Source organism: Streptomyces sp. TP-A0874, assembly GCF_001748085.1.
Lineage (GTDB): Bacteria > Actinomycetota > Actinomycetes > Streptomycetales > Streptomycetaceae > Streptomyces.
Map to the genome: position 1 here is coordinate 57,672 of NZ_BBZK01000004.1, position 113,407 is coordinate 171,078.

General features: G+C 72.4%; 100 protein-coding genes and 3 pseudogenes (2 of these 103 only partly in view). 51 read left to right on the top strand and 52 right to left on the bottom strand.

Translation table 11 applies throughout. The annotated features are described in order from the left end of the window. Positions 1–172 carry the final stretch of a right-handed parallel beta-helix repeat-containing protein gene (locus tag BGP73_RS04445; protein WP_069812161.1) on the top strand. The gene continues 2,234 nt to the left of window position 1, outside the view, so only the last 172 of its 2,406 coding nucleotides appear in the window; its start codon lies beyond the left edge, outside the window; the stop codon is at positions 170–172. 154 nt (positions 173–326) lie between these two features. Here BGP73_RS04445 and BGP73_RS04450 read toward each other — a convergent pair whose 3' ends face one another. The 3 genes from BGP73_RS04450 to BGP73_RS04460 all read right to left on the bottom strand — a co-directional run bounded on the left by BGP73_RS04450 (position 327) and on the right by BGP73_RS04460 (position 5,634). Then, the gene (locus BGP73_RS04450; protein WP_069812860.1) at positions 327–1,307 is read right to left on the bottom strand and encodes an amidohydrolase family protein; all 981 of its coding nucleotides are present in this window, start codon (positions 1,305–1,307) and stop codon (positions 327–329) included. Positions 1,308–1,410: 103 nt separating this feature from the next. Continuing rightward, positions 1,411–2,913 carry a N,N-dimethylformamidase beta subunit family domain-containing protein gene (locus tag BGP73_RS04455; RefSeq protein ID WP_079127301.1) on the bottom strand — a complete coding sequence of 501 codons (1,503 nt, stop codon included), beginning with the start codon at positions 2,911–2,913 and terminating at the stop codon, positions 1,411–1,413. A gap of 246 nt (positions 2,914–3,159) precedes the next feature. After that, positions 3,160–5,634 (bottom strand): hypothetical protein, encoded by a 2,475-nt coding sequence (locus BGP73_RS04460; RefSeq protein ID WP_139134524.1) that lies wholly within the window; start codon positions 5,632–5,634, stop codon positions 3,160–3,162. A 233-nt stretch (positions 5,635–5,867) separates the two neighbouring features. Between BGP73_RS04460 and BGP73_RS04465 the strand changes: the two genes are divergently transcribed. Beyond that, positions 5,868–6,728, top strand: coding sequence for a DeoR/GlpR family DNA-binding transcription regulator (locus tag BGP73_RS04465; protein ID WP_069812163.1), 861 nt, complete (start codon positions 5,868–5,870; stop codon positions 6,726–6,728). A 792-nt stretch (positions 6,729–7,520) separates the two neighbouring features. Here BGP73_RS04465 and BGP73_RS04470 read toward each other — a convergent pair. Further along, on the bottom strand, positions 7,521–8,645 hold the full coding sequence (locus tag BGP73_RS04470; protein WP_069812864.1) for a PLP-dependent cysteine synthase family protein: 1,125 nt from the start codon (positions 8,643–8,645) through the stop codon (positions 7,521–7,523). A gap of 157 nt (positions 8,646–8,802) precedes the next feature. Between BGP73_RS04470 and BGP73_RS04475 the strand changes: the two genes are divergently transcribed. After that, on the top strand, positions 8,803–9,129 hold the full coding sequence (locus BGP73_RS04475) for a hypothetical protein (protein ID WP_069812164.1): 327 nt from the start codon (positions 8,803–8,805) through the stop codon (positions 9,127–9,129). Positions 9,130–9,165: 36 nt separating this feature from the next. On the opposite strand, the gene BGP73_RS04480 is transcribed toward BGP73_RS04475, so the two are convergent. From BGP73_RS04480 to BGP73_RS04500, 5 genes are all read right to left on the bottom strand, one after another. Further along, the gene (locus tag BGP73_RS04480) at positions 9,166–10,392 is read right to left on the bottom strand and encodes an ROK family protein (protein WP_069812165.1); all 1,227 of its coding nucleotides are present in this window, start codon (positions 10,390–10,392) and stop codon (positions 9,166–9,168) included. A gap of 132 nt (positions 10,393–10,524) precedes the next feature. Next, positions 10,525–12,222: an ABC transporter family substrate-binding protein gene (locus BGP73_RS04485; protein WP_170837751.1), complete on the bottom strand. Its 1,698-nt coding sequence runs from the start codon at positions 12,220–12,222 to the stop codon at positions 10,525–10,527. A 93-nt stretch (positions 12,223–12,315) separates the two neighbouring features. Beyond that, positions 12,316–14,436 carry an ABC transporter ATP-binding protein gene (locus BGP73_RS04490; RefSeq protein ID WP_069812167.1) on the bottom strand — a complete coding sequence of 707 codons (2,121 nt, stop codon included), beginning with the start codon at positions 14,434–14,436 and terminating at the stop codon, positions 12,316–12,318. 64 nt (positions 14,437–14,500) lie between these two features. Continuing rightward, positions 14,501–15,616, bottom strand: coding sequence for an ABC transporter permease (locus BGP73_RS04495; protein ID WP_079127200.1), 1,116 nt, complete (start codon positions 15,614–15,616; stop codon positions 14,501–14,503). 40 nt (positions 15,617–15,656) lie between these two features. Next, entirely contained in the window at positions 15,657–16,637 is a 981-nt protein-coding gene (locus BGP73_RS04500; protein WP_069812168.1) for an ABC transporter permease, read from the bottom strand. A 476-nt stretch (positions 16,638–17,113) separates the two neighbouring features. Between BGP73_RS04500 and BGP73_RS04505 the strand changes: the two genes are divergently transcribed. Next, a complete protein-coding gene (locus BGP73_RS04505; protein ID WP_069812169.1) occupies positions 17,114–17,620 on the top strand; it encodes a mycothiol transferase in 507 nt (168 codons plus the stop codon). A 177-nt stretch (positions 17,621–17,797) separates the two neighbouring features. Here the strand turns inward: BGP73_RS04505 and BGP73_RS04510 are convergent, their stop codons facing one another. The 3 genes from BGP73_RS04510 to BGP73_RS04520 all read right to left on the bottom strand — a co-directional run bounded on the left by BGP73_RS04510 (position 17,798) and on the right by BGP73_RS04520 (position 21,320). Continuing rightward, positions 17,798–19,012, bottom strand: coding sequence for a geranylgeranyl reductase family protein (locus BGP73_RS04510; RefSeq protein ID WP_069812170.1), 1,215 nt, complete (start codon positions 19,010–19,012; stop codon positions 17,798–17,800). Positions 19,013–19,234: 222 nt separating this feature from the next. Further along, the gene (locus tag BGP73_RS04515) at positions 19,235–20,269 is read right to left on the bottom strand and encodes an NUDIX hydrolase (protein ID WP_069812171.1); all 1,035 of its coding nucleotides are present in this window, start codon (positions 20,267–20,269) and stop codon (positions 19,235–19,237) included. A 112-nt stretch (positions 20,270–20,381) separates the two neighbouring features. Further along, a complete protein-coding gene (locus BGP73_RS04520) occupies positions 20,382–21,320 on the bottom strand; it encodes an ROK family protein (RefSeq protein ID WP_069812172.1) in 939 nt (312 codons plus the stop codon). Positions 21,321–21,460: 140 nt separating this feature from the next. On the opposite strand from BGP73_RS04520, the gene BGP73_RS04525 reads away from it, so the two are divergent. Next, positions 21,461–22,501, top strand: a complete 1,041-nt coding sequence (locus tag BGP73_RS04525) for a LacI family DNA-binding transcriptional regulator (protein WP_069812173.1) — start codon at positions 21,461–21,463, stop codon at positions 22,499–22,501. Positions 22,502–22,574: 73 nt separating this feature from the next. Here the strand turns inward: BGP73_RS04525 and BGP73_RS04530 are convergent, their stop codons facing one another. The 3 genes from BGP73_RS04530 to BGP73_RS04540 all read right to left on the bottom strand — a co-directional run bounded on the left by BGP73_RS04530 (position 22,575) and on the right by BGP73_RS04540 (position 25,859). After that, positions 22,575–23,843, bottom strand: coding sequence for a DUF6986 family protein (locus BGP73_RS04530; protein WP_069812174.1), 1,269 nt, complete (start codon positions 23,841–23,843; stop codon positions 22,575–22,577). A gap of 207 nt (positions 23,844–24,050) precedes the next feature. Then, a complete protein-coding gene (locus BGP73_RS04535) occupies positions 24,051–25,013 on the bottom strand; it encodes an electron transfer flavoprotein subunit alpha/FixB family protein (RefSeq protein ID WP_069812175.1) in 963 nt (320 codons plus the stop codon). A 60-nt stretch (positions 25,014–25,073) separates the two neighbouring features. After that, positions 25,074–25,859 (bottom strand): electron transfer flavoprotein subunit beta/FixA family protein, encoded by a 786-nt coding sequence (locus BGP73_RS04540; RefSeq protein ID WP_069812176.1) that lies wholly within the window; start codon positions 25,857–25,859, stop codon positions 25,074–25,076. A 379-nt stretch (positions 25,860–26,238) separates the two neighbouring features. Here BGP73_RS04540 and BGP73_RS04545 point away from each other — a divergent pair, with 379 nt between their 5' ends. Then, positions 26,239–26,958, top strand: coding sequence for a lysophospholipid acyltransferase family protein (locus BGP73_RS04545; RefSeq protein ID WP_069812177.1), 720 nt, complete (start codon positions 26,239–26,241; stop codon positions 26,956–26,958). Positions 26,959–27,262: 304 nt separating this feature from the next. Here BGP73_RS04545 and BGP73_RS04550 read toward each other — a convergent pair whose 3' ends face one another. Genes BGP73_RS04550 through BGP73_RS04560 form a run of 3 tightly spaced genes read right to left on the bottom strand, consistent with a single transcriptional unit; the run spans position 27,263 to position 30,518 of the window. Beyond that, positions 27,263–28,345 carry a threonine aldolase family protein gene (locus tag BGP73_RS04550; protein WP_069812178.1) on the bottom strand — a complete coding sequence of 361 codons (1,083 nt, stop codon included), beginning with the start codon at positions 28,343–28,345 and terminating at the stop codon, positions 27,263–27,265. After that, the gene (locus BGP73_RS04555) at positions 28,324–29,091 is read right to left on the bottom strand and encodes an SDR family oxidoreductase (protein WP_069812866.1); all 768 of its coding nucleotides are present in this window, start codon (positions 29,089–29,091) and stop codon (positions 28,324–28,326) included. The genes BGP73_RS04550 and BGP73_RS04555 overlap by 22 nt, the downstream gene beginning before the upstream one ends. Positions 29,092–29,117: 26 nt before the next feature. Continuing rightward, positions 29,118–30,518 (bottom strand): DUF6421 family protein, encoded by a 1,401-nt coding sequence (locus BGP73_RS04560; protein ID WP_069812179.1) that lies wholly within the window; start codon positions 30,516–30,518, stop codon positions 29,118–29,120. A 389-nt stretch (positions 30,519–30,907) separates the two neighbouring features. On the opposite strand from BGP73_RS04560, the gene BGP73_RS04565 reads away from it, so the two are divergent. Next, positions 30,908–31,591, top strand: a complete 684-nt coding sequence (locus BGP73_RS04565; RefSeq protein ID WP_069812180.1) for a glycerophosphodiester phosphodiesterase — start codon at positions 30,908–30,910, stop codon at positions 31,589–31,591. Positions 31,592–31,630: 39 nt separating this feature from the next. Here BGP73_RS04565 and BGP73_RS04570 read toward each other — a convergent pair whose 3' ends face one another. Further along, on the bottom strand, positions 31,631–32,206 hold the full coding sequence (locus BGP73_RS04570) for a GNAT family N-acetyltransferase (protein WP_069812181.1): 576 nt from the start codon (positions 32,204–32,206) through the stop codon (positions 31,631–31,633). Between the two features lie 188 nt (positions 32,207–32,394). Here BGP73_RS04570 and BGP73_RS04575 point away from each other — a divergent pair, with 188 nt between their 5' ends. The 6 genes from BGP73_RS04575 to BGP73_RS04600 all read left to right on the top strand — a co-directional run bounded on the left by BGP73_RS04575 (position 32,395) and on the right by BGP73_RS04600 (position 37,905). Continuing rightward, positions 32,395–32,961 (top strand): DUF5134 domain-containing protein, encoded by a 567-nt coding sequence (locus BGP73_RS04575; RefSeq protein WP_069812182.1) that lies wholly within the window; start codon positions 32,395–32,397, stop codon positions 32,959–32,961. Positions 32,962–33,061: 100 nt separating this feature from the next. Next, the gene (locus tag BGP73_RS04580; protein ID WP_069812183.1) at positions 33,062–34,006 is read left to right on the top strand and encodes a M56 family metallopeptidase; all 945 of its coding nucleotides are present in this window, start codon (positions 33,062–33,064) and stop codon (positions 34,004–34,006) included. A 172-nt stretch (positions 34,007–34,178) separates the two neighbouring features. Then, positions 34,179–34,874 carry an HAD family hydrolase gene (locus tag BGP73_RS04585; protein ID WP_069812184.1) on the top strand — a complete coding sequence of 232 codons (696 nt, stop codon included), beginning with the start codon at positions 34,179–34,181 and terminating at the stop codon, positions 34,872–34,874. Positions 34,875–34,943: 69 nt separating this feature from the next. Beyond that, the gene (locus BGP73_RS04590; RefSeq protein ID WP_069812185.1) at positions 34,944–35,129 is read left to right on the top strand and encodes a hypothetical protein; all 186 of its coding nucleotides are present in this window, start codon (positions 34,944–34,946) and stop codon (positions 35,127–35,129) included. Between the two features lie 236 nt (positions 35,130–35,365). Further along, the gene (locus BGP73_RS04595) at positions 35,366–35,995 is read left to right on the top strand and encodes a TetR/AcrR family transcriptional regulator (RefSeq protein WP_069812186.1); all 630 of its coding nucleotides are present in this window, start codon (positions 35,366–35,368) and stop codon (positions 35,993–35,995) included. An 878-nt stretch (positions 35,996–36,873) separates the two neighbouring features. Next, the gene (locus BGP73_RS04600) at positions 36,874–37,905 is read left to right on the top strand and encodes a lactonase family protein (RefSeq protein ID WP_069812187.1); all 1,032 of its coding nucleotides are present in this window, start codon (positions 36,874–36,876) and stop codon (positions 37,903–37,905) included. Between the two features lie 82 nt (positions 37,906–37,987). On the opposite strand, the gene BGP73_RS04605 is transcribed toward BGP73_RS04600, so the two are convergent. From BGP73_RS04605 to BGP73_RS04620, 4 genes are all read right to left on the bottom strand, one after another. Further along, positions 37,988–38,980, bottom strand: a complete 993-nt coding sequence (locus tag BGP73_RS04605; RefSeq protein WP_079127202.1) for a sirohydrochlorin chelatase — start codon at positions 38,978–38,980, stop codon at positions 37,988–37,990. 250 nt (positions 38,981–39,230) lie between these two features. After that, a complete protein-coding gene (locus BGP73_RS04610) occupies positions 39,231–40,271 on the bottom strand; it encodes an N-acetylglucosamine kinase (RefSeq protein WP_069812868.1) in 1,041 nt (346 codons plus the stop codon). A 69-nt stretch (positions 40,272–40,340) separates the two neighbouring features. Then, positions 40,341–41,018: a uracil-DNA glycosylase gene (locus tag BGP73_RS04615; protein ID WP_069812189.1), complete on the bottom strand. Its 678-nt coding sequence runs from the start codon at positions 41,016–41,018 to the stop codon at positions 40,341–40,343. A gap of 166 nt (positions 41,019–41,184) precedes the next feature. Then, complete coding sequence (locus BGP73_RS04620) at positions 41,185–42,282, bottom strand: NADH:flavin oxidoreductase/NADH oxidase (RefSeq protein WP_069812190.1); 1,098 nt, start codon at positions 42,280–42,282, stop codon at positions 41,185–41,187. A 116-nt stretch (positions 42,283–42,398) separates the two neighbouring features. Here BGP73_RS04620 and BGP73_RS04625 point away from each other — a divergent pair, with 116 nt between their 5' ends. From BGP73_RS04625 to BGP73_RS04670, 10 genes are all read left to right on the top strand, one after another. Beyond that, positions 42,399–42,752: an ArsR/SmtB family transcription factor gene (locus BGP73_RS04625; protein WP_069812191.1), complete on the top strand. Its 354-nt coding sequence runs from the start codon at positions 42,399–42,401 to the stop codon at positions 42,750–42,752. A 177-nt stretch (positions 42,753–42,929) separates the two neighbouring features. After that, positions 42,930–43,892, top strand: a complete 963-nt coding sequence (locus BGP73_RS04630) for an asparaginase (RefSeq protein ID WP_069812192.1) — start codon at positions 42,930–42,932, stop codon at positions 43,890–43,892. A 74-nt stretch (positions 43,893–43,966) separates the two neighbouring features. Then, entirely contained in the window at positions 43,967–44,653 is a 687-nt protein-coding gene (locus tag BGP73_RS04635; protein WP_069812193.1) for an HAD family hydrolase, read from the top strand. Between the two features lie 172 nt (positions 44,654–44,825). Further along, positions 44,826–45,770 (top strand): STM4015 family protein, encoded by a 945-nt coding sequence (locus BGP73_RS04640; protein ID WP_069812194.1) that lies wholly within the window; start codon positions 44,826–44,828, stop codon positions 45,768–45,770. 16 nt (positions 45,771–45,786) lie between these two features. After that, on the top strand, positions 45,787–46,962 hold the full coding sequence (locus tag BGP73_RS04645) for an STM4014 family protein (RefSeq protein ID WP_069812195.1): 1,176 nt from the start codon (positions 45,787–45,789) through the stop codon (positions 46,960–46,962). A 103-nt stretch (positions 46,963–47,065) separates the two neighbouring features. Then, the gene (locus tag BGP73_RS04650) at positions 47,066–47,872 is read left to right on the top strand and encodes an STM4013/SEN3800 family hydrolase (protein ID WP_069812196.1); all 807 of its coding nucleotides are present in this window, start codon (positions 47,066–47,068) and stop codon (positions 47,870–47,872) included. Next, positions 47,869–49,212, top strand: coding sequence for an STM4012 family radical SAM protein (locus tag BGP73_RS04655; RefSeq protein WP_069812197.1), 1,344 nt, complete (start codon positions 47,869–47,871; stop codon positions 49,210–49,212). Before BGP73_RS04650 ends, BGP73_RS04655 begins: the two co-directional genes overlap by 4 nt. A 5-nt stretch (positions 49,213–49,217) precedes the next feature. Continuing rightward, a complete protein-coding gene (locus BGP73_RS04660; protein ID WP_069812870.1) occupies positions 49,218–50,096 on the top strand; it encodes an STM4011 family radical SAM protein in 879 nt (292 codons plus the stop codon). 121 nt (positions 50,097–50,217) lie between these two features. Next, positions 50,218–51,072: a metallophosphoesterase family protein gene (locus BGP73_RS04665; protein ID WP_069812198.1), complete on the top strand. Its 855-nt coding sequence runs from the start codon at positions 50,218–50,220 to the stop codon at positions 51,070–51,072. Between the two features lie 183 nt (positions 51,073–51,255). Beyond that, on the top strand, positions 51,256–51,729 hold the full coding sequence (locus BGP73_RS04670) for a hypothetical protein (RefSeq protein WP_069812199.1): 474 nt from the start codon (positions 51,256–51,258) through the stop codon (positions 51,727–51,729). A 94-nt stretch (positions 51,730–51,823) separates the two neighbouring features. Here the strand turns inward: BGP73_RS04670 and BGP73_RS04675 are convergent, their stop codons facing one another. Continuing rightward, positions 51,824–52,246 (bottom strand): secondary thiamine-phosphate synthase enzyme YjbQ, encoded by a 423-nt coding sequence (locus BGP73_RS04675; protein WP_069812872.1) that lies wholly within the window; start codon positions 52,244–52,246, stop codon positions 51,824–51,826. Positions 52,247–52,369: 123 nt separating this feature from the next. Here BGP73_RS04675 and BGP73_RS04680 point away from each other — a divergent pair, with 123 nt between their 5' ends. From BGP73_RS04680 to BGP73_RS04695, 4 genes are all read left to right on the top strand, one after another. Continuing rightward, positions 52,370–53,446, top strand: coding sequence for an FAD-dependent oxidoreductase (locus tag BGP73_RS04680; RefSeq protein ID WP_069812200.1), 1,077 nt, complete (start codon positions 52,370–52,372; stop codon positions 53,444–53,446). A gap of 247 nt (positions 53,447–53,693) precedes the next feature. Next, positions 53,694–54,467, top strand: a complete 774-nt coding sequence (locus tag BGP73_RS04685) for a (Fe-S)-binding protein (RefSeq protein WP_069812201.1) — start codon at positions 53,694–53,696, stop codon at positions 54,465–54,467. Further along, entirely contained in the window at positions 54,464–55,939 is a 1,476-nt protein-coding gene (locus BGP73_RS04690) for a lactate utilization protein B (RefSeq protein WP_069812202.1), read from the top strand. The genes BGP73_RS04685 and BGP73_RS04690 overlap by 4 nt, the downstream gene beginning before the upstream one ends. Continuing rightward, the gene (locus BGP73_RS04695; RefSeq protein ID WP_069812873.1) at positions 55,936–56,655 is read left to right on the top strand and encodes a LutC/YkgG family protein; all 720 of its coding nucleotides are present in this window, start codon (positions 55,936–55,938) and stop codon (positions 56,653–56,655) included. The genes BGP73_RS04690 and BGP73_RS04695 overlap by 4 nt, the downstream gene beginning before the upstream one ends. A 354-nt stretch (positions 56,656–57,009) precedes the next feature. Here BGP73_RS04695 and BGP73_RS04700 read toward each other — a convergent pair whose 3' ends face one another. The 3 genes from BGP73_RS04700 to BGP73_RS04710 form a co-directional block, all read right to left on the bottom strand. Continuing rightward, entirely contained in the window at positions 57,010–57,519 is a 510-nt protein-coding gene (locus tag BGP73_RS04700; protein ID WP_069812203.1) for an O-acetyl-ADP-ribose deacetylase, read from the bottom strand. 47 nt (positions 57,520–57,566) lie between these two features. Beyond that, the gene (locus BGP73_RS04705; RefSeq protein WP_069812204.1) at positions 57,567–59,420 is read right to left on the bottom strand and encodes an ABC transporter ATP-binding protein; all 1,854 of its coding nucleotides are present in this window, start codon (positions 59,418–59,420) and stop codon (positions 57,567–57,569) included. A 120-nt stretch (positions 59,421–59,540) separates the two neighbouring features. Then, a complete protein-coding gene (locus BGP73_RS04710) occupies positions 59,541–60,926 on the bottom strand; it encodes an alpha-amylase (RefSeq protein WP_069812205.1) in 1,386 nt (461 codons plus the stop codon). A gap of 326 nt (positions 60,927–61,252) precedes the next feature. Between BGP73_RS04710 and BGP73_RS23425 the strand changes: the two are divergent. Further along, positions 61,253–63,237 (top strand): annotated as a pseudogene (locus BGP73_RS23425) (ABC transporter transmembrane domain-containing protein). Continuing rightward, a complete protein-coding gene (locus BGP73_RS04720) occupies positions 63,234–65,018 on the top strand; it encodes an ABC transporter ATP-binding protein (RefSeq protein WP_069812206.1) in 1,785 nt (594 codons plus the stop codon). Before BGP73_RS23425 ends, BGP73_RS04720 begins: the two are co-directional and overlap by 4 nt. A gap of 200 nt (positions 65,019–65,218) precedes the next feature. On the opposite strand, the gene BGP73_RS04725 is transcribed toward BGP73_RS04720, so the two are convergent. Next, positions 65,219–66,010, bottom strand: a complete 792-nt coding sequence (locus BGP73_RS04725; protein ID WP_069812207.1) for a metal-dependent hydrolase — start codon at positions 66,008–66,010, stop codon at positions 65,219–65,221. A gap of 142 nt (positions 66,011–66,152) precedes the next feature. Between BGP73_RS04725 and BGP73_RS04730 the strand changes: the two genes are divergently transcribed. Beyond that, on the top strand, positions 66,153–68,666 hold the full coding sequence (locus BGP73_RS04730; RefSeq protein WP_069812208.1) for a DEAD/DEAH box helicase: 2,514 nt from the start codon (positions 66,153–66,155) through the stop codon (positions 68,664–68,666). Positions 68,667–68,846: 180 nt separating this feature from the next. Here BGP73_RS04730 and cpt read toward each other — a convergent pair whose 3' ends face one another. Further along, the gene (gene cpt / locus BGP73_RS04735; RefSeq protein WP_069812209.1) at positions 68,847–69,380 is read right to left on the bottom strand and encodes a chloramphenicol phosphotransferase CPT; all 534 of its coding nucleotides are present in this window, start codon (positions 69,378–69,380) and stop codon (positions 68,847–68,849) included. A gap of 285 nt (positions 69,381–69,665) precedes the next feature. Next, positions 69,666–70,649 (bottom strand): NAD-dependent epimerase/dehydratase family protein, encoded by a 984-nt coding sequence (locus tag BGP73_RS04740; RefSeq protein ID WP_069812210.1) that lies wholly within the window; start codon positions 70,647–70,649, stop codon positions 69,666–69,668. 179 nt (positions 70,650–70,828) lie between these two features. Here BGP73_RS04740 and BGP73_RS04745 point away from each other — a divergent pair, with 179 nt between their 5' ends. Continuing rightward, entirely contained in the window at positions 70,829–71,257 is a 429-nt protein-coding gene (locus tag BGP73_RS04745) for a PPOX class F420-dependent oxidoreductase (RefSeq protein WP_069812211.1), read from the top strand. 65 nt (positions 71,258–71,322) lie between these two features. Next, a complete protein-coding gene (locus BGP73_RS04750; RefSeq protein ID WP_069812212.1) occupies positions 71,323–71,961 on the top strand; it encodes a class I SAM-dependent methyltransferase in 639 nt (212 codons plus the stop codon). 35 nt (positions 71,962–71,996) lie between these two features. On the opposite strand, the gene BGP73_RS04755 is transcribed toward BGP73_RS04750, so the two are convergent. From BGP73_RS04755 to xylA, 3 genes are all read right to left on the bottom strand, one after another. Continuing rightward, on the bottom strand, positions 71,997–72,545 hold the full coding sequence (locus tag BGP73_RS04755) for an MOSC domain-containing protein (protein WP_244501089.1): 549 nt from the start codon (positions 72,543–72,545) through the stop codon (positions 71,997–71,999). Further along, the gene (locus BGP73_RS04760) at positions 72,542–72,724 is read right to left on the bottom strand and encodes a hypothetical protein (protein ID WP_069812213.1); all 183 of its coding nucleotides are present in this window, start codon (positions 72,722–72,724) and stop codon (positions 72,542–72,544) included. Before BGP73_RS04760 ends, BGP73_RS04755 begins: the two co-directional genes overlap by 4 nt. 294 nt (positions 72,725–73,018) lie before the next feature. Further along, entirely contained in the window at positions 73,019–74,191 is a 1,173-nt protein-coding gene (xylA, locus tag BGP73_RS04765; RefSeq protein WP_069812214.1) for a xylose isomerase, read from the bottom strand. Positions 74,192–74,315: 124 nt separating this feature from the next. Here xylA and xylB point away from each other — a divergent pair. The 3 genes and pseudogenes from xylB (at position 74,316) to BGP73_RS04780 (ending at position 77,744) form a co-directional block, all read left to right on the top strand. Further along, positions 74,316–75,805, top strand: a pseudogene (xylB, locus tag BGP73_RS04770) (xylulokinase). A gap of 57 nt (positions 75,806–75,862) precedes the next feature. Beyond that, positions 75,863–77,035: an ROK family transcriptional regulator gene (locus BGP73_RS04775; protein WP_069812215.1), complete on the top strand. Its 1,173-nt coding sequence runs from the start codon at positions 75,863–75,865 to the stop codon at positions 77,033–77,035. Between the two features lie 97 nt (positions 77,036–77,132). Continuing rightward, positions 77,133–77,744 carry an N-acetylmuramoyl-L-alanine amidase gene (locus BGP73_RS04780; protein ID WP_069812216.1) on the top strand — a complete coding sequence of 204 codons (612 nt, stop codon included), beginning with the start codon at positions 77,133–77,135 and terminating at the stop codon, positions 77,742–77,744. A gap of 69 nt (positions 77,745–77,813) precedes the next feature. Here the strand turns inward: BGP73_RS04780 and BGP73_RS04785 are convergent, their stop codons facing one another. From BGP73_RS04785 to BGP73_RS04820, 8 genes are all read right to left on the bottom strand, one after another. Then, positions 77,814–79,013, bottom strand: a complete 1,200-nt coding sequence (locus BGP73_RS04785; protein ID WP_069812217.1) for a 4-hydroxybenzoate 3-monooxygenase — start codon at positions 79,011–79,013, stop codon at positions 77,814–77,816. Further along, positions 79,013–79,843, bottom strand: coding sequence for an alpha/beta fold hydrolase (locus tag BGP73_RS04790; RefSeq protein WP_069812218.1), 831 nt, complete (start codon positions 79,841–79,843; stop codon positions 79,013–79,015). The genes BGP73_RS04785 and BGP73_RS04790 overlap by 1 nt, the downstream gene beginning before the upstream one ends. Beyond that, on the bottom strand, positions 79,840–81,300 hold the full coding sequence (gene pcaB, locus BGP73_RS04795) for a 3-carboxy-cis,cis-muconate cycloisomerase (protein ID WP_069812219.1): 1,461 nt from the start codon (positions 81,298–81,300) through the stop codon (positions 79,840–79,842). Before pcaB ends, BGP73_RS04790 begins: the two co-directional genes overlap by 4 nt. Continuing rightward, positions 81,287–81,889 (bottom strand): protocatechuate 3,4-dioxygenase subunit alpha, encoded by a 603-nt coding sequence (gene pcaG / locus BGP73_RS04800; protein ID WP_069812220.1) that lies wholly within the window; start codon positions 81,887–81,889, stop codon positions 81,287–81,289. The genes pcaB and pcaG overlap by 14 nt, the downstream gene beginning before the upstream one ends. Continuing rightward, positions 81,889–82,710, bottom strand: a complete 822-nt coding sequence (gene pcaH / locus BGP73_RS04805) for a protocatechuate 3,4-dioxygenase subunit beta (protein WP_069812221.1) — start codon at positions 82,708–82,710, stop codon at positions 81,889–81,891. Before pcaH ends, pcaG begins: the two co-directional genes overlap by 1 nt. Positions 82,711–82,827: 117 nt before the next feature. Then, entirely contained in the window at positions 82,828–84,009 is a 1,182-nt protein-coding gene (locus BGP73_RS04810; RefSeq protein ID WP_069812222.1) for a thiolase family protein, read from the bottom strand. Then, positions 84,006–84,773: a CoA-transferase subunit beta gene (locus tag BGP73_RS04815; protein ID WP_069812223.1), complete on the bottom strand. Its 768-nt coding sequence runs from the start codon at positions 84,771–84,773 to the stop codon at positions 84,006–84,008. The genes BGP73_RS04810 and BGP73_RS04815 overlap by 4 nt, the downstream gene beginning before the upstream one ends. Then, the gene (locus tag BGP73_RS04820) at positions 84,770–85,588 is read right to left on the bottom strand and encodes a CoA transferase subunit A (RefSeq protein ID WP_069812224.1); all 819 of its coding nucleotides are present in this window, start codon (positions 85,586–85,588) and stop codon (positions 84,770–84,772) included. Before BGP73_RS04820 ends, BGP73_RS04815 begins: the two co-directional genes overlap by 4 nt. Before the next feature lie 193 nt (positions 85,589–85,781). Here BGP73_RS04820 and BGP73_RS04825 point away from each other — a divergent pair, with 193 nt between their 5' ends. The 4 genes from BGP73_RS04825 (at position 85,782) to BGP73_RS04840 (ending at position 91,318) form a co-directional block, all read left to right on the top strand. Next, the gene (locus BGP73_RS04825; RefSeq protein ID WP_069812225.1) at positions 85,782–87,299 is read left to right on the top strand and encodes an IclR family transcriptional regulator domain-containing protein; all 1,518 of its coding nucleotides are present in this window, start codon (positions 85,782–85,784) and stop codon (positions 87,297–87,299) included. Positions 87,300–87,426: 127 nt separating this feature from the next. Further along, entirely contained in the window at positions 87,427–88,707 is a 1,281-nt protein-coding gene (locus tag BGP73_RS04830) for a GAF domain-containing protein (protein WP_069812226.1), read from the top strand. Positions 88,708–88,825: 118 nt separating this feature from the next. Beyond that, complete coding sequence (gene adh, locus BGP73_RS04835; protein WP_069812877.1) at positions 88,826–90,349, top strand: aldehyde dehydrogenase; 1,524 nt, start codon at positions 88,826–88,828, stop codon at positions 90,347–90,349. 519 nt (positions 90,350–90,868) lie between these two features. After that, positions 90,869–91,318 (top strand): DUF779 domain-containing protein, encoded by a 450-nt coding sequence (locus tag BGP73_RS04840; protein ID WP_079127204.1) that lies wholly within the window; start codon positions 90,869–90,871, stop codon positions 91,316–91,318. 452 nt (positions 91,319–91,770) lie between these two features. On the opposite strand, the gene BGP73_RS04845 is transcribed toward BGP73_RS04840, so the two are convergent. Together BGP73_RS04845 and BGP73_RS23865 are read right to left on the bottom strand one after the other, a co-directional pair. Continuing rightward, positions 91,771–92,499 carry a YoaK family protein gene (locus tag BGP73_RS04845; RefSeq protein WP_069812228.1) on the bottom strand — a complete coding sequence of 243 codons (729 nt, stop codon included), beginning with the start codon at positions 92,497–92,499 and terminating at the stop codon, positions 91,771–91,773. Positions 92,500–92,655: 156 nt separating this feature from the next. Further along, positions 92,656–92,982, bottom strand: a complete 327-nt coding sequence (locus tag BGP73_RS23865; RefSeq protein ID WP_374701118.1) for a D-glutamate cyclase family protein — start codon at positions 92,980–92,982, stop codon at positions 92,656–92,658. A gap of 35 nt (positions 92,983–93,017) precedes the next feature. Between BGP73_RS23865 and BGP73_RS04850 the strand changes: the two genes are divergently transcribed. After that, the gene (locus BGP73_RS04850) at positions 93,018–94,184 is read left to right on the top strand and encodes a diaminopropionate ammonia-lyase (RefSeq protein ID WP_069812229.1); all 1,167 of its coding nucleotides are present in this window, start codon (positions 93,018–93,020) and stop codon (positions 94,182–94,184) included. 303 nt (positions 94,185–94,487) lie between these two features. On the opposite strand, the gene BGP73_RS04855 is transcribed toward BGP73_RS04850, so the two are convergent. Then, entirely contained in the window at positions 94,488–94,898 is a 411-nt protein-coding gene (locus BGP73_RS04855; RefSeq protein ID WP_244501090.1) for a TetR-like C-terminal domain-containing protein, read from the bottom strand. Between the two features lie 126 nt (positions 94,899–95,024). Here BGP73_RS04855 and BGP73_RS23270 point away from each other — a divergent pair, with 126 nt between their 5' ends. Then, positions 95,025–95,327 (top strand): hypothetical protein, encoded by a 303-nt coding sequence (locus BGP73_RS23270; protein WP_212732779.1) that lies wholly within the window; start codon positions 95,025–95,027, stop codon positions 95,325–95,327. Positions 95,328–95,420: 93 nt separating this feature from the next. On the opposite strand, the gene BGP73_RS21785 is transcribed toward BGP73_RS23270, so the two are convergent. Beyond that, positions 95,421–95,615 (bottom strand): hypothetical protein, encoded by a 195-nt coding sequence (locus BGP73_RS21785; RefSeq protein WP_079127205.1) that lies wholly within the window; start codon positions 95,613–95,615, stop codon positions 95,421–95,423. Between the two features lie 165 nt (positions 95,616–95,780). Next, a pseudogene (locus BGP73_RS23835) lies at positions 95,781–96,209 on the bottom strand (M64 family metallopeptidase); the annotation flags it as partial. Positions 96,210–96,453: 244 nt separating this feature from the next. Between BGP73_RS23835 and BGP73_RS04870 the strand changes: the two are divergent. Together BGP73_RS04870 and BGP73_RS04875 are read left to right on the top strand one after the other, a co-directional pair. Then, a complete protein-coding gene (locus tag BGP73_RS04870; protein WP_069812231.1) occupies positions 96,454–97,188 on the top strand; it encodes a chitinase in 735 nt (244 codons plus the stop codon). A 183-nt stretch (positions 97,189–97,371) separates the two neighbouring features. Further along, positions 97,372–98,346: a LysR family transcriptional regulator gene (locus BGP73_RS04875; RefSeq protein WP_079127206.1), complete on the top strand. Its 975-nt coding sequence runs from the start codon at positions 97,372–97,374 to the stop codon at positions 98,344–98,346. A gap of 17 nt (positions 98,347–98,363) precedes the next feature. Here BGP73_RS04875 and BGP73_RS04880 read toward each other — a convergent pair whose 3' ends face one another. Next, positions 98,364–99,581 carry a GDSL-type esterase/lipase family protein gene (locus BGP73_RS04880; protein ID WP_069812232.1) on the bottom strand — a complete coding sequence of 406 codons (1,218 nt, stop codon included), beginning with the start codon at positions 99,579–99,581 and terminating at the stop codon, positions 98,364–98,366. A 228-nt stretch (positions 99,582–99,809) separates the two neighbouring features. Here BGP73_RS04880 and egtA point away from each other — a divergent pair, with 228 nt between their 5' ends. From egtA to egtD, 4 genes are all read left to right on the top strand, one after another. Next, positions 99,810–101,138: an ergothioneine biosynthesis glutamate--cysteine ligase EgtA gene (egtA, locus tag BGP73_RS04885; protein WP_079127207.1), complete on the top strand. Its 1,329-nt coding sequence runs from the start codon at positions 99,810–99,812 to the stop codon at positions 101,136–101,138. Beyond that, on the top strand, positions 101,138–102,475 hold the full coding sequence (gene egtB / locus BGP73_RS04890) for an ergothioneine biosynthesis protein EgtB (RefSeq protein ID WP_069812233.1): 1,338 nt from the start codon (positions 101,138–101,140) through the stop codon (positions 102,473–102,475). Before egtA ends, egtB begins: the two co-directional genes overlap by 1 nt. A 112-nt stretch (positions 102,476–102,587) precedes the next feature. Next, complete coding sequence (gene egtC, locus BGP73_RS04895) at positions 102,588–103,370, top strand: ergothioneine biosynthesis protein EgtC (RefSeq protein ID WP_069812234.1); 783 nt, start codon at positions 102,588–102,590, stop codon at positions 103,368–103,370. Next, positions 103,367–104,344, top strand: a complete 978-nt coding sequence (egtD, locus tag BGP73_RS04900) for an L-histidine N(alpha)-methyltransferase (protein WP_069812235.1) — start codon at positions 103,367–103,369, stop codon at positions 104,342–104,344. Before egtC ends, egtD begins: the two co-directional genes overlap by 4 nt. Before the next feature lie 72 nt (positions 104,345–104,416). Here egtD and BGP73_RS04905 read toward each other — a convergent pair whose 3' ends face one another. Further along, positions 104,417–104,791 (bottom strand): DUF427 domain-containing protein, encoded by a 375-nt coding sequence (locus BGP73_RS04905; RefSeq protein WP_069812236.1) that lies wholly within the window; start codon positions 104,789–104,791, stop codon positions 104,417–104,419. 243 nt (positions 104,792–105,034) lie between these two features. Here BGP73_RS04905 and BGP73_RS23275 point away from each other — a divergent pair, with 243 nt between their 5' ends. After that, complete coding sequence (locus BGP73_RS23275) at positions 105,035–105,382, top strand: DUF3140 domain-containing protein (protein WP_212732780.1); 348 nt, start codon at positions 105,035–105,037, stop codon at positions 105,380–105,382. Between the two features lie 222 nt (positions 105,383–105,604). Further along, positions 105,605–106,633 carry a rod shape-determining protein gene (locus BGP73_RS04915; protein ID WP_069812237.1) on the top strand — a complete coding sequence of 343 codons (1,029 nt, stop codon included), beginning with the start codon at positions 105,605–105,607 and terminating at the stop codon, positions 106,631–106,633. Positions 106,634–106,669: 36 nt separating this feature from the next. Here BGP73_RS04915 and BGP73_RS04920 read toward each other — a convergent pair whose 3' ends face one another. From BGP73_RS04920 to BGP73_RS04935, 3 genes are all read right to left on the bottom strand, one after another. Beyond that, complete coding sequence (locus BGP73_RS04920; protein WP_069812238.1) at positions 106,670–108,847, bottom strand: putative bifunctional diguanylate cyclase/phosphodiesterase; 2,178 nt, start codon at positions 108,845–108,847, stop codon at positions 106,670–106,672. A gap of 652 nt (positions 108,848–109,499) precedes the next feature. Continuing rightward, positions 109,500–109,988 carry a GNAT family N-acetyltransferase gene (locus BGP73_RS04930; protein ID WP_069812240.1) on the bottom strand — a complete coding sequence of 163 codons (489 nt, stop codon included), beginning with the start codon at positions 109,986–109,988 and terminating at the stop codon, positions 109,500–109,502. A 27-nt stretch (positions 109,989–110,015) separates the two neighbouring features. Next, positions 110,016–111,341 carry an NAD(P)/FAD-dependent oxidoreductase gene (locus BGP73_RS04935; protein WP_069812241.1) on the bottom strand — a complete coding sequence of 442 codons (1,326 nt, stop codon included), beginning with the start codon at positions 111,339–111,341 and terminating at the stop codon, positions 110,016–110,018. A gap of 224 nt (positions 111,342–111,565) precedes the next feature. Between BGP73_RS04935 and BGP73_RS04940 the strand changes: the two genes are divergently transcribed. Then, positions 111,566–111,907 carry a DUF6343 family protein gene (locus BGP73_RS04940; RefSeq protein WP_069812242.1) on the top strand — a complete coding sequence of 114 codons (342 nt, stop codon included), beginning with the start codon at positions 111,566–111,568 and terminating at the stop codon, positions 111,905–111,907. Between the two features lie 71 nt (positions 111,908–111,978). Next, complete coding sequence (locus BGP73_RS04945) at positions 111,979–112,215, top strand: DUF6480 family protein (protein ID WP_069812243.1); 237 nt, start codon at positions 111,979–111,981, stop codon at positions 112,213–112,215. Positions 112,216–112,409: 194 nt separating this feature from the next. Here BGP73_RS04945 and BGP73_RS04950 read toward each other — a convergent pair whose 3' ends face one another. Continuing rightward, positions 112,410–113,407, bottom strand: the 3' portion of a protein-coding gene (locus tag BGP73_RS04950) for a transketolase (protein WP_069812244.1). The gene runs 838 nt beyond the window's last position; the window shows 998 of its 1,836 coding nt (coding positions 839–1,836); its start codon lies beyond the right edge, outside the window; the stop codon is at positions 112,410–112,412.

Sequence of the window (113,407 nt, forward strand, 5' to 3'; positions counted from 1 at the left end):
GAAGTATTTCACGATGCTGCCGAAGGGCCCCGCCTTCGGCAACGGCCGCGCGGCCCGTCAGACCTTCGAGGCGATGGTGGAGAGCCACGCCGGGCGGGTGGCCCAACTGGCCGAGCCGACCACGGACGACCTCACCCTGCTCTACCCGGAGGACCTCCCCACGGTTCCGTAGGGAGCATCGCCCCGCTGATCGGGCCCGGCAGCGAACCGGCTTTCGGTGGACGTTTCCGGCGCCCCTGGCGGAGGGGCGGTGGCGGGTGCGGTGCGCCGGTTCCGCCGCGCGCCGCCCCCACCCCGACGCCGCCGGTAGTGACTCGGCCGCGGATTCAGAGGCCGAACAGCTCCGTCGCGTTGTCGTGGCAGACGGCCCGCAGCCACTCCGGCCCGAGCCCCAGCCGTTCCAGGGCGTGGAGTTGGTGCACGTAGGGATAGGGGATGTTGGGGAAGTCGGAGCCGAGCAGGATTCGGTCGCCGAGGGCCGAGAGCCGGGGCAGGGCCCGCCGGGGGAACGGGAGGAATCCCTCGGTGAAGTCGGTGAACGCCATGGTCGTGTCCAGCCGCACCTGCTCGTAGCGCTCGGCGAGATCGAGGAACTCCTCGTACTCCGGCATGCCCATGTGCGCGATGACGAGCCGTAGCTTCGGATGCCGTGCCAGCACCCGCGCGACGGGCTCGGGTCCGGTGTGCTCGCCGGGCGCCGGACCGGAGCCGCAGTGCAGCACCACGGGGGTCCCCGTCTCGGCCAGCACCCCCCAGGCCCGGTCGAGGAGTTCGTCGGCCGGATCGTACGCTCCCACCTGCACGTGGGCCTTGAAGACGCGTGCTCCCGCTTCGATGCCCTCGCGAACGTAGCTCTCGATGCCCGGCTCGGGGTAGAGGGTGGCGGTGTGCAGGCAGTCGGGGGTGCGGCGGGCGAAGTCGACGGCCCATCCGTTCAGCCAGCGGGCCATGTCGGGCTTGTGTGGGTAGAGCATGGCGGTGAAGGCCCGGACACCGAACTGCCGGAGGAGGGCGGTCCGCTCCGCCTCCTGTCTCCGGTAGGTGATCGGCCACTCGAGCCCGTCGATCAGCGGCCCCCGAGCCTCGAAGTAGTCCCACACCTTGTGCATGACCCGCTCGGGCATGAAGTGGGTGTGGACGTCGACCAGCCCGGGAAGCCCGAGTCGGCCCCAGAAACGGCGGACCTCAGCGGCCTCCTTCTCCGGGGCGGCACCGCTCGCCCCCGCCGGCCCGGCTCCCGCCGCGTCGCACGCGGTCGGGAGGGCGGGGCCCGCCGAGTCGCCGGCTGCCGTGCGGTGATCGTGCATACCGCCCACCATCGACCTCGGTGACCAGCTGGAGCCACCCCCTTCGCACGAGTGGCGGTGAGTGATCCGTCACAGGGGCCGCGGCGGTGCGGCGGGGGTCTGACTACGCGTCGTCCCGGTACACCTTGTCCAGGTTGTCCTCCGCCGGGTGGGTACGCGCGGCCGGGCCGGCGGCGAAGGCGCGCAGGACGTTCCCGGTCACCCGGCGGGTGAAGTCACCGGCGCGTCCGTCGATGCCGTGCCGAACGCCCTTGCGGCCCGGCCCTTCGGCGGCCAGCGACTCCACCCAGCGCATGGTGCCGGTGGCGAAGAGTCCGGCACCGTTCTTGAAGGTGCCGTACGCGGAGTCGCTGTGGCTGCTCTCCCCCTTGCACACCACCGGGGAGTGGGCGATCACCTCCAGTGGCCGCGGAGTCGGCGCCTCCGGGGTCACCCGGTCGTACTCCACGCCGACCAACCCCTTGAAGGAGTCCCCCGCCTTGACCCCGGTGCCCGCGAAGACCCAGTGGTCGGGCCGGGTCACCACGTACGGCGCCTCGGTCGGGTAGCCCTCGTAGAGGACCCCGGTGAGCGAGCTCTCCGGATCCGGCGCCGGATGTTCCCGGAAGTCGGTGGTGACCAGGGAGTGTTCACCGCGCTCGTAGTAGGGGTCGTCCCGGTAGTCGGTCTTGTAGCAGACCACCAGGCGGTGCGCGCCACTCCGGGTGGGCTCCAGCCGGACCCGGCGGAAGCAGGTGTTGGCTCCGAGGACCGCGAGGTTGGCCCCGGCGTCCCGGGCCCCGGCGACCCGGGCGCGCTGCTGCGGGGTCCAGTACTCGTCGTGTCCGAGCACCACCACCGCCTTGGCGCCCCGGAGCTGGTCGGAGCGGGTGGCCACGTCCACTCCGGTGGTGTAGGCGAGAGGAATGCCGAGACGTTCCGCGAGGGCCACCAGGGGTTGTTCGTAGACGAGGAACTTGCCCGCGCCGTCGCCGTGGTAGGGCCGGTCGAAGGAGACCGCGAGCGAGCGCTTGCCGTACTCCCCACCCGGACCGTGGTAGAGGCTGTGCCGCCCCCACTCGTTGTATGCCTGCCAGGTCGCCGACGCGTTGAGCAGCACGGTCCGCCCGGAGGCCGATGCGGATCGGACGGTGATCGGCACATAGCGCTGGGCGGAGCGCCGGTCGGTGTCCAGGCGGAGCAGGTAGCTGCCCTCGGGCCAGCCGCGGGTGTGCACGGTGAGGCTTCGTTCCCAGTCCGCGTGGACCGTGCGTGTGGGCCGGTCGAACCGCGGGCGGCGCTGGCGCTCTCCCCTGATCCGGTCCGACTCCCAGATCTTCCGCGCCTGCGCTCCCCCGTACCAGCCCATCCGGTAGGCCCGCACGGTGAAGCCCGGCTCCGAGGTCGAGACATGGAGTCCGAACTCCTCACCGGGCAGCACGCTCACCCGGTCGGTGTACCCCTCGATCGCGGAGGGAGCCCCGCGGGTGGCGATCCGCCAGTCACGGTCGCCGGGGCGGTGGTTCTCCGCGGGGATGGAGAGCCCCTCTTCGGAAGCGTCCGCTCCGGAACGTCCGCCCCCTGTGCAGCCCGCCGCCACCAGCCCCGCACCCGCCCTCGCGGACATGCCGAGGAAACGCCGCCGGGTCACCGGACCGCCGCCCCCGCCGTACGCCACGCCGGTGGGCGCGGTCGCCGCGTCCGCACGACCGCCCCGCTCTTCGCCCATGCTGCTCACCGCCTCGCAGACCCGTCGATCGCCGCCGGGACGGTCCACGCGGTGACGGCAGGAGACGGAGACGCCTGCCGCCGGCAGCGCGGGCACCGGCCGCAGGCCCATACTCACCCGGCGGGCCGCGGCCCGCCGCTCCGGTTACTCCGGCTCGGAGACGCTCCGCGCCCGGGGGCGAGGGCTTCTCGGTCCGGGCTGCCCACCGTCCGGTGGGCAGCCCGGAGCCGCCCCCTGGGCGGCCTGGCCCGCCGGCGTCCCGGACTTCGTCAGGCGCTGCTCCGGCAGGCGCTTCAACAGGCCGGCGCGTTCTTCGGCGAAGGCCGGGTCGGCCTGGTACTCGGAGTGACCGAGGATCGGTGCGGGCAGCGGATGCTCCGGAGTCCGGCCGTAGGCGAGCGGATCCACCAGCGGACTGCGGTCGACCTCGGGCCCCCGGACGGCCTCCCCCGGCAGCCGGACCGGACCGCCGATCGGGTCGGTGCGCCGCCAGAGGTTCCGCCAGCAGTGCACCTCCCGGTACAGCGCGCGCAGCGGCACCCGCCCGAAGTACGCCGGGAACCAGCGCCCGTAGAGCCTTTCCAGTGGGGATCCGTAGGTGAGCAGCGCCACCCTGCGGCGGGTGCGGCGATCCAGTTGCCAGACGGCTGCCGCCGCCAGGACGCTGCCCTGCGAGTGGCCGGACAGCACGATGCGGCCGCCGGTGAGCCGGGTCCAGGTGGACATGCGCCAGGTGAGGTCCGGAACCGCCCGCTCGGCGTAGCACGGCGGCGCGAAGGGGTGTGCGGCCCGCGGCCAGAAGGTGCCGACGTCCCAGAGGATGCCGATGGTGCGCCGGGCCGAGGCGTCGCGGTATGCGAGCCGCCCGGAGGCGAGGAACAGGATGAACCCCAGGCTCACCATCCACGAACCGAGGGCCTGGGCGATCTGCGCGCTGGCGTCGACGATCCGCGGCGAGCCGTCCGCGGCGAGCCCCGGCACCTGCCCGCTGTACCAGGCCCCGACCACCGCCACACCGCCGAGCACGAGGGTCACCAGGGCGGTCGCGCCCACGAACCAGGGGGCGCAGTCGGTGAGCCGGGCACGGGCGACCGTGCCGGCGATGCGCCGGGATCGTGCGGTGTCCTCCGGTTCGCCGGGGTGGCTGCGGCGCACCTCGGCGATCTCCGTCCGCCGGAGGCGCCAGGTCTGCACCGCGAAGCGGCCGGCCAGTCCGGCGAGGACCAGGAGCAGCGGGGGGATGGCGGCAGCCATCCAGGACAGCACCACCGGTGGTCCGGGGACGATACTGTCGGCCATCCCCGGGGTGCCCGAGCGGTCCATCCAGTCGGCGACCCGCTGGGCGACGCCGCCGGAGAGCAGGCCGCCGAGGACGCAGGCGATGGTGGCCACGGCCGCACCGGCGAAACCACGGAGGGCCGCGCGTTCCTCGGGCGCACTGCGGTAGAGGATCCTGCCGACGCAGGCCAGGCCGACCAGCAGGGTGCCCTGGACGATCGCCAGGACCCCGAAGGCCGTGTTGCCGGGGAGTTGGCCCTCGGACTCCCAGCCGGGGCGGGACCAGCCGGAGTGCAGGGCGGAGAGCAGTAACAGGCCGAGGGCGGTGCCGGGGAGCGTCCGCACGATGATCCGGTCGATCCGGTCGTCGGGCCGGGACTCACTGCGGCCGCGGGCCCAGACCACCCAGACCGCCACGGTACCGAGGGCCAGGATCGCCGCGGTGAGCACCCAGCCGACTGTGTCGAGCCGGGGGTCGGCCGCCGACCGGTGGTCGTAGCGGGCGGTGGCGGTGGTCAGCGCCGCGGCGACGGTCAGGAACCCGGCCGCGGTGTGCGCGGCCCGCAGCCGCGCCACCAGCCGCCGCCCGTACCAGAAGCCGGGCAGGCACAGGGCGGGGCGGTCGCCGGCCTCGGGGTCGCCTTCGGTGACCGGCCGGGTCGGCGGGGGCTGGGACTCGTAGGCGCTCCAGGTGCGGTGGGAGAGCCACCACAGGAGTCCGACGACGGCCGCGGGAACGATCGCGGCGAGGGCCAGCCGCCGACCCGGCATGCTCCACCAGCCGCCCTGCTCCTCGGCGAGGAAGCCCAGCCAGCCGCGCCCACTGGTGCAGGTCGGCGAGGCGGCGCACTGCCAGGCCACGAGGTCGAGGGCGACCTCGCAGGCCGCGGCGATCAGCAGCACGGTGAGGCTGAGTGCGACGAGTCGCACCAGCACCCCGTAGGCACGGACGGCGGTGCGGCGTCCGGTGGTGTGTCGCTCGGCGGCCCCGGGGCGCATCCAGTGCGAGAGGTTGGCCACCATGAAGGGGATCAGCAGCAGCCACAGTGCGCGAGCACTGTTGCCGGAGGTCAGGTTGGACCAGCAGTAGGCTTCCTGGACAGGCTCTCCGCCGGCCGGTTCTCGAAGCGACTCGGCCTCGGCGTCCTCGGTGCGGCGGTAGATGCCGGCCGTCTGGTCACCGGTGACCCGGACGGTGCGCGGGTCGTCCAGCATCTCCTCCGGTGTGGTGCCCCCGACGCCGTGGACCAGCAGTTCCAGCGCGAGGCCCCCGGTGTCATCCTCCGGCTCCCGCGCCCGGTCCATCCGTCCAGCCGCTCCGGGCTCTGCGACCGCCGCCATCCCGCTCCCCCGATCTCGGACGACCCGCTGGGTGGTGCCGCGGGCTTGCCTTCTCCTGGGATGCCCATGATGCCCGGGCTCGAAGCCGTTGCCTGACACCTCGTCGGGAAGGGCCGAATCAGCTCGCCCGGGGTCTCGCGGCAGGTATCGGTCACCGGACCGGGCCGTCGCGGCCCGTGAAATGATGGCCGCAGCACCGGGCGGGCCGCCGGGCGGCGAAGGGACGGAGCAGGGTGAGCGACAACCGGAACCTCCTCGCGGAGCAGCGGCGTGCCCTGATCGTGGCCGAAGTCCGGCAGCGGGGTGGGGTGCGGGTCAACGAGTTGACCCGGCGGCTCGGCGTCTCCGACATGACGATCCGCCGGGACCTGGACGTGCTCGCTCGCCAGGGACTGGTCGAGAAGGTGCACGGGGGCGCCGTGCCGGTCGCGGAGCCCAGCACCTACGAACCCGGCTTCGAGGTGAAGTCGGGTCTGGAGCCGGGCGCCAAGGAGGACATCGCCCGGGCCGCGGCGGCCATGGCGGCGCCGGGCAGCGCGGTGGCACTGGCCGGCGGTACGACCGTCTTCGCCCTGGCCCGGCAACTGCTGGAGGTGCCCGAGCTGACCGTGGTGACGAACTCGGTACGAGTGGCGGACGTCTTCTACGGCGCGCAGCGCGCCTCGGCGGTGGACGCGACGGCGCCGGACGCCGGTGCCGGCCGCCCGTCCTCCGGCCCGGCCGCCGTGGTGTTGACCGGCGGTGTGCGGACGCCTTCGGACACCCTGGTGGGACCGATCGCGGACCAGGCGATCGACTCGCTCCGTTTCGACGTGCTCTTCCTCGGCGTGCACGGCATATCGGTGGAGGCCGGCCTCTCGACCCCCAACCTCGCCGAGGCCGAGACCAACCGGCACTTCGTGCGCTCCGCACGCCGGGTCGTGGTGGTGGCCGACCACACCAAGTGGGGCATGGTGGGCCTGAGTTCCTTCGCCTCGCTGCGCGAGGTGGACGCCCTGGTGACCGACGCGGGACTGCCGCTCACCGCCCGCGCGGAGATCGCCGAGCACCTTCCCGAGCTGATCGTCACCGGGGAGGGCGGGGAGCCGGGCTGAGCGGGTGGTCTTCTTCCGTTCTGGTGAGCCGGTGGCTCCGGCCGGAGCCGACCATCTCGGAGTCCGGGCTCCGCGAAGGGCTGGGCGACAGCGGCCGTCAACGGCCCTCCGGCGGCCTGCGGCGCATCGCGACGGCGGATGTGCCCCAGACCGCCGAGTGCCCCCCCGGGGCCTCACCCGCGCCGGGTGGGAGCTGTCCGGGCCATCGCCAGGACAAAGCCGAGGTCATCGAACCGGGCTCCGGGGAGGACACTCCCGTAGAGCTCGCGGAACTGCTCACGAGACAGGTAGCGGTCGCTGGGCAGGTGCGCCAGCCACGGTCGGCCATGCCGGAACCGCAGCTGGAACCATGCGGCACCCGCCCTTCAGCCCCAGGCCGAGCAGCCAGGCGGTGTTCCGCTCCGGGGGAAGACTCACGAAGCGGTCGTGGTCGAGGGCGAACCGGTCGAAGGGACTACGGATCAGCTATCCGCGTCCTGTCTCTCCCGTACACGGAACGGCTCCCGAACGCAGGGGTTCGGCCGAACCTCACGCCAGATCGGTGAGCGCTCGCCACGTCCTCACCGGATCACATGCGCACGCGGCAGACCGCACGCGATGACCGGCACCGAGGGTTCTCCGCGATCCCCGGTGGATCAGCGCGCGGGCATCGGGCAGGGTCGCCCCTTGCCTGTCGGGCGCCGTGGCTGCCGTCGTGAGCCACCGGGCGTACGCCGGCAGCCCTTGATGACGGCCTCGTCACCGGGCCCCGTTCCCCGCCAGTCCGGGTGGACTGGCGGTCCGGGGCGCCTGTCAGTCCGGCAGCGCACCGGTGGCCAGCAGTACGTCGATCGCCGCGCTGTAGGGCTCGATGTCCAGCCCTTGTTCGGCGAGCCACCGGTCGGAGTAGTACTTGTCGAGATAGCGGTCGCCCGCATCGCAGATGAGGCTGACCACGCTGCCGGTCCGCCCCTCGCCGACCATCTCGGACACGATCTTCAGCGCGCTCCACAGCCCGGTGCCGGTCGAGCCGCCCGCCTTCCGGCCGATCGCCCGTTCCAGGGCGCGGACGGCGGCGACGGAGGCGGCGTCCGGCACCTTCATCATCCGGTCGATCGCGCCGGGCACGAAGCTGGGCTCCATCCGGGGCCTGCCGATGCCCTCGATCCGCGATCCGTGGTCGCTGGAGGCGCCGGGGTCGCCGGTGGTCCAACCCTCGAAGAAGCAGGAGTTCTCCGGATCCGCCACACAGACCCTGGTGTCCAACTGCATGTAGCGCACGTACCGGGCGATGGTCGCGGAGGTGCCCCCGGTGCCGGCGGTGGCGACGATCCAGGCCGGTTCGGGGTAGCGCTCCATCCGGAGCTGGGTGTAGATCGACTCGGCGATGTTGTTGTTTCCGCGCCAGTCGGTGGCTCGCTCGGCGTAGGTGAACTGGTCCATGTAGTGGCCCCCGGAGTCCGCTGCGAGGGCGGCCGAGACCTCGTACACCGTCCGCGGGTCCTCCACCAGGTGGCAGCGCCCGCCGTGGAACTCGATGAGCCGGGTCTTCTCCCTGCTGGTCGTGCGGGGCATCACCGCGATGAAGGGCACGCCGATCAGTTGCGCGAAGTAGGCCTCGGATACGGCGGTGGAGCCACTGGACGCCTCGATCACCGGACGGTCCGGCCGGATCCAGCCGTTGCACAGCCCGTAGAGGAAGAGCGACCGGGCCAACCGGTGTTTGAGACTCCCCGTGGGATGGGTCGACTCGTCCTTGAGGTACAGGTCGATCCCCCACTGCTCCGGCAGCGGGTAGCGCAGCAGATGGGTGTCGGCCGACCGGTTTGCGTCCGCCTGCACCTTGCGTACGGCGTCTTTCAGCCACGCCCGGTACGCGGGGTCGCTGCGGTCCGCGTCGACGGTCCCCAGGACACCGTCGCCCCCCAGCCGTTCCATGGTGCCCACCAGCGCGCTCCTCAGGTTTCAGGGTCTCCCACCGCCCAGACATTTCGATCATAAATGCACACTGGCGCCGGGCGGCCCGGCCCGGCAGACTTTCCCTTGGGGGACGCGTCGGCTGCGTGCCCGTGGTCCGCCTGGGAGGCGATGCGGCATGGCAGATCCCGAGTTCGAAGCGACCGGGGTGGGGATCGAGCGACGGTTGCGTTCCCTGACCCGGGCCGGCCGGGTGCGGATCGGCGACGGCAGGCTGACGCTGCTCACCAGCTACGGCAGCGAGATCGACAGCGCCCCGGTCGACCGCGTGGAAGCGGGTCGGCCGTGGTTCGCCCGCGATCGGGCGTTGGCCACCTTGAACGGCACCCGTTATCTGCTCACCCTCCGGGACCGCGATCCCGCGCCCGGTGAGTCCGGGCCGCCCTCCCGAGGACGCTTCCTCGACGCGGTCCGCGCCGCCCGCGGCCGCTCCCGGCGCGACTGAACCCGGCCCCCGCCACCCCCGGCCGCCGACTACCGACTACCCACCGAGCACGGACAGCGGATCGTCCAGTACCGGCTGCCAGGCCAGCTCCGCCGCCCCCACCAGGCTGTTGTGGTCCAGCGTGCACGGCAGGATCGGCACGCCTCCGCTGCGCCCCCAGAGGCTGTGGTCGGCCACCACCGCGCGGAGCCGCTCGGCGTCGAATCGGAGCAGGTCCCCGTAGAGCCCGCCCAGGATGATCCGGTCCGGGTTCAGGATGTTGACCAGGCCCGCCAGCCCGGCTCCCAACCGGGCGGTCAGCAGCCGCACCGCTTCGCCCACCGCCGGATCGGACGCCTCCTCGGCCAGCAGTTCCTGGGACTGCCGGAGCAGTGACCCCTCGGGCCCGGGCTCGCGGCCGGCCGCCTCCAGGAAGGCCAGCGGGTCGGCCTCCACGTCGAGGCAGCCGCGGCCACCACAGTGGCAGGGCCGCCCCTCCGGGTGGACCGTCAGGTGTCCGACCTCCAGCGCCAGGCCCGAACTACCGCTGTGGAGGCGTCCGCCCAGCACCAGCGCGCCGCCGACACCCCGGTGCCCGGTGGCGACGCACAGCAGGTCCTGGGCGTCGCGGCCGGCTCCGTGCCGGTGCTCGGCGAGGGCGGCGAGGTTCACGTCGTTGCCGGCGACCACGGCGGTGCCGCCCGACTCGGCCCGGAAGACACCGGCCTCCGCCACGCATCCACCGAATATCTCCCGGACCGGGGCGCCGGCCGGCCAGGCCACGTGCAACGGGTTCAGCGCCGTTCCCTCCGGTTCGGCGACGGCGGACGGCACCGCCAGCCCCGCGCCGAGACATCTTCGCCCGGACTCCCGCAGCAACTCGGCGCCCGCATCGGCCACGGCGCCCAGGACGTGGGCGGGGTCGGCGGGCACGGTCATCCGCCGGGGCTCGGTGGCCACGATCCGTCCGCCCAGCCCGACGAGCGCCACCCGGAAGCCGTCCGCGTGCACCTGCGCTGCCAGCACCACGGGACCCTCCGGGTCGAGGGAGAGCCGGTGCGAGGGGCGCCCCTGCGAACCGGCAGCCGCCCCCGGCCGGGAGTCGACGGTGATCAGGCCGAGGGTTTCGAGTTCGGCCGCCACGGCCCCCGCGGTGGCACGGGTCACGCCGAGCCTGGAGGTGAGCACGGCGCGGGTCGGCGCGCGACCGGTGTGGATGAGCTCCAGTGCCGGTCCGAGGGCGCTGCGGCCTCTCTCCAGCCGCGATGTCCGAGTCTGGGTCACCGCCCTATTCTCACTTCCCGCCGGTCCCTGCCAAATCCGCTGCCGAGGGGGTCCCGTACGCGGGACGGCCGATGGCCGGCCCCGTCGCCGCGGGGCCGGCCATCGGTGCGCTCAGGCCGGAGGCCTATGCGCTTACTTGAGGAAACCGATGTGCTCGTAGATCGGGTCGGTCAGCCCGAGGGCGCCCAGGTTGGCGATGTTCTTGTCGATCGCGACGATGTCCGGACGCTGGTAGATCGGCAGGATGCCGGCGAGCTTCCAGGTCTCGGCGTCCGCCTCGTTGATCAGCTTCTGGCCCTCGACCGGGTCGGTGGCCTGAGCCGCCTTGTTGATCAGCTCGTCGAGCTCCTTGGTGCCGATCTTGCCGAAGTTGGTACCGCCCTTGGTGCCGTAGACGTTCAGCGAGCCGCTGGCCGGGAACGGGGTCCCGATCAGGCTGAACGGCGTGATGTCGAAGTCGCCCTTGGCCAGGTACTTGGTGAAGAAGTCGTTGGCCGGCACGGACTGCACGTCGACCTTGATGCCGACGTCACCGAGCATCTCGGTGAGCATGGAGCCCTCGTTGATCGCTCCGGCGATGCCGGCGGGGATCACGAAGCGCACCTCAAGGAACTTGCCGTCCTTCTTGCGCAGCTTGCCGTCGAGCTTCCAGCCGGCCTCGTCGAGCAGCTTCCCGGCCGCCTCGGGGTCGAACTTGCCGAGCTTGCCGGAGTTGTCCTTGTACCCGTCCTGGTTGGCCACCAGGTAGTGGTTGTCCAGCGGGGTGGCGTCCCAGCCCAGGCCCTTCAGGTTGGACTCGGCCATGGTCTTCCGGTTGATGGCCATGAAGATGGCCTGCCGGACCCGCACGTCCGAGAGCTGCTTGCTCTCGCCGTTGAAGCTGAAGATCCGGTAGTTGGGGCCGCCGGCCTTGCGGATCTCACCGCGCTTGACCTTGGAGGCCTGCTTGTAGGCGGACGGGTCACCGGCGATCTCGAAGTAGTTCACCTCGCCGTTGGCGTAGGCGGCCGGCATACCGCTGGCTTCCATGGCACGGAAGACGATCTTGTCCAGCTTGGGCTTGTCACCCCACCAGTTGGGGTCGGGGACGACGGTGACCGTCTGCGCGGTCTTGTCGATCTTGTCCAGTTTGAAGGCGTTGCCCGTGATCGGGATCTTGCCGACGTACCCCTCGTTGAACTTCTTGGCGTCCGCCATGTACTTGGCCGGGTAGAGCGGGCCGTTGGCCGGCGCGCTGAACATGGCCTGCCAGTCCGCGAACGGAGTGGCGAAGGTCATGATCGCCTCGTACTCGTCCTTGCCCTTCTTCACGCTCTCCACCTGGTCGTAACCGGTGGTGGAGCTGACCTGGAAGGACTCGTCCTTGCCATCCATGGCCTTGACGTTGGCCGCCAGGTCCTTCCAGGTGATCGGCGTCCCGTCGGACCACTTGGCCTTCGGGTTCAGCTGCCAGGTGACCACCTGCTTGCCGTCGACCATCTCGGACTGCGCGTCGAGCAGGAACGCCTCGTTCGGCACCTGGGTGCCGTCGGCCTGAGAGTGCCAGAAGGAGGGCATGAGGGCCCGCAGGACGCTCGAGGCGTTGGCGTCCGCGCCGTCCGCCTCCAGCCCGTTCCACTGGGTCGGGAGGCCGCTGAGCGCCCAGCTCAGCGTCCCACCCTGCTTCAGCTTGACCGGGTCGGTGGCCTTGACGTCGACGGCGGTCGTCTTGGGCGTCTCCTTCTTGCCCTTCGCGTCGTCGTCGTCGGAGCCGCCGCCACAGGCGGTCAGCAGCAGGGAGGACGCCGCCAGGGTGGCGACGATAGCGATCGGATATCTGGAGATTTTCACCGGTGCCTCTTTCTCTGGCATTGGGGTTGAGGGTTGTTCGAAAATGTGGAGCGGGAGGTGCGCTGGTGGGGGGCGCCGGTGTGGCCGGGCACTTCAGAGGAGTTCGAGAGCGGTGGGGAAGTGGCAGGCGGCCGCGTGGTCCTCGGCCAGCGGTGCGGTCGCCGGGTCCTCCTCCCGGCAGCGGGACTGGTCGGCCTTCTCGAGCGTGGCGTACTTCGGGCAGCGGCCGGCGAACCGGCAGCCGGCCGGCACGTCCGTGGGGCTGGGAAGGTCGCCGCTGAGCAGGATCCGGGTCCGCTCACGCTCCTTGTGGGGGTCGGGCAGCGGCACCGCCGACAGCAGTGCCTGGGTGTAGGGGTGCGAGGGCTGGGCGAAGACCTTCTCCGCCGCGCCGATCTCCACGATCCGGCCGAGGTACATCACCGCGATGCGGTCGGCGATGTGCCGGACGACGGACAGGTCGTGCGCGACGAAGAGGTAGCTGAGGCCCAGTCGGCTCTTCAGCTCGTCCAGCAGGTTGAGCACGCCGGCCTGGATGGAGACGTCCAGGGCGGAGACCGGCTCGTCCAGGATGACCAGCTTGGGCTCCAGGGCCAGCGCCCGGGCGATGCAGATCCGCTGCCGCTGCCCGCCGGAGAACTCCTGCGGGTACCGGTCGGCGTGGTCGGCCTCCAAGCCCACCATCTCCAGCAGTTCGGGAACCCGCGCGGCGATGCGGGCCTTGTCCCAGCCGTGCGTCCGGAGCGGCTCCGCGAGGATGTCGCCGATCGGCATCCGCGCGTCGAGCGCGGCCATCGGGTCCTGGAAGACGATCTGCATGTCCCGGCGGAGGCCCTTGCGGTCCGCCCGGCTGAGCTCGGTGATGTTCTTGCCGAAGACGGTGACCGTGCCGGTCTGGTCCCCGGGCAGGTCCAGGATCTCCAGCAGCGTGGTGGTCTTGCCGCAGCCGGACTCTCCCACCAGCCCCAGCGTCTCGCCCTCGCGGATGTCGAGGCTGATGCCGTCGACCGCCCGTACGGTGCCGACCCGCCGCTTGACCAGGCCCCCCTTGGTGAGCGGGAAGTGCTTGGTCAGCTGGTCGAGTTCCAGGACGGTCGGACGCTCCTCCCGCGGCAGCCGCTCGACGGGCGCGGCATCGGGGAGTTCCGGCACCGGGTAGACGGTCGCCCGGTCCAGGGTGTCGCCGATCTCGCCGGCGCGGTGGCAGGCGGTCCGGTGCGCCGCCCCGTCGGCGACCGCCAGCTCCGGCTCGGTCGTCCGGCACACGTCCGTGGCGACCGGACAGCGCGGGGCGAACGGGCAGCCGGGAGCCAGGTCGACCATCTTCGGCGGGTTGCCCTCGACGGGGGTCAGGGCCCGGCGGGAGCCGTCCTCGACGCGGCCCTCGTCCAACCGCGGGATCGAGCCGAGCAGTCCGATGGTGTAGGGCATCCGCGGCCGGTAGTAGACCTCGTCCACCGGACCGGTCTCCACCGGGCGGCCGGCGTACATCACCTGCACCTGGTCGGCGAAGCCGGCGATCACGCCGAGGTCGTGGGTGATCATGACGATGGCCGCCCCGGTGACCTCCTGGGCCCGCTTGAGGACGTCCAGGACCTGCGCCTGGATGGTCACGTCGAGAGCCGTGGTCGGCTCGTCGGCGATGATGACCTCGGGGTCGTTGGCGATGGCCATGGCGATCATCGCCCGCTGACGCATCCCGCCGGAGAACTCGTGCGGGAAGGCGTCGACCCTGCGGTGCGGGTCCGGGATGCCGACCACGTCGAGCAGTTCGACGGCGCGCTTGCGGGCGGCGTCCTTGCTGATCGACTGGTGCACCCGGAGCGCCTCTGCCAACTGGTAGCCGACCGAGTAGACGGGGGTGAGGGCCGACAGCGGGTCCTGGAAGACCATGGCGATCTCCTTGCCACGGATCTTCGACATCGCGCCGTCGCTCAGACCGAGCAGTTCCCGCCCGCCGAGCTTGACCGAGCCGCTGACCCGCGCCGTCTCGGGGAGCAGCCCGAGGACGGCCATGGAGGAGACGGACTTGCCCGATCCGGACTCGCCGACGATGCCCAGCACCTCGCCGGGGCGCACGGCGTAGGAGACACCGCGCACGGCCTGCACCTCGCCCGCCTCGCTGGGGAAGGAGACGTTCAGGTCGCTGACTTCGAGGATCGGCTTCGCCGTGTCGGCGGCCCTGGTCGGCTGGTCCGGCTTGGTCTCGGTCACCGTCGGGGTCCTTCCTGAGACGCGCGGTGCGCGGGGCGGTGCTGCTGGCTGGAGAGAGCGGAGTTCACGAGTCCTCCCCGGAGGTACTCGTGGCCCCCGCACCGTCACCGGCGGTGGTCCTGGTTCGGCTTCCGGCCGGGGCCGCCGCCTCCGGCCCCCCGCGCTCCTCTCCGTCGGCCTGCTCGGGAACGACCGCCCCGGTGCCGCCCGCCGGCTTCCCCCGCTTCCCGCGCTTCTCGCGCGGCATCCGGGCCTTGGCCCCGCTGGCGTTGGGGTCGAGGGCGTCGCGCAGCCCGTCACCGACGAAGGAGATGGCCACACCGATCATCACCAGGCAGCCGGCCGGGAAGAAGAACAGCCAGGGGTAGCTGGCGGCGTTGGTGGTGTTGTCGGCGATGACGGTGCCCAGCGAGACGTCCGGTGCCTGAACGCCGAACCCGAAGTAGGAGAGGCTGCTCTCTCCGATGACCGCCAGGCCCACCTGGATGACGCAGTCGATGATGAGCATCGAGGCCATGTTGGGCAGGATGTGCCGGAAGATGATGACCGGCGCAGGCACGCCCATGTACTTGGCCGCCTTGACGAACTCGCGGTCCTTGAGCGTGAAGGTCATCGACCGGACCACTCGGCCGGTGATCATCCAGCTGAACGCACCGAGCAGCAGTACGAAGATCAGCCAGGTCTTGCCCCGGAACACCGGCGACATCACGGCGATGATCAGGAACGACGGCATCACGAGCAACAGGTCGACGATCCACATCAGGATGCGGTCCGTCCAGCCGCCGAAGTACGCGGCGAAGGATCCCACGGTGGCGGCGAGGAAGGTGGTCAGAACACCGACCAGAAGACCGATCACCAGCGACTTCTGCAAACCCCGCATGGTGAGGGCGAAGAGGTCGACACCGCCCTGGGTGGTGCCCCACCAGTGCTCCCCGCCGGGCTCGGCCAGGAAGCTGCTGTAGTCGTGCTGCTTGTAGTCCCACTGGGTGAACAGGGGGCCGACGTAGGCAGCGAGGAACAACAGCACGATCACCACCAGACCGAACAGCGCCAACCGGTTCCTGGCGAACCGGCGCACCGTCAGCTGGAGCCGGGAGGTGCGGGCCTTGGCGCGGGGGCCTTCGGCATTGGGTGCGGAGCCTTCGATCGGCTCGGTCGCTGGGGGCAGCTGGACGCTCATCGCGCGCTCTCCTGAAGAAGCGGTGGGTACAGGGCGGGGGTCAGCTGACCCGTACTCGTGGATCGAGCGCTGCGTACACCAGGTCGGACAGCAGACCGGCGATCAGCACCAGCACGGCGGTGAACAGACCGACCGCGGCCACCGAGTTGACGTCCTGTTTGTGGATCGAGTCGACGAGGAGCTCACCCATGCCGTGCCAGCCGAAGGTCTTCTCCGTGAAGGTCGCACCGGTGAACAGCAGCACGATGTGGTAGACGAGCAGCGGCACCACCGGCAGCACCGCGGTGCGCAGACCGTGTTTGATCAGCGCCTTGCGGCGTCGCAGCCCCTTGGCCCGGGCGGTGCGCAGGAAGTCGCTGCCGAGTACGTCGAGCATGGTCGAGCGCTGGTAGCGGCTGTAGAGCGCCACCTGCATGATGATCAGCGTGAGAGCCGGCAGCAGCATGTGCTGGGCTCGGTTGATGAGCGCCTCGAAGTTCCACTGGCCGGCGTACTGGGCGTCGTACTCGCCCAGCACCTTGATGGTCTGGGAACCTCCGTTGACGGCGGTGGCCCCGATCTTGAGCGCCACGGCGACCACGAACACCGGCATGGCGAGGATGAAGAACGACGCGAGCGTGGTGAAGCGGTCGAAGAATCTGTACTGCCGGACGGCTCCGATGGCTCCGAGGGCGACGCCGCCCGCCGAGCCGATGATGGTGGAGAGCAGGAGCAGCCGGGTCGAGACCCCCACCCGGCGTCCGAAGTCCTCGTTGACCCGGTCGCCGTCGATGTTCTTGCCGAGGTCACCGTGGACCAGGTCATTCGCCCAGTGCCCGAACCTGACCAGCACCGGGGTGTCGGGGTTCATGTTGTAGTCGTCCAGCGTCAGGGTGATGGACGACTCGGGCAGCGGTGGGTTGCGGCCGTCGAACTTGGCTCTGGGGTTGAGACTGAGCGCGGCCAGGAAATATGTGAGCGAGGCCGCGATCAACACCAGGACCAGATAGTTCGCCGATCGGCGGAGCAAATACCGGCCCATGGTGACGCCCTTCCCTCGGTGCGCACCGCATCAGTGCGGACAACTGGGGGAGAGTGCGGTGCGGGTCGATCAACATCTTTGGGCCATGCAACGGAATTGTCGATAACAGGATGTTCACGGAGTGATAACGCCAACCCCCCTATAGATTAAGGGTATTCAGGGAACCAACTCGCGACCACCAGGCCGGAGAGCGGACATCCCTTTGATTCCCAGGCGTCACCGGTCTATGAGGTTCGATCCCCGATATACGGACGGCTTCGACAGCGGGTGACGAAGGTACGCCGGTGAGGCACGGAGCACCCTGATCCTCCCGGCCTCACCCACTTGTCCGGCATCGACGCAAAGCGACGGCTCTCAGCTGGTTTCGTCCGGAGGCGGCTGGCTACTGGGACAAGGACACCGACGGCCCACCGTCCTCCCCGGTATGGAGAGACGGCCAGCGCCTCGACCGGTGGAGGAAGGCCCTGGGGAGAGCCATGAACGGTACGGCGGTACTGGTGGACGGGTACGAGCGGGTGCGCGGCGCGGTGCACGGCGTGCTCGACGGACTCTCCACCGCGGACCTCAACGCACGGCTGGACGGCAGCAACTCGATCGCCTGGCTGGTATGGCATCTGACACGTGTGCAGGACGATCACGTGGCAGACGCCTCGGGCCTGGAGCAGGTCTGGCTCGCCCAGGGGTGGAAGCGGCGGTTCGCCCTCCCTCTGCCGGCCGGCTCGACCGGCTACGGGCACGGCGGCGAGGAGGTCGCGGCGGTGCGGGTCGACTCGGCGGATCCGCTGCTCGGCTATCACGACGCGGTGCACGAGCAGACGGTGGGCTGGCTGTCGGAGCTCGACCCGGCCGAGTTGACCAGCGTCATCGACGAGGCGTGGGATCCACCGGTGACCCTCGGTGTGCGCCTGGTGAGCGTCCTGGCCGACGATCTGGAACTCGTGGGCCAGGCCGCGTTCCTCCGCGGTGTACTGGAGCGCGGCTGACCGGTGGTACCCGCCGCGCTCCCGGGCCCCTCCGACCGCCGCGGGAGCGGACCGACGCCCGGGCCCCCGACGGCTGTTCGACGGTCGGGGCGAGCCGCCGTCGGGACATCCCGGCGGCGGCCCGTTCCACCGCCTTCCCCTGGAAGCAGGCGTCCTGCCCGCCCCGTGCTCGACGGTTCAGGCCTTGTCGAGCGCGCCCAGCGCCCGCCGCGCCAGCGGAGAGGTCCGGACGACCTCGCCCAGCGTGGTGGAACCGCGGGTGATCCCGGCGAAGACGTTCCAGGCCGGACGGAATCCGGTCATCACCGTGTGCAGTAGGCGGGGGCGGCGCTTGAAGACGGCCAGCATCCGCTGCCCCACCCCCATCTCCACACCGAGCCCGGCCTTGATGGCGAAGGCGTAGTTCAACGCCTGGCGCCGGGCGTCCACGGCGTCCTGGGCCTCGGCGATCCGCACCGCCCACTCGCCCGCCAGTCGCCCCGAGCGGAGGGCGAAGGAGATGCCCTCTCTCGTCCACGGCTCCAGCAGGCCGGCGGCGTCACCGCAGACCAGCACCCGCCCCCGGGAGAGCGGTGAGTCCTCGGCGCGGCAGCGGGTCAGATGACCGGAGGAGATGGCGGGTTCGAAGCCGGCCAGCCCGAGCCTGGCGATGAAGTCCTCGAGGTAGCGCTTGGTCGCCGCCCCCTCGCCGCGCGCCGAGATCACCCCGACCGTCAGGGTGTCCCCCTTCGGGAAGACCCAGCCGTAACTCCCCGGCAGCGGGCCCCAGTCGATGAGGATCCGCCCGGCCCAGTCCTCGGCGACGGTGGCCGGCACCGGGATCTCGGCCTCCAGGCCGAGATCGACCTGGTCCAGCTTGACCCCGACGTGCGCTCCGATCCGGCTGGCGCTGCCGTCCGCGCCCACCACCGCACGGGCCAGCACGACCTCTCCGTCGTTGAGCACGACGGCGACCGTGCGCCGGTCGGGCACGGCCGGTCCGTGCTGCTCCACCCGGGAGACGGTGACTCCGGTGCGCACGTCGGCGCCCGCCGCCTCCGCCGCCTCGACCAGCCGCTGGTCGAACTCCTGCCGGTTGACGAGGCCGAAGAGCATGTTCTTCGAGCGCCGGGTACGCGTCAACCGCCCGTTCAGCGAGAAGGTGACGGCGTGCACGCGGTCCTGCAGCGGGAGTTCGAAGCCCGGCGGGAGCGCGTCCCGGGAGGGCCCGATGATGCCGCCACCGCAGGTCTTGTACCGGGGTAGCTCGGCCTTCTCGAGCAGCAGGACACGTCGCCCCGCGACCGCGGCTGCGTAGGCCGCCGACGACCCCGCCGGTCCCGCGCCGACCACCACGACATCCCACACGTGCTCGTTACGCTCGCCTGACTGGGCTGCGTTCTCGCTGCTCACCTGTGCTTGCGCTCCCGTTCGACTGAGTCCTCGAGCTGGTATTCGAGGAGTCTCCGGTTTCCGTCCCGCATCCTACGACCCCGGTTTCCCACGGAAGTTCGAGGGAAGATCGACACGATTTCAGCCATACGTCCGGGTGCCCCGCGGCCCTTCTCGCGTTCGACTCGCTCGGGGACCGCCGGCTGCCGACCGGAACGGGCGGACACTGCGCGCGCAACAGGCTCAGCCGACCGGCACACCGGCCTCCAGGTTGAGGACGGTGGCTTGCTCGCGGGCCCGGAGGGCCCAGCGGAGCCGGTTGAAGCCGGAGGTCGGCAGGAGGCGCTCGGCCTCGCTCTCGGTGACGAAGCGCCAGTCCCGGAGCTCCGCGTCCGGCAGCAGCACCCGGTCACACTCCTCGGAACCGAGACGGCCGCCGTCGAAGAGCAGTCGCAGTCCGCCGTACTTCGGCGGCTCCGGGGGCTCCCAGTCGACGATCAGCAGGCCCGGGACCCGCTCCAGCCGTATGCCGGTCTCCTCGGCGACCTCGCGCATCCCCGCCCGGGCCGGCGCCTCACCGGGCTCCACGATGCCGCCCGGGAACTCCCAGCCGGGCTTGTAGGTCGGGTCGACCAGGAGCACCCGGTCCCGCTGGTCGAACAGGAGCACCCCGGCGGCCAGCGTCTCGGTGGCCGGTTCGGGCGTCTGGACGATGTCGCAGTTCCCGGCCCCGGCCCGGACCGCCGCCGCCACCCGCTCGGCCGCCTGCCTGGAGGTGAGGCGGCCGACGTCCACGATGTGCGCGTCGGCGGAGAGCCAGGGCAGTGCGGCGCGGTACCGCTCGATCCGGGAGCCGGCCTCGGGACGGGGTCCGCAGAGGTCGTCGCCGTCGGGCCGCTGGCCCTGGTGGATCGCCGCCCGCGTTCGCAGGATCGTTTCGTCTGTGTGCAGCAGGACGTGCCGGACCGAGATGCCCCGGGCGGCGAATCCCCCGAAGATCTCGTCCCGGTGCGCCTGGTCGAGCAGGGTCATCGGCACCACGAGCGGGCCGGGAACCTCACTGAGCGCGGCCGCCGCGGTCTCCACCAGCAGCCTCCGCCAGGAGGGCAGCTCCTGGTAGTCGTCGGCCTCCTCCAGACGCTTGGCCGGCAGGAGCGTCCGCAGGCCGCTCACCACGGACTCCGGGTCGTAGAAGGTCGCCCCGGGGAGGACGTCCACCAACTCGCGTGCCGTGGCGGTCTTGCCCGTGCCGAACGCGCCGTTCAGCCAGACGATCACGCTTCCCCCTCATCGGTAGCTCCCAAAGGCCTGCCCGCAACACCCTGCCACGGAAACACCCCGCGGTCGCGGGGGTCGCGGCCCGGTGTGCGAAGCCGCCGACCGACGAGGTTCAGCCGCCGCCCCGGGCCGTCCACACCGCGGCCGCCGCGCCCACCACACCGGCGTCCGCGCCCGTCCGCGCCGGCAGCACCTCCAGCCGGCGGAGGAACGACAGGGCCGCGTACTCGTCGAGCGCCCGGCGCACCGGCGCGAAGAGCACCTCCCCGGAGTCCGCCACTCCCCCGCCGATCACCACGACGTCCAACTCCACGAGGGCCGCGGTCGAGGCGATGCCCGCGGCCAGCGCCCGGGCGGCCCGTTCGAAGGCGGCGAGGGCGGCTCCGTCCCCCGTGGCCGCCGCCCGGGCCACCGCCCCGGCCGTCCGGTCCCCGTCTTCCCCGGGCCGCCAGCCGTGCGCCAGGGCGTGCCGGGCGATGTTGGGTCCACTGGCGATGCTCTCCAGGCAGCCTCGACCGCCGCAGGCGCAGGCGTCACCGTCCAGGTCCACGCAGACATGGCCGATGTGACCGGCGTTGCCCGTTGCCCCCCGGTGCAGGCGACCGCCCAGCACCAACCCGCCGCCGACGCCGGTGGACACCACCATGCAGAGCGCGTTCTCCCGGCCCCTGGCCGCTCCCCGCCAGTGCTCCGCCGCCGCCATCGCCACACCGTCGCCCACCAGCGTGACGGGCAGTCCGCCGGTGGCCGCCGAAACCCGGTCCACCAGGGGGAAGCGCCGCCAACCGGGGATGTTGACCGGACTGACCGTGCCCGTGGACGCGTCAACGGGTCCCGCGCTTCCGACTCCCACGGCGGTCACCCGCGACCAGTGGGGCCGGTCGGCCAGGTCCCCCAGGACCGCCTCGACCGCGCCCATCACCGTTGTGCCGCTCCGCCGGGCCGGGGTCGCGCACCGAGCCCGGGCGACCAGCCGTCCGCCGGCGTCCACCAGCGCCCCCGCGATCTTGGTGCCCCCGATGTCCAGGGCGGCGACGAGCTCGTGGTCCATCCTTCTCCTCTGCTCCGAAGGGTGCGGAGCACACGGTCCCACCCGAGGTTCTTTCCTGACAACGTTATCCAGCGCATCGGCCGCGGGGCTCTTATGCTCATAGGCATTCTTCCCGCGCAGACGGACAGGGACTTCGCACCGTGGATGACACCGCGCCCGCTTCCGGGCTCCGCTACGGCATCCGGCCGACGATGAAGGATGTCGCCGCCCACGCCGGCGTCGGCCTCAAGACGGTCTCCCGGGTGGTGAACGGCGAGCCCGGTGTCACCCCGGACACGGCACGGCGGGTGACGGAGGCCATCGAGCAGCTGGGGTTCCGCCGCAACGACAGTGCCCGGCTGCTGCGCAAGGGCCGCACCGCGAGCGTCGGGCTCGTCCTGGAGGACTTGGCGGACCCGTTCTACGGACCGCTGAGCCGGGCCGTGGAGGAGGCGGCACGCGCCCACGGCGCGCTGCTGATCCACGGCTCCAGCGCCGAGGACCCGCAGCGGGAGCGGGAGTTGGTCCTCGCCCTCTGTGCCCGCCGGGTGGACGGTCTGATCATCGTGCCGGCGAGCACCGACCACCGCTACCTGGAACCGGAGATCGCCGCCGGGGTGGCCACCGTCTTCGTGGACCGCCCGGCGGGTCTGATCGAGGCCGACGCGGTGCTCACCGACAGTTTCGGCGGCGCCCGCGACGGGGTCGCCCATCTCATCGCCCACGGCCACCGCAGGATCGGCTTCATCGGGGACCAGCCGGGCATCCACACCGCCGCCGAACGCCTTCGCGGCTATCACGCGGCGATGCGGGAGGCCGGACTGACGGTCGATCGGGCCTGGGTGTCCCCGGGCAGCACCGAGCCGGAGCGGGTGCGCGCCGCCGCCCGGTCGATGCTGGCAGGCCCGGAGCCGGTCACCGCGGTCTTCTCGGCCAACAACCGGGTGACCGTGACGGCGGTGCGGGTGCTGCGGGAGGAGCGGCGACCGGTCGCACTGCTCGGTTTCGACGACTTCGAACTGGCCGATCTGCTCGTTCCCGGGGTCAGCGTGATCGCCCAGGACTCCGCCGAGTTGGGGCGCAAGGCGGCCGGGCTGCTCTTCCGCCGGCTCGGCGGCGGGGTCCCCAGGGAGCCGGTGCGCATCGAACTCCCCACCCGGCTGATCGCCCGCGGCTCGGCGGAGTCGCCGCCCGGCAGCTGAAGGGGCGCGGCCCGGTACGGCTCCCGGCGGCCCGCTCGGTGCCCCGGCGTTGGTCCGCCTCGGTCCGGTGCGGTCAGCGTCCGGCCAGCGATTGGAGCTCCCGGCGTTCCATGCCGGTCAGCCGCGCGGTCTCCACCGGGTCCACGGCCCCGCACTCCAGTCCGCGCAGCAGATAGCCGCTGAGCGCCCTGGCCGTGGCCGGTTCGTCCAGCACCGCCCCGGAGGACCGGTCGGCGTAGGCGGCCAGGCGAGCCGAGGCCTCGGCGAGCCCCTCCCGGTAGAAGGCGAAGACGGCGGCGTAACGGGTGGGGAGTTGGCCCGGGTGCATGTCCCAGCCCTGGTAGTAGCCGCGGGCCAGGGAGCGGCGCACCAGGCTGTGGTGGAGCCGCCAGGCCGCGTGCACCTGCTCGGTGCCGCCGACCGGCAGCACGTTGGTCGAGCCGTCCGAGAGCCGGACGCCGGTGCCCGCTGCGGCGACCTGCATCACCGCTTTGGCGTGGTCGGCGACGGGGTGGTCCGGGGACTGGTGGGCCGCGCTGATCCCACAGGCGGCGCTGTAGTCGAAGGTGCCGTAGTGGAGTCCGGTGACCCGCCGGGGAGCGGCGTCGATCAGCTGGGCGACGGTGGCGCGGCCGTCGGGCCCCAGGACGGCCTGGGTGGTCTCGACCTGGATCTCGAAGCGGATCCGGCCGGCCTCCAGCCCGTGGGCTCGCTCGAACTCCTCGGCGAGGCGTGCCATCGCGGTGACCTGTTCCGGGCAGCTCACCTTCGGCAGCGTGAGGCAGAGCCCGGAGGGCAGCTCCCCGGCCCGCAGGAGCCCGGTCAGGAAGATGTCGAGGGTGCGGATCCCGCGATCGCGCACCGGGGCTTCCAGGCACTTCATCCGGATCCCGACCCAGGGCGGCGCGGTGCCGTCCGCGACGGCGGCGGCGACGCTCCGGGCGACCCGGGCGGCCTCGGCGTCCTCCTCGCGGTCGGAGCGCCGGCCGTAGCCGTCCTCGAAGTCGACGCGCAGGTCCTCGATCGGCTCCCGCCGGAGCTTCTCCCGGACCCGGTCGTGCACCTGCTCGGCGAGTTCCCCCCGGAGTCCGAGGACGTCTGCCAGCGAAGCGGCGTCGGGCGCATGGGCGTCGAGTGCGGCGATCGCCTGTTCCCGCCAGGAGCGGACGGTCTCCGGCCGGAACTCGTCGGCCGGAACGTAGACGGTGTGCACCGGCTGCCGGCCGGCCGGGTCTCCCGGGTAGCGGCGGGCGAGCCGGGCGTCCACCGGGGCGAGCGCGGTGGCGATCTCCTCCCGCACCGTCTCCGGCAGGCTGGTCGCGACTGACTGCTGGTGCACCATCGAGGCCAACCCCTCTTCCGCGAAACGGAACCCGGCATCCGCCACGTGAAGCTATGCGGATCGGCGCGGCTGGTCAACAGCCCCCTCGGGGTGGCCCGTCGGCCGGCCCCGGCGCGGTCGAGGGGGCGGCCCGGAGCCGTGCGGCCGCCGGTCCCGTTGGACCGGCGGCCGCACGCGGGCCGCTTTCCGGCGCGGCTCGGCCGTGGCTCAGCCCTTGCGGGCCTTGATCTCCTCGGTCAGCGCCGGGATGACCTCGAAGAGGTCGCCCACCACGCCGTAGTCGACCAGGTCGAAGATCGGCGCCTCGGAGTCCTTGTTGACGGCGACGATGGTCTTCGAGGTCTGCATGCCGGCCCGGTGCTGGATCGCCCCGGAGATCCCCGCCGCGATGTAGAGCTGGGGGGAGACGGACTTGCCGGTCTGACCCACCTGGCTGCTGTGCGGGTACCAGCCGGCGTCGACGGCGGCGCGGGAGGCACCGACCGCCGCGCCCAGCGTGTCGGCCAGCCCCTCCATGAGGGCGAAGTTCTCGGCGCCGCCCACGCCCCGGCCGCCGGAGACCACGATCGCCGCCTCGGTGAGCTCCGGGCGTCCGGTGGACTCGCGCGGGGTGCGTGAGACGACCTTGGTTCCCGTGGACTTCTCACCGAAGGCCACACTGAGTTCCTCGACGGCGCCGGCCGCCGGAGCGGCCTCGGGCGCGGCCGAGTTGGGCTTCACGGTGATGACGGGGACGCCCCTGGTGACCCGGGACTTGGTGTTGTACGCGGCGGCGAACACCGACTGGGTGGCGACGGGCCCGTCGTCCCCCGGCTCCAGGTCCACCGCGTCGGTGATGAGGCCGGAACCGAGGCGCACCGCGAGGCGGGCTGCGATCTCCTTGCCCTCGGCGGAGGAGGGCACGAGCACGGCGACGGGTGAGACGGCCCGGGCGGCGGCTTCCAGCGCGTCCACCTTGGGCGCGACGAGGTAGTCGGTGAACTCCGGTGCGTCGGCCCCGAGCACCTTCACGGCCCCGTGCTCGCCCAGCAGTTGGGCGGCGTTCTCGGCACCGGCTCCCAGGTGTACCGCGACCGGCTCCCCGATCCGGCGGGCGAGGGTCAGCAGTTCGAGCGTGGGCTTGCGGACGGCACCGTCCGCGTGGTCGACGTAGACGAGGACTTCAGCCATGGGAAGGGTCTCCTGCGTGCGAAGAAATGCTGTGGCGGTGGGCGGCGGACAGAGCCTGGCTCAGATGAACTTCTGGCCGGCGAGGAACTCGGCCAGCTGCTTGCCGCCCTCTCCCTCGTCGGTGACGACCGTGCCGGCGCTGCGGGGCGGGCGGGCCGTGGCGTCCTCGACCTTGGTCCAGGCGCCCTCCAAGCCGACCTCCTCGGCTTCGACACCCAGGTCGGAGAGGTCGAGCGACTCCACCGGCTTCTTCTTGGCCGCCATGATGCCCTTGAAGGAGGGGTAGCGGGCCTCGCCGGACTGGTCGGTCACGGAAGCGACCGCCGGCAGGGCCGCCTCGAGCTGCTCGCTGGCGGCGTCTCCGTCACGGCGGCCGGTCACCTTGCCGTCGCTGACCGAGATCTCGGACAGCAGCGTCACCTGCGGGACGCCGAGCCGCTCGGCGACCATCGCCGGCAGCACGCCCATGACACCGTCGGTGGAGGCCATCCCACAGATCACCAAGTCGTAACCGATGTGCTCGATGGCCTTGCTGAGCACCAGTGAGGTGCCCATGGCGTCGGTGCCGTGGAGGTCGTCGTCCTCCACGTGGACGGCCTTGTGCGCCCCCATGGAGAGCGCCTTGCGGAGCGCGTCCCTGGCGTCCTCCGGGCCGACGGTCAGCACGGTGATCTCTGCGTCGTCGGCCTCGTCCGCGATCTGGAGCGCCTGCTCGACGGCGTACTCGTCGAGCTCCGAGAGCAGGCCGTCCACGGCCTCCCGGTCCGTGGTCAGGTCCTCGGCGAAGCCCCGGTCGCCGCTGGCGTCGGGCACGTACTTCACACAGACAACGATCCTCAAGCTCACGCCGGCTCTCCTACCTACTGCGTCGTCACTACTGGGCAGCTGCCTCGTGCAGGCAGCATAGGCGCCCGTGGCTGCGGAACCCGGTCGCGGCGGCCCGCCCCACCAGAATATTACTCGCCAGTACAGTCACTGCCTTCCCCCTGTTCAAGGCCGCTGAACTGTGACCTTGCCAACGATGGGTTTGCCGAGCGCGGTCGGACTCCGGAGCCGCGACGGATCCCCTGCGACGCCACGTGACAAGGATCTCCCACCGAGTCGGCAGCAGGGGTGGCCCGGGCGCCGCACATCAGGCACCATCTGGCGAAGCCCTAAACCTACGGCTGCGTAACCTACCTCCGCCCGGGAGCGCCCCTCCCGAGGCACAGAAGGGGTTTCCCGAGTGGCAGAACTCGTCTACCCGCCCGTCATCGGCGTGGCCCGCACCATGTTCAAGGCGCTGGACCTCCGCCTCGACCTGCAGGGCGGCGAACACGTACCCCGGCAGGGCGGTGCGGTCCTGGTCAGCAATCACATCGGTTACCTGGACTTCGTCTTCTGCGGTCTGGCCGCACGGCCGGCCAAGCGGCTGGTGCGCTTCATGGCCAAGGAGTCAGTCTTCCGCCACCGGCTGTCCGGCCCGCTGATGCGGGCGATGAAACACATACCGGTTGACCGGGGGCAGGGCGGCCAGGCGTACGTGCACGCGCTGCGCGCCCTCCGCTCCGGAGAGATCGTGGGCGTGTTCCCGGAGGCGACGATCTCGCCGTCGTTCACTCTGAAGAACTTCAAGTCGGGCGCGGCTCGGCTGGCTCAGGAGGCGGAGGTACCGATCCTCCCCATGGCACTGTGGGGGACCCAGCGGTTGTGGACCAAGGGCCGCCCGCGCAACCTGCGGCGCCATCACATCCCGATCTCGATGCGGGTCGGCGAGCCGCTCCACGCCGACCGTTCCGTATCTCCGGCGAGCCTGACCGAAACCGTCCGGGCCCGGGTGCAGGAGCTGCTGGAGGCCGCCCAACGCGCCTATCCGGCCCGCCCTAAGGGTCCCGGGGACGGTTGGTGGCTCCCCGCTCACCTCGGTGGCACCGCTCCGATGCCGGCCGACGCCGCCGGCAGCTGATCCGGCGGAGCCCTCGCACCCTCGTAGAGCGCCGAACCCCCTGTCCCGATCCGGGGCCTCGCGGAGCCGCCGCCCTGACGGACCCGCGTCCGGCGGAGGACGGCGGACGCGGATCGGGCTAGCTCCGATCGGACGTCTCAGCTTCGAGGGGGCGCTTCAGAGAACCGGGCGCCCCCGGGAAGCCAGCGCACCAGGCGCAGACCTGACGGCGTGCGCGATGGCGACCGCGTCCGCGGTGCACCCTCCCCCGCGGCACCTCCGTGGTGGACGGTGACGGGCCTGTCGCCGTCCACCACGGGGCAGCTCAGCCCTTGGCCATCTCCTCCGCGAGGGCGGCTGTGAAGGCGTCCACGTCGGCCTCCGTGGTGTCGAACGAGCACATCCAGCGCACCACTCCGGCCGGCTCGTCCCAGAAGTAGAAGGGATAGCGCTTCTGCAGCCGCTCGGAGACGTCGTGCGGAAGGGCCGCGAAGACCGCGTTGGCCTCGACCGGATAGAGGATCCGCACTCCTTCCACCGTACGCACGCCCGCCGCCAGCCGGGCCGCCATGGCGTTCGCGTGTGAGGCGCCGCGCAGCCACAGGTCGCCGGCGAGCAGCGCCTCGAACTGCACCGAGACGAAGCGCATCTTGGAGGCCAGTTGCATCGACAGTTTCCGCAGGTGCTTCATGGCCCGGACCGCGGAGGGTTCCAGCACCACCACGCACTCCCCGAACAGCAGGCCGTTCTTGGTGCCGCCGTACGAGAGGACGTCCACCCCCGCGTCGGTGGTGAAGGCCCGTAGCGGAACGCCGAGCGTGGCGGCGGCGTTGGCGAGCCGCGAACCATCCAAATGCACCTTCATCCCGCGCTCGTGCGCGTGCTCGCAGATAGCGCCGATCTCCTCGGGCGTGTAGCAGGAGCCGAGTTCGGTGGTCTGGGTGATCGAGACGACCTGGGGCTGCGCCCGGTGCTCGTCGTCCCAGCCGTAGGCCTCCCGGTCGATCAGCTCGGGTGTGAGCTTGCCGTCCTCGGCGGGCACGGTGAGGAGCTTCAGACCGCCGACCCGCTCGGGGGCGCCGCACTCGTCGACGTTGATGTGAGCGCTGTCGGCGGTGATCACGGCCCCCCAGCGCTCGGTGAGCGCCTGGAGCGCCACGACGTTCGCCCCGGTTCCGTTGAAGACCGGGAATGCCTCCGCTCGGGGGCCGAAGTGCGCCTGGAAGACCTCCTGGAGGTGGGAGGTGTACTCGTCCCCGCCATAGGAGACCTGATGGCCACCGTTGGCGAGGGCCAGGGCCGCCAGGATCTCCGGGTGCACTCCGGCGTAGTTGTCGCTGGCGAAACCGCGTGCCTCCGGGTCGTGGTGGCGTACGGCGTCGGTCGTCAGGGTTGCGGGGTCAGCCACAGTCGGGTTCCGTTCACTTCCTCGGCGGGCCGGTCCCACACGCCGACGATGGCCTCGGCCAAGTCCTTGACGTCGGTGAATCCGGCGAACTTCGCGTTCGGTCGCTCCGCACGCATCGCATCATGCACCAGCGCCTTGACCACGAGGACCACTGCGGCAGCCGCCGGACCGTCCTCGCCGCCCTCCTTGCGGAAGGCGTCCGCCAGGGCCATCGTCCAGGCCTCCGCGGCGGCCTTGGACGCGGCGTAGGCGGCGTTGCCCGCGGTCGGCTTGCTGACCCCGGCGGCGCTGATCAGCACGTAGCGGCCGTTCCGGCTGCGCTGGAGCGCCTCCTGGAAGGCCAGCGAGGTGTGCTGCACGGTGCGGATCAGCAGGTCGTGCAGGGTGTTCCAGTGGGTGAGCGGCGCCTCCGCGAAACTCTTCGCCCCGCGCCAGCCGCCGACCAGGTGCACCATGCCGTCGATCCGGCCGAACTCCTGCTCGGTGCGCGAGGCCCAGGCGCGCGTCGCCTCCAGATCCAGAAGGTCCACGGTCTCGCCGGTCACGGTGGCCCCACCGTGGGCGTAGCGCGCCGTGTCGACCGCCGAGGCGAGCGCCGCCACGTCGTTGTCGGCCGCTATGACGGTGGCTCCGGCCTCCGCAAGACGCAGTACGGTCGCCCGGCCGGCCGGGCCGGCCGCCCCCGCCACAGCGATGACGGCCCCTTCCAGCGGACTCCCCTCAGCGGTCCGTGCCGGACTGTTCATGATCGTCGCCTCCTTGATCGGCTCGCTCACACCGCCACGGTCCGCTCCGCGTTCTCGGCGGTGATCCCCTGCGTGGAGGCGATCACGTTCCGCAGCTTCTTGGCAAGCGCCTCGTAGAACATGCTGAGCGGGAACTCGTCCGGCAGCACGTCGTCGACGAGCTTGCGCGGCGGCTGTGAGACGTCGAGGGCATCCGGTCCCTTCTTCCACTTGGATCCCGGGTGCGGAGCCAGGTAGGTCGAGACGAGGTCGTAGCCCGCGAACCAGTGCACCAGCTTGGGGCGGTCGATGCCGTCGCGGTAGAGCTTCTCGATCTCGCCGCAGAGCTGGTTGGTGATCCGCGGCGCCCGCTCCCAGTCGATGTGGAGGGTGTTGTCCGTCCAGCGCACGACGTCGTGTTTGTGGAGATATGCGAAGAGGAGTTGCCCACCGAGACCGTCGTAGTTCTTCACCCGGTCCCCGGTGACGGGGAAACGGAACATCCGGTCGAAGATGACCGCGTACTGCACGTCGCGGGCCTGCGGGAGCCCCTCGGCCTCCAGCCGCACGGCCTCCCGGAACGCGGTGAGGTCGCAGCGGAGCTCCTCCAGGCCGTACATCCAGAACGGCTGCCGCTGCTTGATCATGAACGGGTCGAAGGGCAGGTCGCCGTGGCTGTGGGTGCGGTCGTGGATCATGTCCCAGAGGACGAAAGCCTCCTCGCAGCGGCGCTGGTCGTCGAGCATGCTCCGGATGTCCGCGGGCAGGTCGATACCGAGCGTCTCCACGGCCGCCTCGCTGACCACCCGGAATCGGGCGGCCTCCCGGTCACAGAAGATCCCGCCCCAGGAGAAGCGCTCGGGCACCTCCCGGACGGCGATGGTCTCCGGGAAGAGCACTGCGGAGTTGGTGTCGTAGCCGGAGGTGAAGCCCTCGAAGGTGATACCCAGGAAGAGCGGGTTGTCGTACCGGGTGCGCTCCAGCTCGGCCAGCCAGTCGGGCCAGACCATCCGCAGGACCACGGCTTCGAGGTTCCGGTCCGGGTTGCCGTTCTGGGTGTACATGGGGAAGACCACCAGGTGCTGGCGGCCGTCCACCCGCTCGGCGGCCGGCTGGAAGGCGAGCAGCGAGTCCAGGAAGTCCGGGACGCCGAAGCCGCCGTCGGCCCAGCGGCGCAGGTCACTGACGACGGCACGGTGGTACGCCGCGTCATGCGGCAGCAGCGGAGCGAGGTCCTCGATGGCGGAGACGACCCGCTCCACGGCGTCGGCCGCGACGGCGGGGGCGGGCGCCCCCTCGGCGTCGAAGTCGATCGACCCGTCCTTGGACTGCCAGGGCCTTATCTCCTCCACCGCTTCTCTGAGCAGAGGCCAGGACGGATGTTCAACCACACGCTCCACAGGGAAACCATCGGTAGTCACCGATTCCTGCGCAAGAATTTCCGTCATCTCACACCCTCCACCAAAGAAACTTCTTCGGTACCCACCGTAGCCGGACTCCTTCCCCACCTCAAGGCGGGCAACCGCAAAACTTCCTGCTCCAGCCCTCATTGGCCGCTCTTCTTTCTGCCTCAGCCTGTCTTTCGACCGTTTCCTCAAGCTCCTCTCTCTCGAGTGCCCCGTTAATCCCGATCTGCCCCCACTTTCCCCCCTGGTTCCGCCCCGCGGCACCATCCACCTCCCCGGCGCCACCTGCCGCACGGCGGTTCGCGTCAGCACACCGCGCGGTCCGCCCCGCACGGGTGAGAGGAGAGATCAAGGCGTCACAACTGCGGACGAGCGGGGCGGATCCCATTAGGCTGCGGGGCGTTCAGCGGCCCTCGGGATTGGAGACAGCCTTGACCTTCCTCACCATCGGACACCGCGGCGTCATGGGCGTGGAGCCGGAGAACACCCTGCGCTCGTTCGTCCGCGCCGAACGCGAGGGGCTGGACGTCATCGAGCTCGACCTGCACCTGAGCAAGGACGGTGCGCTGGTGGTGATGCACGACGCGGACGTGAACCGCACGACGGACGGGAAGGGCCCCATCGCCGACTTCACACTCGCCGAGCTGCGAGAGCTGGACGCAGGCCTCGGCGAACGCGTCCCGGTCTTCGAAGAGGTCCTCGACGCCGTGCGGTCCCCGCTGCAGGCGGAGATCAAGGACGTGGCGGCGGCCCGGGCGCTGGCCACCGTCATCGAGCAACGGGACCTGGCCGGGCGGGTGGAGGTGCTCTCCTTCCACGACGAGGCCCTGGCCGAGATGGGACGACTGCTGCCGCAGGTCCGCACCGCACTGGTGGCCAGCCGTTACGGCAAGGACGTGGTCGACCGCGCCCAGGCCGTCGGAGCCGGCACCCTCGTGCTGAACATCCGCCGACTGACCCTCGAGGTCGTGGAGTACGCCCGCGCCGCGCAGCTGCGGATCATCGGCTGGGTGGTCAACACCCAGGAGCACCTGCGGCTCGTGCGCGCGCTGGAGCTGGACGGGGCCACCACCGACTTCCCGGAGATCAAACGGACCGGCCGCTTCACCGCCTGAGCGCCGCCCGGGCGCGCGCCGGGCGGGACATCGGCTCCCTCAGGGCGCCCCGGCCGCGTCCGGCACCCCCGCCAGGGGCTTCACCAGCAGCTCGAAGCGGAGGTCGTCCCGGAGGGGGAGTCCGAAGCGCTCGTCACCGTAGGGGAAGGGGCTCATCCGGCCGGTGCGGGAATAGCCGCGCCGGACGTACCACGCGATGAGGTCCTCCCGAGCCGAGATGACCGTCATGTGCAGTTCGCGGGCCCCCCAGTCCGCACGGGCGGTCCGCTCCGCCTCCGCGAGGACCGACTTCCCGAGCCCCGCTCCCTGGAGCCGGGGACGGACCGCGAACATCCCGAAGTAGGCGTGGGCGCCTCGCCGTTCCAGCTGACAGCAGGCGACGATGGCACCGCCCTGCTCGGCCACCAGTATCCGGCTGCCCTCGGCCCGCAGCACGTCCCGCACGGCCTCGGCGTCCACCCGCTGGCCCGCCAGCAGATCCGCCTCGGTGGTCCAGCCGGCCCGGCTCGCCTCACCGCGGTATGCCGACTCGATCAGCGCCACCAGCTCCGGGACGTCGCTCTCGGCGGCGTCCCGGAAGGTGATCCGCCCGGCGGGGTCCACAACGCTGCCCATCTGCGACTCCTCTCCCGCGGGCCGAGGGACGGCCGGCACAGGGACGGACCCTAACGCCTCATCCCCGCACCGCTCCGTCCGGCCCCGCCCCGGGCGCGCGCTCCCCCTCACTGCGCTCGTGCGCTCCCCTGTGCCCATCGCCCACCGGGAAGCCTTCCGGCGAACCAGGGACCGGACCGGGAGGACGGGTGCACGGACCACCGCTCGTCGGTTGGCTGCTCGCCGCGGTGTGTGTGCTGAGCGGCGGCTACTGCCTGCTGCGGGCCCGCGCCGGGGCACCCGCCGTACGCCGGGGCGCGGGCAGCGAGGCTGTGATGGCGCTCGCCATGGCGGCGATGGCGGTACCGATCGGCGCGGTCGCCGGGGCCGACTGGCTACCGCTCGTCCTCGCCGTGGTCTTCGCCGGCTCGGCGGTCCGGGAGGTCTCCCTCCTCCGATCCGACCGACCCCATCACGCCCACCACGCGGTGGGGGCGGTGGCCATGGTCCACATGGCTTTGGCCATGGCGGGCGGCGCCCCGGGGCACCACGGCCATGGCCTTCCCGACGGGACCGGGCACACGGCGGTCGGCTCGGTGCTGCCGGCCGTGCTCCTGCTGTACTTCGCCCTGGCGGCGCTGCGATCGGGGGCCCGGCTGATACCCGCGAGCGGGACCGGGGGCGCGGCGGCGGGCTGGGTGGGGCGGCCCGAGCTGACGACGGCCTGCCGAGGGGCGATGGACATGGCGATGTTCGCGATGCTGCTGCCGTCATGAGGCTCCCGCCCGCTCCCCCACCGCCTTCCGACCCGGTGGTCTGCGTCACTTAACCTCGAGGCCCGCCCCCTCCCCGGCCTCGGACTCGTAGGCTGCTCTCATGCCCCTCCCTGTCGCGCTACTGCTCCTGGGCGGGACCACCGCACTCCTCGCCCCGCGTCTGGTCAGGCGTGCCGAGTGGCCCGATCGCGAACCCGTGCTGGCGCTGTGGGTCTGGCAGTGCCTGGTGGCCGCCGTCCTGCTGTGCTGCGTCTCCGCCATGGCGCTCAGCGCCGCGGCGGCCTGGGAAGCGGTTCGGGGCCGGGTCTTCGCGCCCGCGCCGAGCGGCGTGATCGAGGCCTACGCCTTCCACGCCTACGGACCGTGGACCGAGACCGTCGCCACGGTGCTGGCCGCGGGCGGCCTGTGGACCGCGGTCATGCTCGCCCGCGAGGTGCGTAACGCGCACCTCCAGCGCCGGAAACGGCGAGCCGAGCTGCGGGAGCGCGCGCCCCGGCTTCCGGGCGAGGCGAGCGGCTCGGGGGCCGGAGAGCGGGTGGTCGTCCTTGAGGGCGAGCGACCAGACGCCTGGTGGCTGCCCGGCCCCGCTCCGCAACTGGTGATCACCACCGCCGCGCTGCGGCGCCTGGACGCCCGCCGACTGGACGCCGTGCTCGCGCACGAGCAGGGACACGCCCGAGCCCACCATGACTGGCTGCTGCACTGCTCCTCGGCGCTCGCCTCGGGCTTCCCCAGGGTTCCGGTCTTCACCTCCTTCCGGGACGAAGTGGCCCGGCTGGTGGAGTTGGCGGCCGACGACGCGGCATCCCGCCGCTGCGGCCGGCTGACGATCGCCCTGGCCCTGGTGGAGCTCAACGAGGGCCGCGGCACCTTCGACCCGCGTCCGGGTCCGATGGCGCAGGTGGCACAGCGGGTGTACCGGCTGCTGTCCCCCGAACCCCGGCTGACGACGGCCCACCGGCTCCGTCTGACAGCCGTGGCAGCGCTGGTACCCGTCGTGCCGCTGCTGCTCACCTTCGTCCCCGGGATCAGCGCCCTGGGCTAAGGGTTGTCCCCTAAGCCCCGTCCTGGTCCCCGGGGCCTGCCGCCCGAGGAGGCGGGAGCCGCCCGGCGATCAGCGATGACGTCGGTCCCGGCCGACGCCACCGAGGCGATCCGGCCGCGGACACGGCCGTCAGCCTCCTTGCCGTACCGGCGGAGTCCACAAGAATCGCACCGTGACCATCGAAGGTGTGCTGTTCGACTTCTCCGGGACGCTCTTCCACATCGAGCCCGCCGAGCGCTGGCTCCGCACGGCTCTGGAGCGCGAGGGGGTCGCCCTCTCCGACGAGGAGACCGCCCGCTGGACGGCGGCGCTCGAGGACGCCGGCGCCCAGCCCGGCGGCGCCGAACCCCGCCGGGTGCCGCCGCACCTCCGGGACGGCTGGGCGAACCGGGACCGCCGGGCGGAGGAGCACCGCGCCACCTACATCGGCCTGGCCAGGGAGGCGGCGCTGCCCTGGCCGCGGGTGTACGAGGCCCTCTACGAGCGGCACAGCGAGCCGGAGGCCTGGCTGCCCTACCCGGACACACAGCCGGTGCTCCGGGCGCTCTCGGAGCGGGGCCTCCCGGTCGGGGTGGTCAGCAACGTCGGCTGGGATCTGCGGCCGGTCTTCCGCGCCCACGGCCTGGACGGCCTGGTGGAGGCCTACACGCTGTCCTACGAGCACGGGGTACAGAAACCGGAGCCGGAACTCTTCCGGCTGGCCTGCGCCACCCTCGGGCTGGCCCCGGAACGGGTCCTCATGGTCGGGGACAGCCAGGCGAACGACGGCGCCGCGGTCACCGTCGGCTGCACCGTCCGGCTGGTGCGCAAAGAACCGCCCGAGGCGCGGCCGGCCGCGCTGCTACCGATGCTGGACCTCGTCGGCTGAGGCGAACGTCACCATCAAAGAACGTTTATTCGCCGGTTGTTGTCAGTGCCACCCCTTAAGCTTGTTCACATGTCCTTCACTTCTGACCGCCCGCAGCGCCGCCAGGCGCGCTCTGCCGCTGCCGCCGCCAACGACGCCATCCGCGCGTTCGTAGCCGGCCGCCGGTCCTGGTCGTCGGAGGATCTGGCCGAGCTGGACCGTCTCCGGGCTGCCTGGCGCCGGGCGCTCGAGCAGGGCGTGGACAAGGCCGCCTAGAAGGTCCCGCCAGATCTCGGCACCGCGCGGCACCGCGCCTCCGGCAGCAAACGCTTCCACACGAGCCCAGGGAACGTTCCGGCTGCGTATTGTCATGATCGCGACCACCGTTTTCGGGCGATCCCCCGCGTCGCCCGAAAACGGTGGCACTCCTCGGAAGCCAGCATCGCAGGATGCCGACACCCGAAGCCTTGCTGAGTATATTGGCTGGGAGCCAGTCAACGCAGGAGTACAGGATGTCCCCGCGAAGCCCATCGGTCAATGAAGAGTTGCGCCGGCGTTCCCGAGAACGTCTGCTGCAGGCGACGGTGGAGGTCGTCGGCGAGCAGGGCTACGACGCGACGAAACTCGCCGACATCGCTGACCGGGCCGGCACCGCCCGCGGACTGGTGTCCTACTACTTCCCCGGCAAACGGCAGTTGCTCCAGTCCGCGGTGCACCGCCTGATGCACCGCACCCTGCAGGCCGCCCTGGAACAGGAGCCCCGCACCGAAGACGGCAAGGAACTCCTGGCGCGTGCGATCGACGCCGTGCTCGGTCTCACACTCGACCACCCGACCCTGATGCGCACCCACATGGCCGGGATCTTCGCGGCCCAGGGCTTCGTGACGTGCCCGGAGCAGCAGCGCCTGGCGGCGCTGCTGCGGGAGACCATCACCCGCCGGGGCTCGACGGCGCCGGAAGAGGACTACCTGCTGCTCCGGGCCCTGCTGATGGGCGCGGTGTTCGCCGCGCTGCTGCCGGGCGCACCGATGCCCCTGCCGAGGCTTCGGGCCGAGCTTTTCCAGCGATACGGGCTGGAGTGGGAGCGCGGAACCCCGATGGCGGGGGTTCCGCCGGTCGAGGCACCGAAGTGGACGGACTGACGGCACCTGCCCGGCGGGGTTCCGCCCCGCCGTTCCCAGTACGACCTCGCCGCGTCCGTTCACCGGACCCCGGTCTCCGCCTTCCGCTCCAGCCACGCGACGATGTGCTCCACGAAGTTGTCGACGTTCCTCAGGGGCCCGCCGGCAGGTCTCGGCGTCGACGGCCGCGCCGCCCTGCCGGCCCGCGTCCGGTGGGGGCGGAGCGGCTCTCAGCCCCGGGGTGAGGGGCAGTTCCCGCAGGGCCGCGAGGAGTTCGCCCATCCTCGCCGGGTCCCCCTGCCCCTCGGGCAGTCCCGAGCCGTCGAGCCAGGAGACGGCGACGGCCGCCCGACCACCGAAGACGGTGATCGGCGTCAGCGGCTCGGGCACCTGGAACGGCGGTCCGCAGGCGGCGACGGCGCGCAGCGACTCCACTCGGCGCGGCAGGGCCTCCGTACCCGACGGTCGACGGCTGATCCGGACGGCGGCGACATCCGGAACCAACACGACGTGGTGGATGTTGCGGTGGGCCGCCAGACGCGCCGGAGCGCGGGAGGCGCCCGCTAGAAGGGCTTCAGCGATCTCCAGCAGTTCGGCGGGGACCCGGTCCTTCACGCCACTCCCCGGCCCTCGACTCGGCAGTGCTCCTTGACGCTACCGCCGCCGACGACGGCTCCGGCGGTCGGGGGCCGCGGCTGCCGCCATCCGGCTCCGGGCGGCCGGCCGCCCGGAGCCGAGCGAAGCGGAACCGCCTCAGGCTCCGTGTCGCGGGATGCGTCGCGCCCGGGATGTCCTGGCGGGCACCGCTCTCTCCGGGTGCTACGGTCACCGCGTCGCGCCGCCGGAAGGCCGTTCCGGTCGGCGGGAGCCCCGAAGAACCGGAGACGGAAGGCGGCACGGTGCGGGCGTACATCGGTTCGTACACCTCCGAAGGCGGGGCCGGCATCACCACCGCCTCACTCGATCCGGACTCCGGTGCGCTCACGGCGCTCCACTCCACCGACACGGTGTCCAACCCCTCGTTCCTCACCGCCTCGCCGAGCGGCGACCGTCTCTACGCCGTCAGCGAGACCAGGGAGGGGGCCGCCGGAGGGCTGCTGCTGGGGGACGGGACGGCACCCCCGGCCCTGGTGTCCGCCATGGTGCCGGTGCAGGCCGACGCACCCACCCACCTCACGCTCTTCCAGGAGCACGTGGTGACGGCCAACTACGGTTCCGGAAGCGTCACACTGCTGCCCGTCGAGCCTGACGGGGGACTCGGCCACGCCCGCCACGTGCTGCGCCACCACGGCGACGGCCCGAACCGCGAGCGGCAGCGGGGGCCGCACGCCCACGGGGTCTGGCCGGACCCGAGCGGGGAGCTGCTGCTAAGCGTCGACCTCGGAACCGACTCGGTGCGGGTCTGCACGCTCGAGCCGGAAGGTGCACTCCGTATCCGGCGGGAGATCCGGATGGCCCCCGGGAGCGGACCGCGCCACCTGGCCTTCCACCCGGACGGCGAACGTCTTTTCGTCATCAACGAGTTGCAGCCCACGGTCACGACCTGCCGCTGGGACCCGGCCAACGCGGAGCTGGAGTCCCTGGCGGACACCGCGGTCCTCCCGGAGGGGACACCGCCCGAGGCGGCCTTTCCCTCAGAAGTGGTGGTCTCCCCCGACGGACGCTTCCTGTGGGTGGCGGTCCGTGGCACGGATGTCATCGCGCTGCTGACACTGGAGACGCCGGACGGGCTGCCCCGTCTGGTGACGGCGGTGGGATGCGGCGGCCAAGGGCCGCGCCACCTGACGCTCGGCCCCCGGAACGACCGGCTCTACGCGGCCAACCAACGCTCTGGCGACGTCGCCTGGTTCGACTTCGACCCGGCGACGGGCGTGCCGCGGAGGACAGGCTCCATGCCGGCCCCCGCGGCCTCCTGCGTGCTCTTCGTCTGACGCCTATGCCAGCGGCCCGGTATCGGCCGGACGCCCCACCGATCCGCCCTGCCCCTTCGCCCCGGCACCGGCCGGCGCAGCTTCAGCGGGCGAACGCCCCCTGGGCGTCCTGTTGCGGGGGCGCGATACCGACCGCCGTCATGTACTGGGACAGCGCGAGCCGGCCGATCGCCGGGTAGGCCCCCAGCGCTTCGGAGGAGGCGCACTCCACCCCGGCGGCGGCCTCCTTGAGGAGTCCCTCGGCTATCTCCGGGCCGATCAGGTAGGGGGCCAGCGCCAACTGCGTGGAGCCGGAGCCCCGCAGCTGGTCCGCGGCCTGCTGGATCGAACCGTCCATGTCCAGGGCCGCGGCCAGCACCGGCACGGCCAACCTGGCCGCGAGCAGCATCCCGGTGATACCGGCCGCCTGGACGGCCTCCTCCCCGCCGACGGTGGCGAGGACGATGCCGTCCGCCGCGGTGGCCACGGTGAAGAGCCGCGCCCGGTCGGCGCGGGCGAGACCGGCCTCCGAGAGCCGGACGTGGACCGCCTCCGCGAGCAGCGGATGCGGACCGAGCACGTCGGTCAACTCGGCTGAGACCCTGCTGTCCATGACGGCCTGTCGTATCCGCCGCATCAGGGCGCTCTCCGGGCCGGCGAGCAGCGGCACCACGACGGCGGCCGGCCCCTCGGGACCCGGACCCGCCGGCCGCCCCTCCCGCTGCGCCGTCGCATCGCCCTCCGGCGCACCGTCGGAACTCTCGTCCGCGTTCGGGAGCATGGCGGCCAGGGCGGCACGCTCCGCACGCTCGGCGGCGATCTGGGTCAGTACGGCGGTCAGGCTGGGAAACTCGGTGTCGTCTCCCTCTATGTAGCCGACCACGGCGTTGAGCCCGGGCAGTTCGGAACGGGCGATGCTGGTGACTTCTTCCGCCAGGCTGCGCGTGGCCGCGCTCGGCTCGCCGGGGACGGCGAGAACGAGCGCGGGCGCACCCTCGGGAGCAGCCAGTGGCTCGGGTTTCCGGTGGCGGCCGGACTTGCGGGGGCGCGGCATTCGTACAGGCAGGCCGGACGCGGGCTCAGTGGGGGTGCTCATGGCGCCGCATGTTAACGCGTCCTCGCCATCCACCGTCCGGGTAGGGGGCCGGTGTGCGCCATCCGTCCCGTTTTCCTGTTGCTCGCCGGACTCCACCCGGACACGCCAGGGCTGTCCCCTCACTCCCGGTTCCTCATGGCGCGCCAGCGGCGGTGCACCCCGGACGCTCGGAGGACGTCCGGGTGCCACCACAACGCGACGGGACACCGTGGCCGTCGTCGCGGGGCCACCGGGCTCATCGACCGGCCCCTCAGGGCAGTTGCAGCATTCGGCCGTCCACCGGCAGCCGCAGTTCGTCCCGGGCGAGAGCGCCGGCGATCCGCAGGGCCCCGTCGAGCGGGTCCCCGGCCGCGAGCGCCGGGCGGGCCCCCGGAAGCCGGGCCGCGAGTTCCCGCCGGAGCGGCCCCAACAACGGTTCGCCCATCTTGAACAGACCACCGGTCAGCGCCACCGGGCAGCCCTCGGAGGCAGGGCACACCGCGGCGGCGGCCTCCGCGATATGACCGGCCGCGCTCCGCAGGATGCCGGCGGCCACCGGGTCATGGGCGGCGCAGTGACCGACCTCGGGGGCGAAGGAGGCCAGCACGGCCGGCCGGTCGCCGCGGGGGTAGAGCAGAGCCGGCAGGTCCTCGGGGCGACCGAAGCGGGACTCCAGTGCGGCCAGGAGCACGGCCGATCCGCCGGCGCGGCCGTCGTGCGCCCGGAGAGCGGCCTCCAGACCCGCGCGGCCGATCCAGGCACCGCCGCCGCAGTCGCCGAGCAGATGCCCCCAGCCGTCGGCCCGGAGCCAGCCGCCGCGGGTGTCGGGGGCCGCGCCAGCGGCGGAATGGCCGTCGGGCCGCGGGGCGACGCCCAGCGCGATCAGTCCGGTACCGGCGGCGACCACGGCTCCGGCCCGCTGGCCGAGGGCTCCGGCGTAGGCGGTCACCGCGTCGGCGGCGAGCGCCAGCCGGGGCGCGGCGAGATGTTCCGCCAGGGCGTCCGGGAGCACGGAGCGGAGTTCCTCGCCGAGCGTCGCCATGCCCGCCGCGCCGATCGCCACCGCGGCCGGCGCCTCGACCCCCACTTCGGCGAGCAGTTCCCTGGCGGCCGGCAGCAGGCTGTCCAGGAGGTGCGCGGCGTCGATGCCGGAGGGGCCGGTGCGCACGGGGCGGCGGGTGATGACGCGGGTGATGGCGCCACGGGGTGGCGCGGCCTCGGCGGCTGCCGGAGCGAGGGTGATCCGGAGTCCGGAGCCACCGGAGTCGACCCCCAGGACCCAGTCGGCCGCGCTCCGTTCCGACGCCTTCACGAGACGGCCCTTCCGCACCGCAGCGCGTGGGCTCCGCCGCTCACCACCGTTCTGCCTCGGTTGAGGGCCTCATGGCAGCCGCCAGTCGACGGGCTCCGCGCCCTGGCGGACGAGCAGTTCGTTGGCACGGCTGAAGGGACGTGACCCGAAGAACCCGCGGTCGGCCGACATCGGGGAGGGGTGGGCCGACTCGATGGCGGGCACCTCGCCGAGCAGCGGACGCAGGTTGCGCGCGTCGCGGCCCCAGAGGATGGCCACGAGTGGCCCGCCGCGCTCCGCCAACGCGCGGATGGCCTGGTCGGTGACGGTCTCCCAACCCTTGCCCCGGTGCGCCGCCGGCCTGCGGGGGGCGGTGGTGAGCGCTCGGTTGAGCAGCAGCACCCCCTGCCGGGTCCAGGGGGTCAGGTCGCCGTTGGACGGCCTGGGGGCCCCGAGGTCCGTGTGCAGTTCCCGGTAGATGTTCTCCAGGCTGCCGGGCAGCGGTCGCACCTCCGGCGCCACCGCGAAGCTGAGGCCGATGGCGTGCCCGGGGGTCGGGTAGGGGTCCTGGCCCACTATCAGCACCCGCACGTCGTCGAACGGCTGCTGGAAAGCTCTCAGCACGTTCGGCCCCGCCGGCAGGTAGGTGCGTCCGCAGGCGATCTCCGCGCGCAGGAAGTCCCCCATGGCGGCGATGCGTTCGGCCACCGGCTCCAGGGCCTTCGCCCAGCCCGGCTCGACGATTTCGTTCAACGGTCGTGCTGCCACGGTCGGTCACTCTAGCGCCTCCCGGAGACGCCCCCGTCCCGGCGACGGAGCGGGGGCGTCGAACGGGTCGGCGTCCGCGCCGGCTTCCGGTACTGGGCTCGGAAGACGGCCGTCGCGGAGCGTCGGTGGCCGCTGCCATGGGCGCTCCGCGACCGGGCGGTGCATGTCAGTAGGCGCGGTGGTACGGGTCCGGGACCGCCGCCTCGGCCCCCAGCTCGCGCGCCGCCTGCCAGGCGAAGTAGGGGTTGCGGAGCAGTTCCCGGCCGAGGAGCACGGCGTCCGCCTGGCCGTCCGCGACGATCTTCTCGGCCTGCCGGGCTTCGGTGATCTCACCGACGGCGCCGACCGGGAGCGAGGTCTCACTCCGGACCCGTTCCGCGAACGGCACCTGGTAGCCGGGGCCGGTCGGAATCCGGACCCGTGGCGCGTTTCCGCCCGAGGAGACGTCCAGCAGGTCCACGCCGTGTTCCCCGAGGTCCCCGGCGAATCGAACGGTGTCGTCCACCGTCCACCCGGTCCGCTCCTCCTCCGGGTTCTCGTCCAGCCAGTCGGTCGCCGAGATCCGGAAGAACACCGGCAGTTCCTCCGGCCAGACGGCGCGGACCGCGTCGACGACCTCGATGGCGAAGCGGGTGCGGTTCTCGTAGGAGCCGCCGTAGTGGTCGGTCCGCCGGTTGCTGTGCGGCGAGAGGAACTCACCGATCAGGTACCCGTGCGCGCCGTGCACCTCGGCCACCTGGAATCCGGCGGCCAGGGCTCGTCGCGCCGCGTCCGCGAAGGCGGCGACGGTCTCGGCTATCTGCTGCTGGGTCAGCTCCGCCGGCACCGGGTGGGTCTCGGAGAACGCGAGCGGGCTGGGGCCGAGTGGCTGCCACCCTCCATCCTCCGGCCGCAGGGGGTGGCCGCCGCGCCAGGTGCGGTCGGTGGAGGCCTTGCGGCCCGCGTGTGCCAACTGGATGCCGGGGACGCTTCCGTGTTCCTTGAGGAATCCGGTGATCCGGCCGAACGCCTCGGCCTGTCCGTCGTTCCAGATGCCCAGATCGCCCGGGCTGATCCGGCCTTCGGGGCTGACCGCCGTGGCCTCGGTGAGGATCAGGCCGGTGCCTCCGACGGCTCGGGCGGCGAGATGGGAGAAGTGCCAGTCGTTGGCGGTGCCGAGACCGGGGCCCCGATCATCGGCCGAGTACTGGCACATCGGCGCCATCCAGACGCGGTTGGGGATGGTCAGCGATCGCAGGGTCAGAGGCTCGAACAGTGCGCTCACGGCGGACTCCGTTTGGACTGTGGGGGTTTGGGCCCCACGATAGACGTCGTAGTACGACGACTGTCAAACTACGGCAGTTCTCGTACAATGGCTCCAGAAGACGACGAGGAGCCGCCGTGACCACGCTGACGCCAAGCCGCATCCTGGAGCACCCGACTCGCGATCAGCTCCGGCTGGAGAACGTGCTGCACGCCCTCTCCGACCCGATGCGGCTGCGTGTGGTCCGCGAGCTCTCGGCAAGCCGGGAGGAGCTGTCCTGCTCGGTCTTCCAGCTCCCGATCAGCAAGTCCACGGTCACCCACCACTTCCGGGTGCTCCGGGAGAACGGCGTCATCGCCCAGTTCTACCGGGGCACCGCGAAGATGAACCGACTGCGCCGCGAGGACCTCGACGCCCTCTTCCCCGGCCTGTTGGACAGCCTCCTGGAGGCCGACCGCCGCCAGGAGGCCAGGCTGGCCGGGGGGCGGTGATCCGCCGCCGGTCCCGGCTACCAGCGCCGCCCGCTCCGGCACCGGCCCACCGGGGCCAGGGCCGTGACCCGTCCCCCCTGAAGGCTGAATACCGCCGTCCCGGGCTGGGCAGGCTCAGCCGGGAACCATCCCGGTCACGTGCGCCAGAGCTGTGGCCACGTGCGAGAAGAGGGTCCGATGGTCACGCCGCAGAGTCCGATCACCCCGCCGGTGCTGGCCGAGGTGGTCCGCTCCGGTTTCGTCGAGGGGTGCCACCGCGGCTCCCTGGTGGTGCTCGCCGCGGACGGGACGGTACGCACGGCGCTGGGGGACGTGGTCTCCCCCGTGTTCCCCAGGTCGAGCAACAAGCCCATGCAGGCCGCCGCCGTTCTGCGCGCCGGCGCTCCGCTCGCCGGTGAGCAACTGGCCCTGGCCGCCGCCAGCCACTCCGGTGAGAGGTTCCACACCGATCTGGTACGCCGGATGCTCCGGGAGAACGGCCTGGGCGTCGCGGACCTGCGGACACCACCGGCCCTTCCGGTCGACCCGGAGCAGGCGGAGGCACACCTGCTGGAGGGTGGTCAGCGCGATCCCGTCGTCATGAACTGCTCCGGCAAACACGCCGCCATGCTGATCGCCTGCACCGTCAACGACTGGCCGCTGAGGAGTTACCGCTCTCCCGACCACCCACTGCAGCAGTTGGTCCGGCGGACGGTCGAGCAGATCGCCGAGGAGGAGGTCGGCCCCGTCGGGGTGGACGGCTGCGGGGCACCGGTCATGGCCCTCTCCTTGACGGCTCTGGCCCGCGCCTTCCGAGCGTTCGTCCTCGCCGATCCGGACTCCCCGGAAGGCCGGGTGGCCGGCGCCATGCGTGCCCACCCCGAGTACGTGGCCGGCACCCGGCGCCTCGACACCTGGCTGATGCGCGGGGTGCCCGGCGTCCTCGCCAAAGTGGGCGCGGAGGCCGTGCAGGCGGTGGCCCTCCCTGACGGGCAGGCGCTGGCCTTCAAGGTGGACGACGGCGCCGGCCGCGCGGTCGGCCCCGTCCTGGCACGGGCGCTCCGCGGAATGGGGGTGGACGCCCCGGTGCTCGCCGACCTCGCCGACCAGCCGCTGCTCGGCGGTGGGGAGCCCGTCGGCGCGGTGACCGCGGTCTTCTGACCGACGCTCCCCCAGCAGCCAGCGACCACGGGCCGGTGGCGCCCGGTGCCTCGGTCGCCTGGCATGCTGGCCCCATGTCGAGCCCTCGGAACCGCGCCGTGATCTTCGATCTCGACGGGACGCTCATCGACAGCGAACCCAACTACTACCAGGCCAGTCGGCGGCTGCTCGCCCGCTACGGGGTGACCGACTTCAGCTGGGAGCAGTACGCCCGCTTCATCGGCATCGCCACCCACGAGTCGCTGGAGACCCTGCGCCGCGAGTACCGGTTGCCCGCCTCCCTGGAGGAGTTGCTCACCGGCAAGCACGAGCTCTACCTGGCACTGGCGGCGCGCTCCACCAGGGTCTTCCCGCAGATGCGGAGGCTGGCCCAGCGGCTGGGCGCGGCTGACTGTCCGATCGCCGTGGCCTCCGGTTCCTCGAAGGACGCGATCCGGGCCTCCCTGTCGGCCGGCGGGCTGGAGAGCCTCTTCCCGGTGACGGTCTCCGCCGAGGAGGTCGAGCGGGGCAAGCCCGCCCCCGACGTCTTCCTGGAGACCGCGCGGCGGCTCTCGGTGGAGCCGGCGCGGTGCGTGGTGCTGGAGGACTCCCCACCGGGGGCCACCGGGGCGCACCGCGCGGGCATGCGCTGCATCGCCGTCCCGTCGCTGCCGGGCACACCCCAGACCGCCGAGTTCACCACCGCCGGGCTGATCTTCCCCGAAGGCCAGTCGGAGTTCGACGCCGACACCGCTTACGAGTGGATCCTCGGGGACGGATGAGCGAGGCTCCGCGGCCACGGCCCTCGGAGGACGAGGGAGGTGCCGAAGCCGCCCGGCACGGCGGCCGGCGGGCCCGCCTCGGACGGGACGGCACGACGAGCTGTCAGTGCGGCTTGGTAGAACCTCCTGTCGCAGAGACCGAAACACCATGCACGGAGAAACGGGGGGCACTGTGATCATCAACGCCCATGTCCAAGAGCTCTACGGCCTGCCGGCCTTCGACTTCCCGAAGGCGGACGGCCGCGGTGAGCTGCCGGCCGCGGACGCCGTCGCCTGGCGCATCGCCGTGGACTCCTACGATGACGAGGAGGAGTGGGCAGAGGCCTTCGAACGCTTCCTCGGCAGGGTGGACACCCGGCAGGTGCGCGCGCTGATCGTCGGCGAATGGACCGAGGCGTTCGAGAACGCGGCCGCGGAGGCGATCGACGCCATCGTGGCGGCGAAGGACCGCCTCCCGGCGCTGCGTTCGGTGTTCCTGGGCGACATGTCCGCGGAGCAGTGCGAGATCTCCTGGATCGTCCTGGGGGACGTGACCCCGTTGCTGGTCAACTTCCCGCAGTTGGAGGAGTTCGGGGTCCGCGGGGCGAACCTGGAGTTCCCGGCCGTCCGGCACCACGGACTGCGCTCCCTCGTCGTGGAGAGCGGCGGGATGCCCGCCGGGGCGGTGCGGGGCATCGCCGCGAGCGATCTGCCCGCGCTCCGGCGCCTGGACCTCTGGCTGGGCACTTCGGAGTACGGCGGCGACTCGTCCGTCTCCGATCTGGAGCCCTTCCGGGCCGGCGCGCGGATCCCCCGGGTGGAGCACCTGGCACTGCACAACAGCGAGATCCAGGACGCGATAGCCGTGGCGATGGCCGAGGCACCGGTGGTGGCCCGTCTGAAGGTCCTCGACCTCTCCATGGGGGTACTGACCGACGAGGGCGGAACGGCGCTCCTCGCCGGGCAGCCGCTGACCCACCTGGAGAAGCTCGATCTGCACCACAACTACCTGAGCGAGGAGGTGCGGTCCCGCCTCGTCCGGGAGCTGGAACCCGCCGGGGTGGAGGTGCTCACCGATCCGGAGGACGCCGGCACGGAGGACGACCCCTCCTGGCGTTTCGTCGCGGTCGGCGAATAGTCGGGGGGAGAGGTACATGTCATCGCAGCTCGCCGGGGTGCGCGAACCGGCGCCCCCGCGCTTCGCCGTCGTCGGCAACCCCGAGAACCGCCGCGTCCGCCTGTTCCGGGAAGCAGTCGCCGCGGCCGGGTTGCCCGGTCCGAGGATCATCGCCTGGCAGCGCGTGCTCCGGGAGGGCGGTCACGAGTTCGCCCCGGACGAGACCGTCCGGCTGGACTCTCCCGGTGAGAACCGCGGAGTCGACCGGGCGCTTCGGGGGGCCGCCGACTCCACCCGGGTGGAGGGGTCCGGGATCTGGTACGACCGGTTCACCAGCGCGGTGCGCTCCCTGCGGGGCGGTGTCCGGCTCGATGATCCCGCGGAGCTGGCGGTGATGTTCGACAAGCACCACTGCCACGCCCTGCTCCGGCGGGCCGGTGTCCCCGTGCCCGCCTCGCCCACCTCGGGCGGCGGGGTGCCGGTGCGCGACTGGTCGGAGGTCCGGGCGCTGCTGCGGAGCCACGGTCTGCCACGGGTCTTCGTCAAGCCGGCGCACGCCTCCTCGGCCTCCGGCGTCCTGGCGCTGGAGACCGCAGGCCCCGGGCGGATCCGCGCGACGACCTCGGTCGAGCTCTGCGAGGACGGCAGCCTCCACAACTCGCTGCGGCTGCGCCGGTACACCCGGGAGGAGGAGATCGCCCGGATCGTCGACCGGCTCGCCCCGGACGGACTGCACATCGAGCGGTGGTTCCCCAAGGCCTCACTCCACGGGCGCACCGCCGACCTGCGGGTCGTGGTCGTCGCGGGTCGCGCCACCCACGCCGTCGTCCGCACCAGCCGCTCACCGCTGACCAACCTCCACCTCGGTGGCGCGCGGGGCCACCTGCCGGCGGCCGTCGCCGCCGCCGGCGACCACTGGCGTGAGGCCATCGAGTCGTGCGAACGCGCCGCCGCGTGTTTCCCGGGCACCCTCTGCGTCGGCGTCGACCTACTCCCCGGCAGCGGCTGGCGGCGGTTCGCGGTGGGCGAGGTCAACGCCTTCGGCGACCTGCTGCCAGGGATCACCGGGCTGCCCGAGAGCGGGGCCGAGGGGCTCGACACTTACCGGGCACAGGTCGCCGCGGTGTGCCGGGCCCGGCGGGGCCACCTAACGCCCGTCGGCCGCGGGCCGCGTTCGTACCGCCTTCCGGGGGGCCGGCATGCAGTCGCCTGAGTCCACAGCCGGGCACCGGGCACCGGCGGCGCCGCCCCGCACAGCCGCGGGGGGCGGCGCCCCGGAGTCCGGGAGCCCGCTCGGCAGACCGACCGCCCCCGACATGAACGAAGTGGTGGGCCGGGACGACCTGCTGCTGCTCACCCTCGACACCCTCCGCTACGACGTGGCCCAGGAGCTCGCCGCCGCCGGGCGGCTCCCCAACCTCGTGCGGCACCTCCCCGGCGGGAGGTGGGAGGAACGGCACGCCCCGGGCAGCTTCACCTACGCCTCGCACCAGGCGATGTTCGCCGGCTTCCTGCCGACCCCCGTAGCCCCGGGGCGGCATCCGCGCCTGTTCGCCGCCCGGTTCGCCGGCAGCGAGTCGACCTCGGCGCGCAGCTATGTCTTCGACACCCCCGATCTGGTCTCCGGGTTCGCCGCGGCCGGGTACCGCACGGTCTGCATCGGCGGCGTCGGCTTCTTCAACAAGCAGGGCGCGCTGGGCGCCGTACTGCCGGCCCTGTTCCAGGAGAGCCACTGGGAGCCGGAGTTCGGTGTCGCCTCGCCCACCTCCTTCGAGGCCCAGGTAGAGCGCGCCGAACAGGTGGTCGCCGCGCTACCGGCCGAGCGGCGGCTGTTCCTGTTCGTCAACGCGGCCGCACTGCACCAACCCAACTGGTTCCATCTGCCCGGCGCGTCGCCGCGGGCCGGGGACAACCGCGAGACGCACGCCGCGGCGCTGGAGTACATCGACCGCCACATCGGCCGGCTCTTCGCCGCGGTCAGCTCCCGTCGCCGCTGTTTCACCATCGTCTGCTCCGACCACGGCACGGCGTACGGCGAGGGGGGCCACACCGGCCACCGCATCGGCCATCCGGTGGTGTGGACGGTGCCCTACGCCGACTTCTTCCTGGAGCACTCCGCATGAGCGCAAGCCCGTCCCTCGTGTCGCGCCCGTACCAGAGCTACGTCTACGCCTACCCGCACAAGACCGCCTACCTTCCGCTGGCCGACCGCCCACCGCTGAGTGCCCTCTGGGCCGACGAGCCCAAGGAATCCCTCTCCCTCTACCTGCACATACCGTTCTGCGAGGTGCGGTGCGGGTTCTGCAACCTCTTCACCCGGGTCGGCGCGCCCGACGGCCTGACCGGCCGGTACCTGGACGCTCTCGACCGGCAGGCCGGGGCGGTGCGGCAGGCGCTGGGTGAGCGCGGTCCCGTGCGGTTCGCCAACGCGGCGTTCGGCGGTGGAACCCCCACCTTCCTCGAGGCCCCGGAGTTGGAACGGCTCTGCGACATCGCGGAGCGTCGGACGGGGGCCGACCTCCGGGCGATCCCGCTCTCCGTCGAGGCCTCGCCGGCCACCGCCACCGCCGACCGTCTGGCGGTCCTCGCCGAGCGCGGTGCCACCCGGCTGAGCCTGGGGGTGCAGAGCTTCGTCGAGGCCGAGGCGCGGGCCGCGGTACGCCCTCAGCGCCGGGCGGACGTGGAGGCCGCACTGGGGCGCATCCGCGAAGCCGGCTTCCCGGTTCTCAACATCGACCTCATCTACGGCATCGACGGGCAGACGGAGTCCAGTTGGCGCACCTCCCTGGCCGCGGCGCTGACCTGGCGGCCGGAGGAGGTCTACCTCTACCCGCTCTACGTCAGACCGCTGACCGGACTGGGGCGGCACGCCGACACCGCATCGGCCGACAGCTCCTGGGACGAGCAGCGGCTGCGTCTGTACCGCCAGGGGCGCGACCACCTCCTGGCGCACGGCTACCAGCAGGTGTCCATGCGGATGTTCCGCCGCGCGGACGCTCCGCCGCAGGGCCCGGACGACTACGCCTGCCAGACGGACGGCATGATCGGGCTGGGATGCGGCGCGCGCTCCTACACCTCCTCGCTCCACTACTCCTTCGACTACGCGGTCGACGCCCGCAGGACCCGCGCCATCATCGACGCCTACACCGCGACCCGGGACTTCGACCGGGCCGTGCACGGGCGGTACGTGGACGGAGAGGAGGCGCGCCGCCGCCATCTGATCCAGTCGCTCCTCCAGGCGGCGGGCATGCCGGTCGAGGAGTACCGCCGCCGGTTCGGTACCGCTCCCTCCGAGGACTTCCGCACCGAACTGGAGCTCTTCGCGGCCCGCGGCTGGCTCGACGATTCCGTGCCGGGGCTGCTCCGGCTGTCCCCGGAGGGACTCGCCCATTCGGACGCGGTCGGCCCCGAGCTGTTCTCGCCGGGTGTCCGGGCCGCCATGGCCGCCTATGAGCCCAGGTGACCGGTGTGGACCTGACGACCCTCTACCGCGGTCCGCTCGCCTCCTGCGACTACGACTGCCCGTACTGCCCGTTCGCCAAGCGGCGCGACAGCCCCGGCCAACTGAGGGCCGACCGGGCGGCGCTGGAACGGTTCACCGGCTGGGCCGAGCGGCAGACCGAGGACCGGCTCTCGGTCCTCTTCACCCCCTGGGGTGAGGGACTGGTCCGCCCCTGGTACCGGCGCGCCCTGGTGGCGCTCTCCCATCAGCCGCACATCCGGCGGGTCGCCATCCAGACCAACCTCAGTTGCCGCACCGACTGGCTGGCCGAGGCCGACCTGGCGACCGTGGCCCTGTGGTGCACCTACCATCCCGGCCAGACCCCGTACCAGCGCTTCCTCGCCAAGACCCACCGGCTCACCGAGCTGGGGGTGCGGTTCAGCGTGGGGGTGGTCGGGCTGGCCGCACACCTGGAGCACGCCCGGCGGTTGCGTGAGGCCCTCCCCGACCAGGTCTACCTGTGGGTGAACGCGGCGGAGGGCCACACCTACGACGACGAGGAGGCCGACGCCTGGACCGAGCTCGACCCGCTTTTCCCGTACAGCCGCCACCCCCACCGCTCGGCCGGGCTCCCGTGCCGCACCGGGGCGTCGGTCATCTCGGTGGACGGCGGTGGCAGCGTGCGCCGATGCCACTTCGTCCGCACCGAACTGGGCAACCTCTACGACGGTTCGTACCGCGCCGCCCTCGCCCCCAGACCGTGCCCCCTCGACACCTGCGACTGCCACATCGGCTATGTGCACCTGGAGACGCTGCCGCTGTACGACGTGTTCGCGGGCGGAGTGCTGGAGCGGGTGCCGGCGGCGCTCCCCGCCACCGGCACTCGGCCGGTACCCGGCCGATGAGGCCGCGGGCACGCGCCGGCCGCCAGGTGGGGCGCCGTCACCGTGGTCCGGCGCCCGGGGGCGGTGGCGGACCAGCCCTTAACATCGAGCAGGCAGAGGTTGGTCCAGCAGTGGGGGAAGTGTGGCAGACCGGAAGCTACTCGCCGTCAGCGACCTGCACGTCGCCTACCCGGAGAACCGTGCCATCCTCGAGTCGTTGCGGCCCACGTCCGACGAGGACTGGCTGATCGTCGCCGGTGATGTGGCCGAGCAGTACGCGACGGTCGAATGGGCGCTGAAGCTGCTCAGTGAGCGGTTCGCGAAGGTGATCTGGGTGCCGGGCAACCACGAGCTGTGGACTCCCCCGAAAGACCCGGTGGACCTGCGCGGGGAGAAGCGGTACCTGCGCCTCGTCGAACTCTGCCGGGCACTGGGCGTCTCCACCCCCGAGGACCCCTACCCGGTCTGGGAGGACGATGGGGGCCCGGTGACCGTGGCTCCGCTCTTCCTGCTCTACGACTACTCCTTCCGGGCCCCCGGCGCGTCCACCAAGGAGGAGTCGCTGCGCCTGGCCCACGAGGCCGGAGTGGTCTGCACCGACGAGTACCTGCTGCACACCGACCCCTATCCGAGTGCCGACGCCTGGTGCCGAGCCCGGGTGGCGCGGACCGAGCAGCGACTGTCCGCGCTCCCCGAAGGCACACGGACGGTCCTGGTCAACCACTGGCCGCTGACCCGGGAGCCGACCCGTGTCCTGTACTACCCCGAGTTCGCCCAGTGGTGCGGCACCGAGCTCACCCGGGACTGGCACCTGCGGTTCGGCGCGGTCTCGGTCGTCTACGGGCACCTGCACATCCCGCGTGTCATCTGGCGCGACGGCGTGCGTTTCGAGGAGGTCTCCGTCGGCTACCCCCGCGAGTGGCGTCCGCGTCCACCGCGCCGGCACCTTCGCCAGATCCTGCCCCTGCCGCCCCGGACCGAGGAGGGGGCGCGGTGACCGGCACAACGGTCTCGGAAGCGTCCTGCCGAGCCGGAACCACGGCCGGTTGACGCTGTTCCCCTACTCCGTCATAGGGGAAGCTTGGCCAGGGAAGCGGCGCTCACCGCAGACGTCCCGCCGCCTCCGTGTCACACCGCCGCCGTTCTCTCGCCGCCCACGGGCGGACGGAAAGGAGATAGGTTGCCCACTTCGGAACGGACCGGCGCGGAGGGCGACCTTCCGCCGTTCGTCGACGAACACCGGGTACTGGTCTCGGCGCCCGTCGCCACCGTGTGGAGGGCTCTCGTGCTGCGGGCCTCCCGTTCCCACCGGGGCAGCGCCAAGACGTACGGCCGCGTGGTGGGCGCCGAGCCGCTGAAGGCCTCCGGTAGTCCCTTCGAACCGGGCGCCACCCTCCCGGGGTTCCGGGTGGTGGAAGTCGATCCCGAACGTCTCGTACGGCTGGCGGGCCGGCACCGCTTCTCAAGGTACGCACTCGTCCTGACGCTGGCCGACCGGCCCGGCGGAGCGGTGCTCGGCGCACGCACCCACGCGGAGTTCCCGGGTCTCCTCGGCTCCCTCTACCGCCGAGTGGTCGTGGCTTCCGGCGCCCACCGCCTCCTGGTGAGGCGCGGTCTCCGGTCGCTGGGCCGCCAAGCCGAAAGCCTCGACTGAGGCCGCGCCCGCCCGGCTGCCGTGCGGGCACCGCAACCGTCCGGGGCACCCCGGAGGCCGTTCCTCCCCGGAAGCCCCCCGCCGTCGCCTCCGCTCAGCCCAGGAAGCTCAGCCGGACCTGCCGCTCGGCGTTGTCGACGTTGGTGTCGACCAGGCAGACCGACTGCCAGGTGCCCAAGGCCAGGTCCCCGGCCACGACCGGAAGCGTGGCGTGCGGCGGCACCAGCGCCGGCAGCACGTGGTCCCGGCCGTGGCCGGGGTTGCCGTGCCGGTGACGCCACCGGTCATCGGCCGGCAGCAGGTCCTGGAGGGCTGCCAGCAGATCCTCGTCGCTGCCGGCACCGGTCTCGATCAGGGCGATGCCGGCGGTCGCGTGCGGCACGAAGACGTTGAGCAGCCCGTCACGGCCCCGAGCGGCCTCGCGCAGGAAGTCGCGGCAGTCCCGGGTGAGGTCGTGCACCCGCTCGCGGGAGCCGGTGGCCACGTCGACGGTACGGGTGGTGAAGTCATGAGCCATGACCCCATCCTGGCTCAGGGGGGCGGTCCGCCGCCCGCGGGACCGCGGCCGGTCGGCCGGCGGGTCCGCCCGGCCGGGCCGGGAGGCGGGAAGATCCCGTACCGCCGAGAGGTTGAGCCGGACATGGAGCATGCCACCGAGCCGAACGTGGACGTCGTCGTGGTCGGTGCCGGGCAGGCCGGCCTGTCCGCCGCCTACCACCTGCGCCGGGCCGGCTACCGACCGGAGCGGGACTTCGTCGTCCTGGACCGCGCGCCGCGGGCAGGGGGTGCCTGGCAGTACCGCTGGCCCTCGCTGACCTTCGGCCGGGTGCACGGTGTGCACGATCTCCCCGGTATGCCGCTGCGCGGCGCTGCTCCGGAACGCCCCTCCTCTGAGGTGGTCGGAGAGTACTTCGAGGAGTACGAGCTCGCCCACGATCTGCGGGTGCACCGCCCCGTCGCGGTCACGGCGGTGCGCGAGGGAGACGGTGACCGGCTGCGGGTGGAGACCTCCGAGGGGGTCTGGAACACCTGGGCCCTGATCAACGCCACCGGGACCTGGGCGCGGCCCTTCCTGCCCCGCTATCCGGGCCAGCGGAGCTTCCGGGGCCGCCAGACCCACACCGCCTGGTACCGGGGCCCGCAGGACTTCGCCGGTGAACGGGTGATCGTGGTCGGTGGCGGCACCTCCGCCGTGCAACATCTCCTGGAGATCGCCGAGGTGGCCACGGCGACCACCTGGGTCACCCGCCGCCCACCCGTCTTCCTCGAGGGTCCCTTCGACGAGCGGCGCGGCCGGGAGGCGGTGGCGCGGGTGGCGGAGCGGGTGCGCGTCGGCCTGCCCCCGCAGAGCGTGGTGTCGGTGACCGGTCTGCCCATGACGGAGGCGATGCAGCGCGCTCGGGAACGGGGCGTGCTGCGGCGGCTCCCGATGTTCGACCGGATCACGCCGGACGGCGCCGTGTGGGCGGACGGCCACACGGTCGCCGCCGACAGCATCCTCTGGGCCACCGGTTTCCGGGCCGACCTGGGCCATCTCTCCCCGCTGGGGCTGCGCGAGCACGGCGGTGGTATCCGGCTGGACGGCACCCGCGCGGTCCGGGACCCACGGGTCCACCTCCTGGGCTACGGGCCCTCGGCGAGCACGGTGGGCGCCAACCGCTTCGGCCGCACCGCGGTCAACGAACTACGGGAATGGCTACTGGTACCGTCCGCCTGAGCGACATCCGACCGGGCGACGTCCGGCGTGCAGGTGGTCGCTGCTCCCGGCCGCTGGACGCCCCGAGGCAGCCGTACCGACAGGGCCGACCGAGGGTCAGCGCGGACCGACCGGTACGGCGAACCGGTGGGAGCGGCGGGCCGGGCTCTTTCCCGGCACCGGGCAGCTGCGGCAGTATGAGCCCTCGCCGACCGGGCGGCAGGGGCGGTCCACCACCGGGGTCGTTCCGGTGACGGAAGGAGGAGCCGTGCGCGTAGCCCTGTTCGTCACCTGCGTCAATGACACCCTCTTCCCGGGTACCGGACGGGCCGTCGTGACGCTGCTGGAACGGCTCGGTCTGAAGGTCGACTTCCCGTCGGATCAGACCTGCTGCGGCCAGCCCCAGTTCAACACCGGGTACCGACGCCTTGCCGAGCCCATGCTGCGGCGCTACGCCTCGGTCTTCGCCCGCTACGACCACATCGTCGTGCCATCCGGTTCCTGCGCGGCGATGGTGCGGGACAACTATCCGCGGATCGCCGCCCGCGCCCTGGCGGAAGGACGTGGCGAAGGCTTCGTCGAGGCCGCCGATGACATGTCGGCCAGGACGTACGAACTCACCGAGTTCCTGGTCGACGTCCTGGGGGTGACGGATGTGGGCGCCTACTTCCCGCACACCGTCACCTACCACCCCACCTGCCACGGGCTGCGGCTACTGGGCCTCGGTGAGCGGCCTCGGCTGCTGCTGGAGCAGGTCAGGGGGCTGGAGCTGGCCGAACTGCCGGCCGCCGAGGAGTGCTGCGGCTTCGGCGGCACCTTCGCGGTGAAGAACCCCGCGGTGTCGGCCGCGATGGGCGAGGACAAGGCCCGGCACGTGGAGTCCACCGGGGTGGAGGCGGTCTGCACGGTCGACAACTCCTGCCAACTGCACATCGGCGGCACCCTCAGCCGCCGGGGCTCGCCGGTGGTGCCGGTCCATCTGGCGGAGATCCTCGCCTCGACCGAGGACTCGCCCCACGTCCTGTCGGGAGCCGCCCGGTGAACGCCACCTATCTCGGGATGCCCGCCTTCCCCCGCGCCGCCGCCGTCTCCACCCGGGACGAACGGCTCCGCGGCAACCTGCGCCACGCCACGCACACCATCCGCGCCAAGCGGGCCTCGGCCGTGGCGGAGTTGGCCGACTGGCCCGCGCTGCGCGCGGCGGGAGCGGCGCTGAAGGACCGCACCCTCCGTCACCTCGACCACTACCTGGAGCAGTTGGAAGCGGCGGTGACGGCCGCCGGGGGCCGGGTGCACTGGGCCGTGGACGCGGACGACGCGAATCGGATCGTCACGGAGCTGGTCCGGGCCACCGGGGAGACCGAGGTCGTCAAGGTCAAGTCCATGGCGACCCAGGAGATCGGACTCAACGCCGCGCTCGCCGAGGCCGGCATCTCGGCGTACGAGACCGATCTGGCCGAGTTGATCGTGCAGTTGGCGGAGGACCTCCCCTCCCACCTCCTGGTCCCGGCCATCCACCGCAACCGGGGCGAGATCCGCGACATCTTCCGCCGGGAGATGTCCCGCTGGGGGCGGGCCGCCCCGGAGGGGCTGACCGACCGGCCCGCCGACCTCGCCGAGGCGGCCCGGCTCCACCTGCGGGAGAAGTTCCTCCGGGCCAAGGTCGGCGTCTCCGGCGCCAACTTCATGGTGGCGGAGACCGGAACCCTGGTGGTCGTCGAGTCGGAGGGGAACGGCCGGATGTGCCTCACCCTCCCGGAGACGCTGATCTCGGTGGTGGGGATCGAGAAGACCGTGCCGACCTGGCAGGACCTCGAGGTCTTCCTCCAGCTCCTCCCCCGCTCCTCCACGGCCGAGCGGATGAACCCGTACACCTCGACCTGGACCGGCACCACCGACGAGGACGGCCCGCGCGACTTCCATCTGGTGCTGCTGGACAACGGCCGTACCGACACCCTCGCCGACACCGTGGGGCGGCAGGCGCTGCGCTGTATCCGCTGTTCGGCCTGTCTCAATGTGTGCCCGGTGTACGAACGGGCCGGCGGCCACGCCTACGGATCCGCCTATCCCGGTCCGATCGGCGCGATCCTCAGCCCCCAACTGCGTTCCACCGCGAGCGAACTCGACGCCTCGCTGCCGTTCGCCTCGTCACTGTGCGGCGCCTGCTACGAGGTCTGCCCGGTGGCCATCGACATCCCGGAGGTCCTGGTGCACCTGCGGGAGCGGGTGGTGGAGGGCGGGCCGGCCACCGTGCGGGGCGAGAAGGTGGTGCTGCGCCCGGCGAAGGGACACGCGGCCGAACGGGCCGCGATGCGGGCCGCGGGGTGGGCGTTCCAGCGGCCCGGGCTGCTGCGGGCCGGTCAGCGGCTCGCCGGCCGCACCCGGCGGCTGCACCCGAGGCGGCTGCCCGGGCCGGGGCGGGCGTGGACGGACACCCGTGACCTGCCGGCGGTGCCACAGGAGTCCTTCCGGGACTGGTGGCAGCGGACGCGGGGACAGGGGGCGGCGCCGTGAGCGGTCTGACGCCGGGCCGGGGCGGCGACGGTGGCCGGGAGGTGGTGCTCGGGCGCGTCCGGCGGGCGCTCGCCGACCGGCCGGCCGGGGAACGCCCGGAGGACGTCCACGTTCCGCGGGGCTACCTCCCGCGTCACGGCGACCGCGGTGCCGAGGAGTCCACCGGACTGCTGGCCCGGAATCTCGCCGACTACCGCGCCTTGGTGCACCGTTGTGATCCCGGCGGGCTCCCGGGGCTGATCGCACGGCTGCTGGTCGAGCGGGGCTCAGGCAGCGTGCTGGTCCCCGACGGACTCCCGGCCGACTGGACTGCGGAGGCGGTCGCCCGCGGAGTCGGGTTGGTGCCGGACCGGAGCGAATCGAGCGCGGCCGATCTGGACGCGGTGGACAGCGTGGTGACCGGCAGCGCGGTGGCGATCGCGGAGACGGGCACCATCGTGCTGGACGGCGGAGCCGACCAGGGCCGCCGCCGCATCACGCTCGTGCCGGACCACCACATCTGTGTCGTCCGGGTCCCGGAGCAGGTGGTCGACTCGGTACCTCAGGCCCTGGTGCGGCTCGCTCCGGCGCGGCCGCTGACCTGGATCTCCGGCCCTTCCGCGACCAGCGACATCGAGCTGGACCGGGTCGAGGGGGTGCACGGCCCCCGCACCCTCGAGGTGATCCTGCTCGGCGGAACCACCGCGGGCGCCGGCCGCGCACCCGGTGCCGGCTGAGGCTTGCTCCCGCGCCGCCACGGTCGTTCGTACGTACCGTGCGCGGCGGCGCCGGCGGCGGCGCCCAGCGTACGGGGCGGTGCCCCGGCCGTATGCCGGGGCCGAGACCGTCGAACAGGCCAGCGAACTGCGCCGCCCGCTCCACCAGCCCTGGCACCATGACCGATCAGGGTGCGACTCGCTGCACACCATGGTCGCGTACCCGCGCGCGAGGTGACCCCCGGACGTCGGCCCCGTGCCGCACGTCGCAGCCGCCAGTCGCAGGGGTCGGTCGCAGGGGTCGGTCGCAGCTCGTTCGCAGGGCTGAACGCGGGCGGGTGCCGACCGGGGCGGTGGGCTGCTGTGCCTCAGCGGTCAGCCGAGCTGTGTGGTGAACGCCTCGTAGGCCTGGTGGCCGAAGAGGACGAACCTGACCTCTTCGACGTCCGTGCCGGTACCTCGCACCGTTTCCACGGCGACCCGCGCGGCGTCCTCCAGGGGCCAGCCGTACGCGCCGGCGGAGATGGCGGGGAAGGCGACCGACCGGGCGCCGATCTCGTCGGCGACCAGCAGGGAGCTGCGGTAGCAGGAGGCCAGCAGGGACGAGTCACCGCCCGAGGTCCCGTACACCGGCCCGACGGTGTGGATCACCCAGCGGGCCGGGAGTCCCCCGGCGGTGGTGGCGGCGGCCCGCCCGGTGGGCATCCCCTCGGGGAAGCGGGAGTCACGCAGCGCGCGGCACTCCGCGAGGATCCGCGGCCCGCCCCGCCGGTGGATCGCTCCGTCGACCCCGCCCCCGCCGAGTAGCGACGAGTTGGCGGCGTTGACCACCGCGTCGACTTCCTGCTCGGTGATGTCGCCTCGTACCAGAGTGATGTGTGCCATGTCCGCGATCCTGCCATCGGCCCGCGGAGCAGCCGGGCAGCGACGGGTCAGGAGGGCTGGGCGGCGGTGTCCAGGTCGACCGTCCGGGAGTCGTGTCGGACGAGAGCGGCGTACTGTCCGCCGGCCGCCAGCAGCTCCGTGTGGGTGCCCTGTTCCACGATGCGCCCGGCGTGCAGCACCACGATCTGGTCGGCGTCGCGGACGGTGGAGAGGCGGTGGGCGATGGTGATGGTGGTACGGCCCGCGGACAACTGCCGGAGCGCCCGCTGCACGGCCTGCTCGGTCCGGGTGTCGAGGGCGCTCGTGGCCTCGTCGAGGATGAGCACGGGCGGGTCGCGCAGGATGGCCCGGGCGATCGCCAGACGCTGTTTCTCGCCCCCGGAGAAGCGGTGGCCCCGCTCCCCGACGAGGGTGTCGTACCCCTCGGGGAGGCTCGCGATGTGGTCGTGGATCTGGGCGGCCCGGGCGGCTGCCACCAGTTGCTCGGTGCTGGCCCCGGGCCGGGCGAAGCGCAGGTTGTCGGCGATCGAGGCGTGGAGGAGGTAGGTCTCCTGGGAGACGACGCCGACGGCCTCGGCGAGGGTGTCGAAGCCGAGTGTGCGTACGTCCGTCCCGTCGAGCAGGACCCGGCCCGCGGTCACGTCGTAGAGCCGGGGCACCAGCAGCCCCAGGGTGCTCTTGCCGGAGCCGGTGGACCCGACCACGGCGAGGCTGCTGCCGGCGGGTACCGCGAGGTCGATGCCCCGGAGGGTCACGGCCGGGTCCGCGGGGCCGGGCACCGCTACCGGTCCGGGTCCGCGGGCGCCGTCGTAGCTGAAGTCCACGTTCTCGAAACGGACCTCGCCGCGAACGGCGGCCGGGCGGACGGGGTTCGGCGGCTCCTCGATCTCCACCGGGAGGTCGAGGTACTCGAAGATGCGTTGGAAGAGGGCGAGTGAGGTCTGCACCTGCACACCGGTGGACAGCAGGCTGACCGTCGGCCGGAAGAGCCCCTGCTGGAGCGAGACGAAGGCGACCAGGGTTCCGATGGAGATGGCCGGCCCGCCGGCGCGCAGCGTGAGGCCCGCTGCCCAGTAGAGGAGGGCGGGCATGGCTGCCATCACGATGCCGATGACCGACATCCGCCAGCGGCCGACGGTGTTGGAGCGAACCTCGAGATCCACCAGGCGTTCGGACTGGTCGGCGAAGTCCTTCGCCAGCGCTTCGGACCGGCCCATCGTCCGCCCGAGCAGGATTCCGCTGACGGAGAGCGACTCGGTGACGGTGGCGGCCATCACCGCCATCTGCCGTTGCCGCTGGGAGGCGATCCTCTTCCGCTCCTGGCCGACCCGGCGGCTGATCCATACGAAGATCGGCAGCAGGAGCAGCGAGACCACGGTCAGCCGCCAGTCCAGGGCGAGCATGGCGACCACGGTGGCGATCACGCTGGTGAGGTTGGAGACGAGCGAGGTGGCGGTGGAGGTGACGGTGGCCTGCATGCCGCCGATGTCGTTGGCGATCCGGGACTGCACCTCACCGGTCCGGGTGCGGGTGTAGAAGGCGAGGGGCATCCGCTGGAGGCGGTCGTAGACGGCCGTCCGCAGATCGTGCATGACGCGTTGGCCGACGGTGGTGGAGACGAGGGTCTGCAGCACGTTGAAGACGCTGCTGACCACGGCGGCGGCGATCATTCCCAGTGCCAGCAGGCTCAGCAGGCCGGTCCGCCCCTCCGGAATCGCCGTGTCGAGCACTTCGCGCAGTAGGAAGGGCGAGGCGACGGAGACCAGGGAGGACGCGGCCACCAGCAGGGCGACGAAGGCGAGCCGACCGCGGTAGGGGCGGAACAGTCTGAGGATGCGTCGTACCTGCCGGGGCTGTTCCGGCTCCGCGGCGGGCGGGGTCCAGTCGGGCTGGTCTCGCATGTGCTCCTTCGGGTGGTCGGGCGGGGTGGCTCGAAGCGGTGCGCCCCCGGAACGAGCATACGTAGCCCGCGGCCGTCCCGGCGGTTCCTGTCTTCGGGACGGCCGCGGCGGCTCCGGTGATCAGGCCAGGGCGCCGACGTGCAGCGCCAGGGCTCCCCCGGCCGGGACGGTGGCCCGCACCGTGCCGTCGCCCCGGACCTCGACGGTGGCGTCGGAGCAGTCCTGCCCCGGGGCCCGGGCGACGTTGCAGTACCTGCCCGCGGGCAGCGAGGTGCCGAAGGTCTCGCGGACGGGGGCGTCGCCGGCGTTGATCGCCGCGAAGCCCCGGTCACCGCGGCCGAAGGCGATGGCGCCGCCGCCGTCGTCCCACCAGTCGGTGAGCTCGGCGCCCGAGGTCTGGTTGTGGAAGCCGACCATGCCGGAGATCGGCGTCCAGGTGTGGGTGCAGGTCCAGCCGCCGCTGCCGCAGTCAGCCGCTCCGCCTCCGGGCGGTCCGGCGTCCGGGTCCGACCACTCGTATCCGGAGAAGACGTTCGGTGAGCCGTAGGGCGAGGCCAGCATGAAGACGTTGGCGAGGGTGTAGAGGGCGCCGTCCCGGTAGGTGAGGGTGGAGCCGTTCCGCTCGGTGTCCCAGTTGTCGACGAAGGTACGCGCCCGGGCGCCGGGGAGTTTGCCGTCGGCGACGGACCTCAGCTGGGCGAGGTCGCCGGTCTGGAAGGCGTGCTTGAGGTGGCGGCCGTAGCGGAACTCGTCGACGTCGCCGACGCCGGTGTACTCCCCCGGCTGGACGGCCTCGCCCTCGCCGTGGATGACCTCCAGTACCCAGAAGCCGGGGTCGGCCATCCTGCTCTTGATGGCGGCGAGGTCGTCGGCCGGGATGTGCTTGGCGGCGTCGAGACGGAAGCCGTCGACGCCGAGGGAGCGCAGGTCTCCGAGGTGGTCGGCGATGGCCGAGCGCACCTTCTCACTGCCGGTGTCGAGGTCCGCGAGACCGACGAGTTCGCAGTTCTGGACGTCGTAGCGGTCCCCGTAGTCGCTGATGTCGCTCCGACAGCCGTGGAAGTCCTGGTCCTGGTAGAGGCCGGGGTAGTCGTACTTGTCGTACGCAGTCCCTCCGGTGCCGGTACCGGCACCGGCCGACATGTGGTTGATCACGGCGTCCGCTATCACCTTGACGCCGGCCTGGTGACAGGTTTCGACCATGTTCGCGAAGGCGGCCCGGTCACCGAGGCGGCCCGCGATTTGGTAGCTGACGGGCTGGTAGGAGGTCCACCACTGGTCGCCCTGGATGTGTTCGGACGCCGGGGAGACCTCGACGTAGCCATAGCCGGCCGGACCGAGGGAGTCGGCGCAGGCACGGGCCACCGATTCGTACCGCCACTCGAAGAGCGTGGCGGTGACGGCCTTCTCCGTCGGTGGTGCCGCGTGGCTCTGTCCGGGTGCGATGGCGGCGGCGACAGCGGCGAGGAGCCCCGCCAACGTCGTGCGGAGGACACGGGAACTCATGCGGACGGCTCCTTCTGGACGGACCGCGCGCCGGTGGGGGGGAGCCCGGTGCCCGGCCGGCCGGGTGGGGGGTGGAAGTCCGGCTCGGAGCCTGCCGCTCCACGGTGGGCACGTCAAGGTTTTTCCGCAAGGTTTCCATGCTTTGCTGAAAGTGCTTGCCGGAAACCGGGGCCGGTGCCGCCCCGGGGTGGCACGGAGGAATACTCCCCGCGGAACGGAGCGCGCGGCCCCGGGAGGGACCGGCGGCCGGAAAAACGGCTTGTGTTCGACGGATCGGCGAGCGAACCTTTCACCGCCCCCACAGACACCGACTTCCTGGAACATGCATGCAGATTCGCGACCTCCCCTACGCAGATCCAGGTATTCCGGATGTTCGGTCGGGCCCGCGCTTCCTGATCTGGCTCAGCAGACACCAGTGGTCAGGTCAGCTGAAGTCACTCGGCTGGGGGGTCCTGCACATGGCCGCCCTCGCGCTACTGCCGGTGGGTGTGGGGCTGGCGGTGCAGGCCGTCGCCGACCGTTCCGGTGACCGGCTGGCGGCGGCCGGAGGGGTGATCGCGGCGCTGGGTCTGTTGATCACGGTGGGCGACACCATGCTCCACCGCACGGCTGTCACCAACTGGATCACCGCCGCAGCCAGGGTGCAGCAGCTGCTGGCGCGGAAGACGGCGGAGATGGGTGCGCTCCTCACCCGGCAGGTGGCGGCCGGCGAGGTCACCGCGGTCTCCACCGGCGATGTGGAGAAGATCGGCTGGTTCGTCGAATCCCTGTCGCGGTGCAGCGCCGCGCTCCTCGTCACCGTCGGGCTCTGCGCGGGACTGGTCCTCTACCAACCGGAACTGGGTCTGCTGGTGGCGGTCGGGGTTCCGGTCCTGGTGCTGTCTGTCCTGCCCTTGCTGCCGATCGCCACCCGACGGGCGGACGTACAGCGGGAGAAGGCCGGCCGGGCGACCGAACTGGCCTCCGACACGGTCGCCGGTCTCCGGGTGCTCCGGGGCATCGGCGGCGAGGAGCTGTTCCTCGGCCGTTACCGGAGGGCCTCCCAGGAAGTCCGGAAGGCCGCTGTCCACAACGCCCGGATGTGGGCCTGGATCAGTGCGGTCCAGGTGGCGCTGCCCGGCCTGCTGATGATCGCGGTGGTCTGGCACGGGGTGGGGCTCGCTCGTGACGGCCGGATCTCGGTGGGGGAACTCGTCACCGTCTACGGGGCGGTGACCTTCCTGCTGTTCCCGCTGCAGCACTTCGTGGAGATCGCCATGGCCTACTCGGTCTCCCGACCGTCCGCCAAACGCGCCGCTCGGGTACTGGCGCTGCGCCGTACGGAGCCGCACGGCGGCGCCGCGGCCGGCGGCGCCCCGGTGGTGGGCGAGGCGGTCCTCCCACCGCTCACCGGCGACCTCCACGATCCGGTGAGCGGGGTCCACGCCCCGACCGGAGCGTTCACCGCGGTGGTGTGCGGTGATCCGGACCTCGGGGGGCGGCTCGCCGAACGGCTGGGCGGCCACGCTGCTGAGCAGCAGCCGTCCTGCCCGGGAAAGGAACCGGAAGCGTCCGTGCTGCTGGGCGGTACCGCGCTGGACGAGGTTCCGCTGTCCACGGCCCGGGCTTCGGTGCTCGTCCAGGACAAGGACCCGGTGCTGTTGTCCGGGGCTCTCGAACAGCTTCTCGACGTGCCCTCCTCGGGGGGGTGACCGCAGCCGAGGCGCTGGCCGCGGCCGAGTGTGGCGACGTACTGGCCGCACTCGGCCAGGCGGCCGGCGGTGACTCGGGGGACCCGATGCGGGCGGAGATCACCGAGCGCGGCCGCTCCCTGTCAGGAGGTCAGCGGCAGCGGCTGGCGTTGGCCCGTTCGCTGGTCACCGATCCGGAGGTACTGGTGCTGGACGAGCCGACGAGCGCGGTCGACTCACACACCGAGTCCCGGATCGCGGCGGGGCTGCGGAAGCTCCGCGCCGGGCGCACCACGGTCGTGTTCACCACCAGCCCCCTGCTGCTGGAACTGGCCGATCAGGTGCTGTTCGCCCCGGAGGGCACGGTGGTGGCCTCCGGGGAGCACCGGGAGCTTCTGCGGGGTCACGCGGGCTACCGGGCGGTCGTCAGCCGGGAGGACGACGCGGCCCCCTCGCCGGCGGTGCCTGGCGCGGCGGACGGCGTCGAGCCGGTTGAGGGGGGCGTCCAGGCGGAGGGTGTCGTCCGAGTTGAGGGGGTCGTGCCGGTGGAGCCGGCCGACCGCCCCGGCCGATCGGGAGGAGCGGGGTCCATGGCGACGGTCAGAGGGGCCGGCGGGGAGCGGATGGAGGAGTCGGGATGATCGGCGTGGCACCTCCGGCCGAGGATCCGGCCGCACCCAGCACCGCCACGACCCTGCCGGTCGGCTCGCCCGCGACCGTCCGGGGTTACGCGGGCGAACTGCTGCGCAGGCACCGGCGCGCCTTCGCGGTGCTGGTCGGGGTGAACGCTCTCGCGGTGGCTGCTTCCATGGTGGGGCCGTACCTCCTCGGCGGACTGGTGGAGGACCTCGCACAGGGGGTCCGGCAACTCCGTCTGGGGCGCACCCTGCTGCTCTTCGCCGTGGCACTGGCCGTGCAGACGATGTTCATCCGGCTGGTGCGGCTCCGTGGGGCGGTGCTCGGCGAACGCATGCTGGCGGACCTGCGGGAGGACTTCCTCGTCCGCTCGGTGCGGCTGCCGCCCGGAGTACTGGAGCGGGCCGGCACCGGCGACCTGCTGTCGAGGATCACCACAGACATCGACCGGCTGGCCAACGCCATGCGCAAGGCGGTACCGGAGCTCGCCATCGGCGTGGTGTGGGTGCTGCTGCTCCTCGGCGGCCTGGTGGTGATCGCGCCACCGCTGGCGTTCTGCGTGCTGGCCGCCCTGCCGGTGCTGCTGACCGGTTGCCGCTGGTACTTCCGGCGGGCCCCCGGCGCCTACCGTTCGGAGGCGGCGGGCTACGCCGCGGTCGCCGCCGCGCTCACCGAGACCGTGGGCGCGGGCCGGACGGTGGAGGCGCACCGGCTCGAAGCCCGGCGGGTCGCTCTCTCCGAGGAGCGGATCCGGGTGTGGACCGGGTGGGAGCGGTACACGCTGTGGTTGCGCACGATCCTGTTCCCGGTGATCAACATGGCCCATGTGACGATCGTCGGCTGTGTGTTGATGCTCGGCGGGATGTTCGTGCTGCGGGGCTGGATGACCGTCGGGGAGCTCACCACCGGTGCGCTCTTCGCGCAGATGCTGGTCGAGCCGGTCGGGCTGATCCTGCGCTGGTACGACGAACTCCAGGTCGCGCAGGTGTCGTTGGCGCGGCTGGTCGGGGTCCGTGAGATCGAGCCGGAAGCCGTCGCGGACGAGGTCCACCCGGAGGGCCGCGAGGTCCGGGCGGCGGGGGTGCGCTTCCGTTACCGCCCGGACGGGGCCGATGTGCTGCACGAGGTCTCGCTGACCGTCCGTCCCGGAACCCGGCTGGCTCTCGTCGGCCCCTCGGGCGCGGGCAAGTCGACGTTGGGACGGCTGCTGGCCGGGATCTACGAACCGCGGACCGGGCTGGTCAGCCTCGGTGGTGCCGCGCTGGCGCGGATGCCGGCGGAGCGGGTGCGCCGGCAGGTGGCGCTGGTCAACCAGGAGCACCACGTCTTCGTCGGCGCCCTGCGGGACAACCTGCTGCTGGCCCGCGAGGGGGCTGAGGACGCCGAGCTGTGGCGGGCGCTGGCCGCCGTCGACGCCGCGGGCTGGGCCCGGACGCTCCCGGACGGCCTGGACACCGAGGTCGGCTCCGGTGGCATGGCGCTGACCCCGGCACAGGCGCAGCAGATAGCGCTGGCCCGGCTGGTCCTGGCCGACCCGCACACGCTGGTGCTCGACGAGGCGACGTCGCTGCTGGATCCGCGCGCGGCGCGGCATCTGGAACGCTCGCTCGCCCGGGTGCTGGAGGGCCGCACGGTGGTGGCCATCGCGCACCGGCTGCACACCGCGCACGACGCCGACCTGATCGCGGTCGTGGAGGACGGCAGGATCAGTGAGTTGGGCAGCCACGACCAGCTCGTCGCCGCGGGCGGGGCCTATGCGGCGCTCTGGCGCTCCTGGCACGGCTGAGGCCGTTGCCGGCACCGGCTGCCCGAGCGCGGCTGGGAGGCCAGGGCCGCCGGGGCGGAACGGGTTCAGCGCGGCCCGGCCGGAGGCCGAGGTCTCCGGTGCGCCCGGCCGCTTCCCTGCCGTCCCTGGAACGACGTGGGCGGCCTGGGTCGCCCGCTCATGGGCGTCCTCCGGCCTCTGCCGTCATCGCCGGGTGGGCTTCACAGAACGCCCAGGGCGTCGAGCCCCGCCATGGTCCCGGCCAGGGTGAACGCGGGCATCAGGATCTTCATCTCCACCCAGCTGCCCGCCTTGAAGCGCATCTGCTTCGGCGGACCGACCGGGTACCAGCGCTTGCGCCCCACCGGGATCGGCCACAGGATCGGGCAACCGGAGACGGTCAGCGCGTCGCCCACGCAGTGCACCAGCGCGCCGAGCACGATGGGCAGGCCGAGCCAGAGGTACTCCTGACCGGGCGCGGTGAACAGCCAGTTCGCACCATTGCCCGGCTGGTCGAGGATGTCGGCGAGGATCCAGGCGCTACTCGCGCCCAGCAGCCAGATGAGCACGTCGCTGGCGCCCCGGGCGGCTCGCCACAGCAGCCCCGCGATGGCGAGCACCATGTGCACGAAGAGGATGCCGAGGACGGCCCAGCGGCCGCCGACCACGGCGAGCGCGGACATCCCACTGCCGACCAGCACCGCCCAGAGCCAGGTGTGGGTCAGTGTCCGGTGACCGCCGGCGCGCCGGGAGTCACCCTTCATCTTGGTGGCCGTGTAGACGGTGTGGGAGAGCTTGTCGATCACCCCGCACAGCGCCCGGGAGATGGGCCCGAAGGCCCTGGATATGGTGGCCGACTTGTGGTCGAGGTCGGGTGCCAGGGCCGCTCCGGCACAGATCAGAGCGCCGACGACCACCACCGGCCAGGGCATGGGGTGGCCCGCCGCGCCCGCCGCCGCGCCCACCCCCGTCCACGCCGCCGCTCCGGACAGTGAGTGAGCTGGTCCCATCACGGTGCCCCGCCCCCTTTTCTCTTGTTCCGCCACGCCTTCCGCGCCGCTGCCGACGGCCCGTCGGCGGCCCAGCGTACTGCCCCGTGATCTTCGAAGCGCCGGTGAGTTCCGGCAGGGGGCACCCGGCAGGCAGTATGGAGGGGTGACCCTCATCGATCATCTGCCGAACGAAGCCGATCCCGACGCCCTCTTCGAGGCCTTTTCGAACTGGGCGCTGGAGCGCGGGATCTCCCTGTACCCCGCCCAGGAGGAGGCGCTGATCGAGGTGGTCTCCGGGGCGAACGTCATCCTGTCCACGCCCACCGGGTCCGGCAAGAGCATGGTCGCCGCGGGAGCCCACTTCGCCGCTCTCGCCGATGACCGGGTGACCTTCTACACCGCGCCGATCAAGGCGCTGGTCTCCGAGAAGTTCTTCGACCTGTGCAAACTCTTCGGCACCGAGAACGTCGGCATGCTGACCGGCGACGCCTCGGTGAACGCCGACGCCCCGGTGATCTGCTGCACCGCCGAGGTGCTCGCCTCGATCGCGCTCCGCGACGGTAGGGAGGCGGACATCGGCCAGGTCGTGATGGACGAGTTCCACTTCTACGCGGAACCGGACCGCGGGTGGGCCTGGCAGATTCCGCTGCTGGAGCTGCCGCAGGCGCAGTTCGTGCTCATGTCGGCGACGCTCGGCGACATGGAACGGTTCCAGAAGGACCTGACCCGTCGCACCGGCCGGCCCACGGCGGTGGTCCGGTCCGCGACCCGGCCGGTGCCGCTCTCCTACGAGTACCGCACGACGTCGCTCACCGAGACGCTGACCGAGTTGCTGGAGACCCACCAGGCACCCGTCTACATCGTGCACTTCACCCAGGCGGCGGCGGTGGAGCGGGCGCAGGCGCTGACGAGCATCAACATGTGCACCCGGGCGGAGAAGGACGAGATCGCCCAGCTGATCGGCAACTTCCGGTTCACCACGAAGTTCGGCCGGAACCTCTCCCGCTACGTCCGGCACGGGATCGGCGTGCACCACGCCGGGATGCTGCCGAAGTACCGGCGGCTGGTGGAGCGGCTGGCGCAGGCGGGGCTGCTGAAGGTCATCTGCGGTACGGACACCCTGGGGGTCGGTGTCAACGTGCCCATTCGCACGGTGTTGTTCACCGCGCTCACCAAGTACGACGGGCAGCGGGTGCGTACGCTCCGGGCGCGCGAGTTCCACCAGATCGCGGGTCGGGCGGGGCGGGCCGGGTTCGACACCGCCGGCTTCGTGGTCGCCCAGGCTCCCGAGCACGTGGTGGAGAACGAGAAGGCCCTCGCAAAGGCCGGGGACGACCCCAAGAAGCGCCGCAAGGTGGTCCGGAAGAAGGCCCCGGAGGGATTCGTCTCCTGGGGGCAGAACACCTTCGAGAAGCTCATCGCCTCCGACCCGGAGCCGCTGACCTCCCGCTTCCGGGTCACCCACACCATGCTGCTGTCGGTCATCGCCCGGCCCGGCGACGCGTTCACCGCGATGCGCCGCCTCCTCGAGGACAACCACGAGCCGCGCAGGAACCAGCTCCGGCACATCCGGCGGGCCATCGCGATCTACCGTTCGCTGCTGGACGGCGGGGTGGTGGAGCAGCTCGCGGAGCCGGACGCGCAGGGCAGGTCCATCCGGCTGACGGTCGATCTGCAGCAGGACTTCGCCCTGCAGCAGCCGCTCTCCACCTTCGCGCTGGCCGCCTTCGAGCTGCTGGACCCCGAGTCCCCGTCCTACGCCCTCGACATGGTGTCGGTGGTGGAGTCCACCCTGGACGATCCGCGGCAGATCCTGGCGGCCCAGCAGAACAAGGCGCGCGGCGAGGCCGTCCAGCAGATGAAGGCCGACGGGGTCGAGTACGAGGAGCGGATGGAGCGGCTCCAGGAGATCACCTATCCGCAGCCGCTCGAGGAGCTGCTGTTCCAGGCCTACGGTGTCTACCGCAAGAGCCACCCCTGGGTGGGGGACCACCCGCTCTCCCCCAAGTCCGTGATCCGGGACATGTACGAACGCGCCATGACGTTCACGGAGTTCACCAGCTTCTACGAGCTGGCGCGGACCGAGGGGATCGTGCTGCGGTATCTCGCCAGCGCCTACAAGGCGTTGGCTCACACCGTGCCGGACGACCTGAAGTCGGAGGACTTCGAGGACATCGTGGCCTGGCTCGGCGAGATGGTGCGGCAGGTCGACTCCAGCCTGCTCGACGAGTGGGAGCAACTGGCCAACCCCGAGGAGGAGACGGCCACCCAGGCGCAGGAGCGTGCCGACGACGTCCGCCCGGTGACCGGGAACGCGCGGGCATTCCGGGTGCTGGTGCGCAACGCGATGTTCCGGCGCGTCGAACTGGCTGCCCTCGACAAGGTCGCGGAGCTCGGTGAGTTGGACGCCGAGACGGGTTGGGACGAGGAGGCCTGGGGGCAGGCCATGGACGGCTACTGGGAGGAGTACGACGACCTGGGCACCGGGCCGGACGCCCGCGGGCCGAAGATGCTGCGGATCGAGGAGGACTCCGAGCACGGTCTGTGGCGGGTCCGGCAGACCTTCGCCGATCCGGAGAACGACCACGACTGGGGCATCAGCGCCGAAGTGGACCTCGCGGCCTCGGACGCGGAGGGGCGCGCGGTGGTGCGCGTCACCGACGTCGGCCGACTCTGATCCGCCCTTCCCCGGCCGGATGCGCGGCCCCGGGCGGAGTCGGTGCACGGCTCCCCTCCGGGGGCCGCGGGCCTCTGCGGCGGGAGACGGCGCACCGGTCCAGGAAAGGGGGCGGTCACCGCTGACGGCTACCTCCTGAGAGCCGAGGCGGGCGACGGCAGCCGGCCGGGATGCCGCCGCTCAGCTGACGTGTTCGGCGATGAGCCGTGCGCACTCCATCGACTCCGCCTTCGTGGTGTCCACCTCCAGGTCGTAGACCACGCCCCGGTGGACCAGGGCGGCCTGGGAGGCGGCCATCCCGGCGATCCGATCTCCTCGTGCGACCTCTCGGCCCGCGGCGACCCCGCTGTCGCACCGGACGCCGACCCAGAGGACCCCCCGGCCGTGCAGCGCCTCCCGCCACCGCTGTTGCGAGTCGGCTCCGCCGAGGAAGACCTCGTCGACGATGACCCGGGCGCCGGCCCGGGCGATCGCGGCCACACCCTCGATCCACGCCCCCTCCAGCCTCCGGAACTCGGGGCCGACGTTCACCGCTCCGCCCGAAGCGAACTCGATCCCGGCATCGGACAGGCGCATGGCCGCGGGCAGCGCGTCCACGAACGTGTCGGTCCCGAGCGCCAACCAGGGATCCGGCAGGACGGCCTGCAGACAGCGGGAGATGCCGGACTTACCCGAACTTGAACCACCGTTGAGAACGATCACCTCGGTCGTCATCACGCCAGGCTAAGGGTTGTCCCGTAATCCCCGGTGGATCAGCGCACGACGGCAGATGCGGTACATCGCAAGACGGAGGGACGTCCCGATACTGGGCGTATCAGGATGTTCCGACAACGCGGCGAGGTGCCGTAGCTGTCGTCGTGCGCCCACCAGGGATTACGGGACAACCCTTAGACGGACGGGAGCCCGCAACGCGACACCCGCCCCTCCGCGACAGCCCTCGATCGGGACCGCCAAGGGTCGACGCGCCCGGGACTCACACCCGCGAGGCGGAGACCGGACTCAGCCCCGGAGGATCCGCGCCTCGCGATCGGGGTCGAGACCGACCGGGCGGCGGTCGGGTCGCTGCGGCGGAGGCCCGCCCAGTTCCCGGAGCCAGTGCCAGGTGTCGGCCACGGTCTCGGCGACGGGCCGGCAGCGCAGCCCCGCGCCGGTCGCCTTGGCCACGTCGCCTGCGTGCAGGGCCTCGTGGAGCTCGCCGGGCGGCACCCAGATCGGCAGATCGCTCCACGGCTCGACGCCGGCGGCCAGGATCGGCTCCGGCCCCGTCCACCTGAGCTCGGCATCCGAACCGGTCACCCGTACGCAGTTCTCCAGCAGTTCGCCCATGGTCGACTGGCCGCTGGGGCTGACCGTGTTGAACGCGCCGCCGAGCCCGCGTTCGGCGGCGTCCAGAACCCAGCCGGCGAGATCGCGCGCGTCGATGTACTGAAGAGGCAGGTCCTGCGGCCCGGGCGCCAGGACCGGGCCGCCGCGGGCGATCCTGTTCAGCCACCACGGCAGCCGCCCGATGTTCTCCCTTGGGCCCAGGATCAGCCCTGCCCGAGCCACCAGCGCCCGGTCGCCGAAGGCCGCGGTCGCGGCGAGTTCCCCGCCGCGTTTGGCCCGGGCGTAGTCGACCTCGCCGTCGTCCGGGGAGGCGTCCACCAGCGGGCCGTCCTCGGGCAGCCCGGCCGGCACCGGGTGGCGGTACACCGACCGGCTGGAGACGTAGGCGTAGTGCCCGGCCCGCTCGGCGAGCAGCCGGGCCGCGTCACGCACCGCTGACGGCGCACCGGTCCAGGTGTCCACCACGATGTCCCACTCGCCCTCTGCCAGGGCGGAGAGCCCGTCGGCGGCCGTGCGGTCGCCGCGCAGCCGGACCGCACCGTGGGGCGACTCCTGGCGGCCGCGGTTGAAAACCGTCACCCGCCAGCCTCTGGTCAGCGCCTCGTCGCTGACCGCTCGTCCGACGAATTCCGTTCCACCCAGCACCAGTAGCCTCATGCCGGTGACTCTGCCCGCTCGGCACGGCCGTGGGAACCGTTGCACGCGCTCGGCGGAATCGCTGAGGGCGGAACGGCCGCACGACGGAGCGGCCCGGTGGGTGGACCGGGGAGCGATCCGGCCCACACGCCTGCGGGGCGTCGCAGCCGCCGGGCCGCCAAATGCCCCATACTGGACTTATGCCACATAAGATGACACACGATGAATGGCACTCCTTCGTCTCGGAGGGCACCCGCACGGCCAAGGTCTCGACCATGCAGGCGGACGGGTCGCCGCACGTGGCGCCGGTCTGGTTCGTGATGGACGGCGACGAGGTGGTCTTCAACACCGGGGCCGGCACCGTCAAGGGACGGAACCTGGCCCGGGACGGGCGGGTCGCGGTCTGTGTGGACGACGACCAGCCGCCCTACTCCTTCGTCCTTCTCCAGGGCCGGGCCCGGCTGAGCGAGGACCCCTCGGAACTCCTCGCCTGGGCCACCCGGATCGCCGCACGCTACATGGGCGAGGAACGTGCCGAGGAGGTCGGCAAACGGAACGCCGTACCAGGGGAACTGCTGGTACGGGTGCACCTCGACAAGGTGGTGGCGGTGGCCCGCCTCGCCGAGTAGCGACCGCTCCGGGCGACCGGCTCCCCGGGCCCGGGCGACCGGCGGCGACCGGCCATCATGTCCCCATGAAGCCGGACCGCGCGCGAGTGCGCGCCTTCTTCGCGGCCAGGGCGGCGCACTGGGACCGCCGATTCCCCGACGACGGCCCCCGCTACACGGCGGCGGTCGCCGAACTCGCTCCCCCGGAGGGCGGAGCGGTGCTCGACGCCGGCTGCGGCACCGGACGGGCGCTGCCCGCGCTGCGATCCGCGGTCGGCCCCCGCGGGACGGTGCTCGGGATCGACCTCACACCCGAGATGCTGGAGCAGGCCTCCCGGGCCGGCCGGCACGGCAGCGGCCACCTCGCCGTGGCCGACGTCGCCAGGCTGCCGCTGCGCTCCGCCTCGCTGGACGCGGTGTTCGCCGCGGGCCTGATCTCACACCTGCCCGACCCCGGGGCGAACCTGCGGGAGCTGGCGCGGGTGGTCCGCCCCGGTGGCCGGCTCGCGCTCTTCCATCCGGTCGGCCGGGCCGCGCTCGCCGCCCGCAAGGGCCGGACCATCACCGCCGACGACCTGCGCGCCGAGCCCAACCTGCGGGAGCTGTTGGCCCGCTCGGGGTGGCGGATGCTCTGCTACGAGGATCGGGACGACCGCTTCCTGACCCTGGCGGCCCGGCTGCCCACCGGCCCGGAAGGGCCGCGACCGGCCCGCGGCGGCGGCTGAGCGGTGCCCGGCACCAGCCGTCTGCGCGGACCTCGTCACACGGGCTGGAGCGGCCGGTGCGGTCGTGACGGCAGTTCGACGGACACGGCGTCACCAGGACGCACCTCGCCACCGGTCAGGACGATGCCCATGATCCCGGCCTTCCGGACGATCCCGCCGTCGGGGGCCTTCCCGACCACGCGTTTCAACAGCCCGCTGCGGTACCCGTCGATCTGGTGGCAGGGGTTGCGGAGGCCGGTCACCTCGATCAGCGCGGTACCGCCCAGACGCAGCCGGGCACCGGTCGGCAGCGCCAGCAGATCGACACCCGAGGTGGTGATGTTCTCCCCGAGGCCGCCCGGGGGCACGTCGAAGCCCGCCAGGGCCACCTCCTCGTACAGCTCCTGGGGGATGAGGTGCACCTGCCGCAGGTTGGGCTGGGTGGGGTCGCGCGCCACCCGGGAGCGGTGTTTGACCGTCTCCCCCGCGTGGGCGTCTCCCTCGACCCCGAGTCCGGCGAGCAGCCGGATGCTCTCCCGTGCCGGCTTGCTGAATCCGTGTGCGCCGTCCCGGCAGACCGCCACCACGGAGGGGGGCCGGGTCACCGCTCCAACCGCTTACGGCCCACCCGGCGCAACCGTCCGCGCTGTGAACGGTCCAGCGCGAGGTAGCCAACGACCGGCACTCCGACGATGACCAGTACCGCTGCCCAGAAGGGCAGCAGCCACAGCAGCACACCCGCTGCCACGGCTCCCCCGACGACGACCTTCGTTCTGTTCGACATCCTGGTGCTCCTCCTCGGCGATCGCCGCTCTCCCGGTGGAGAACGGTCAGCCGCTGGCAGGGGTTCCGCGGCGGCGGCCCCCGCTGACTGCCTTCCCGGCGGCGGGCCGCCGCACGCATGGGCGCCACCGCTCCCCTCCGACGGCGGTCGGGGGACGGCTGCCGTGTGGGCCGGTCGCACGTCGGGCCCGGCGTCCGGCCCGGAAGGGGGTCGGGCCGGACGCAGGCAGGATCGGCGTCCCGGGTGTGGGCGGCAGCGGCCCGCACCCGGGGAACCTTAGACCGAGTCGGCGGGTCAGCCGCGAGCGCCGAGCAGGTGGTCCATCGCCAGCTGGTCGAGCCGCTCGAACGCCATGCCGCGCGCGGCCGCCGCCTCGACGTCGAACTCCTCCAGCGCCGTGCGGTCGGCCAGCAGGGCCGCCGCGGTCTCGCCCGGCTCCAAGGTCGGCCGGGCCAGTTCGGGCAGCCGGGAGGCGTGCAGCGCGTCCCGCACCTCGGGGTCCGCCCGGAAGGCCGCCGCCCGCTCCTTCAGGATCAGGTAGTTGCGCATGCAGCCGGCCGCCGACTCCCAGACGCCGTCGTGGTCCTCGGTACGCGGGGGCTTGAAGTCGAAGTGCCGCGGGCCGGCGTAACCACCCGTCTCCAGGAGGTCGACCAGCCAGAAGGCGGCGCGCAGGTCGCCGGCGCCGAAGCGCAGGTCCTGGTCGTACTTGATGCCCGACTGACCGTTCAGGTCGATGTGGTAGAGCTTGCCGGCCCAGAGCGCCTGCGCGATGCCGTGCGGGAAGTTCAGCCCGGCCATCTGCTCGTGGCCCACCTCCGGGTTGACCCCGAACAGTTCGGGGCGCTCCAGCCGCTCGATGAAGGCGAGGGCGTGTCCGACCGTGGGCAGGAGGATGTCGCCGCGCGGCTCGTTCGGCTTCGGCTCGATCGCGAACCGCAGCCCGTACCCCTGCTCGGTGACGTAGTCGGCGAGCAGGTCGAAGGCCTCCTTCATCCGGTCCAGCGCGGCCCGGACGTCCTTCGCCCCGCCGGACTCCGCTCCTTCGCGGCCGCCCCATGCCACATAGGTCTCGGCCCCCAGTTCGGCCGCGAGGTCGATGTTCCGCAGCGTCTTGCGGAGCGCGTAGCGGCGTACGTCCCGGTCGTTGGCGGTGAAGGCGCCGTCCTTGAAGACGGGGTGGGTGAACAGGTTGGTGGTGGCCATCGGGACGGCCATCCCGGTCTCCTCCAGCGCCTTCCGGAAGCGCTGGATGTGCGAGGCGCGCTCGGCGTCGGTGGCGCCGAAGGGGATCAGGTCGTCGTCGTGGAAGGTGACGCCGTAGGCACCGAGTTCGGCGAGGCGGCGGACCGACTCGGCCGGGTCGAGCGCGGCGCGGGTGGCGTCCCCGAAGGGGTCGCGCCCCTGCCAGCCGACCGTCCACAGGCCGAAGCTGAAACGGTCGTCGGGGGTGGGCTGGTAGCTCATCGGGCTCCCTCGGCTATTTCGTCATGGCAGTTGACAAATTAGTATGCCGGAGTGGAACTGGGAACCCTCACGGAGCGCGAGGCCCCGATCCACGGCAGCGGAGGCTCGACGAAGGGATCGCGTGATGGCCGCACCGGAAGGACCGCTCGTCGTCGGCGTGGACAGCTCGACCCAGTCCACCAAGGCGCTGGTCGTCGACTCGGCCACCGGCGGGGTGGTGGCACGCGGCCAGGCCGCGCACCGGGTGAGCGGCGGCGAGGGCCGGGAGAGCGACCCCGAGGAGTGGTGGGCGGCGCTCTGCACGGCGCTGCGGCAGTGCGGGGAGGCCGCGGGCCGCGCGGCGGCCGTGTCGGTGGGCGGGCAGCAGCACGGCCTGGTCACCCTGGACTCGGCCGGGCGGCCGGTGCGCCCGGCGCTGCTCTGGAACGACGTGCGCTCCGCGCCGCAGCGCGATCGGCTGGTCGAGCGGCTGGGCGGAGCCCAGGCCTGGGCGGAGCCCAGGCCTGGGCGGAGCGGATAGGCAGCGTGCCGGCGCCCGCCTTCACCGCCACCAAGTGGGCGTGGCTCACCGAGACCGAGCCGGCCGCCGCACGAGCCACCGCGGCCGTCCGGCTGCCGCACGACTACCTCACCGAACGGCTCACCGGTCGGGGTTCGACGGATCGCGGTGACGCCTCGGGCACCGGGTGGTGGACGCCCTCCCCCGGGGCCGGCCGTTACGACGAGGAGGTGCTGACGGCCATCGGGCTCGACCCGGTGCTGCTTCCGGAGGTGGTGCCGCCCGGCTCCGCCGCCGGGACCGTCCGCGCCGGGATCGGCGAACTGCCGCTGGCCGCCGGAGCGGTGGTCGGCGCCGGGACCGGCGACAACATGGCCGCCGCGCTCGGACTCGGGCTCCGCCCCGGCCAACCGGCCCTCAGTCTGGGCACCTCCGGAACCGTGTACGCGGTCTCCCGGGAGCGTCCGCTGCCCGACCCCAGCGGCACGGTGGCCGGGTTCGCAGACGCCTGCGGCGGCTGGCTGCCACTGGCCTGCACGCTGAACTGCACGCTGGCGGTGGACCGGATCGCCGCGCTGCTCCGACTGGACCGGGAGGCGGTCGAACCCGGCGGCTCGGCCGTGCTGCTCCCGTTCCTGGACGGTGAGCGGACGCCGCACCTGCCCTACGCCTCCGGTCTGCTGCACGGGCTCCGGCACGACACCACACCCGGTCAGGTACTCCAGTCCGCCTACGACGGCGCGGTGTTCGCGCTGCTGGAGGCCTTGGACCGAGTGCTGGGCGCCGAGGGGGCCGGTGCCTCGCCCGGCTCGCCGGCCGATGAGCCGCCGATCCTGCTGATCGGCGGCGGCGCCCAGGGCACCGCGTGGCGGGAGACGGTGCGCCGGCTGTCCGGGCGCCCGGTGCAGGTGCCGGAGGCGTCGGAGCTGGTCGCCCTGGGAGCCGCCGCGCAGGCGGCCGGGTTGCTGACGGGGGAGGACCCCCGGGAGGTGGCGCGGCGCTGGGGCACCGACCGGGGGGCGTACTACGAGCCGGTGTCCGAGCCGGACCGGGCGGCCCGCTCCCGGCTCGCGGCGACCCTCGACGGGGCCGCGGAGCTGCTCGGTCGGGGGTGACCCCGGCCGATGGGAGACCGGCCCCGTAGGGTCGTCAGCGTCGAGAGGAGCACCGAGGTGGCCGTACCCGCGCCGAACACCCAGCACGGTATGCGGCAGCGCAACCTGTCCCTCGTCATGCACACCATCGCCGAGCACGGCCCCGCCTCACGCGCCGCGGTCGCCGGCCACATCGGGCTGACCCGCGCGGCGGTGTCCACGCTCGTCGACGAGTTGGCGCGGGCCGGGCTCCTGGTCGAGCTGGGGCGGACCAGGACGAGGAGCGTCGGGCGGCCGGGCAGCACGCTGGCGTTCGGGGAGTCCGGGCCGGCCGGGATCGGCGCGGAGATCGGGGTGGACCACCTGGCGGTCTGCGCGGTGGACCTGAGCGGCCGGGTGCGGGCCCGGATCGAGGAGGAGGCGGCGAACCGGGGCCGCGCACCGGGGCCGGTGCTGGAGCAGTTGGGCCGGCTGGGCGCCGCGGTGGTCGCGGCGGCCGAGCGGGAGGGACTGCGCCCGGCGGGGGTCGCGGTCGCGGTCCCCGGGCTGGTGGCGCGCGGGTCGACCGTGGTGGTCCGGGCACCCAACCTCGGTTGGGAGGACGTCGACCTCGGCCCCGCACTCCAGCACGCCCTGCCGCTGCGGCTGACCGTGGACAACGAGGCCAATCTGGGTGCGCTCGCCGAACTCCGGCTGGGCGACCCGCGGCCCGCGCCCCGCGACTTCTTCCACGTCTCGGCCGAGATCGGCATCGGCGCGGCCGTGGTCGTGGACGGCGAGTTGCTGCGTGGCGCCCGCGGTTTCGCCGGGGAGCTGGGCCATGTGCCGGTGCGCCCCGAGGGACGCCCCTGTGCCTGCGGAGGCCGCGGCTGCCTGGAGCAGTACGCCGGCGAGGAGGCGGTGCTCCGGGCCGCGGGGCTCGACGGGAGCGGGGTGGCACTGCTGCGGCAGCGCGCCGAGGAGGGCGACCGGCGGGTACGTTCGGCGCTGGTCGACGCGGGCACCGCGCTGGGTACCGCGCTGGCCGGGGTGGTGAACCTGCTCGACCCGCAGACGGTGGTGGTGGGCGGCGCGTTGGCCGAGCTCTCCCCCTGGCTGCTCCCGGCGGTGCGGCGGGAGATGGCAGGCCGGCGGGTGCGCCACGAGGGGATCGTCGTCTCGCGGCTCGGCCGGGACGGGCCGCTCCTGGGAGCCGCCCACTCCGTTGTCCAACAGGTGCTCGACGACCCGATGGCGTACACGTCACCATGATGCCAAATTCCGGCGTGGATCGGCGCGTTCAGGCCAGAGCCCGGTATTGTTGTCATGTGCACGTTCTGGATTCCTGACCCCCCACCATGGAGCCACCATGAACACGCCCCAGCCAAGCCGCCGCTCCCTGCTGCGTGGCGGCCTCGTGCTCGGCACCGCGGCCGCCGCCGGTGCCCTCGCCACTCCGGCCTCGGCCCGCCCGGGCCGCCGCCCGAGAGTCCTCGACTACCCGGACGCCCACTGGACCCCGGCCAGCACGTCCAACTACACGGCCGCCAGCCGTCCCTCGGAATACCCGATCGAGTTCGTGATCATCCACGTCACTCAGGAGACCTACGCGGACACGATCGACATCTTCCAGGACTCCTCGGCACAGGTCTCGGCCCACTACGTCGTACGGTCCGCGGACGGCTACGTCGGCCAGTGCGTGCGTGACAAGGACGTCGCCTGGCACGCCGGCAACTGGGACTACAACACCCGCAGCATCGGCATCGAACACGAGGGCTGGGTGGACCAGCCGGAGTACTTCACCGACGCGATGTACGAGTCCTCGGCCAGGCTGACGGCCCACCTGTGCGACACCTACGGCATCCCGAAGGACCGGCGGAACATCATCGGCCACATCGAGGTGCCCGGGGCCACCCACACCGACCCCGGCCCCTACTGGGACTGGGCCCGCTACATGGACCTGGTGAAGTCGGTCAAGTAGGAAACTCCTCCTCCGGTCCGGAGGAGACTGGTCGGGAGACGGCGGCCGGGCACCGAGAGGGCCCGGCCGTCAGCCGATCGGCAGCCCAGGGATACCGGTGTAGTTCTCGGCCAGTTCGGTCGAGGCCGCGCGCGAGTCGGCGATCCGGTGCAGCTGGGAGAGCTGCAGCCGGCTGTCGAAGGGCGACTGCTCGGGGTCGGTGTGCAGCGCGGTCGTCATGAAGTAGGAGAAGTGCTCCGCCCGCCAGACCCGGCGCAGGCAGGTGTCCGAGTAGGAGTCGAGCAGTTCCCGCGAACCGGTCTGCTGCCAGTGCGTCAGCGCCCGGGCGAGCACGATGACGTCCGAGACTGCGAGGTTCAGCCCCTTGGCCCCGGTCGGCGGCACGATGTGCGCGGCGTCCCCGGCCAGGAAGACCCGCCCGTGGCGCATCGGCTCGGTGACCCAGCTGCGCATCGGCGTGACCGATTTGGCGAAGATCTGGCCGCGTTCCAGCTTCCAGTCGCCGTCGACGGCCAGCCGCGCGTCGAGCTCCTCCCAGATCCGCTCGTCGGACCAGTCCGCCGGGTCGGTGCCGTTCGGCACCTGGAGGTAGAGCCTGCTGACCGTCTCGGAGCGCATGCTGTGGAGGGCGAAGCCGCGCGGCGAGTGCGCGTAGATCAGCTCCTCGCAGGAGGGTGGCACATCGGCGAGGATCCCCAGCCAGGAGTAGGGGTAGGTGCGCTCGAAGTCCCGGCGCACCGCTGCCGGGACCGCGGTGCGGGCGATGCCGTGGAAGCCGTCGCAGCCGACGACCACATCGCATTCGAGCGTCTTCTCCCGGCCCTCGTGGCTGAACCGGATCCTCGGCCGCCCGCCGTCCCCGGAGCCCTCTTCAACGTTCTCCACGGAGAGCGCCTCGGCCTCGAAGAGCAGCGGCCCGCCGTCGGCCAGCTGAAGCGCGATGAGGTCCTTGACCATCTCGGTCTGCGCGTACACCATGACGCTGCGGCCGCCGGTCAGCTGCGGGAAGTCGATCCGGTGCCCCTGCCGGTCGAAGCGGAGCTCGATTCCGTGGTGCTCCATGCCCTCGCGGTCCATCCGCTCGGAGGCGCCACAGGCCCGGAGCGCGTCCACGGTGCCCTGCTCCAGGACACCGGCGCGCTGCCGCTGCTCCACGTAGGAGCGGTCGCGGTTCTCCAGGACCACCGAGTCGACACCCGCCCGGTGGAGCAGACGGGCGAGGAGCAGGCCGGCCGGGCCGCCGCCGATGATTCCGACTGTGGTGCGCATCAGTTCCTCCGAGGAGCGGCTGGTAGAGAAGTGAGATGGGCCTGGAGCGCACCGGAGACGGCAGCCGGACGTTCGACCCCCGCCAGGTGGGCGGCTCCGGCGAGTTCGAGCAGGCTCGCGCCGGGGATCGCGTCGACCAGTTCCCGGGCGTGCGCCGGAGGCGTGGCGGGGTCCTCCCGGCCCGCGATCACCAGGGTGGGCGCGGTGATCCCGCCGAGCTGGGACCGCAGGTCGTAGTCGGCCAGCGCGTCGCAGCAGGCCGCGTAGCCGGCCGGGTCCGCGGCCGCCAGGTCGGCGAGCAGACCGCTGCCGGGGTCGGTGGCGGCCGTGGCGGGGTCGGCGAACCAGCGGCCGGCGGTCCCCTCCAGCAACGGCCCGGTGCCCTGTTCGCGGACGAGCCGCGCCCGGTCCCGCCACCCCTGAGCCGGCCCGAAACGGGCCGAGGAGCAGACCATCGCGAGGGCTTCCACCCGCTCGGGGTGGTGGAGGGCGAGATGGGCGCCGACCGCCCCGCCCAGCGATATGCCGGCGTAGCGGAAGCGCCGCCAACCCTGTTGGTCGGCCAGCCGGAGGACCAGGCGGGCCAGATCGGCGACGGTGGTCTCGCCCGGCGGGTCCGCCGCGGGGCCGAGCACGGCGGCGGCGGAGCCGCCGTGGCCCGGCAGGTCCCAGCGCAGCACCCGGTGGGTACGGGCCAGTTCGGCCAGTTGCGGCTCCCAGACCGCCAGCGAGGTGCCGAGCGAGGGGCCGAGGATGAGCGGCGGCCCGCTCGTCGGTCCGTCCAGCACGTGGTGGGCCAGTCCCTGCTGGGCGGGTGTGGGCGTGCTCATGCTTCCTCCTGGGAGGCCGGGACTTCGGTGTAGCGGGTGTCCGGGATCCGCCGCAGGGCCCGGTCGACCAGGGCCGCCGCCTCTCCGAGGTAGCCGCCGGGGTCGGTGAGCTCGGTGAGCCGCCCGGCGGGCAGGGCCCCCAGCACCGCGGGCTCGCTGGCGAGCGCCTCGCTGAGTCCGGTGCCCTGCTCGGCCGCGCGCCGGGCGGCGGCGGTGAGCAGGCTCTTGGCCTCCGCCCGGCCGAGCAGCGGGGAGAGGACGGCGGAGAGCCGCTCGGAGACGACGAGGCCCCCGGTGAGCTCCAGGTTGGCCCGCATGCGCTCGGGGAAGACCCGTAGTCCGCTGGTGAGCCGGGCCGCGGAGTGAGCGGCTCCGCCAGCCAGTCGCAGCGCCTCGCGTAGCGGCTGCCATTCGGCGTGCCAGGCTCCGGCCGGCCGTTCGTCCTCGGCGGCGAGCGAGCCGAGCAGCACGGCGGCGTGGGCCGGCACTTGGCGGGCGGCGGCCGAGATCAGCGCGGCGCGCACCGGATTGGCCTTGTGCGGCATCGCTGAGGAGCCGCCGCCGTCGCCCTCGGCCACCTCGCCGATCTCGGTGCGGGAGAGCACGAGCACGTCGGCGGCGAGCTTTCCGAGGGCGCCGGCGGTGAAGGCGAGCGCGGAGGCGAGATCGGCGATCGGGGTGCGCAGGGTGTGCCAGGGCAGTACCGGTTCGGCCAGTCCGGTCTCCCGGGCGTACCGGGCCAGCAGCCGCTCCCCCGGGCCACCGGCCGTCGTGCCGGCCTGTGTTGCGGCGGGGTCCGGGCCGAAGGCTCCGAAGGCTCCGAAGGCGGCCAGGGTGCCCGCGGCTCCGCCCAGCTGCACCGGCAGGCCTCCTTCGACCAGCAGCCGGGCCAGCCTGGCGTGGGCGTCGAGGACGATCGCACGCCAGCCGGCCGCCTTGAGACCGAAGGTCGTGGGGACCGCGTGCTGGGTGAGGGTGCGGCCGGCCATCGGGGTGGTGCGGTGCCGGGCGGCGAGCCCGGCCAGCGCTGCCGCGCAACGCTCCAGCTCGCCGAGGATCAGCGGGAGCGTACGGGCGGCGACCAGCATCGCCGCGGTGTCCACGATGTCCTGGCTGGTGGCGCCGCGGTGGACGTGGGCGGCGGCCTCCGGGTCGGACGTCCGGACGGCCTCGGTCAGCTCCTGCACCAGGGGGATGACCGGGTTGCCGCCACCACGGGCGCGGAGCGCGATCTCCCGCTCGTCGATGTCCGCTTCGGCGGCGGCTCGCTCGACCGCCGCGGGCGCGGAGGCCGGGGCGAGGCCCACCGCCGCCTGGGCCCTGGTGAGCGCGCACTCCGCGTCGAGCAGGGCCCGCAGCCAGGCCCGGTCGCCGGTCGCCGCCTCGACGGCGGTACCGGCGCGCACCGGGCTGAGCAGGCCGTGGTCCTCGCCCTGGCCGGGGTCAGGAGAAGTCAAGGAAGACCGTCTCCTCCTCGCCCTGGAGGCGGACGTCGAACCGGTAGCTGCGGTGCCGCTCCGGTTCCCGCCGCGCCAGCAGGGTCGCCCGCCGCTCCGGGGCCAGTCCGGCCAGCAGCGGATCCGCGGGCTCCGGGCCGCCGTCGGCCTCGACCAGGTAGGCGCGGGTGAAGAGGTGGTGCATCAGCCCGCGGGCGAAGACGCACACCGCGAGGTACGGGGCCGGTCCGCCCGGCGGCAGGGTGCGGAGCGCGTAGTGCCCGTCGGCGTCGGTGGGGACGCGGCCGAAACCGGTGAAAGCCACACCGTCGCGGCCGATGACCGCGCCGGTGACCGGGTCGCGGCGGATCGAGCCGGGTGCGCCGGCCAGCCCGCCGTCCGGGTCGGCCTGCCAGAACTCCAGCAGCGCGTCGGGGACGGGTGCGCCCGAGCCGTCGTACACGTATCCGTGGACGGTGACCGTGTCGGGGTGTCCCGCGGGCGCCACCTCACCGCCCCCGGTGAAGGGCAGCGCGTAGCCGTAGAACGGCCCCACGGTCTGGGAGGGGGTGGGCGGGAGCGGCGGTGTGGCGGGGGTGGGAGCGGACATCAGCGGCCCTCCTCGATCCAGGTGGCGGACGGTCCGTCCAGGACCACGTCCCAGCGGTAGCCGAGCGACCACTCGGGTTGGGACAGATCGTGGTCGTAGGTGGCGACGAGTCGGTCCCTGGCCTGCTGGTCGGTGACCGACCGCAGGATGGGGTCGTGGGCGAAGAGCGGGTCGCCGGGGAAGTACATCTGGGTGACCAGGCGTTGGGTGAAGGCGGTGCCGAAGAAGGAGAAGTGGATGTGCGCCGGCCGCCAGGCGTTGTCGTGGTTGCGCCAGGGGTAGGCGCCGGGCTTGATGGTGGTGAAGCGGTAGTTGCCCTCGTCGTCGGTGAGGCAGCGGCCGACGCCGGTGAAGTTCGGATCGAGCGGGGCCGGGTGCTGGTCGCGCTGGTGGGCGTAGCGGCCGGAGGCGTTGGCCTGCCAGAGTTCGACGAGTTGACCGCGGATCGGCCGGCCGTCGCGGTCGAGGACCCGGCCGGTGACGGTGATCCGCTCGCCGAGCGGCTCGCCGAGGTGCTGGCGGGTCAGGTCGGAGTCCAGGTCGGTGACGTCGGTGGTGCCGAAGACCGGGCCGTGCAGTTCGACCGTCTCGGGGTCGCCGTCGTCGGAGAGGGCGACCAGGGGCTGCCGCGGGTGGCGGAGCACACTGCTGCGGTAGGGCGAGAAGTCGCGGGGCGGGTGGTGGGCGGCCGGCGCGCCGTTGCCGCGGGCCTTCTCGTAGGCCTGGTGGAGGCCGGCCACCTCCCGGTCGATGTCGGCCTGGCTGCTCGGCTGTCCGGGCTGCTTCTGCGCCGGGACGGCGGTGGTTCGTGGTGTGGTCATGTGACTGCTCCTGGGGCGGATGGGTGTGCTCGGGGGCGCGGCGTCGGACCGGGTGGGTATCCGTACCCGGTCCGGGCCGCGGAACCGTGGCTCACACCGACCGGTACACGGCTACGGTCAGCGTTCGAGGACGAGCGCGAGCCCCTGGCCCACGCCGATGCAGGCGGCGGCCAGCCCCGTTCCCGAGCCGGCGGCCGCGAGTTGGTGCGCCACCGCCCCGGTGATGCGGGCGCCGGAGGCTCCCAGCGGATGGCCGATGGCGATCGCCCCTCCTCTTGGGTTGACGACGGCGGGATCCAACTCGGGCCATTCGGCCAGACAGCCCAGGGACTGCGCGGCGAACGCCTCGTTGAGTTCGAAGGTGCGTAGGTCCGCGAAGCTCCGGCCGGCTTTCGCCAGGGCCCGCTTGACGGCCTCCACCGGCCCCAGACCGAAGTACTGCGGCTCGATGCCGGTGACCGCGGAGGCGCGGACCCGGGCGAGCGGCTCCCGGCCGCTGGCCCGCAGCCCGTCCTCGTCGACCAGGAGCAGCGCCGCCGCGCCGTCGTTCAGCGGCGAGGAGTTCCCCGCGGTGACGGTTCCGTCCTTGCGGAAGACGGGCTTGAGCCGGGCGAGCGCCTCCAGGGAGGAGTTCTCCCGGACGCACTCGTCGCGGGTGAGCTCACTCCCCGGGTACGGCACGACTTCGGCGTCGTAGACGCCGTCCTTCCAGGCGCGGGCCGCCTTCTCGTGGCTGGCGAGCGCGAAGGCGTCCTGGGCGTCCCGGGTGATGCCGTGCCGGTCGGCGACGAGTTCCGCGCCCTCGCCGAGGGAGACCGTCCACTCGCTGGGCATCTCCGGGTTGGTCATCCGCCAGCCGAGCGTCGTGGAGTACAGCTCCTGGTGGCCGGCGGGGAAGGCCCGGTTGGGCTTGGGCAGGACCCAGGGGGCTCGGGTCATCGACTCAACCCCGCCGGCCAGGACGACGGAGGCGTCGCCGGCCGCGATGGCTCGGGCGCCCTGGATCACCGCCTCCAGACCTGAGCCGCAGAGCCGGTTGACGGTGGTGCCGGGGACGCTGGGCGGCAGTCCGGCGAGCAGCACGGCCATCCGGGCGACGTCGCGGTTCTCCTCGCCCGCACCGTTGGCGTTGCCGAAGAAGACGTCGTCGATCCGGGCCGGGTCGAGGTCCGGCACCCGTTGGACGAGCGCCTTGACCACATGGGCAGCCAGGTCGTCCGGGCGTACGTCGGCGAACCCTCCGCCGTACTTGCCGACGGGGGTGCGGACGGCGTCGAGGATGTAGACATCGCGGCTCATGCGGCGTTCCTTCCGGCGGCCTTGAGGGCACGCAGCGCGGCGAGCTCCTCCGGGGTGGGCGGCTCGGTGACGGCGGGCTCGGGCGCGGCCGTGAGCTCCCAGCCGGTGGCCTCGCGGACCTGCTCGACGGTGACCCCCGGGTGGAGGTCGGTGAGCACGAGTTCGGCGGTGTCCGGGTCGGGCCGCAGGATGCCGAGGTCGGTGAGGACGGCGGTGGGTCCGGCGCCCCGCAGACCCAGGCGAGCCCGGTCACCGGGGCCGCTGCCGTGCCCCACGGTGGTGGTGAAGTCGAGCTTCCGCACGAAGTTGCGGGTGGAGTGGCGCAGCACCATCAGGACCCGACCGCAGTTGGCCGCTATCTCCGGTGCGCCGCCGGCACCGGGCAGACGGCCCTCCGGGCGGTCCGGGCCGCGGTCGATGACACTGGTGTTGATGTTGGCGTACCGGTCCACCTGCGCCGCGCCCAGGAAACCGACGTCGATGCGTCCGGCCTGGAGCCAGTAGTTGAAGATCTCCGGCACCGAGACGACCGCGTCGGCGGTCTCGGCGAGTTCCCCGTCGCCGATGGAGAGCGGCAGCCGGGTCGGCTTGGAGCCAAGGGTGCCGGACTCGTAGATGAGCACCAGGTCGGGGTTGTGCGTGCGGCGGGCCAGGTTGGCCGCGGTGCTGGGCAGGCCGATGCCGACGAAGCAGGTGCCGGCGCCGGCCAGGGCGCGCGCGGCGTTGACGGTCATCAGCTCGTCGGGCGTCCAGTCGGTGGTCATCGGTCCGCGCTCCTGTCGTGGATGTTCTCCTTGAGCCAGGTCTGGAAGGCCTCCCGGTCCCGGGATATCGGGTCCCACGCCTGGTAGAAGTCGTTGTCCCGGACGGAGTATCCGGAGGCGTAGGAGGGGTGCGCGCCGTCCGGCACAGGCACGACCGCGGTCACGGCCCAGCTGGGCAGCGTGATTCCGGTGGGGCGGGGCTGCAGTTCGTCGACGATCTCCTCGACGGTCACCAGCACCCGGTCCGCCGCGAGGGCGGCTTCCTTCTGCACCCCCGTCAGCCCCCACAGGTGGACGTTGCCCTGCCGGTCCGCCTGCTGGGCGTGGATGACCGTGACGTCAGGGTTGACCGCTCGCACGGCCGCGAGCTCCTCCCCCGTGAACGGGCAGACCACCGTGGAGACAGTGTCGGTGCGGTCGGGGATGTCGCTGCCGCGGTACCCCCGCAGGACGGCGAAGGGCAGCCGGGAGGCACCGGCGACGTAGCGGTTGGCCATGCCGGCGTGGCTGTGCTCGTCGAGTTCGAGCGGCCGCGGCCAGCCGTTCTCCACGGCGTCGCGGAAGCGGTGCAGCGAACCGACCCCGGGGTTGCCGCCCCAGGAGAAGATCAGCTTCTTCACCAGACCGGCGCCGATGAGCTGGTCGTAGATGACGTCCGGGGTCATCCGGACCAGAGTGAGATCGGTGATGCCCTGGCGGATGATCTCGTGCGCCGCGGCGAACGGGATCAGGTGCGTGAAGCCTTCCATCGCGACGGTGTCGCCGCTTCTGACCAGATCGGCCACGGCGTCGCGCAGACTGCGGATGTCGGCCATATCCTCTCTCACCCTTGTTCGCGGAGTGAACTTTCGTTCATAATCCTGGTGAGGTGAGAGTGTGCTCCCGCCGGGCGCGCCTGTCAATGGCCGGCCGGCTCGTCCACCGGTCACCTCCGACCGCACTGAACAGGCCGGATGCCGCCAGCGGCGGCACCGAACGACCGGCAGGACCGACCACGAGGAGGCGGGCATGCCCGCTGCGAAGGACCCGGCGACTCTGGTGGGGCCGCTCGACCGCGGGCTGACGGTGCTCCGCGCGATGTCGGAGCCGGGCAACCACCGGCTCCGCCCGAGCGACCTGGTGCACGCCACCGGGCTGGCCCGCTCCACCGTGGACCGGGTCGTCGGCACCCTCGTCCGGCTCGACCTGCTGCGGGCCGTCGGCCGCGACGTCGAGCTCACCCCCCGGCTGATGGAGTTCGGCAACGCCTACCTCGCCGGCTGCGCGATCGCCGACGCGCTGGAGCCCTACGCGGAACAGCTGGCCGACGAGCTGGACGAGTCCGTCTCGGTGGCGGTGCCGGACGGCGCGGGGGTCCGCTTCGTCACCCAGGTGATCCGGCGCCGCACCATGGCCCCGGTCTTCCGGATCGGCGATCTGCTGCCCGCCGACCGGTGCGCCGCCGGGATGGTCTTCCAGCCCGGAAATCCCGGCTGGGCCGCGGATGACCAGCGAATGGAAGAGGGCCTGCTCGCGGTCGCCGTACCGGTGCGGGACGACACCGGGCGGCAGGTGTGTGCGATGAGCGTGGTCAGCCACACCAGCCGGCACACCTCCGAATCGCTGACCGCGACCGCGCTGCCCCGCCTCCGATCGCTCCTGCCCGACCTGGAGCGGGCCCTGAGCGAGGCGCGCTCCCGCCCGCCCGGCCCACGCCCGGCCGGTCGTCCGCCCGGCGCCTCACTCTGCGCCAAACGGGAGTTGGGCGCCGGATTCCTGCAGTCCCTCGCCCGTGGGTTGGAGGTCCTGGGGGTGCTCGGCGGCGACCCGCGCGGACTCACCCTCTCCGCGGTGGCGGAGGCTGTCGGCCAACCACGGGCGACCGCCCGCCGGGCACTGCTGACGCTGGAACAGCTCGGCTACGTCGCCCACCGGGAGCGCCGTTTCCGGCCGCTCCCCCGCGTGCTGGAACTCGGCTACGCGCACCTCTCCGGACTCGGCTTCACCGAGATCGTCCACCCCCATCTGGAGCAACTCGCCGCGGAGGTCGGCGAGTCGGCCTCGGTGGCCGTGCTGGACGGCACGGACATCCGCTATGTGGCACGGGTGCCCGCCTACCGCATCATGAGTGTGAATATCACCGTCGGCACCCGCTTCCCCGCGCACGCCACCTCGATGGGACGGGTACTGCTGGCCGCGCTCGCACCCGCGGCCCGATCCGAGGTCATCGCACGGAGCGCCCTGCGGCCGTTCACCGATCGGACCATCACCGACCACGCGGCGCTGCTCCGGGCCCTCGACGAGATCACCTCCCGCGGCTACGCCCTGGCCGACGAGGAGCTCGAACAGGGGCTCCGCTCGCTGGCCGTACCGCTGCGGGACCGGGCGGGCCACCCCCTCGCCGCACTCAACCTCGCCACCTACACCGGGCGCGGCACCGCGGAGCAGTCCGAGGCCACCCTGCTCCCGGCCCTGCTGCGCAGCGCCCGCCGCATCGAGGCGGACCTGCACACCGCGTTCGAGCGCCGGCCACTGCACCTGCCGTGAGCCCCGCCGCCCCGGAGCGCCGGACGGCTCCGGGGCGCGGAGGATTGTCGGAACCCTGACCGAGCGCCACCATGGAGCCACACAGCCGGACCGGCAGTCTGCGACAGGCCCGATCGGAGTGAGCACCGTGGCCAATCCGTGGATCGCTCTAGAACCCGGCGCCGACCCCGCCGAGCGGGCCGGCGCGATCCGCCGCGCCCACGAGACCTTCACTGCTGCCGGGTCGTTGGGGGTGGGACGTCCGGTGCGCGGCGTGGTCGCGGCCTCCTGGCAGCGCTCCGCCCTGGCCCGGGTCAGCCCCGACTCCACCGCCGCGGTCGAGCTCCTCGACAGCGACCTGGCGGCACACCGGGCCGTCCATCCGCTGGCGCGGGTCATGCCGCTTTTCCGGGAGCTGATGGGCACCTTCGCCCTCGACGGCGAGCATCTCCTGGCCGTCTGCGACGCGCAGGGAAGACTGCTGTGGGTGGAGGGGCACAGGGCGGCGAGACGGCGCGCCGAGACCATGAACTTCGTGCCCGGCGCCCGGTGGTCGGAGACGGCGGTGGGCACCAACGCCCCGGGGACCGCCGTGACCGTCGACCGGCCGGTGCAGGTCTTCGCGGCCGAGCACTTCAGCCGCCCGGTGCAGCAGTGGACCTGCGCCGCCGCCCCGGTCCACGATCCGCACACCGGCCGGCTGCTGGGCGCGGTCGACATCACCGGCGGGCACCGGCTGGCGCATCCGCACAGCCTCGCCTTCGTCCAGGCGGTCGCCCGGGCCGCCGAGTCGCAGCTGGCCCTGCTCGGACCGCTGCCGTCGCCCGGGGAGGAGAGCGGCGCCCGGATCGAGCTGCGGGCGCTCGGCAGGGACGAGGCCGACCTCGTCCTCTCCGGCCGGGAACTGCGGCTGAGCCGTCGGCACAGCGAGATCATGGCCCTGCTCGCCAGCCATCCCGAGGGACTCTCCGGGGACGAACTGCTGCTCGCTCTCTACGAGGACGAGTTCACCACCCCGGTCACCGTCCGCGCCGAGCTATCCCGGCTCCGCCGCATCCTCGGCCCGGACCTGCTCCGCTCCCGTCCGTACCGGCTCACCGTGGACGTCGCGGCCGACTTCGACACCGTGCTGCGGCGGCTCGCCTCCGGAGCGACGCCGGGGGCGCTGGACGCCTACTCCGGCCCGCTGCTCCCCGGTTCCCAGGCGCCAGAGGTGGCGCGGCTTCGGAGCAGGGTGGCCGACCAACTGCGGGCCGCACTCATCTCCCACCGCGATCCCGACCTGCTGGCCGCCTGGACCCGGACCCCGTGGGGAGCCGGCGACCTGGAGGTCTGGGCGGCCCTCGTCGCGGCGCTGCCGGCGGGCTCGCTCTGCCGCTCCCTGGCCGAAGCCCGACTGCGGGAGGTGGACGCCGAGCAGCGGTGGTAGGCCGTGGCGCCCCACCGCCGGCCCGCCTCGCGTCCGCAACGTGCTCGCAACCTCCGGCTGACTAGCCTCGCGCCAGCGCTGCCCAACGCCGGGCGCGCCTGGACCGGGAGGCATGGACATGACCCGATACGCTGCGCCGGGCACCGACGGCGCGATCGTCTCGTACAAGTCCCGCTACGACCACTGGATCGGCGGGGAGTACGTCGAACCGAAGCTCGGCCAGTACTTCGAGAACCCCACACCGGTGAACGGCGGCGTCTTCACCGAGGTCGCCCGGGGTACCGCGGAGGACGTCGAGGCGGCGCTGGACGCCGCACACGCGGCGGCTCCGGCCTGGGGTCGCACCTCCCCGGCCGAGCGGGCCGGGGTCCTCAACCGGATCGCCGACCGGATGGAGGCGCATCTGGAGGAGCTGGCGGTCGCCGAGACCTGGGAGAACGGCAAGCCGGTGCGGGAGACGCTGGCCGCCGACATCCCGCTCGCGATCGACCACTTCCGCTATTTCGCCGGGGCACTCCGCGCCCAGGAGGGCAGCCTCAGCGAGGTCGACGAGGACACCGTCGCCTACCACTTCCACGAGCCGCTGGGCGTGGTCGGGCAGATCATCCCGTGGAACTTTCCGATCCTGATGGCCACCTGGAAGCTGGCGCCGGCGCTCGCCGCCGGCAACGCGGTGGTACTCAAACCGGCCGAGCAGACACCGGTCTCCATCCACTTCTGGATGAGCCTGGTCGCCGACCTGCTGCCGCCCGGTGTGGTGAACATCGTCAACGGCTTCGGTGTGGAGGCCGGCAAACCGCTCGCCTCCAGTCCCCGCGTCGCGAAGATCGCGTTCACCGGGGAGACCACGACGGGGCGGCTGATCATGCAGTACGCCAGCGAGAACATCAAGCCGGTCACCCTGGAGCTGGGCGGCAAGAGCCCGAACATCTTCTTCGACGACGTCTCCGGAGCGGACGACGACTTCCTGGACAAGGCCCTGGAAGGGTTCACGATGTTCGCCCTCAACCAGGGCGAGGTGTGCACCTGTCCCTCTCGGGCGCTCATCCAACAGGGCCACTACCGGGACTTCCTGGACGCCGCGGTGGCCCGTACCGAGAAGATCGTGCCGGGACATCCGCTGGACACCGACACGATGATCGGTGCCCAGGCCTCCAACGACCAGTTGCAGAAGATCCTGTCCTACCTGGACATCGGCCGGCAGGAAGGCGCCCGGGTCCTGACCGGCGGGGAACTCGCCGAGCCGGGAGGTGAGCTGGCGGGCGGCTACTACGTCCAGCCGACCATCTTCGAAGGCGGCAACAACATGCGGATCTTCCAGGAGGAGATCTTCGGACCGGTCGTCTCGGTCACCTCGTTCGCCGGGTTCGACGAGGCGATCGAGATCGCCAACGACACGCTCTACGGCCTGGGAGCCGGGGTGTGGACCCGGGACGCGAACACCGCCTACCGGGCCGGCCGCGCCATCCAGGCGGGCCGGGTGTGGACCAACTGCTACCACGCCTACCCGGCGCACGCCGCGTTCGGCGGGTACAAGCAGTCGGGGATCGGCCGGGAGACCCACAAGATGATGCTGGATCACTACCAGCAGACGAAGAACCTGCTGGTGTCGTACTCCCCGAAGAGGCTCGGCTTCTTCTAGACGTACGAAAAGAGGCGCCTGACCTGGCCTTTCGACCGTCAGGCGCCTCTTGTTCGACCCGCTCACGACAGAGCCCGGATTGCACAGCCCCCCAGTTCGTCGCACAGGTCCCTGCCCCGCGGCCACTGTTTCCGTCTCCAGTCACGGACCAGGGACCGGCTCGCGTCAGCCGACGCCTCCCTCGGCTGACGCGAGCCCCACCCCTGCGTGGGACCGCGGTGGAGCATGGTGCCTTCGACTCATCACCTGCGCGGTACACCGCAAAGGCCGAGGAGGTCACCCATCATGCGTTCGAACAAGGGTAGGCAGTCGTCGAACGAGGAGGCCAGATGCCCGTAGACCGCCATGCGGAGTAGCCCGTGGATCTGCCGCTCGGCTTCTTCGAGCCCGTCAGGCGAGGTGAGCCGTCCGCCGCCGCGGAGCTCCCCAGCCGCGGCGGCGGACGAACGCCCTGCCCCTCCCGCACCCGGGCCGGTTGTGAGTTCCGGACCGGGACGTTCTCACCCCGTGGAGACAGCCATGAGTGAACCGGCCGCGGAGCCGACCAGTGGACCCTTTCTCCCGAACGGCAAGGGTGCGGCCACCAGCCCGCCGTCCGGAGCACCGCCTGCGGAGGGGTCCGTTCCACGCGTGGAGCTGACCCCCCGGGCAGCCGGTCTGCTGCGCGATTTGAGCGAGCGCCACGGGCCGCTGATGTTCCATCAGTCCGGTGGCTGCTGCGACGGCAGCGCTCCCATGTGCTACCCGGACGGTGAGTTCCGGACCGGCTCCTCCGACGTCCTCCTCGCCGAACTGCGGGTCGAGGGGGTGGCGAAGCCGATCCCGTTCTGGATGTCGGCCAGCCAGTTCGCCACCTGGAGCCACACCCGGCTCATCGTGGACGTCGTGGCCGGACGCGGTAGCGGATTCTCGCTGGAAGCCCCGGAGGGCGTCCGCTTCCTCATCAGATCCCGGCTGCTGGACGACTGACCGGCAGGCCGTCCCCGGACCTCTCGCGGCCTACCGTGCCGACTCACCGGAGGTGGTGCGGCGGCGCCAGTCGGCCTTCGCGAAGAGGGCGCGCTCCGTTACGGCACAGGTCCACCGCGGGTGCGAGGATCTCCTCCACGGGGCAGGGTGCCTTGGCGCCGGTGGAGTTCGAACCAGCCGTTGGCCAAGCCCGGAACGGTGACGCTGGTCCCCGGCACGCCGCTCGGAGTCGGGGTCCGGCCACTGTGCGGGCGAGAGGCCGGTTCCGGTGACGGCGGCCGTCGGGCCGGGGGCGTGCGGCGGGCTCAGGCCGTCTCCTCCCAGGCCGGCCGGGTTCGGCGGGGCCACGGCCGCGACGGCCTGCGCGGCGATGACCGCGTCCACGACGTTTCCTCCCCGGTCGGCCACGGCAAGCGCCGCTTCCACGGCCAGCGGATGCCCTGCCGCGACTGCTACCTGGGACATGTCGGCTCCCTGGCCGGGGGTTGCGGCGGGAGCATGGTGTGCCCGACGCAGGCCGTGGCGGCGGTCAACGCTCCCGCCGCGAACAGGGGTACGGCCAAGCCGAGTTCCAGGAGCAGCACTCCGAACACAGCTCCTGAGAAGATCAGGAGGATCGCCCCGAGACGGCGGTTGAGCAGGCTGTGCCGTCCGCCTCGGGTGATCGACTCGCTGGCCAGGGCGGTGAGTGTGGATGTGACGACGACGGTGGTCACATCGCGTACTGCGAGGCTGCGTGCGGCTGCGGCCTGCACCCCCATGACGCCGGCCGTCACGGAGACAGCGGTCAGTTCGAGGGCGCGGTGCCCTTCGACCGCGGGTACCAGGCAGCAACCGCCGAGCAGCATCAGCAGACACCCGCAACTGCCCAGGACCACGGATACGACCGGGTTCCAACCCTTGCCACGTCCGCGAAGGAGCAACCCTCCGAGGAATGCTCCCGCGGCGAAGGCGCACAGGGCGACCGCCGGGCCGAGGACGGGGAGTCTGTCCGCTCCGGCGACTCCCATGCCCAGCACGACGATGTTGCCGGTCATGTTGCCGACGAAGACCCGGTCGAGACCGACGAATCCGACGGCGTCGACGATACCGGTGACGAACGTCAGGGCCAGAGTTGCCACGAGGGCGACGCGCTCCGCGCGATGCGCCCGCTGCGGTGCGGTGCGGTCAGCGTTCCTCATGGGCTGACGGGAACGATGTCTGCCGGGCGCAGCTGCTTGCCGGCTTCGGGAGCCCGCCTTCGGTCGATGGTTCGGTTGACGAGAATGCTGAGAGACATGTGCTTCCACGCGTTCCGGTAGGAGGTGCGGTGGCGTGCTCACTTCGAGGATCCGGGGTCAGGCTGCCAGTTCCCCGGCGCGGAGGTGCGTGACGAACACATGACCGGCCATACGGGTTACGGCGAACGGCAGTGCGTTGTCCCGCACCATCCGTTGGGCAGTCGCGCCGCAGGCCCGGAACATCGGGTCCGGGCGGTCACGTCCTTGTACGGCGACCCCGGTCGCATGCGTTCGCGGTCGGCGATGTTGCAGCTCAACGCCTGGGCGACGGCGCTCAATATCCCCCGGCGGTGCAGCTCCAGGACCACCACAGGCGGTGCAGGTCGTACAGGGCGACCCCGACCTGTCAGAGAAAACCGAACAGATCGGATCGAAAACGGCCACTTTACGTTAACTCTGTGCCATGTGACCGTGCAGCTATGACACCACTCATCGTCCCCGAGCACTCCTGGTGCGCCCGCCCTGCCGCTGCCGACTGGAGTTGCCCTCCTCCCCCGTCGACCCCCGCCGAGCTCCACCGTTCCCTGCCGGCGTACGCGGCGACACCGCTCACCGACGTGCCCGGGCTGGCCGCCGAGTGGGGCGTGCGGCGGGTCGTCGTGAAGGACGAGTCGGCCCGCCTCGGGCTGCCCGCCTTCAAGGCGCTGGGCGTGTACTACGCCCTCTACCGGATGGTCCAGGACCACCTCGGCGGAGCCCCGGTCGCGCCCGACATCGACTCGCTGCGCGCGGCCGTGCGGCGGATCCCGGACCTGGAGCTGGTGACCGCGACCGACGGCAACCACGGGCGCGCGCTCGCCCACGTGGCACGCACCCTGGGAGTGCCCTCGAGGATATTCGTGCCCGACGTGGTCCCGCAGGGCGCGATCGACGCGATCCGCAAGGAGCGCGCGGACGTCGTCGTGCGGCCCGAGAACTACGACGAGACGGTGGCGCTGGCGGCGGCGGACGCCCGCGGACGTCCCGGCGCGGTCCTCGTCCAGGACACCGCGTGGGAGGACTACGAGATCGTTCCGCAGTACATCGTCGACGGGTACTCGACGATGTTCGTCGAGATCGACGAACAGCTCGGCGCCGACCGGGCGGCCCTGGTCGTCACCCCCGTGGGGGTCGGCTCCCTCGCCCAGGCCGTGATCAACCACTACAAGAGCCGGGGCAGGCCGGTGTCCGTCTTGGGCGTCGAGCCCGATACCGCGGCCTGCGTGCTGACCAGCCTCCGGGCCGAGCGGCCGGTCAGCGTCCCCACCGGCAGCACCGTCATGGCGGGTCTCAACTGCGGTACGCCCTCCTCGCTCGCCTGGCCGTACCTGCGGGACGGTCTCGACGCCGTCGCCGTGGTGACGGACGCCCAGTCGCTGACTGCCGCCCGGCAGCTGGCCGACGCCGGGATTCCCGCGGGTCCTTGTGGGGCGGCCTGTGTGTCCGGGGTGCGGTCCGTACTGGCCGATCCTGCGGGCCGGGCGGCGCTCGGCCTCGACGCCGGTTCGGTGGTCGTCCTGCTCAGCACGGAGAAGTCGCGGCAGGCCGAGCACCTCGGCTTCCGGGACGAAGGTGATCGTGAGCGTCGTCGAGGAGAAACTGGCTGAACCGGGGCTTGCGCTGCCCCAGGTGAACCGCGCGCACCTGCGCGAACAGAACATCAAGGCCGTCATGCAGAGAAGAGCGACCAGGCCGCCGACCGGAAGAAGGAGGCCGTCGGGGCGGCAGGCCGGTCGCGCACGACGCCGGGCTCTACAAGGACCGCAACACCGTGGAACGCCGCATACTCAAGAGCAAGGCGCGGCGCGGTCCGGCCACGCCCCACGGCGAGACAGCCGAGAGTCACCTGGCCGGCTTTCGCCTGCGCGGGGGCAGTGATCTGAGCTTCGCGGCCTCCGCCGCCCGCGTGATCACGTCTCGCGCGGGCCGTGGAAGGCCGATGTGCCGCCGTGGGAACCCCGTCCATGGACCAGGGGCAGGAAGACTTCGTCGACGATCTCGGCGAGGACGGCGTCGGGCACGGTCGGGACTCCGAGCATCACGTACTCGTTGCGCAGCAGCGCCGTGGGCACGTACGCGACTCGGGGGTGTAGCGCCTCGGGCGCGGCGTCTCCACGGGCGACCGCCCGGCCGAGCAAGGTCAGCCACGCTGCCTCGTGCGCGCTCTCACCCGCCGGGTCCCGCAGTTCGGCCAGGAGCTCCGGAGTGCTGCCGGCCGCCGCGATCAGGCCTCGCAGGATCTCTCCGTACGGTGACGACGCTACCGCGACGCGCAGGCCGCCGACCAACTCGCCGACGGTCTGCGGGCGCTGACTGCGCACGGCAAGCCGGCCGCCGTCACGGAGTTCGGTTGTACCACCTACCGCGGGGCCGCCGATGCCGGCGGCCGGGGAGACGCCGTCATCGCTTGGGACGACCGCGCCCGTCCGGTGCGGTTCACCAGCCCTGTGGCCCGCGACGAACAGGAACAAGCCGACTACCTGCGTGAACTCATCGACGCCCTCGACGAGTCCGCCATCGACGCGGCCTTTGTCAACACCTTCGCCCGCTACGACCTCCCGCACGCGGGCGCCGACGACGACCGCGACTTCGACAAGGCCTCCTTCGGCGTGGTCAAGGTCCTCGACGGCGGCCGCACCGGAACCGCGTATCCGAGCCTGCCCTGGGAGCCCAAAGCCGCCTTCCACGCACTCGCGGAGTACGGCCGCAGCCGGATCCGCACAAGCTCCGACCCAGCCGCAGCGAAGTGAAGGTCGGGTGGCTGCCGTCACGGACGGCAGCCACCCGACTGTTCCGATCGCGACGGAAGACAGGCCCTGACCGGCGCGGTCCGCTCGGACGTCTCAGGGCCGCAGGCCGCTGACGAGTTCCGCGGTGGTGCTGAGCCCGTCGTAGACCGACGGGGCGACGCTGGTACCAGCGAGGAGGAAGCCGAGGAGCACGCAGACCAGCGCGTGCGTCATCCGCAGGGTTCCGGTGCGCATGAAGACGATCGCCAGGATCAGCAGCAACAGCAGCACTGAGATGGAAACGGCCATGCGTACCCCTTCGGCCGGCGCGGAGCAGAAGCGTCGTGCGACGGTCAGTCTGTCCCACGAAAGCCCCGATCCAGCTCTCCGCCACGTCGCCCGAAAGGGTATTGACTGGGGCGGTGTCCTTGACGACCTCCGGGCCCGGGTCCCCGGAGACGCCGACTGGTTCGACACCGCGTCGACCGCCCAGACGTTGAACAACTCCTGGTAGGTGGTGTAGGGCTCGACCTCGGCGATCTCCCGCCACTCCTGCCGGGCGTCGCCGTGGAACTGCGCGAGTTCGCTCTCCGTGTAGCCGTCGCCGACGAGTACGACGTCGAGCCGGTCGGCGCTCGGGCCGTTCTCCACGACGGGTGCGACCCGGCCGTCATCGGCCACCGCTCCGGCCGTCCCGGCCAGGCGTCTCGGGGTCGCCGCCGGCACCTCGGCCCGGCGCGGGTGTCCTGACGCCGTGAAGTACTCAACGCTGTGGGTGGCCGGGCCGCTCGGCGGCGAGTCGGCCGGCGGACCCGGTTCGGCCGCCGCGGGGATGCTCGCCGCGAGCAGGAGGGCACCGATCGCGCCGACGGCCGCGCTGACCCTGCCTATGCCTGTGTGCACTGGGTTCCTCCGTTGGGAGCCGGTGGGATGGGGCCGTGCGACTGGCTGGGCGGCGAGTCAACATGGCCCCCGCGCCCGGCGCTTCGGCCAGCGGGTGGGTGGGCGGAAATCGGGCCACCCCGTCTTGACTTGGTCCAGACCAAGCGGTTGAGTGCTCGGCAGCGCACGGACCTGTTCGTCCCAGGCACCAACCTTCCCCCCACCCGTCACCTGCGGTTCGCCCCGCGGGAAGGAGAGAGTTGACGTGCTCAGACAACGCCTCACGGCCGCCCTGGCCGCACTGTTGATCGCCGTCGGCGCGGCGGCGCTCACCCCGTCGGCCGCTGCCGCCCCGGCCGGCCCCGACCGGGCCTCCGCCGCCGACTTCGTGGTCAGCGAAGCACAGTTCGACGAGATGTTCCCCGGGCGCAACGCTTTCTACAGCTACGCCGGGCTGACCGACGCCCTGGGCGCCTACCCGGAGTTCGCCGACACCGGCGACGAGACGACGAAGAAGCGGGAGGCCGCAGCCTTCCTGGCCAACGTCAGCCACGAGACCGGTGGTCTGGTGCACATCGTCGAGCAGGACACCTCGAACTACCCGCACTACTGCGACGGCAGCCAGCCCTACGGCTGCCCGGCCGGACAGGACGCCTACTACGGGCGCGGGCCGATCCAGCTGAGTTGGAACTTCAACTACCAGGCGGCCGGCGACGCCCTGGGGCTCCCGCTGCTGACCGACCCCTGGCTGGTGGAGAACGACGCCGCCGTGGCCTGGCAGACCGGGCTGTGGTACTGGAACACCCAGAGCGGTCCGGGCACCATGACGCCGCACGACGCGATGGTCGGCGGCTGGGGCTTCGGCGAGACCATCCGGGCCATCAACGGCAGTCTGGAGTGCGACGGCGGGAACCCGGGCCAGGTGCAGAGCCGGATCGACACCTACCAGCGGTTCACGCAGATCCTGGGCACCAGCCCGGGTGACAACCTGAGCTGCTGACCGCCCCGGGCCGCGCGGGTCTCGCCCCGCGCGTCCCGTGTGCCGGCGCTTCCGGGCGCCAGCACACCGGACGGTCGGCCGCCCGTCCCGACGGCTCCGGGGAACACCCTGGCTCACGGAAGCTGCTCGGCATGGTCATGGCGACGGCGATAAACGTTTCCTATCGTCGCTACGGTAGAGGTCATGCAATTCCAGCAGTTGCTCTACTTCGTCGCGGTAGCCGAGACCAGGCACTTCACCCGGGCCGCCGAGCGGGTGCACGTGGCGCAGCCCTCGCTCTCCCAGCAGATCCGGGCGCTGGAGCGGGACCTGGGCGCGGAGCTGTTCAGCCGGGCACGGGGCAATATCGCCCTCACCGACGCCGGTGAGGCGCTGCTGCCCCTGGCCCGGCGCATCCTCGCCGACGCGGAGACCGCACGGTTCGAGGTGGAGGAACTGGTGCACCTGCGGCGCGGACGAGTGCGCCTGGGTGCGACTCCCAGCCTCTGCACCGGCCTGCTGCCGGACGTGCTGCGCGCCTTCCACGACCTCCATCCGGGGATCCGGCTGATGGTCGAGGAGAGCGGCTCCCGGGACCTGGTGCGGGACCTGGCGCGCGGCGGGCTCGATCTCGCCCTGGTGGTGCTGCCGCTGACCGGCCAGGCTCCGGCGCTGACCACCACCGAACTACTCCAGGAGGATCTCGTCGTGGTGTCCTCGCCGACCGCGCCGGAGCCGGGGGGCGGAGCGCCGGTACGCCCCGCCGACCTGCGAGATCACCCGATGGTGATGTTTCGCCATGGGTACGACCTGCGGGAGCTGACGGTGGCGGCCTGCCGTGCTGCCGGGTTCGAACCGTCCTTCACGGTGGAGGGCGGCGAGATGGACGCGGTGCTCGGCTTCGTACGCGCGGGGCTGGGCCTGGCGGTGCTGCCGAGGATGGTGGCCGAGCGGGCCGGCGCCGACCTCCGCAGCACCCCGTTCGCACCGCCGGGCCTGCGGCGCAGTATCGGTCTGGCGCACCGCACCGACGTGGCGCCCCCGCGGGCGGCGCGGGAGCTGCGTCGGGTGCTGCTCGCCCGGTTGCGGGAGCGGGAACCGGGCGCCCGGTTCGACGACGGCGATTCCCCGGCCGTCACGGAGGATCCTTGGGCCGGGCCCGGCCCGGAAGCGCCCTGACCCGGGCAGTTCCTCGGTTACCGCTCGGTGTCCAGAGGTCCGCCCCTGCCGAAGGCCAGGGCGGCGAACCGTTCGCCGATGCGGCGGTGGGTGGCGGCGTCCGGGTGGAGCTGGTCCGGGAGCGGCAGCTCAGCGAAGTCCGAGCCGCCGTAGAGCTCCCTCCCGTCGAGGTAGCGCAGGTTGGCGTCCTCCGCCGCCCGCTGCTCCGTGATGCGGCTGAGCTCGTCTCGGATGGCGCTGAGCGTCAGCTTCCCGTCGGCCGACTCGGCCGGGTCGCCCGCGGCCCGGAACTGGAGCCTGCCCTCGCCGAGGGCGCTGAAGTCGGGGGCGCTGGGGCCGGGGGTGTCCTCGTGGATGGGGCAGAGGATCGGCGAGACGACCAGCAGCGGGGTCTCGGGGTGGCCCTCGCGGATCGTGTCGAGGAAGCCGTGCACGGCTGAGGTGAAGGCACGCAGACGCATCAGGTCGGCGTTGACCAGGTTGATGCCGATCTTGATGCTGATCAGGTCCGCGGGCGTGTCGCGCAGGGCGCGCGCGGTGAACGCGTCCAGCAGGGCGCCGCCGCCCAGGCCGAGGTTGACCAGTTCCACACCGCCGAGGCCGGCGGCCAGCGCGGGCCAGGTGGTGGTGGGGCTTGCCGCGTCCGAGCCGTGGCTGATCGAGCTGCCGTGGTGCAGCCACACCTTCCGCCCCCGGTCCGGCGCGGCTTCGACGGGGGCGTCGGTGCGCAGCGCGACCAACCGCGTCGTCTCGTTGTGCGGCAGCCAGATCTCGACGTCCTTCAGCCGGTCGGCCAGACCGGAGAAGCGGACGGTGCCGACCGGGCCCGGCCTGGTATCGGCGGTTCCGGTGGCCAGGTCCACCAGCAGGACGTCACCGCCGGTCACACCGGCCTGTCCGGCCGGGCGACCGTCGACCAGCAGGTCGTAGACGCCGTCCGGCCGCGGCGGGGCGCCCCGGTAGGCCGTCCTGGTGCGCAGTGCGTCCAACTCGATGGCCGTGGCCCGGGTGCGGAACACCAGCCTCACGCCGGAGGGCTGCGCTTCCGCCATGGCCAGTTGCCCGTCGGTGCACTGGGCTCGGGCCCGGGCGGGCAACCGGTGCGGCAGCACCCCTCGCTCGGTGTGCTCCACCTCCAGCGCGCCGCGCAGGAGGTCGGCGGTGACGGGCGTGGTGGACCACTCCGTCGCCCGAGGTCCGGTGGGCGAGTCTGCGGCGTCGTGGTGAGCGTGCATGGGCTCAGCCTGGCGACTGGGAAACGGATCCGCACATGTTTTTCCGGCCCGCCGCTCCCCCACCCGGTCGGACGACCCGTCCGTCCCGCCCCGGCAGTCGTAGGGGGTCGCGTTCCGGTGGGCACCGGCCGGATCCGCCGAACGTACCGGCCGGGTGGCTCTCCTGGTGCGTGGAGTACCCGGCTCGTTTACCGTGAGCTGGTCCTTAATGCAATGAAAGGTTGGGAGATGTCCGACGTTTCGTCGAGGTCCCGGACCCGACCTCTCACTACAGCCGAGGTGAATCCACGGCTGCGGGGCGTCTGCTTCAAGACCGGGCCGCCGCGCCGGATCGGAGTCGAACTCGAGTGGTTCGTGTTCGACCCGAGAAACCCCAAGGGCCCCGTCGGCCCCTCCCGGCTCACCGTCGCTTACGCCGCGCTGCGCCGCCTGGCACTGCGGTCGACGCTCACCTTCGAGCCCGGAGGGCAGCTGGAGCTCAGCTCGCCGGCCGCCACCTCCCTCTCCCAGTGCGTCGGGCAGGTGGCCGAGGACCTCAGCCAGGTGCGGGCGGTCCTGCGCACCCACGGGCTGGCCCTGGCCGGCCACGGCCACGACCCCTGGAACCCGCCCCGGCGGATCCTCACCGCGCCTCGCTACCGCGCGATGGAGGCCTACTTCGACCGCCGGGGCCCCGAGGGTCGCTCCATGATGTGCGCCACCGCCTCGGTGCAGGTGTGCGTGGACGCGGGTACCGAGGGGCCGGGGCCGCTCGGCTACCGGCGGCGCTGGCGGATGGCCCACCTGCTCGGCGCGGTGCTCGTGGCGGCCTTCGCCAACTCCCCGCTGCGGCGCGGCCTGCCCACCGGCTGGCTGTCCACCCGGCAGGCGGTGTGGTCCTCCCTGGACCCGGGGCGGGCACTGGCTCCGGCCAGCGGGCCGGAGCCCCGGCAGGCCTGGACGGAGTACGTCCTCGACGCGCCGGTCATGTGCGTCCGCCGGGAGGAGGGCTCCTGGGAGGTGCCCCGCGGTCTGACGTTCCGGGGCTGGCTCGACGGGGCCGGCCCTCGCCGGGCCACCGCCGCCGACCTCGACTACCACCTGACGACGCTCTTCCCACCGGTCCGCCCGCGCGGCCACCTGGAGCTTCGCATGATCGACGCCCAACCCGGGGAGGACGGCTGGATCGCGCCGCTGGCCGTCACGGCCGCGCTCTTCGACGATCCGACCGCCGCGGAGACCGCCTACCGGGCGGTGCGTCCGCTGGCCGCCGCGGCCGGCACCGGACCGGCGCCGCGGAACGCGTTGTGGGAGGCGGCGGCCCGCGGCGGACTGGCCGACCCCGGACTGCGCTCCGCGGCGGTCAGCTGCTTCGCCGCCGCCCAGGAGGCGCTGCCGAGGCTGGGGGCCTCCGCCGCCGTGCGGAGAGCCGTCGCCTCCTTCGCCGAGCGTTACCCGGGCAGCGGACGGTGTCCGGCGGAGGACCTGCTGGACGCGGTACCGGTCGCCGCCCGTCGGACCGTTCCCGAGGTCGCGGTGGCCGGCGCACAGTCCCCGGCCGGTGAGGGGAGGCCTTGATGCGCACGACCGCGTTCGATCCGCAGGCGCTGCGGAAGCGGGCCGTCGGCGCCCTGGTCGACGCCCGGAAGCGCACCCGGGTGCTGACCGACTGCGTGGAGGACCCCGATCTGACCGCCCAGCACTCCCCGCTGATGTCACCGCTGGTCTGGGATCTCGCCCACATCGGCAACCAGGAGGAGCAGTGGCTGCTGCGTGCGGTGGGCGGACACGAGGGCCTGCGACCCGACATCGACAAGGTGTACGACGCCTTCGAGCACCCGCGCGCCGAGCGCCCCTCCCTGCCGCTGCTCCCGCCCGCGGAGGCCCGCGCCTATGTGGCCGAGGTGCGTGACCGGGTGCTGGAGGTACTGGAGCGCACCCCGCTGGAGGGCGACGACGAGTTGGTCCGGGCGGGGTTCGCCTTCGGCATGATCGCGCAGCACGAACAGCAGCACGACGAGACGATGCTCGTCACCCACCAGCTGCGCCGCGGTCCCGCGGCGCTCACCGCGCCCCCTCCACCGCCCGCGTCCGCCGACGCCGCCGGGCTGCCGGCGGAGGTGTTGGTGCCCGGCGGTCCGTTCACCATGGGTACCTCGACCGAGCCTTGGTCCCTGGACAACGAGCGACCAGCGCATCGGCGCACCCTGCCGGACTTCTTCCTCGACACGCTGCCGGTGGGGAACGGCGCCTACCTGGAGTTCATGGCGGACGGCGGCTACGAGGACCCCCGCTGGTGGCATCCGGCCGGCTGGTCGTTCGTCCGGGAACACAGCCTGCGGGCACCGCTGTTCTGGCGCCGCGAAGGCAGGCAGTGGGTCCGGCGCCGCTTCGGCGAGGTGGAACCCGTGCCGCTGGACGAACCCGTCCTCCACGTCAGCTGGTACGAGGCCGACGCGTACGCGCGCTGGCGGGGGCGGCGGCTGCCCACCGAGGCGGAGTGGGAGAAGGCCGCCCGGTACGACCCGGCCACCGGGCGGTCGCGCCGCTATCCCTGGGGCGAGCCCGACCCGGTCCCGGCACTGGCCAACCTCGGCCAGCGCCATCTGCGGGCGGCGCCGTTGGGCGCCTACCCGGAGGGGGCCTCCCCGTTGGGCGTACGGCAGTTGATCGGCGACGTGTGGGAGTGGACCTCCAGCGACTTCCTGCCGTACCCGGGCTTCACCGCCTTCCCGTACCGGGAGTACTCGGCGGTCTTCTTCGGCGGTGACCACAAGGTCCTGCGCGGGGGGTCGTTCGCGGCCGACCCGGTGGTCTGCCGCGGCACCTTCCGCAACTGGGACCTGCCGGTCCGGCGCCAGATCTTCTCCGGCTTCCGCACCGCCCGCGACGCGGAACCGGAGGCGGCGCGGTGATCGGCGGCATGCCCGGAACGGGCGGCGTGGCGCAGCCCTGCGACCGGCCTCCCGTCGCCGCCGTCCCCGGGGCCGGCGGCGACACGGTCGCTTCGAGGCCGGGGAGCCGCTGATGTGCCGGCACATCGCCTACCTGGGCGCCGAAGTCCCGGTCGGGGAACTACTCCTCGCCCCCGAGCACGGGCTCTACCGGCAGTCCTGGGCGCCGCGCCGGCAGCGGTACGGGACGGTGAACGCCGACGGCTTCGGCGTCGGCTGGTACGCCCCGCGGGATCCGACCCCCGCCCGCTACCGCCGGGCCGGCCCCATCTGGGCCGACCCGTCCTTCCAGGACCTCGCCCGGGTGGTCCGGACCGGCGCGCTGCTGGCCGCCGTGCGGGACGCCACCGAGCCGGGCGCCGATCCGGAGGCGGCCAGCGCCCCGTTCGCCTCCGACCACTGGCTGTTCAGTCACAACGGGGCGTTGGACGGCTGGCCCCGGTCGGTGGTGCCGCTCGCCGAAGCGCTGCCGGCCGCGGAACTGCTCGACCTGCCGGCGCGGTGCGACTCCGCCCTGGTGTGGGCGCTCGTCCGGCACCGGTTGCGGGGCACGGAGCGGCCGGGGGCCGACGGCGGCGCCGCTCTCGGTGAGGCGCTCGCCGGCACCGTCGCCGAGCTTGCCGCCGCCGCGCCCGGTTCCCGGTTGAACCTACTGGTCACCGACGGCCTCTCCATCGCGGCCACCGCCTGGGGGGACACCCTCTGGTACCTGGTCGACCGCCCAGCCGGCCGCACCGTGGTCGCCTCCGAGCCGTACGACGACGACACCCGCTGGGCCGAGGCGCCCGACCGGACCCTGCTCACCGCGAGCCGTACCGACCTCGTCCTCACCCCGCTCAAGGAGCTCCCGCCGTGAGTCCGTTCACCGTCACCCGAACACTGCCCGCCGACGCCGACCACGCGGCCCTGCGTACGGACGCCCTGCACGGGCTGACCGCCGATCCCAAACGGCTGCCGCCGAAGTGGTTCTACGACGCCCGCGGCAGCGAGCTCTTCGAGGAGATCACCCAGCTGCCGGAGTACTACCCGACCCGCGCCGAGCTGGAGATCCTGCTGGCCCACGCGGGCGCGATCGCCTCGGTCAGCGGCGCCCGCACCATGATCGAGCTCGGTTCCGGCTCCTCGGAGAAGACCCGCCACCTGCTCCGGGTCCTCACCGAGCTGCGGGCCTACGTCCCCGTGGACGTCAGCGAGTCCGCCCTGGTACAGGCGGGGCACGTGCTGCGGGAGCAGTATCCGGAGCTTTCCGTCCACGCGCTGGTCGCCGACTTCCAAGGCGGGCTGGTACTACCGGAGACACCCGGTCCGCGGCTGGTGGCCTTCTTCGGGAGCACCATCGGCAACCTGCTGCCGGCCGAGCGCGCCGCCTTCCTCGAGTCGCTGCGCGAAGCGCTCTCGCCCGAGGACACGCTGCTGCTCGGCACCGACCTGGTCAAGGACGAGGCCACCCTGGTGTCCGCCTACGACGACGCCCACGGCGTCACTGCCGCCTTCAACAAGAACGTGCTGCTGGTGCTCAACAGGGAGCTCGGAGCCGACTTCGACGTGGCGGACTTCGAGCATGTCGCGCTCTGGAACCCCCGGGACGAGTGGATCGAGATGCGGCTGCGGGCCCGGCGGTCGCTCACGGTGAAACTCACCGCACTCGACCTCGAGGTCCCCTTCACCGCCGGGGAGGAGATGCGCACCGAGGTGTCCACGAAGTTCCGTCCGGAGGGGGTGCGGGCCGAACTCGCCGCAGCCGGACTCGAACTGCGGCAGTGGTGGACGGACGCGATGGGGCGCTTCGCGCTCTCGCTGTCCGGGCCGGCCGGGGACCGAGCCCGCTGACGCCCGGCCCCGGCTCACCGCGGCACCGCGCCCCAGCGGTCCGGCCCTCGGGCGGTCTGCCCACTGCCGGGGTCAGGTCGCCGGACCCGGTCCCTCCACCACGATGTCCACCGCTTCGTCGTAGAAGGCCATGAGGTTGGTGATCTGGGCGAGGTCCGGCGGCGGTGCTGGATAGGACCAGAGCACATCACTCCGCTCTCGGCCGTCACCGTGGTAGGACCAGTACGAGGCATCGCCCTTGAACGGGCAGTGGGTGTGGGTTTCGGTCGGCTCGAAGTGTTCCAGTCGCACGTCCTCCGGCGGCAGGTAGTAGCGGACCGGATACCCCGTCTCGTACAGCAGTACGGGGCGGGTCGAGTCGGCGACCACCTGGCCGTCGATCTCCACCCGAACATGCTGCGTACCGGGCAGCGCCTCCACTCGGTGGCTCGAGTTCCCAGTGGCCACGATCGCTCCTTCGCTCCGTCGTCAGGCGGCTCGCCTTCCCTCGGGTCGCCATCCTGGTCTACCTCTGTTCTCCGTTCCCCGCTCCGGTTTCCCCGTTTCGCCCGTCCATCTCCCCCGGGCCCAGGGCTCTGCCCAACCAGCCTCCCGCAGGTTTCGGCCGGCCGCCCGCGGGAACCCGACGGCTCCCCAGTCCGCACGATCCCCGTCCACACACCGAGGCCGACAGCTGCACAGGAGGCCGCCGTGGCTGATATCTCCGCCCCGGAGCTGGACCGGCTCTGGAACGAGTTCCACCGGGTGGTGAACATGACCTCCGACGAGCTGAGCACCTGGCTCAGGACGGAGTCCGCCGGCGAGGAGAGCGAGGCGCTGCCGGACGACGCCGGCTCGGAGAACGGCAGGCATGTGCTGGCCATCCTGCAGAAGCGCCGGATGGACCTGACCGACGACGACATCCGGGTGATGTACAAGGTCGTGGACACCGTCGAGCAGCAGCGGCGGGACGACCTCGAGCCCAAGGCCGGTCAGGGGCACTGGCGGCACCGGCTGATGCGGATCGGACACGACCCGCTCAAGCCGCCGAGGGTCTGAGCGCGGCCGGTCCGCCCGTCACCCGATCGACCGCCGGGCGGCTGCCGCAGGAGGGGCATTCGCGACCGAAGCGCCGAGCTGACACCGATTGTCAGGAGAGCTGACGTAACGTCACCTGTGCGGCGCAGCCCCACGGGCGCCGATCGGACCGCGACCTCAGGCTGGGAAGGAAGGGCGGCACGCCTCTCCCGCCGCTCACACCCGCGCAGGGAAGGACATCACGTGCCAGTAAGTCTTGATCAGTTGCGTCGATGCTCCGTCGCGGTGGACCTCGGAGCAGCCAGGACCAGGATCTATCTGAAGGGGTCGGGGCTCGTCGTCGACGAACCGAGCGTCGCCGCCGTCAACACCCGGACGGGGGCGCTCCTCGCCGTGGGTGAGACGGCGGAGCAGATGACCGGGCGGACCCCCGAGTACATCCGGGTGGTGCGGCCGGTGGCCGGCGGGACCGTGGTCGACATCGAGATGGCACAGCGGATGCTGCGCCAGCTCATCGGCGACAAGCTCCGCAAGGCCTGGCGCCGGAACCCGAGACTGCGGATCGCCGCCTGCACCCCCCACGACAGCGAGCCGCTGACCCGGCGGGCGAGCGTCGAGACACTGTCCGCGCTCGGCGCCCGGCGGGTTGAGTTGGCCAACACCCTGCTCTGCGCGGCGGTGGGCTGCGGCCTGCCGGTCGAGCAGCCGGAGGCAACGATGATCGCGCTCTGCGGCGCGCGCACCACTCAGGTGGCGGTGCTCTCGCTGGGCGCGATCGTGGCCGCCGACACCGTCCCGGTCGGCGGCCACACCATCGACCGCACGGTGCTGGAACACCTGCGCAACCGACACGACCTGCGGCTGCGCTGCGAGTCCACCCACCCGCTGCCGCTGGTGCTCACCGCGGCGGCCGAGACCGACGAACGGGCCGAGGTCGTCGGCCGGGACGTCGCCACCGGGCGGGCGCGCACCGTGACGGTGGAGACGGAGGAGGTGCGGCAGGCCATCCGCGGGCCGATGACCGCGGTGCTCGACGGCATCCGCGGGGTGCTGCGCAGGTGCCCGCCGGACCTGGTCGCCGACCTCTCCGATCGGGGCATCATGCTCGCCGGCGGCACCGCCTCGCTGCCCGGACTGCGGACGATGCTCGCCCGGTCCACCGGGATGGCCGTGGAGACCGCCGAGCAGCCGGACACCTGCGCGGTGCGGGGGCTCGGAGCGATCCTGGAGGGACGGGTGCGACCGGTGCAGCTGGACTCGCTCACCCACTGACGGCGCCACCGCCCGGGTACGGCTCCGTCCGCGGGGTCAGCCGGCGTCGGCCAGCGCCAGGGCGTGCAGCCGCTCCGGCGGACCGGGGCGCGCGTAGTACCAGCCCTGGGCGGTGTCGCAGCCGAGCATCCGCAGGTGCTCCGCCTGCACCCCCGTCTCCACACCCTCCACGGTGACCGAGAGTTCCAGGGTGTGGGCGAGCGAGACGATCCCCTCCACGATCCGGATGTCGACCGGGTCGGCCGGATCCCGCTGCATACCGCGGGTGAAGGAGCGGTCGAGCTTGAGCGAGGTAAGCGGCATCCGGCGGAGACTGGCCAGGTTGGAGTAGCCGGTGCCGAAGTCGTCGAGGGCGATCTCGACCCCCAGTTCGGCCAGTCGCCGCAGCGGCCTGAGCAGTGACTCGTCGGCTCCGATGAGGGCGCTCTCGGTCACCTCAAGGCAGAGGGTGCTCGTCTCGACCCCGGCCTCGTCCAGGATGCGCACCACGTCGGGGACGAGTTCCGGGTGGGACAGCTGACAGGGCGAGAGGTTGACGTTGATGCGGGAGGGACGCTGCTCGGCGTCGTTCCCCTGCCAGTCGCGGATCTGCTGTACGGCGCGTTCCAGGACCCACCGGCCCAGGGGCACGATGAGCCCGGTGTTCTCGGCCAGCGGGATGAACTGGTCGGGGCCGAGAACGCCGCGCTGCGGATGGAGCCAGCGCACGAGGGCCTCGGCGCCCTGCACCCGGCCGTCGCTGAGCCGCACCAGCGGCTGGTACTCGATGAAGAACTCACCGCGCTCCAACGCCTTCGGCAGGTTGTTCGTCAGGCCGTGGCGGCTGATGGCCAGGGTCTCCGCCTCCGGATCGGAGTGCTCGTACCGGTTGCCCCCCGCGGCCTTCGCCCGGTACATCGTGATGTCGGCGCTCCGTAGCACCTCCGCCGACCCGATCTCGCCGACCGGACCGTCGACGATCCCGATGCTGCCGCGGACGCTCAGCTCCCGGCCGGTGATGGCGACCGGGTCGGCGAGCGCGTCGAGGATGCGCTGGGCGAAGGCCGTGACGTCCTTCTGCTCGGGCGGGTCGACGATGAGGGCCACGAACTCGTCGCCGCCGAGCCGGGCCACCAGTTGGCCGTGCGCGGTGACGCAGGACTGGAGCCGTTCGGCCACCGCCACCAGCAGCTGGTCGCCGACCGCGTGCCCGAGGCTGTCGTTGACGGCCTTGAAGCCGTCGAGGTCCAGGTAACACAGGCCGAAGCGGCTCACCCCGCCACGGGCCGCCAGCGTGGCCTCCAGCCGTTCGAAGAAGAAGGTGCGGTTGGGCAGTCCGGTCAGGGCGTCGTGGGTGGCCTCGTAGCGCAGTCGGAGGTTCAGCAGCCGCCGTTCGGTGATGTCCTCCATCAGGGCCAGCGTGTAGCGGGGCTCACCGGCCGGGTCACGGAGGAGCGAGACGGTCAGGTTGGTCCACAGGACGGTGCCGTCGGGGCGGTAGTACGGCTTGTCCACACGGTAGTTCTCCCGCTCGCCCCGCACGAGCTCGGCGTGCATCCGCCAGACGGCCGGCGAATCCTCGGGATGCACCCAGTCGGTCACCTTGCGGCTGCGGAAGTGGTGCTCCACTCCGCCGAACATGCGGGTCAGGCCGTCGTTCACCTCGATGACGTTGCCGTCCATGTCGGCGATGCCGATCCCGATGGCGGCTCCTTCGAAGATCGCGCGGAACCTGGCCTCACTGGCGTGCAGCGCCCGCTCCGCCTCGGTCTGGGCCCGGAGCGCCGCCTGCGATATCGCCTCCTGTTCCGACCGGGTCCGCTCCCGCAGCGCCTCGGCGAATCCGGCGGCCATGGCGTGCTGGAGGCGGGCGCACCGCACCCGGCTCTCCTCCGCCGGCAGCGGCTCGTCCGGCGGGCAGTAGAGCACCAGGTAGGCGTCGACGACGCCCAGGGTGCTGGGCAGCGCGGCGGGGTCGGTGCAGTGTGCGGCCACCAGCCCGGCGCCGACGCGCGCGGCCGGCTGCGGGTCGAAGTGGCGGGCCGCCAGGGTCTCGGCCAGGGTCCGGGCGAACGGGATGAGGAAGTCCTCGAACTCGGCGCGGGTCATCGAGGTCGAGGTCGCCGGGTAGATCGCCCGGCTCCAGATGCGGGCGAAGCGCCGCAGTCTGTCGTCGCTTCCCTCTGCCGCGGTCTCCCCCTCGGCCGTACCTCCGTCGGCCTTCTCGCCCTTCATACCCTCGACCCCACGCCGGCGTGCCCGCGCGAGAGCGCGGGATCGTTCCGCCCCGCGGCGCGGTGCCGGAGCGCGCGGTGGGACCGGGCGGTCTCCGGTTGGCCGGACACCGCCGTGGCGGCCTGCCGGGCCGGCCCCCGTTCGGCGTCGCAGCGCTGAGGGCCTCCGCGGCGGCGGTCATGGCTCCGGTACACGCTCGGCACGGACAGGTCGATGCCCTGTGGGGCCCGGGAGGGTCGCTCCATCAATGGTCTCCAGCTCGTCCGCCGCAGGGATTCCTCTTCGCTCACCTGTCGGTGTATCAGGTGAGGTTACTGACCCACCCGGGACAGCGGAACAGAAAACGGAAATCCGAGGTCCGTTCCCGTCACGATCCGCAGGCATATGACTGCCGATCGCACGGAGCGCACGACGGCGCTCCGTCTCATGACGCGTCGTTCCCGACCGAGCGACCGGCCCGTGCTCCCCGCGACGTGCTGCGCGACGACCTCCGGGCCGACAGGCGGGCTCGGAGGTGGCCCGGCTCCGGACCGAGCCGCCCCCAGAATAGCGGCCCGCCCGCGCGGAGTTGTCTCCTGGTGCGGCGTCAGTTCCGCGGCATCCGGGCCGGAACCGCTCCCTAAGGGTTGTCCGTCATGACGCGGTGGGCGCGTCAGAGCTCGCGGTACATGATGTGCAGCCCCACGAAGCCCTTGGTGGGGTGTCGAAAGCCCTCGGGCAGCGTGGCCAGTACCTCGAACCCGAGGGAACGCCACAGTTTGACGGCCCCGACGTTGCTCTCGACCACCGCGTTGAACTGCATCATCCGGTAGCCCTCGGCGCGCGCCCACTCCAGTGCGTACTCCCCCAGCGCCCGTCCCACGCCCCTGCCACCGTGCGCCGGGTCGACCATGAAGCTGGCACCGGCCACATGGGAGCCCGGTCCCATGTGGTTTCGGTTCATCTTCGCCGTACCCAGTACCGTGCCGCCCTGGTCGACCGCGACCACGGTACGGCTCGGTGCGGCCAGCATCCACACCGACCGCGCCTGCTCCTCGGTGATGTCGCGGTCGTAGGTGTAGGTCTCACCCGCAGCCACGATCTCCCGTAGGAAGGGCCAGATCGCGGGCCAGTCGTCAGCCGTCGCCTCTCGAATCAACATGGCCGAAGGATCGGCCGGGCACCGGTCTCATGTCGACTGCTTTTCGGATCGGAGCCGCACCGGGAGTTCGGGCGAGGAGTTCTCCAGCGGCACGGAGTCGGAGCGGACCAGCCCGAGTTGGACGTCGTCCTTCGGAAGCACCGCGTCGATCAGCCAGTCGGCAGCGGTCCGGATCCTGTTGCCCGGCATCGCCATCAGGTGGTAGCTCCGGGTCACCGCCTTGGCGGCCAGTCCGGACAGCGGCACCTTCAGCGGGTTGGCCGCCGCTTCGGCGCCCCCCAGGTCGACCACGAAGCCGAGGTCGCGGTGGGAGTAGGGCCGGCGTTCCGCTCTGCCGTAGGAGGCCGCGATGTTGTACGCCACGGTCTGCCCCTGCCGCTCGGCGTGCTGGGCGGTCATCGGGGTGACCTCTCCCGGCCGGGTGAGGTCGGGTACGGCGGCCGCGTCGCCAGCCGCGAAGACGTCCGGATGCCCCGGTACGTTGAGGTACTCGTCGACCACCAGCCGGCCCTTGTCCGTCGCCAGCCCCAGGTCGCTGACGAGCGGGTCGGGCCGCACGCCGACGCACCAGATCAGCGAGCGGGTGGGGACGACGCTGCCGTCGGTCAGCCGGACGCCCTCCTCCGTCGCCTCCTTGACCGAAGTGCCCATCCGGATGTCCACACCGCGTCGGGACAGCACCCTGGTGGCGGTCTCGGACATGTGCTCGGCCAGTTCGGGGAGGACCCGGGGGGCGACGTCGAGCAGCATCCACTGCGGGTTCTTGCGGTCCCGCAGATCGGGGTGGCGCCGGGCGAGTTCGTCGGTGAACAGCTTGCCGTGCGCCGCCACCTCGGTGCCGGTGTATCCGGCGCCCACCACCACGAACGTGCAGCGGGCATCCCGCTCCGCGGCGCTCTCGGCGGTGTCCGCCAGCTCTATCTGACGGGTGATGTGGTCATGGAGGTAGACCGCCTCGGGGAGGCCCCGGAAGCCGTGTGCGTGCTCGGTGACCCCCGGGATCGGGAGGAGCTTGTTCACACTCCCCGCCGCCAGGAGCAGCCGGTCGTAGGAGATCTCCCGGCGGTTGCACTCCGGGTCGACCAGGCTCACCTTGCGGGAGGCGAGATCGATCGAGTCCGCCTCGCCCAGCAGTAGTCGGACGCCGGGCAGGGTTCCGGTGAGGGAAACCGACACTCTGCGCGCCTCGAGGACGCCGCTGGCGACCTCCGGCAGCAGCGGGACGTAGAGGAAGTAGTCGATCGGGTTGACCAGTACGATCTCGGCCGCACCTCTGGCGATGCGGGAGAGCGTACGAGCGGCCCGGTAGCCGGCGAAGCCGGCTCCGACGATCACGATGCGCGGTCGACTCATCTTCGCTTCCCTGCGGTCGGCGGCAAGGCTGTCCCCTCCGGGTGCCCTGCCGGGCCGATTCGAATCCGCCGAGCGCCGCCCGCGGGGACCGCGCCCCTCGGGGCTGCCTCCGGACTCCCGGCGGAACGGTGCACGGAGTCGGGGACGGTCGGACAGCCCTATCCTGGAAGGAGGAGGTCTGCCGACCCCCGCGTGCCCGCACTCCGCTTCTCTGGAGGTCGCAGATGCACGAGGAAGAACCTCGCCGTCCCGCCCGGCGCCCCTCCGGTGCCACCGGCTACTTCCGCGGGCCGAGCGGCACCGAACCCGTCACGGCCCGCAGCGCTCTGGGGCTGCGGCTCGTGCTGTCGCTAGTCTTCGCCCCGATCTTCGCGGCCGGGGCCGCTTTCCTGGCCTTCTGGTCAGCGACCGCCCACCGCGGGAGTGCTCCGCCCGCCGACTCCCTGGCTTTCATCGCCGGCCTGTGCGCCCTTCTCGCCCTGATCGCCATCGTCGACGTGCTGGTCGTGCTGCGCCGCAGGAGGCAGGAGCGGGACTACGAGCAGTCCGCGGACCGCCGATCCTGATCGGGATCGGCCCCAACCAGCCAGTTCGGGAGGCAGGTATGAAATCTCGCTCTCCGCGTACTCGAAGCCCCATGAGCCAACAACACAGTTCCGACCCGGACCCGAAGCGCCTACCCGGTCTGGACCAGGGCGGCGGTGTGCCCCCGGGGGACACCCCGCCGGCGGAGGGCAGCACCTCCGATGCCGGCCCCCGGGAGACCCACAACCCCACCCGGGGCTGGAGCAAGGGCCCCCTGATCGCCATGTCGCTGATCGTGCTGCTCTTCGCCGTGTTCATCCTGGCCGGGGCCGTCGCCCTGGTCCTCTGAGCATGCAGTCCTCCGAGGACGTGAGGGGCCGGCCGCTCCCACGCGGCCGGCCCCTTACGGATCCGCCCGGGTAGATCCGAGCGGCTCCCGGCGTGCCAAACCAAGCAGCCCACGTGGCGTACCCCGGTCGGTCATCTGGTGCCCCGCAGGGGCCGCGCCCCTGGCGGCGGGCGGTTGTTCCCCGGTGGACGCGGTCAGCGGTCGGTGGCGAGGAGCCGTTTGGCCGCCGCCACGATGGCGTCCGCGTCGATCTCCGCCTCGTGCAACTGCTCGGCCGGCGAGGCCGATCCCGGCATCGTGCGGACCGCGAGCCGGGCCACCCGGGGCATGGGTTGCCCGTCGGCGAGCGCCTCCAGCACCGCGTCCCCCAGCCCTCCCTCCGGATGGTGGTCCTCGACCGTGACCAGGCGGCCGGTCAGGGAGGCCGCCGCCCGCAGCGTCTCGGTGTCCACCGGCTTCAGCGAGTAGAGGTCGATGACCCGGGCCGCGACGCCCTCGTCGGAGAGCTGGTCCGCGGCGGTAATCGCCTCGTGCAGGGTCACGCCGGCCGCGACCAGGGTGACCTGGTCATCCGCGGAGGACCTGACCACCTTGCTGCCCCCGATCGGGAACTGCTCCTGAGCGCCGTAGATCACCGGCATGTCGGCCCGGCTGGTCCGCAGGTACCGGATCCCCGACTGGTCGGTCACGGTGCTCAGCAGGCGTGCCGTCTGGTTGGCGTCGCACGGGTACAGCACGGTGCTGCCGTGCAGGGAGCGGAAGAGGGCGAGGTCTTCCAGCCCCATCTGGGAGGGTCCGTCCTGGCCGATGGCGACCCCGGCGTGGGAGCCCACGACGTTGAGCCCGGCCCGGCTGACCGCAGCCATCCGCAGGAAGTCGTGGGCCCGGGTGAGGAAGGCGGCGAACGTCGAGACGAAAGGCACCCAGCCGCGGGCCTGCATTCCCACAGCCGCCGCCACCATCTGCTGTTCAGCGATGTAGCACTCGAAGAATCGGTCCGGGTACTCCTTGGCGAAGTAGGCGGACCGGGTGGAGTCGCTGACCTCCCCGTCGAGGACGACGACATCGCTCCGCGCGCCGCCGAGCGCGGCCAGCGTCGCACCGTGGGCGGTGCGGGTGGCCACCTCGCTACCCTGGTCGTACCGGGGCAGCTCCAGGTCCTCGTGCGGCCGCTGGGGGGCGCGGACCTCGG

What these genes read in the sequence shown, in the direction of transcription:
- BGP73_RS04450 (WP_069812860.1), bottom strand. Translation starts at nt 1,307, where the DNA reads ATGCACGATCACCGCACGGCAGCCGGCGACTCGGCGGGCCCCGCCCTC.
- BGP73_RS04455 (WP_079127301.1), bottom strand. Translation starts at nt 2,913, where the DNA reads ATGTCCGCGAGGGCGGGTGCGGGGCTGGTGGCGGCGGGCTGCACAGGG.
- BGP73_RS04460 (WP_139134524.1), bottom strand. Translation starts at nt 5,634, where the DNA reads ATGGCGGCGGTCGCAGAGCCCGGAGCGGCTGGACGGATGGACCGGGCG.
- BGP73_RS04470 (WP_069812864.1), bottom strand. Translation starts at nt 8,645, where the DNA reads ATGGAACGGCTGGGGGGCGACGGTGTCCTGGGGACCGTCGACGCGGAC.
- BGP73_RS04475 (WP_069812164.1), top strand. Translation starts at nt 8,803, where the DNA reads ATGGCAGATCCCGAGTTCGAAGCGACCGGGGTGGGGATCGAGCGACGG.
- BGP73_RS04495 (WP_079127200.1), bottom strand. Translation starts at nt 15,616, where the DNA reads ATGAGCGTCCAGCTGCCCCCAGCGACCGAGCCGATCGAAGGCTCCGCA.
- BGP73_RS04500 (WP_069812168.1), bottom strand. Translation starts at nt 16,637, where the DNA reads ATGGGCCGGTATTTGCTCCGCCGATCGGCGAACTATCTGGTCCTGGTG.
- BGP73_RS04505 (WP_069812169.1), top strand. Translation starts at nt 17,114, where the DNA reads ATGAACGGTACGGCGGTACTGGTGGACGGGTACGAGCGGGTGCGCGGC.
- BGP73_RS04520 (WP_069812172.1), bottom strand. Translation starts at nt 21,320, where the DNA reads ATGGACCACGAGCTCGTCGCCGCCCTGGACATCGGGGGCACCAAGATC.
- BGP73_RS04530 (WP_069812174.1), bottom strand. Translation starts at nt 23,843, where the DNA reads ATGGTGCACCAGCAGTCAGTCGCGACCAGCCTGCCGGAGACGGTGCGG.
- BGP73_RS04535 (WP_069812175.1), bottom strand. Translation starts at nt 25,013, where the DNA reads ATGGCTGAAGTCCTCGTCTACGTCGACCACGCGGACGGTGCCGTCCGC.
- BGP73_RS04555 (WP_069812866.1), bottom strand. Translation starts at nt 29,091, where the DNA reads ATGAACAGTCCGGCACGGACCGCTGAGGGGAGTCCGCTGGAAGGGGCC.
- BGP73_RS04560 (WP_069812179.1), bottom strand. Translation starts at nt 30,518, where the DNA reads ATGACGGAAATTCTTGCGCAGGAATCGGTGACTACCGATGGTTTCCCT.
- BGP73_RS04570 (WP_069812181.1), bottom strand. Translation starts at nt 32,206, where the DNA reads ATGGGCAGCGTTGTGGACCCCGCCGGGCGGATCACCTTCCGGGACGCC.
- BGP73_RS04580 (WP_069812183.1), top strand. Translation starts at nt 33,062, where the DNA reads ATGCCCCTCCCTGTCGCGCTACTGCTCCTGGGCGGGACCACCGCACTC.
- BGP73_RS04590 (WP_069812185.1), top strand. Translation starts at nt 34,944, where the DNA reads ATGTCCTTCACTTCTGACCGCCCGCAGCGCCGCCAGGCGCGCTCTGCC.
- BGP73_RS04595 (WP_069812186.1), top strand. Translation starts at nt 35,366, where the DNA reads ATGTCCCCGCGAAGCCCATCGGTCAATGAAGAGTTGCGCCGGCGTTCC.
- BGP73_RS04605 (WP_079127202.1), bottom strand. Translation starts at nt 38,980, where the DNA reads ATGAGCACCCCCACTGAGCCCGCGTCCGGCCTGCCTGTACGAATGCCG.
- BGP73_RS04630 (WP_069812192.1), top strand. Translation starts at nt 42,930, where the DNA reads ATGGTCACGCCGCAGAGTCCGATCACCCCGCCGGTGCTGGCCGAGGTG.
- BGP73_RS04635 (WP_069812193.1), top strand. Translation starts at nt 43,967, where the DNA reads ATGTCGAGCCCTCGGAACCGCGCCGTGATCTTCGATCTCGACGGGACG.
- BGP73_RS04645 (WP_069812195.1), top strand. Translation starts at nt 45,787, where the DNA reads ATGTCATCGCAGCTCGCCGGGGTGCGCGAACCGGCGCCCCCGCGCTTC.
- BGP73_RS04650 (WP_069812196.1), top strand. Translation starts at nt 47,066, where the DNA reads ATGAACGAAGTGGTGGGCCGGGACGACCTGCTGCTGCTCACCCTCGAC.
- BGP73_RS04655 (WP_069812197.1), top strand. Translation starts at nt 47,869, where the DNA reads ATGAGCGCAAGCCCGTCCCTCGTGTCGCGCCCGTACCAGAGCTACGTC.
- BGP73_RS04675 (WP_069812872.1), bottom strand. Translation starts at nt 52,246, where the DNA reads ATGGCTCATGACTTCACCACCCGTACCGTCGACGTGGCCACCGGCTCC.
- BGP73_RS04680 (WP_069812200.1), top strand. Translation starts at nt 52,370, where the DNA reads ATGGAGCATGCCACCGAGCCGAACGTGGACGTCGTCGTGGTCGGTGCC.
- BGP73_RS04700 (WP_069812203.1), bottom strand. Translation starts at nt 57,519, where the DNA reads ATGGCACACATCACTCTGGTACGAGGCGACATCACCGAGCAGGAAGTC.
- BGP73_RS04705 (WP_069812204.1), bottom strand. Translation starts at nt 59,420, where the DNA reads ATGCGAGACCAGCCCGACTGGACCCCGCCCGCCGCGGAGCCGGAACAG.
- BGP73_RS04710 (WP_069812205.1), bottom strand. Translation starts at nt 60,926, where the DNA reads ATGAGTTCCCGTGTCCTCCGCACGACGTTGGCGGGGCTCCTCGCCGCT.
- BGP73_RS04720 (WP_069812206.1), top strand. Translation starts at nt 63,234, where the DNA reads ATGATCGGCGTGGCACCTCCGGCCGAGGATCCGGCCGCACCCAGCACC.
- cpt (WP_069812209.1), bottom strand. Translation starts at nt 69,380, where the DNA reads ATGACGACCGAGGTGATCGTTCTCAACGGTGGTTCAAGTTCGGGTAAG.
- BGP73_RS04740 (WP_069812210.1), bottom strand. Translation starts at nt 70,649, where the DNA reads ATGAGGCTACTGGTGCTGGGTGGAACGGAATTCGTCGGACGAGCGGTC.
- BGP73_RS04745 (WP_069812211.1), top strand. Translation starts at nt 70,829, where the DNA reads ATGCCACATAAGATGACACACGATGAATGGCACTCCTTCGTCTCGGAG.
- BGP73_RS04750 (WP_069812212.1), top strand. Translation starts at nt 71,323, where the DNA reads ATGAAGCCGGACCGCGCGCGAGTGCGCGCCTTCTTCGCGGCCAGGGCG.
- BGP73_RS04760 (WP_069812213.1), bottom strand. Translation starts at nt 72,724, where the DNA reads ATGTCGAACAGAACGAAGGTCGTCGTCGGGGGAGCCGTGGCAGCGGGT.
- xylA (WP_069812214.1), bottom strand. Translation starts at nt 74,191, where the DNA reads ATGAGCTACCAGCCCACCCCCGACGACCGTTTCAGCTTCGGCCTGTGG.
- BGP73_RS04780 (WP_069812216.1), top strand. Translation starts at nt 77,133, where the DNA reads ATGAACACGCCCCAGCCAAGCCGCCGCTCCCTGCTGCGTGGCGGCCTC.
- BGP73_RS04785 (WP_069812217.1), bottom strand. Translation starts at nt 79,013, where the DNA reads ATGCGCACCACAGTCGGAATCATCGGCGGCGGCCCGGCCGGCCTGCTC.
- BGP73_RS04790 (WP_069812218.1), bottom strand. Translation starts at nt 79,843, where the DNA reads ATGAGCACGCCCACACCCGCCCAGCAGGGACTGGCCCACCACGTGCTG.
- pcaG (WP_069812220.1), bottom strand. Translation starts at nt 81,889, where the DNA reads ATGTCCGCTCCCACCCCCGCCACACCGCCGCTCCCGCCCACCCCCTCC.
- pcaH (WP_069812221.1), bottom strand. Translation starts at nt 82,710, where the DNA reads ATGACCACACCACGAACCACCGCCGTCCCGGCGCAGAAGCAGCCCGGA.
- BGP73_RS04810 (WP_069812222.1), bottom strand. Translation starts at nt 84,009, where the DNA reads ATGAGCCGCGATGTCTACATCCTCGACGCCGTCCGCACCCCCGTCGGC.
- BGP73_RS04815 (WP_069812223.1), bottom strand. Translation starts at nt 84,773, where the DNA reads ATGACCACCGACTGGACGCCCGACGAGCTGATGACCGTCAACGCCGCG.
- BGP73_RS04820 (WP_069812224.1), bottom strand. Translation starts at nt 85,588, where the DNA reads ATGGCCGACATCCGCAGTCTGCGCGACGCCGTGGCCGATCTGGTCAGA.
- BGP73_RS04825 (WP_069812225.1), top strand. Translation starts at nt 85,782, where the DNA reads ATGCCCGCTGCGAAGGACCCGGCGACTCTGGTGGGGCCGCTCGACCGC.
- adh (WP_069812877.1), top strand. Translation starts at nt 88,826, where the DNA reads ATGACCCGATACGCTGCGCCGGGCACCGACGGCGCGATCGTCTCGTAC.
- BGP73_RS04840 (WP_079127204.1), top strand. Translation starts at nt 90,869, where the DNA reads ATGAGTGAACCGGCCGCGGAGCCGACCAGTGGACCCTTTCTCCCGAAC.
- BGP73_RS04845 (WP_069812228.1), bottom strand. Translation starts at nt 92,499, where the DNA reads ATGAGGAACGCTGACCGCACCGCACCGCAGCGGGCGCATCGCGCGGAG.
- BGP73_RS04850 (WP_069812229.1), top strand. Translation starts at nt 93,018, where the DNA reads ATGACACCACTCATCGTCCCCGAGCACTCCTGGTGCGCCCGCCCTGCC.
- BGP73_RS21785 (WP_079127205.1), bottom strand. Translation starts at nt 95,615, where the DNA reads ATGGCCGTTTCCATCTCAGTGCTGCTGTTGCTGCTGATCCTGGCGATC.
- BGP73_RS04875 (WP_079127206.1), top strand. Translation starts at nt 97,372, where the DNA reads ATGCAATTCCAGCAGTTGCTCTACTTCGTCGCGGTAGCCGAGACCAGG.
- BGP73_RS04880 (WP_069812232.1), bottom strand. Translation starts at nt 99,581, where the DNA reads ATGCACGCTCACCACGACGCCGCAGACTCGCCCACCGGACCTCGGGCG.
- egtA (WP_079127207.1), top strand. Translation starts at nt 99,810, where the DNA reads ATGTCCGACGTTTCGTCGAGGTCCCGGACCCGACCTCTCACTACAGCC.
- egtB (WP_069812233.1), top strand. Translation starts at nt 101,138, where the DNA reads ATGCGCACGACCGCGTTCGATCCGCAGGCGCTGCGGAAGCGGGCCGTC.
- egtC (WP_069812234.1), top strand. Translation starts at nt 102,588, where the DNA reads ATGTGCCGGCACATCGCCTACCTGGGCGCCGAAGTCCCGGTCGGGGAA.
- BGP73_RS04920 (WP_069812238.1), bottom strand. Translation starts at nt 108,847, where the DNA reads ATGAAGGGCGAGAAGGCCGACGGAGGTACGGCCGAGGGGGAGACCGCG.
- BGP73_RS04930 (WP_069812240.1), bottom strand. Translation starts at nt 109,988, where the DNA reads ATGTTGATTCGAGAGGCGACGGCTGACGACTGGCCCGCGATCTGGCCC.
- BGP73_RS04935 (WP_069812241.1), bottom strand. Translation starts at nt 111,341, where the DNA reads ATGAGTCGACCGCGCATCGTGATCGTCGGAGCCGGCTTCGCCGGCTAC.
- BGP73_RS04940 (WP_069812242.1), top strand. Translation starts at nt 111,566, where the DNA reads ATGCACGAGGAAGAACCTCGCCGTCCCGCCCGGCGCCCCTCCGGTGCC.
- BGP73_RS04945 (WP_069812243.1), top strand. Translation starts at nt 111,979, where the DNA reads ATGAGCCAACAACACAGTTCCGACCCGGACCCGAAGCGCCTACCCGGT.